This is a genomic window from Caballeronia sp. DA-9, assembly GCF_051615025.1.
In the GTDB taxonomy this organism is placed as follows: domain Bacteria; phylum Pseudomonadota; class Gammaproteobacteria; order Burkholderiales; family Burkholderiaceae; genus Caballeronia; species Caballeronia sordidicola.
Window position 1 is genome coordinate 1,990,854 of record NZ_CP195132.1, and the last position, 115,343, is coordinate 2,106,196.

General features: G+C 58.1%; 101 protein-coding genes, 9 pseudogenes and 1 other annotated feature (2 of these 111 cut by a window edge). Of the genes and pseudogenes, 62 read left to right on the forward strand and 48 right to left on the reverse strand.

All coding sequences use genetic code 11. From position 1 onward, the window contains the following. The 3 genes in view from ACRWA7_RS15365 to ACRWA7_RS15375 are tightly spaced (each overlapping or abutting the next) and all read left to right on the forward strand, a layout consistent with a single transcriptional unit that may run on beyond the window. On the forward strand, positions 1–32 hold the final stretch of the coding sequence (locus ACRWA7_RS15365) for a site-specific integrase (RefSeq protein ID WP_438391737.1). The gene continues 1,207 nt to the left of window position 1, outside the view; only the last 32 of its 1,239 coding nucleotides appear in the window; its start codon lies off the left edge, out of view; it ends in the stop codon at positions 30–32. Continuing rightward, on the forward strand, positions 29–973 hold the full coding sequence (locus ACRWA7_RS15370; protein WP_438391739.1) for a tyrosine-type recombinase/integrase: 945 nt from the start codon (positions 29–31) through the stop codon (positions 971–973). The genes ACRWA7_RS15365 and ACRWA7_RS15370 overlap by 4 nt, the downstream gene beginning before the upstream one ends. Then, positions 970–1,968 (forward strand): site-specific integrase, encoded by a 999-nt coding sequence (locus tag ACRWA7_RS15375; RefSeq protein WP_438391740.1) that lies wholly within the window; start codon positions 970–972, stop codon positions 1,966–1,968. Before ACRWA7_RS15370 ends, ACRWA7_RS15375 begins: the two co-directional genes overlap by 4 nt. Here ACRWA7_RS15375 and ACRWA7_RS15380 read toward each other — a convergent pair. Beyond that, positions 1,923–2,372 (reverse strand): tyrosine-type recombinase/integrase, encoded by a 450-nt coding sequence (locus tag ACRWA7_RS15380; RefSeq protein WP_438391742.1) that lies wholly within the window; start codon positions 2,370–2,372, stop codon positions 1,923–1,925. The two genes, ACRWA7_RS15375 and ACRWA7_RS15380, sit on opposite strands and share 46 nt — an antisense overlap. On the opposite strand from ACRWA7_RS15380, the gene ACRWA7_RS15385 reads away from it, so the two are divergent. Next, positions 2,290–2,769 (forward strand): tyrosine-type recombinase/integrase, encoded by a 480-nt coding sequence (locus ACRWA7_RS15385; RefSeq protein WP_438391744.1) that lies wholly within the window; start codon positions 2,290–2,292, stop codon positions 2,767–2,769. The genes ACRWA7_RS15380 and ACRWA7_RS15385 overlap by 83 nt on opposite strands. 120 nt (positions 2,770–2,889) lie before the next feature. Here ACRWA7_RS15385 and ACRWA7_RS15390 read toward each other — a convergent pair whose 3' ends face one another. Then, complete coding sequence (locus tag ACRWA7_RS15390; protein ID WP_438391747.1) at positions 2,890–3,252, reverse strand: transposase; 363 nt, start codon at positions 3,250–3,252, stop codon at positions 2,890–2,892. A 1,664-nt stretch (positions 3,253–4,916) separates the two neighbouring features. Between ACRWA7_RS15390 and ACRWA7_RS15395 the strand changes: the two genes are divergently transcribed. Further along, complete coding sequence (locus ACRWA7_RS15395; RefSeq protein ID WP_438391749.1) at positions 4,917–5,312, forward strand: hypothetical protein; 396 nt, start codon at positions 4,917–4,919, stop codon at positions 5,310–5,312. A gap of 623 nt (positions 5,313–5,935) precedes the next feature. Here ACRWA7_RS15395 and ACRWA7_RS15400 read toward each other — a convergent pair. After that, positions 5,936–7,150: pseudogene (locus tag ACRWA7_RS15400) on the reverse strand (IS701 family transposase). Positions 7,151–7,346: 196 nt separating this feature from the next. Beyond that, complete coding sequence (locus ACRWA7_RS15405; protein WP_438391752.1) at positions 7,347–8,270, reverse strand: toll/interleukin-1 receptor domain-containing protein; 924 nt, start codon at positions 8,268–8,270, stop codon at positions 7,347–7,349. A gap of 1,213 nt (positions 8,271–9,483) precedes the next feature. Here ACRWA7_RS15405 and ACRWA7_RS15410 point away from each other — a divergent pair. The 4 genes from ACRWA7_RS15410 (at position 9,484) to ACRWA7_RS15425 (ending at position 12,921) form a co-directional block, all read left to right on the forward strand. Next, positions 9,484–10,230: an SDR family oxidoreductase gene (locus tag ACRWA7_RS15410; RefSeq protein WP_438391754.1), complete on the forward strand. Its 747-nt coding sequence runs from the start codon at positions 9,484–9,486 to the stop codon at positions 10,228–10,230. A 153-nt stretch (positions 10,231–10,383) separates the two neighbouring features. Then, entirely contained in the window at positions 10,384–11,238 is an 855-nt protein-coding gene (locus ACRWA7_RS15415) for a DJ-1/PfpI family protein (protein WP_438391756.1), read from the forward strand. Positions 11,239–11,332: 94 nt separating this feature from the next. Further along, on the forward strand, positions 11,333–11,815 hold the full coding sequence (locus ACRWA7_RS15420) for a YybH family protein (RefSeq protein WP_438391759.1): 483 nt from the start codon (positions 11,333–11,335) through the stop codon (positions 11,813–11,815). 26 nt (positions 11,816–11,841) lie between these two features. Next, on the forward strand, positions 11,842–12,921 hold the full coding sequence (locus tag ACRWA7_RS15425; protein WP_438391760.1) for an NAD(P)H-dependent oxidoreductase: 1,080 nt from the start codon (positions 11,842–11,844) through the stop codon (positions 12,919–12,921). 238 nt (positions 12,922–13,159) lie between these two features. Here the strand turns inward: ACRWA7_RS15425 and ACRWA7_RS15430 are convergent, their stop codons facing one another. The 3 genes from ACRWA7_RS15430 to ACRWA7_RS15440 all read right to left on the reverse strand — a co-directional run bounded on the left by ACRWA7_RS15430 (position 13,160) and on the right by ACRWA7_RS15440 (position 16,620). Further along, positions 13,160–14,170, reverse strand: a complete 1,011-nt coding sequence (locus tag ACRWA7_RS15430; RefSeq protein WP_438392811.1) for an IS30 family transposase — start codon at positions 14,168–14,170, stop codon at positions 13,160–13,162. A 166-nt stretch (positions 14,171–14,336) separates the two neighbouring features. After that, the gene (locus ACRWA7_RS15435) at positions 14,337–15,284 is read right to left on the reverse strand and encodes a GlxA family transcriptional regulator (RefSeq protein WP_438392813.1); all 948 of its coding nucleotides are present in this window, start codon (positions 15,282–15,284) and stop codon (positions 14,337–14,339) included. Between the two features lie 436 nt (positions 15,285–15,720). After that, positions 15,721–16,620, reverse strand: a complete 900-nt coding sequence (locus ACRWA7_RS15440) for a DMT family transporter (protein ID WP_438391762.1) — start codon at positions 16,618–16,620, stop codon at positions 15,721–15,723. 472 nt (positions 16,621–17,092) lie between these two features. Here ACRWA7_RS15440 and ACRWA7_RS15445 point away from each other — a divergent pair, with 472 nt between their 5' ends. The 4 genes from ACRWA7_RS15445 to ACRWA7_RS15460 all read left to right on the forward strand — a co-directional run bounded on the left by ACRWA7_RS15445 (position 17,093) and on the right by ACRWA7_RS15460 (position 21,340). Then, a complete protein-coding gene (locus tag ACRWA7_RS15445) occupies positions 17,093–18,322 on the forward strand; it encodes a metallophosphoesterase family protein (RefSeq protein ID WP_438391763.1) in 1,230 nt (409 codons plus the stop codon). Positions 18,323–18,347: 25 nt separating this feature from the next. After that, complete coding sequence (locus ACRWA7_RS15450) at positions 18,348–19,004, forward strand: histidine phosphatase family protein (RefSeq protein ID WP_438391765.1); 657 nt, start codon at positions 18,348–18,350, stop codon at positions 19,002–19,004. 920 nt (positions 19,005–19,924) lie between these two features. Next, the gene (locus ACRWA7_RS15455) at positions 19,925–20,164 is read left to right on the forward strand and encodes a type II toxin-antitoxin system prevent-host-death family antitoxin (protein WP_438391766.1); all 240 of its coding nucleotides are present in this window, start codon (positions 19,925–19,927) and stop codon (positions 20,162–20,164) included. A gap of 486 nt (positions 20,165–20,650) precedes the next feature. Continuing rightward, positions 20,651–21,340, forward strand: a complete 690-nt coding sequence (locus ACRWA7_RS15460) for a DUF4915 domain-containing protein (RefSeq protein WP_438391768.1) — start codon at positions 20,651–20,653, stop codon at positions 21,338–21,340. Here the strand turns inward: ACRWA7_RS15460 and ACRWA7_RS15465 are convergent. Both ACRWA7_RS15465 and ACRWA7_RS15470 read right to left on the reverse strand, forming a co-directional pair. Further along, positions 21,224–22,366 (reverse strand): MFS transporter, encoded by a 1,143-nt coding sequence (locus ACRWA7_RS15465; protein WP_438391770.1) that lies wholly within the window; start codon positions 22,364–22,366, stop codon positions 21,224–21,226. The two genes, ACRWA7_RS15460 and ACRWA7_RS15465, sit on opposite strands and share 117 nt — an antisense overlap. Further along, entirely contained in the window at positions 22,367–23,164 is a 798-nt protein-coding gene (locus ACRWA7_RS15470; RefSeq protein WP_438391772.1) for an alpha/beta fold hydrolase, read from the reverse strand. Between the two features lie 84 nt (positions 23,165–23,248). Here ACRWA7_RS15470 and ACRWA7_RS15475 point away from each other — a divergent pair, with 84 nt between their 5' ends. After that, on the forward strand, positions 23,249–23,629 hold the full coding sequence (locus ACRWA7_RS15475; protein ID WP_438391773.1) for a MerR family transcriptional regulator: 381 nt from the start codon (positions 23,249–23,251) through the stop codon (positions 23,627–23,629). A 274-nt stretch (positions 23,630–23,903) separates the two neighbouring features. Here ACRWA7_RS15475 and ACRWA7_RS15480 read toward each other — a convergent pair whose 3' ends face one another. Together ACRWA7_RS15480 and ACRWA7_RS15485 are read right to left on the reverse strand one after the other, a co-directional pair. Then, complete coding sequence (locus ACRWA7_RS15480; RefSeq protein WP_438391775.1) at positions 23,904–24,263, reverse strand: DUF2917 domain-containing protein; 360 nt, start codon at positions 24,261–24,263, stop codon at positions 23,904–23,906. Between the two features lie 401 nt (positions 24,264–24,664). Continuing rightward, entirely contained in the window at positions 24,665–25,000 is a 336-nt protein-coding gene (locus ACRWA7_RS15485; protein WP_438391777.1) for a hypothetical protein, read from the reverse strand. Positions 25,001–25,217: 217 nt separating this feature from the next. On the opposite strand from ACRWA7_RS15485, the pseudogene ACRWA7_RS15490 reads away from it, so the two are divergent. Then, positions 25,218–26,488, forward strand: a pseudogene (locus tag ACRWA7_RS15490) (alpha,alpha-trehalose-phosphate synthase (UDP-forming)). A gap of 306 nt (positions 26,489–26,794) precedes the next feature. Here ACRWA7_RS15490 and ACRWA7_RS15495 read toward each other — a convergent pair. Further along, complete coding sequence (locus tag ACRWA7_RS15495; RefSeq protein WP_438391778.1) at positions 26,795–27,208, reverse strand: hypothetical protein; 414 nt, start codon at positions 27,206–27,208, stop codon at positions 26,795–26,797. Between the two features lie 796 nt (positions 27,209–28,004). Further along, on the reverse strand, positions 28,005–29,402 hold the full coding sequence (locus ACRWA7_RS15500) for an aminotransferase class I/II-fold pyridoxal phosphate-dependent enzyme (RefSeq protein ID WP_438391779.1): 1,398 nt from the start codon (positions 29,400–29,402) through the stop codon (positions 28,005–28,007). A gap of 272 nt (positions 29,403–29,674) precedes the next feature. Between ACRWA7_RS15500 and ACRWA7_RS15505 the strand changes: the two genes are divergently transcribed. The 9 genes from ACRWA7_RS15505 to ACRWA7_RS15545 all read left to right on the forward strand — a co-directional run bounded on the left by ACRWA7_RS15505 (position 29,675) and on the right by ACRWA7_RS15545 (position 37,757). Continuing rightward, positions 29,675–30,091 (forward strand): OsmC family protein, encoded by a 417-nt coding sequence (locus ACRWA7_RS15505; RefSeq protein ID WP_438391780.1) that lies wholly within the window; start codon positions 29,675–29,677, stop codon positions 30,089–30,091. Between the two features lie 67 nt (positions 30,092–30,158). Continuing rightward, a complete protein-coding gene (locus ACRWA7_RS15510; protein ID WP_438391781.1) occupies positions 30,159–31,460 on the forward strand; it encodes an NtaA/DmoA family FMN-dependent monooxygenase in 1,302 nt (433 codons plus the stop codon). Between the two features lie 84 nt (positions 31,461–31,544). Next, a complete protein-coding gene (locus ACRWA7_RS15515) occupies positions 31,545–32,813 on the forward strand; it encodes an MFS transporter (RefSeq protein WP_438391782.1) in 1,269 nt (422 codons plus the stop codon). A gap of 75 nt (positions 32,814–32,888) precedes the next feature. Continuing rightward, positions 32,889–34,067, forward strand: coding sequence for an LLM class flavin-dependent oxidoreductase (locus tag ACRWA7_RS15520; RefSeq protein ID WP_438391783.1), 1,179 nt, complete (start codon positions 32,889–32,891; stop codon positions 34,065–34,067). A 79-nt stretch (positions 34,068–34,146) separates the two neighbouring features. Continuing rightward, the gene (locus ACRWA7_RS15525) at positions 34,147–35,229 is read left to right on the forward strand and encodes a porin (RefSeq protein WP_438391784.1); all 1,083 of its coding nucleotides are present in this window, start codon (positions 34,147–34,149) and stop codon (positions 35,227–35,229) included. Positions 35,230–35,238: 9 nt separating this feature from the next. Further along, a complete protein-coding gene (locus tag ACRWA7_RS15530) occupies positions 35,239–36,078 on the forward strand; it encodes an aspartate dehydrogenase (protein ID WP_438391785.1) in 840 nt (279 codons plus the stop codon). A 361-nt stretch (positions 36,079–36,439) separates the two neighbouring features. Continuing rightward, on the forward strand, positions 36,440–36,718 hold the full coding sequence (locus ACRWA7_RS15535) for a DUF4148 domain-containing protein (protein ID WP_438391786.1): 279 nt from the start codon (positions 36,440–36,442) through the stop codon (positions 36,716–36,718). A gap of 191 nt (positions 36,719–36,909) precedes the next feature. Then, positions 36,910–37,197 carry a hypothetical protein gene (locus ACRWA7_RS15540; protein ID WP_438391787.1) on the forward strand — a complete coding sequence of 96 codons (288 nt, stop codon included), beginning with the start codon at positions 36,910–36,912 and terminating at the stop codon, positions 37,195–37,197. A gap of 11 nt (positions 37,198–37,208) precedes the next feature. Continuing rightward, positions 37,209–37,757: a transposase gene (locus ACRWA7_RS15545; RefSeq protein WP_438391788.1), complete on the forward strand. Its 549-nt coding sequence runs from the start codon at positions 37,209–37,211 to the stop codon at positions 37,755–37,757. 808 nt (positions 37,758–38,565) lie between these two features. Here ACRWA7_RS15545 and ACRWA7_RS15550 read toward each other — a convergent pair. Continuing rightward, on the reverse strand, positions 38,566–39,309 hold the full coding sequence (locus tag ACRWA7_RS15550; protein WP_438391789.1) for an SDR family NAD(P)-dependent oxidoreductase: 744 nt from the start codon (positions 39,307–39,309) through the stop codon (positions 38,566–38,568). A 205-nt stretch (positions 39,310–39,514) separates the two neighbouring features. Between ACRWA7_RS15550 and ACRWA7_RS15555 the strand changes: the two genes are divergently transcribed. Next, positions 39,515–40,132, forward strand: coding sequence for a TetR/AcrR family transcriptional regulator (locus ACRWA7_RS15555; RefSeq protein WP_438391790.1), 618 nt, complete (start codon positions 39,515–39,517; stop codon positions 40,130–40,132). Positions 40,133–40,973: 841 nt separating this feature from the next. On the opposite strand, the gene ACRWA7_RS15560 is transcribed toward ACRWA7_RS15555, so the two are convergent. Both ACRWA7_RS15560 and ACRWA7_RS15565 read right to left on the reverse strand, forming a co-directional pair. After that, complete coding sequence (locus tag ACRWA7_RS15560) at positions 40,974–41,324, reverse strand: hypothetical protein (RefSeq protein WP_438391791.1); 351 nt, start codon at positions 41,322–41,324, stop codon at positions 40,974–40,976. Between the two features lie 213 nt (positions 41,325–41,537). Then, entirely contained in the window at positions 41,538–42,653 is a 1,116-nt protein-coding gene (locus ACRWA7_RS15565; protein ID WP_438391792.1) for a MipA/OmpV family protein, read from the reverse strand. 162 nt (positions 42,654–42,815) lie between these two features. On the opposite strand from ACRWA7_RS15565, the gene ACRWA7_RS15570 reads away from it, so the two are divergent. Then, a complete protein-coding gene (locus ACRWA7_RS15570) occupies positions 42,816–43,529 on the forward strand; it encodes a response regulator (RefSeq protein ID WP_438391793.1) in 714 nt (237 codons plus the stop codon). Beyond that, positions 43,526–44,926: an ATP-binding protein gene (locus tag ACRWA7_RS15575; protein ID WP_438391794.1), complete on the forward strand. Its 1,401-nt coding sequence runs from the start codon at positions 43,526–43,528 to the stop codon at positions 44,924–44,926. The genes ACRWA7_RS15570 and ACRWA7_RS15575 overlap by 4 nt, the downstream gene beginning before the upstream one ends. On the opposite strand, the pseudogene ACRWA7_RS15580 reads toward ACRWA7_RS15575, so the two are convergent. Together ACRWA7_RS15580 and ACRWA7_RS15585 are read right to left on the reverse strand one after the other, a co-directional pair. Beyond that, a pseudogene (locus ACRWA7_RS15580) lies at positions 44,926–45,450 on the reverse strand (TonB-dependent receptor plug domain-containing protein); the annotation flags it as partial. The gene ACRWA7_RS15575 and the pseudogene ACRWA7_RS15580 overlap by 1 nt on opposite strands. 78 nt (positions 45,451–45,528) lie before the next feature. Continuing rightward, positions 45,529–45,897: a DUF2946 domain-containing protein gene (locus ACRWA7_RS15585; RefSeq protein WP_438391795.1), complete on the reverse strand. Its 369-nt coding sequence runs from the start codon at positions 45,895–45,897 to the stop codon at positions 45,529–45,531. A 303-nt stretch (positions 45,898–46,200) separates the two neighbouring features. On the opposite strand from ACRWA7_RS15585, the gene ACRWA7_RS15590 reads away from it, so the two are divergent. Continuing rightward, entirely contained in the window at positions 46,201–46,560 is a 360-nt protein-coding gene (locus ACRWA7_RS15590; protein ID WP_438391796.1) for a helix-turn-helix domain-containing protein, read from the forward strand. A gap of 967 nt (positions 46,561–47,527) precedes the next feature. After that, on the forward strand, positions 47,528–47,914 hold the full coding sequence (locus tag ACRWA7_RS15595) for an integration host factor subunit alpha (protein WP_438391797.1): 387 nt from the start codon (positions 47,528–47,530) through the stop codon (positions 47,912–47,914). Positions 47,915–48,059: 145 nt separating this feature from the next. Here ACRWA7_RS15595 and ACRWA7_RS15600 read toward each other — a convergent pair whose 3' ends face one another. The 8 genes and pseudogenes from ACRWA7_RS15600 to ACRWA7_RS15635 all read right to left on the reverse strand — a co-directional run bounded on the left by ACRWA7_RS15600 (position 48,060) and on the right by ACRWA7_RS15635 (position 57,928). Beyond that, positions 48,060–49,487 (reverse strand): efflux transporter outer membrane subunit, encoded by a 1,428-nt coding sequence (locus tag ACRWA7_RS15600; RefSeq protein ID WP_438391798.1) that lies wholly within the window; start codon positions 49,485–49,487, stop codon positions 48,060–48,062. Then, positions 49,484–52,654, reverse strand: coding sequence for an efflux RND transporter permease subunit (locus ACRWA7_RS15605; protein ID WP_438391799.1), 3,171 nt, complete (start codon positions 52,652–52,654; stop codon positions 49,484–49,486). Before ACRWA7_RS15605 ends, ACRWA7_RS15600 begins: the two co-directional genes overlap by 4 nt. 12 nt (positions 52,655–52,666) lie before the next feature. Continuing rightward, on the reverse strand, positions 52,667–53,917 hold the full coding sequence (locus tag ACRWA7_RS15610; RefSeq protein ID WP_438391800.1) for an efflux RND transporter periplasmic adaptor subunit: 1,251 nt from the start codon (positions 53,915–53,917) through the stop codon (positions 52,667–52,669). A gap of 269 nt (positions 53,918–54,186) precedes the next feature. Continuing rightward, positions 54,187–55,512, reverse strand: a complete 1,326-nt coding sequence (locus ACRWA7_RS15615) for an ATP-binding protein (protein WP_438391802.1) — start codon at positions 55,510–55,512, stop codon at positions 54,187–54,189. Beyond that, the gene (locus tag ACRWA7_RS15620; protein ID WP_438391803.1) at positions 55,505–56,245 is read right to left on the reverse strand and encodes a response regulator; all 741 of its coding nucleotides are present in this window, start codon (positions 56,243–56,245) and stop codon (positions 55,505–55,507) included. The genes ACRWA7_RS15615 and ACRWA7_RS15620 overlap by 8 nt, the downstream gene beginning before the upstream one ends. Before the next feature lie 211 nt (positions 56,246–56,456). Next, a pseudogene (locus tag ACRWA7_RS15625) lies at positions 56,457–57,240 on the reverse strand (IS5 family transposase). Between the two features lie 111 nt (positions 57,241–57,351). Then, the gene (locus tag ACRWA7_RS15630; RefSeq protein WP_438391804.1) at positions 57,352–57,597 is read right to left on the reverse strand and encodes a hypothetical protein; all 246 of its coding nucleotides are present in this window, start codon (positions 57,595–57,597) and stop codon (positions 57,352–57,354) included. Between the two features lie 178 nt (positions 57,598–57,775). Continuing rightward, the gene (locus ACRWA7_RS15635; protein ID WP_438391805.1) at positions 57,776–57,928 is read right to left on the reverse strand and encodes a transposase DNA-binding-containing protein; all 153 of its coding nucleotides are present in this window, start codon (positions 57,926–57,928) and stop codon (positions 57,776–57,778) included. 158 nt (positions 57,929–58,086) lie between these two features. On the opposite strand from ACRWA7_RS15635, the gene ACRWA7_RS15640 reads away from it, so the two are divergent. Further along, on the forward strand, positions 58,087–58,482 hold the full coding sequence (locus ACRWA7_RS15640) for a hypothetical protein (RefSeq protein WP_438392815.1): 396 nt from the start codon (positions 58,087–58,089) through the stop codon (positions 58,480–58,482). Here the strand turns inward: ACRWA7_RS15640 and ACRWA7_RS15645 are convergent. The 9 genes and pseudogenes from ACRWA7_RS15645 to ACRWA7_RS15685 all read right to left on the reverse strand — a co-directional run bounded on the left by ACRWA7_RS15645 (position 58,387) and on the right by ACRWA7_RS15685 (position 65,112). Next, a pseudogene (locus tag ACRWA7_RS15645) lies at positions 58,387–58,984 on the reverse strand (DUF6306 domain-containing protein). The gene ACRWA7_RS15640 and the pseudogene ACRWA7_RS15645 sit on opposite strands and share 96 nt — an antisense overlap. Further along, positions 58,981–59,382, reverse strand: coding sequence for a nitronate monooxygenase (locus tag ACRWA7_RS15650; protein ID WP_438391806.1), 402 nt, complete (start codon positions 59,380–59,382; stop codon positions 58,981–58,983). The pseudogene ACRWA7_RS15645 and the gene ACRWA7_RS15650 overlap by 4 nt, the downstream one beginning before the upstream one ends. 50 nt (positions 59,383–59,432) lie before the next feature. Beyond that, the gene (locus ACRWA7_RS15655; RefSeq protein ID WP_438391807.1) at positions 59,433–59,684 is read right to left on the reverse strand and encodes a hypothetical protein; all 252 of its coding nucleotides are present in this window, start codon (positions 59,682–59,684) and stop codon (positions 59,433–59,435) included. 77 nt (positions 59,685–59,761) lie between these two features. Next, a complete protein-coding gene (locus tag ACRWA7_RS15660; protein ID WP_438391808.1) occupies positions 59,762–59,920 on the reverse strand; it encodes a hypothetical protein in 159 nt (52 codons plus the stop codon). Positions 59,921–60,077: 157 nt separating this feature from the next. Beyond that, a complete protein-coding gene (locus ACRWA7_RS15665) occupies positions 60,078–60,767 on the reverse strand; it encodes a substrate-binding domain-containing protein (protein ID WP_438391809.1) in 690 nt (229 codons plus the stop codon). Positions 60,768–60,781: 14 nt separating this feature from the next. Next, a complete protein-coding gene (gene ligK / locus ACRWA7_RS15670) occupies positions 60,782–61,465 on the reverse strand; it encodes a 4-carboxy-4-hydroxy-2-oxoadipate aldolase/oxaloacetate decarboxylase (protein ID WP_438391810.1) in 684 nt (227 codons plus the stop codon). Between the two features lie 2 nt (positions 61,466–61,467). Then, the gene (locus ACRWA7_RS15675; RefSeq protein WP_438391811.1) at positions 61,468–62,493 is read right to left on the reverse strand and encodes an amidohydrolase family protein; all 1,026 of its coding nucleotides are present in this window, start codon (positions 62,491–62,493) and stop codon (positions 61,468–61,470) included. Between the two features lie 327 nt (positions 62,494–62,820). Then, complete coding sequence (locus ACRWA7_RS15680; RefSeq protein WP_438391812.1) at positions 62,821–64,104, reverse strand: dicarboxylate/amino acid:cation symporter; 1,284 nt, start codon at positions 64,102–64,104, stop codon at positions 62,821–62,823. A gap of 144 nt (positions 64,105–64,248) precedes the next feature. Then, positions 64,249–65,112 carry an amidohydrolase family protein gene (locus ACRWA7_RS15685; RefSeq protein WP_438391813.1) on the reverse strand — a complete coding sequence of 288 codons (864 nt, stop codon included), beginning with the start codon at positions 65,110–65,112 and terminating at the stop codon, positions 64,249–64,251. 140 nt (positions 65,113–65,252) lie between these two features. Between ACRWA7_RS15685 and ACRWA7_RS15690 the strand changes: the two genes are divergently transcribed. The 3 genes and pseudogenes from ACRWA7_RS15690 to ACRWA7_RS15700 form a co-directional block, all read left to right on the forward strand. After that, positions 65,253–66,194 (forward strand): LysR family transcriptional regulator, encoded by a 942-nt coding sequence (locus tag ACRWA7_RS15690; RefSeq protein ID WP_438391814.1) that lies wholly within the window; start codon positions 65,253–65,255, stop codon positions 66,192–66,194. A 212-nt stretch (positions 66,195–66,406) separates the two neighbouring features. Continuing rightward, positions 66,407–67,364, forward strand: a pseudogene (locus ACRWA7_RS15695) (IS110 family transposase). Between the two features lie 349 nt (positions 67,365–67,713). Next, positions 67,714–68,314, forward strand: a pseudogene (locus ACRWA7_RS15700) (DDE-type integrase/transposase/recombinase); the annotation flags it as partial. Positions 68,315–68,379: 65 nt separating this feature from the next. Here the strand turns inward: ACRWA7_RS15700 and ACRWA7_RS15705 are convergent. The 5 genes from ACRWA7_RS15705 to ACRWA7_RS15725 all read right to left on the reverse strand — a co-directional run bounded on the left by ACRWA7_RS15705 (position 68,380) and on the right by ACRWA7_RS15725 (position 74,446). Further along, the gene (locus ACRWA7_RS15705) at positions 68,380–69,921 is read right to left on the reverse strand and encodes a carboxylesterase/lipase family protein (RefSeq protein ID WP_438391815.1); all 1,542 of its coding nucleotides are present in this window, start codon (positions 69,919–69,921) and stop codon (positions 68,380–68,382) included. Positions 69,922–69,923: 2 nt separating this feature from the next. Continuing rightward, a complete protein-coding gene (locus ACRWA7_RS15710) occupies positions 69,924–71,177 on the reverse strand; it encodes an amidohydrolase family protein (protein ID WP_438391816.1) in 1,254 nt (417 codons plus the stop codon). 102 nt (positions 71,178–71,279) lie between these two features. Next, positions 71,280–72,944 (reverse strand): GMC family oxidoreductase, encoded by a 1,665-nt coding sequence (locus ACRWA7_RS15715; RefSeq protein ID WP_438391817.1) that lies wholly within the window; start codon positions 72,942–72,944, stop codon positions 71,280–71,282. A gap of 34 nt (positions 72,945–72,978) precedes the next feature. Continuing rightward, positions 72,979–73,413 (reverse strand): VOC family protein, encoded by a 435-nt coding sequence (locus tag ACRWA7_RS15720; RefSeq protein WP_438391818.1) that lies wholly within the window; start codon positions 73,411–73,413, stop codon positions 72,979–72,981. Between the two features lie 118 nt (positions 73,414–73,531). Then, positions 73,532–74,446: a LysR family transcriptional regulator gene (locus ACRWA7_RS15725; RefSeq protein ID WP_438391819.1), complete on the reverse strand. Its 915-nt coding sequence runs from the start codon at positions 74,444–74,446 to the stop codon at positions 73,532–73,534. Positions 74,447–74,515: 69 nt separating this feature from the next. Here ACRWA7_RS15725 and ACRWA7_RS15730 point away from each other — a divergent pair, with 69 nt between their 5' ends. Continuing rightward, positions 74,516–74,878: a hypothetical protein gene (locus ACRWA7_RS15730; protein ID WP_438391820.1), complete on the forward strand. Its 363-nt coding sequence runs from the start codon at positions 74,516–74,518 to the stop codon at positions 74,876–74,878. Between the two features lie 505 nt (positions 74,879–75,383). Here ACRWA7_RS15730 and ACRWA7_RS15735 read toward each other — a convergent pair. Further along, the gene (locus ACRWA7_RS15735; RefSeq protein WP_438391821.1) at positions 75,384–75,689 is read right to left on the reverse strand and encodes a hypothetical protein; all 306 of its coding nucleotides are present in this window, start codon (positions 75,687–75,689) and stop codon (positions 75,384–75,386) included. A gap of 730 nt (positions 75,690–76,419) precedes the next feature. On the opposite strand from ACRWA7_RS15735, the gene ACRWA7_RS15740 reads away from it, so the two are divergent. The 4 genes and pseudogenes from ACRWA7_RS15740 to ACRWA7_RS15755 all read left to right on the forward strand — a co-directional run. Next, a complete protein-coding gene (locus tag ACRWA7_RS15740; protein ID WP_438391822.1) occupies positions 76,420–77,802 on the forward strand; it encodes an MFS transporter in 1,383 nt (460 codons plus the stop codon). Positions 77,803–78,586: 784 nt separating this feature from the next. Continuing rightward, positions 78,587–78,811, forward strand: a complete 225-nt coding sequence (locus tag ACRWA7_RS15745) for a transposase (RefSeq protein ID WP_438391823.1) — start codon at positions 78,587–78,589, stop codon at positions 78,809–78,811. Between the two features lie 331 nt (positions 78,812–79,142). Then, on the forward strand, positions 79,143–80,183 hold the full coding sequence (locus ACRWA7_RS15750) for a porin (RefSeq protein ID WP_438391824.1): 1,041 nt from the start codon (positions 79,143–79,145) through the stop codon (positions 80,181–80,183). Between the two features lie 166 nt (positions 80,184–80,349). Beyond that, positions 80,350–80,505 (forward strand): annotated as a pseudogene (locus ACRWA7_RS15755) (IS30 family transposase); the annotation flags it as partial. 25 nt (positions 80,506–80,530) lie between these two features. Here ACRWA7_RS15755 and ACRWA7_RS15760 read toward each other — a convergent pair. Both ACRWA7_RS15760 and ACRWA7_RS15765 read right to left on the reverse strand, forming a co-directional pair. Then, positions 80,531–81,439 (reverse strand): annotated as a pseudogene (locus ACRWA7_RS15760) (IS3 family transposase); the annotation flags it as partial. Then, positions 81,045–81,161, reverse strand: a sequence feature (AL1L pseudoknot). Its footprint overlaps the pseudogene before it by 117 nt. A gap of 116 nt (positions 81,440–81,555) precedes the next feature. Next, entirely contained in the window at positions 81,556–81,729 is a 174-nt protein-coding gene (locus ACRWA7_RS15765) for a hypothetical protein (RefSeq protein WP_438391825.1), read from the reverse strand. Positions 81,730–81,785: 56 nt separating this feature from the next. On the opposite strand from ACRWA7_RS15765, the gene ACRWA7_RS15770 reads away from it, so the two are divergent. Together ACRWA7_RS15770 and ACRWA7_RS15775 are read left to right on the forward strand one after the other, a co-directional pair. Further along, positions 81,786–82,397, forward strand: coding sequence for a hypothetical protein (locus tag ACRWA7_RS15770; RefSeq protein WP_438391826.1), 612 nt, complete (start codon positions 81,786–81,788; stop codon positions 82,395–82,397). 185 nt (positions 82,398–82,582) lie between these two features. Next, positions 82,583–83,620, forward strand: coding sequence for a DMT family transporter (locus tag ACRWA7_RS15775; protein ID WP_438391827.1), 1,038 nt, complete (start codon positions 82,583–82,585; stop codon positions 83,618–83,620). Between the two features lie 1,066 nt (positions 83,621–84,686). On the opposite strand, the gene ACRWA7_RS15780 is transcribed toward ACRWA7_RS15775, so the two are convergent. After that, positions 84,687–85,712 carry an IS110 family transposase gene (locus tag ACRWA7_RS15780; RefSeq protein ID WP_438391828.1) on the reverse strand — a complete coding sequence of 342 codons (1,026 nt, stop codon included), beginning with the start codon at positions 85,710–85,712 and terminating at the stop codon, positions 84,687–84,689. A 479-nt stretch (positions 85,713–86,191) separates the two neighbouring features. Next, positions 86,192–86,842, reverse strand: a complete 651-nt coding sequence (locus ACRWA7_RS15785) for a TetR/AcrR family transcriptional regulator (protein WP_438391829.1) — start codon at positions 86,840–86,842, stop codon at positions 86,192–86,194. 268 nt (positions 86,843–87,110) lie between these two features. On the opposite strand from ACRWA7_RS15785, the gene ACRWA7_RS15790 reads away from it, so the two are divergent. From ACRWA7_RS15790 to ACRWA7_RS15830, 9 genes are all read left to right on the forward strand, one after another. Then, a complete protein-coding gene (locus ACRWA7_RS15790; protein WP_438391830.1) occupies positions 87,111–87,377 on the forward strand; it encodes a hypothetical protein in 267 nt (88 codons plus the stop codon). 215 nt (positions 87,378–87,592) lie between these two features. Next, on the forward strand, positions 87,593–88,465 hold the full coding sequence (gene purU, locus ACRWA7_RS15795; protein ID WP_438391831.1) for a formyltetrahydrofolate deformylase: 873 nt from the start codon (positions 87,593–87,595) through the stop codon (positions 88,463–88,465). A 23-nt stretch (positions 88,466–88,488) separates the two neighbouring features. After that, complete coding sequence (locus ACRWA7_RS15800) at positions 88,489–89,739, forward strand: sarcosine oxidase subunit beta family protein (protein WP_438391832.1); 1,251 nt, start codon at positions 88,489–88,491, stop codon at positions 89,737–89,739. A gap of 12 nt (positions 89,740–89,751) precedes the next feature. Further along, on the forward strand, positions 89,752–90,072 hold the full coding sequence (locus ACRWA7_RS15805) for a sarcosine oxidase subunit delta (RefSeq protein ID WP_438391833.1): 321 nt from the start codon (positions 89,752–89,754) through the stop codon (positions 90,070–90,072). Continuing rightward, entirely contained in the window at positions 90,059–93,058 is a 3,000-nt protein-coding gene (locus ACRWA7_RS15810; protein WP_438391834.1) for a sarcosine oxidase subunit alpha family protein, read from the forward strand. Before ACRWA7_RS15805 ends, ACRWA7_RS15810 begins: the two co-directional genes overlap by 14 nt. Continuing rightward, a complete protein-coding gene (locus ACRWA7_RS15815; protein ID WP_438391835.1) occupies positions 93,051–93,644 on the forward strand; it encodes a sarcosine oxidase subunit gamma in 594 nt (197 codons plus the stop codon). Before ACRWA7_RS15810 ends, ACRWA7_RS15815 begins: the two co-directional genes overlap by 8 nt. A 149-nt stretch (positions 93,645–93,793) precedes the next feature. Beyond that, positions 93,794–94,696 (forward strand): bifunctional methylenetetrahydrofolate dehydrogenase/methenyltetrahydrofolate cyclohydrolase FolD, encoded by a 903-nt coding sequence (folD, locus tag ACRWA7_RS15820; RefSeq protein WP_438391836.1) that lies wholly within the window; start codon positions 93,794–93,796, stop codon positions 94,694–94,696. 446 nt (positions 94,697–95,142) lie between these two features. Beyond that, positions 95,143–95,814 (forward strand): arylformamidase, encoded by a 672-nt coding sequence (kynB, locus tag ACRWA7_RS15825; protein WP_438391837.1) that lies wholly within the window; start codon positions 95,143–95,145, stop codon positions 95,812–95,814. Positions 95,815–96,184: 370 nt separating this feature from the next. Continuing rightward, positions 96,185–96,460: a dihydroneopterin aldolase gene (locus tag ACRWA7_RS15830; RefSeq protein ID WP_438391838.1), complete on the forward strand. Its 276-nt coding sequence runs from the start codon at positions 96,185–96,187 to the stop codon at positions 96,458–96,460. Positions 96,461–96,525: 65 nt separating this feature from the next. Here ACRWA7_RS15830 and ACRWA7_RS15835 read toward each other — a convergent pair whose 3' ends face one another. Continuing rightward, positions 96,526–97,452 (reverse strand): LysR substrate-binding domain-containing protein, encoded by a 927-nt coding sequence (locus tag ACRWA7_RS15835; protein ID WP_438391839.1) that lies wholly within the window; start codon positions 97,450–97,452, stop codon positions 96,526–96,528. A gap of 370 nt (positions 97,453–97,822) precedes the next feature. On the opposite strand from ACRWA7_RS15835, the gene ACRWA7_RS15840 reads away from it, so the two are divergent. The 9 genes from ACRWA7_RS15840 to ACRWA7_RS15880 all read left to right on the forward strand — a co-directional run bounded on the left by ACRWA7_RS15840 (position 97,823) and on the right by ACRWA7_RS15880 (position 108,200). After that, positions 97,823–99,064, forward strand: a complete 1,242-nt coding sequence (locus tag ACRWA7_RS15840) for an aromatic ring-hydroxylating oxygenase subunit alpha (protein WP_438391840.1) — start codon at positions 97,823–97,825, stop codon at positions 99,062–99,064. Positions 99,065–99,143: 79 nt separating this feature from the next. Beyond that, the gene (locus tag ACRWA7_RS15845; protein ID WP_438391841.1) at positions 99,144–100,127 is read left to right on the forward strand and encodes a flavin reductase family protein; all 984 of its coding nucleotides are present in this window, start codon (positions 99,144–99,146) and stop codon (positions 100,125–100,127) included. A gap of 149 nt (positions 100,128–100,276) precedes the next feature. Next, entirely contained in the window at positions 100,277–102,694 is a 2,418-nt protein-coding gene (locus ACRWA7_RS15850) for a GcvT family protein (protein WP_438391842.1), read from the forward strand. A 65-nt stretch (positions 102,695–102,759) separates the two neighbouring features. Next, entirely contained in the window at positions 102,760–103,524 is a 765-nt protein-coding gene (locus tag ACRWA7_RS15855; RefSeq protein ID WP_438391843.1) for an electron transfer flavoprotein subunit beta/FixA family protein, read from the forward strand. Further along, positions 103,521–104,462 (forward strand): electron transfer flavoprotein subunit alpha/FixB family protein, encoded by a 942-nt coding sequence (locus ACRWA7_RS15860; protein ID WP_438391844.1) that lies wholly within the window; start codon positions 103,521–103,523, stop codon positions 104,460–104,462. The genes ACRWA7_RS15855 and ACRWA7_RS15860 overlap by 4 nt, the downstream gene beginning before the upstream one ends. A 306-nt stretch (positions 104,463–104,768) precedes the next feature. After that, positions 104,769–105,698, forward strand: coding sequence for a glycine betaine ABC transporter substrate-binding protein (locus ACRWA7_RS15865; RefSeq protein ID WP_438391845.1), 930 nt, complete (start codon positions 104,769–104,771; stop codon positions 105,696–105,698). Between the two features lie 99 nt (positions 105,699–105,797). Then, positions 105,798–106,667, forward strand: coding sequence for an ABC transporter permease (locus tag ACRWA7_RS15870; protein ID WP_438391846.1), 870 nt, complete (start codon positions 105,798–105,800; stop codon positions 106,665–106,667). After that, positions 106,664–107,584 (forward strand): quaternary amine ABC transporter ATP-binding protein, encoded by a 921-nt coding sequence (locus ACRWA7_RS15875; RefSeq protein WP_438391847.1) that lies wholly within the window; start codon positions 106,664–106,666, stop codon positions 107,582–107,584. The genes ACRWA7_RS15870 and ACRWA7_RS15875 overlap by 4 nt, the downstream gene beginning before the upstream one ends. A 475-nt stretch (positions 107,585–108,059) precedes the next feature. Then, the gene (locus ACRWA7_RS15880; RefSeq protein ID WP_438391848.1) at positions 108,060–108,200 is read left to right on the forward strand and encodes an IS66 family transposase; all 141 of its coding nucleotides are present in this window, start codon (positions 108,060–108,062) and stop codon (positions 108,198–108,200) included. 350 nt (positions 108,201–108,550) lie between these two features. Here ACRWA7_RS15880 and ACRWA7_RS15885 read toward each other — a convergent pair whose 3' ends face one another. Next, positions 108,551–109,600, reverse strand: a complete 1,050-nt coding sequence (locus ACRWA7_RS15885) for a porin (RefSeq protein ID WP_438391849.1) — start codon at positions 109,598–109,600, stop codon at positions 108,551–108,553. Positions 109,601–110,587: 987 nt separating this feature from the next. Between ACRWA7_RS15885 and ACRWA7_RS15890 the strand changes: the two genes are divergently transcribed. From ACRWA7_RS15890 to ACRWA7_RS15900, 3 genes are all read left to right on the forward strand, one after another. Then, positions 110,588–112,255 (forward strand): tannase/feruloyl esterase family alpha/beta hydrolase, encoded by a 1,668-nt coding sequence (locus ACRWA7_RS15890; protein WP_438391850.1) that lies wholly within the window; start codon positions 110,588–110,590, stop codon positions 112,253–112,255. 375 nt (positions 112,256–112,630) lie between these two features. Continuing rightward, entirely contained in the window at positions 112,631–112,816 is a 186-nt protein-coding gene (locus ACRWA7_RS15895) for a hypothetical protein (RefSeq protein WP_438391851.1), read from the forward strand. Between the two features lie 429 nt (positions 112,817–113,245). After that, positions 113,246–113,551 (forward strand): Dabb family protein, encoded by a 306-nt coding sequence (locus ACRWA7_RS15900; RefSeq protein ID WP_438391852.1) that lies wholly within the window; start codon positions 113,246–113,248, stop codon positions 113,549–113,551. 389 nt (positions 113,552–113,940) lie between these two features. Here ACRWA7_RS15900 and ACRWA7_RS15905 read toward each other — a convergent pair whose 3' ends face one another. Next, positions 113,941–114,498, reverse strand: a complete 558-nt coding sequence (locus tag ACRWA7_RS15905) for a MarR family winged helix-turn-helix transcriptional regulator (protein WP_438391853.1) — start codon at positions 114,496–114,498, stop codon at positions 113,941–113,943. A gap of 191 nt (positions 114,499–114,689) precedes the next feature. Between ACRWA7_RS15905 and ACRWA7_RS15910 the strand changes: the two genes are divergently transcribed. Continuing rightward, positions 114,690–115,343, forward strand: the 5' portion of a protein-coding gene (locus ACRWA7_RS15910) for an FAD-dependent oxidoreductase (RefSeq protein WP_438391854.1). Its footprint extends 1,050 nt past the window's final position; only the first 654 of its 1,704 coding nucleotides appear in the window; the start codon lies at positions 114,690–114,692; its stop codon lies off the right edge, out of view.

Sequence of the window (115,343 nt, forward strand, 5' to 3'; positions counted from 1 at the left end):
TGGCTGTACCGTGGCCGGGAGGTGCGCAATGAACACGCTCCAGCAGGCCGTCCACGACTATTTGAACCTCAGGCGCACCCTGGGATTCAAGTTGAAGGAACCGGGCCGAGCATTGCTCGACTTCGCCGCCTTCATGGAGCGGCACAATGCTCCCTACATTACTCAGGCGTTGGCTCTTGCCTGGGCTCAACAACCAGCCGATGTCCAACCTGCGACCTGGGCACGACGACTCGGTGTCGTGCGAGACTTTGCGCGATATCGTAGCGCGGCTGACCGGCGCACGCAGATTCCGGCCCCAGGCCTGCTGCCGTTTCAGCCGAAGCGGGCCCACCCATATCTTTACTCTGACGATGAGGTTCGCCGGTTATTGCATGCCGCCCTCGAGATGCAATACCGCTACGAACGAGGTGCATTGCGCCCGAGGGCATTTTATTGCCTGTTCGGTTTGCTAAGCGTGTCGGGCATGCGTCTTTCCGAGGCGCTCAATCTTGAGCTTCGGGATGTGGATCTGACCGAAGGCGTATTGACGATCCGCGGTGCCAAGTTTGGCAAAGACAGACTCTTGCCATTGCATGCTTCGACCTGCAAGGTGCTCGCTGATTATATTGTGCGACGCGATCGCCACTGGGCTGGTCGGGATGTCTCGCCCTACCTGTTCGTTTCCAGCGGCGGGAGAAGACTGGACCAGGCAGACGTCCGTCGAACGTTCTATGCCTTGTCACGGGAGATTGGCTTACGCGGGACATCCGACAGTCACGGTCCGCGGTTGCATGACATGAGGCACGTGTTTGCGACAAGAACGCTTGTACGCTGGTACCAGTCCGGACAGGATCCCGAGCGCCGTCTGCCGATTCTGTCGGCCTACCTTGGTCATGCTCATGTCGCCGATACACAGTGGTACCTCAGCGCCTCACCGGAACTCATGCGCGAATCGATGCGCCGACTTGAGCGGTACTGGGAGAACCGGTCATGAACAAATTCGCCAGCTTTGCTCCGCTTCTGGAGCATTTTTTTATACAACGCCTGATGCAGCAGCGCCAGGCGAGTCCTCACACAATCAGTTCGTATCGGGATACATTCCGTCAGTTTCTGAAGTTCGCGCAACAACGTCTGCACAAGCAGCCCTCACGCATGAGTTTCGAGGAAATCGATGCCCCGTTGATCGTTGCATTTCTGGACGACCTGGAGAAGCGTCAAGGCTTGAGCGTTCGCAGCCGGAATCTGCGTCTGACAGCGATTCACTCCTTCTTTCGTTACGCGGCGCTCGAGACACCAGCACATTCCGCGCAGATCCAGCGGGTACTCGCCATACCCAGCAAGCGTTTTACCCGCACCCTGGTGCACTTCCTGACGCGTCCCGAAGTCGATGCCTTGCTCGCTGCGCCGGATCAGCGCACCTGGTCTGGTCGACGTGATCACGCCTTCATGCTAGTCGCCGTGCAAACAGGCTTGCGCCTCTCCGAGATGACCGGGCTCAAACGCGACGACCTAATTCTCGGAGTTGGCGCACACGTTCGCGTGATCGGCAAAGGGCGCCGAGAACGCTGTACGCCCATCGCCAAATCCACACTCGCTGTATTGAAAGCGTGGCTGCGAGAACCGCAGCGTGGTGACGGTGATTTACTGTTTCCCAGCGCAAGGGGAGAACGCCTCACTGTCCATGGCGTGCAGTATCTGCTAAACAAACATCGCGAAATGGCGTCCAGAGTTTGCCCGTCGTTGCAACAGAAACGGGTCACCGTTCACTGTTTGAGACACACGATGGCTATGGACCTTCTGCAAGCGGGTGTTCGTCGTTCAGTGATTGCGCTGTGGCTCGGACATGAATCGGTGGAAACCACGCAGATCTATGTCGAAGCGACACTCGCAATGAAGGAGGAAGCTCTCGCGAAGACATCTCCGCCCTGCGGCAGGCAAGGGCGCTACCGGCCCGCAGACCAGCTTCTCGACTTCCTGAATAGCTTGTAGGTCCGCGAAACTATATCGGGTGATTGGCCGAGTACATTCACCGCCCAGCCCACACTACCAAGGTGTTCAAGGAGCCCTTCCAGATTACCCGATATAGTCAGGAAGGGCACATAGTGTCGCAACACATGCGGGCTCACGCGCTTGTTCTTTAGTGAAGAGCATTCGTTCGTGGCCGCCAGGACATACTTGTGAAGCAGGTAATGGACGCCGTGTGCGCTCAACCGGCCGCCGCGCGCATTGGGGAATAGTGGCTGATCCTCGGCCCGCGGAGGCTCTCGAACCCACGCGACCAATACGGCGCGGGTACTCTTGCTCAATGGGGTGCAACGCTCCTTGTTCTCATGCAAATATTTGCATGAGAACAAGAGCCGCATTTGCCCCTTGTGGCCGGAAACGGTGGACATAATCAAGGCGCTGTTGAGGCGACAACCGCGTTCGAATGACGAGCCCATCTTCGTCAATAGATACGGCCAGCCGCTCGGTGCAGCCGGGGTTCGCTTCAAGCTCAAGCAATACGTTCAGTCAGCTTCGCTGCACGTGCCATCACTCGCGGCAAAGCGAATCACGCCGCACACGTGGCGTCACAGTGTCGGAGTTCAGCTCGTCGCTGCCGGTGTCGACGTGACGGTGATCCGTAGCTACCTCGGGCACGTGCGACTGGACACGACCAATCACTACGCTCGCGCCAATTTGGATACCAAGCGAAAGGCGCTCGAACAGGTCGACCCATCAACGAAGCCCGGTCGGCCGCCGCGATGGAAGCGGAATCCGGACTTGCTGACCTGGCTCGACTCTCTGTGAAAAGCACGCGCCCATAATGAGAAGGTCGTGCGGCCTACCAGCCAGCAGATTTGGGGAGGTAGGCCATTTCCTTCTTATAACGAGGCGCTTCCCATTAGCCGAATAATCGCAAGCTTGCGATTATTCACCAGGCAAGGTGCGAAGCCGAAGGTACGCCTCGGCCACCGGGCGTGGACGATGAAGCGAAACGAGGTGTCTGAAGTGGTGCTGACCGCCGCGGTAGCCGCGCTCATAGACCATCGCATACAGGCGGCTGGCCGTGAGTGACGGAAACTTCTTCAGAGTCTCATGGATGAACGGCAGATAAGCATCGATCTGCGAGGGCCGCAGCACCGGACCAATCCGAGGCAATCCAGCCTGTGCGAGCACACGCTGGACGGTGCCACGATTTACGCGTAACTGGCGCGCGATGGTGCCACAGCGCCACTTCTCGACATGGTAGTAGCGCAGGATCTGCGCTTCGAGTTCAACTCCGATGGTCATGGGTCACTTCCTGTGCAGTGAGTAGTAGTACGAATGTCACGGAAGACCCGACGGCGCAGTGGCCCGAGGCGTACGAAGCCCGGACAGACGCAGTGGCAGAAGTGGCAATGCTCAGCCACAGGTGTGGCGCTGGTGGGTACTGCTGCTCTGGCAGCCGACGTCGTCGAAGTCGGTGCCAGTAGAGCATCGGCGGCAGGCACGGCGGAACCGTGATGCGTCACTTTATTCTGGCGACTGCGATAGCGGCGCATTCGTTCGGCGTGTGCAAACCGGCCGTGGCGACTGCGCTGATAGCGCTGAGCGGCCTCGCGCAAGCTGGCCTGGCGTGAGGCCCGAGAGCAGTCGCCTTCGCAATAAATCTGTCCGCGGTCACAACGGCGGCAAACAATGACCTGCGCCCGGCAGCGGGCGCACACAAAGAGGCGGCCTGACGCCGGCATCGGCAATCCCCGTCAATGCCGATGCCGATATCGACAGAGCTGACCGGGCGTGCAATACTTTGCAGGCACCGTACCCCGTCGTGCGCATGCTGGGCTCGACACCGGATTGGACCTGGCAGTTTAGGCCGGTGTCGGGCCTGTTTCTTCGGCGGTAAGCCTTCTTCTACCGCATCCAGACTTCTGCGTCACCCCTTCCTGAAACGAGCCGCACCGGGTGCGTCTGCACTCGCCCTTCGGGCTCCTTTCGACGCACCCGATACCGCCCATCGATGCCGTCAACAACAAGCACCGAACAGTTCTGCAGAACAGGAATCGTTTCGCATTTCTGATCGACGCCGCCATCTGGTGTCGGATTCTGACCGCCGTTCACACCGTGGACCTTTCATTGTCTATTCGGATTACTGAGCGTATCAGACATGCGTCTGGGTGAAGCGTGCAATCAGTAATGATGTGGGACTGGATTCAGGAAAGTATCACGCTCAGGCGCGGCCGGACCGGTGCAAAGCCAGAGGCCGTGCTCCATTGGGCATTCGAACGGCTTGCGCGAGACCCGAGGACGAACTGCACGACCTCTTTCCGGTAACCGGAGCCGTCGCGCGCGTGGCGCACCTGGGAGGGAAAATCCGTCTTGCCGGAGTCAGTTTCCGGTCTGACGAAGGACCAACGCCCCTCGCTGGATCCCGAGGCTTTCGAGCGTGTTTCGCCGCATGCAAAGCGGGCAGATAAAGTAGATCCCGAAATCGTCGATAGCAGGATCAACCCGGTTTGCAGGGATCGATTGATGGCAACGGATGCACTTCCACATGGCAGTACCCCGGTCGGTGATACACGGTAGCAGCATAGACCATGAGGGCATTTTCGCCAGGAGAGAAGGCATATTCCGACGGGGTGTCTTGCGGCCACAACCGTTTCCAATGCCCGTATGCCAGCAGGAAGCGAGGCGCTCGGTTGACGGGCCGTGAACCGGATCCTGTGGCGTAGTGGTCGGGCCTCGGTTGTCGAGCTGGCGGTCGATTACTCCTGGATACAGAACGGTGCCCGCCACGCCATGCTGCGGGAGGATTTCACCATTAGATCCGGTTGATCGGCATTCAGTGCAATGGCACTTTCGCGTCAGATACGGAAAGCCGTTTTGCGTGACGAGACAGGTATGGACATTCGGCGCGTGTGTACTAATATGATTGAAGCGTTCCCTGCAGAAGAGAGAGGCATGCGATGCATCCCGTGCTTGAAAGAACTTTCGGTTGCCTGTCGCGCGAGTATTACGTGCGGCAATTTCTGTTTGGACTGATCATCCCGGCGGTGATAGCGCGCGTGTTTATCGAGCACCCTACGCATCTTCCATTCTGGATGATCTGCCTGCTGGTCGTGAACTCGCTGCTGTATCCCTATGCGCGTTTTGCCTTTGAGTGTGTCGCAGGTTTTCTGTTCGGACGCATGGTCGTGGCAGTACCGTTGCTTGTGCTGCTCGTCGTGAAGGCGGGCATCATGGCGCTGTGCTGGGGATATGCGATTTTCATCGCACCCGTCACGCTCGCCTGCCTGTATTTTCTGCACGGCCGTGGCGACCCGGCGCGCTGGCAGACCCGCTATGGTAGTAACGCGAAAGGTCGGGCGTGAGTGGGGCGCAGTATCCCACGGCTGCTTCCGCACAAGCTGCCTGACGGCTGGTGAGCAGATGAAGCAGGGTGATCATGAGACTCCCGCAGGCCGGGCAATGACTGGCTAACAGAACCTGCCTTATTTCGCGCCATCATCCGCGATCAAAGGTTTCAGTAGCGTACGTCGCAAGGTCCAGCAGACAGAACAGCGCTGCAACGACGGCGTCATCGTTGGGGTCGGACTTCGCCGATACGTCGGATTCACGTGCCAACGGTAACGTGCTGCCGGTTGCAGGGCATCCGCGGGTGCAACAAACCGCCGGATTTCGTAAAAGTGCTAAGACCCGCAGGCGCGGTTTCTCGTGTTCGAGGAGACGGAAACCAGTCCAAACGAAGACTATCTGCGGTTCACCCATCGAGGGCTCTGGCTTGCATCGGCCCGTTCAATTGCTATCGTGGTTGACACGACCGACCCTGAGCCGCCGTTCGGATCGCGCCACTGGAACGGCCGCTTCTAGTTCCACTGTGTTAACAAATTATTCGATTTTCCGGCCGCAGCACGGGCACCGCTCGAGACGGGCAAGCAGCGCGGCAGCAAGTTCCAGTCGCAGCGTTGTAATGGAGTCCGGCACATGGCGTTGCTTACGGAGGGGCGCCCCGGGGCCGGAAGCCTTCGGGTAAGGAAGACACTTTGCCGGGTAACCGATGAGCTGGAGTTTTTTTTTGCGCCACCAGGCGCTCGGTGACGAGAAAGCTGTATGCCGCTATGCACAGCGTCGCGTGGTGATGAAAGCCGCGCCAACTGCGTCCCTCGAAATGCCCCAGGCCAAGTTCCTGCTTGAGCTCCTGGTAATCACGCTCAATACGCCAGCGCAGTTTTGCGAGTCGCACGAGCTCCTTGATTGGTGTATCAGCCGGCAACGTACTGAGGAAGTACCTGGTCGGCTCGACTTCTTCCCTGGGCCACTCGACGAGCAGCCATTGCTCCTCGAGGGTGTCAGCTGGCTGGGCTGCGCGGGAGGTGCAGTGCACCCGTATTGCCGCAAAGCGCGACGACAGGGCGGCGTTGGTGCCTTCACGCCATGTGAGCGTGCGAAAGCGCCGCGACGGTAGCTGCATGGCCAGCTCTTTCGCCTGCAATGGCGCTTGAGCTTGCATCTGCAGGCTGACCGCGCCTGTTACCCCGACCACATACGTGAAGCCCATCGCTGTGAGCTGCTCGCGGAACTCGGTGCCTGCCCCGTAACCGGCGTCGGCGATAACCAGTTCGGGCAACGATTCCACCTCGGCGAGATTTTCGAGCAGTTGCAGCGCGAGCATCGGCTTGGTGACGAACTCAAGCGCCTCGGGCACTTTGGCAGCCTTACGACGGTCTGCGTCATCGGCCCAGCTTTGCGGCAAATACAGCTGATAGCGCACCGGCAGACTGAAGCGTTAATTTGCGAGCGAGACGCTGACCGCGACCTGGCAATTGTCCTGTTTCCCGAGCTGGCCACAATATTGCCGAGCGACCCCGACCGAGTGCTTACCCTTCTTCGGAAAGCCGGTATCGTCAATAATCAGCGCCTCAGGCGAACCCGCGCGCCGGCTTACTCGCTCAAGTACGTAACCGCGCACCGTATCAAGCACCGCCTGATCAGACCACGGTGCATCGGCTACAAAGTGATGCAGGCGCTGGTGTTCCGAGCGCACCCGGTCCGGTGACAGATGCGCAGCCATGGGCTCAACGCTCTTGCGTTTGACCGGCAACATCAAGCCCGTACAGTAGCCACGAAAAGGCTCGACACGATCAGCGTGCCCAAGCGACTGAGCCATCAGGGACACATACTCCTCGAATCTCTTCGAAGTAGTTTCCATCGCTCTCCTCACAATGTGCTTGAAGATAAGCGAATCATGCCTTATTTTGTAACACAGTGGTACTAGAGGTGTGGCCGACTCGTCTTTCCTGTGCAGGAACGCAGAAGACGTCGTCGCCGTGGTCCTGGCGGAGATCCGCCGAATCTACGAGACGCTTCGCGTTCACTGATATCAATTACTACCGGGTGATATCACGTTACCAGTTTCGAAATGGATTCGTTCCGAGCGGCGGTATCATTTGCGCGTGTTCGTTATGAATTTCCCTCAAGAGAAAACCCATTTCTCCGGTTTGATGAGGCCCGTCGCTAAGGTTTATGTACCGGCGACCGAACATCTCCCTTGGGACAGTGGGTTGGGGGAGCGACTGGCGCACGACTGGCACGAACTTCGTCGTCCCTACATCGCGCATTAGCTCTCCGGTCACGATCAAGTGCTCAAACGCGACTCCGCTGCCGGTACCGCCTATCGTTTTCTCCACATATCTTTCCGTGCAGATCATGAGCACCCGATCTGATTCTCGGACAGAACGCTCCATGAACGCGGCCAGATTTTCCCCCGCCCTCACGTGCCACTGATCCAATATTACTTCGATCCCATTTTGACGAAGGTGCGTGGCAAAGCCTGCAACCCACTGCCGATGTTCCGGGGAATCCCACGAGTAGGAGATGAACACTTTGGGCGGCGGCGGCTGCGGCAGTAGCGCCGCTGGTGAGGCCACAATGCCCGCGTTGTTCAATACGCTGCCAAGATCAACGTCTTTTACGGCCCAATGCGTCCGCGTTTGTTCAAATCGTTCGCCGATGTCAAGAACGTTGTAAAGCTCCATGAGCCGATCGGGCATGATCGGCGGGATCGATGGATCGATAGAAAACGTAATCGTGAAGTCTTTATAGCCCCGTTGGACGCGCGTTATGCGGCCTACCCGAGCAGGCTCCGGAACACCGCGTTCATAAGCAAACAGAGTGGGGAAGCTCATAAGCTCGCTCACTACCTCGTCGCTCATCGAGTCGAACTGCTCCTTGAAAGCGTCGTGCGTGTACTCGAACAGCCGATCGGCGCCCATAACCCATGTTGGGTTATTCCAGTTTCCACTTCCGCCAGTCATCAACAAGTTATACATAGCCCGCCCCGTGGTCATCTGTTATTGGTCGGCCGCCTCTAACGCGGTCGGCCATCAGAATACTATGAGACGATCAATGCTTGGCGGCTCAATTCTTCAACTGCGCGTTCTCGATCTCAGTGAGCTGTTCTCGGTGCAAATATCGTCCGGGCACGCCCGGCACGCCCGGCACGCACGAGAGCCGACCGCGTTTCTACCGCCGTCGCGCTGCTCCGCGCCGAAAGCACCGAGAGGTCCGACGACATCTTCATCGGAATTCACGCACCTCGCCGCGAGCATCTACACAACGGGAGGCAGGCTTTCACTCGCGCCAGCGTGAACAACGCACCAATCGGCAGGTAGCGGGGTAATCGGCGTGTACATCAAAGCCTCCAGGGTCCGACAACCGGCAGCTCGCCGTTGCCTAACGCAACCGAGATTGACTTGCGGCCTCGTTATAACGAGGCGGCGAATGCCGCGCCCTGGCGTTCCAATGGCCAACCTCCCCAGCATGCGGTAGCCCACGAGGCGCATCATCGAAATGTCGCTTCCGATTGGAGTCGTGAGCTATTCGGCTGATAACCGGCCGCTCACGGCAGTTTATTGGCAAATGACACTTCAGTAGCCTATGACGGCCGATTCAACTCCGAAGCGCAAGCGGTCGTTTCGGCCGATGAAGCAATCGCGCACTTATGTAGTTCGGGGCTATCGAAAAGCATCGAGAATTGCGCTTACATTGCCGGTTCATTCGATGAACGGCTTCTTCTCAGCTTTCTGCTCAAGCCCCGTCCGTCCACGGTCCAAATGTTTTCGTCGATCCTGATCTGGTACGTAGAGACATCGGGCGCAGAAAGTGGAAGAGCGGATTCCGGAGGTCACGACAGTTGAGCGCAATGCTTCACCCTACGCAGCTGACTTTTATCGCTGTTTTGGATTTTCCAATTTTCGAAGAGTTCGAGCCGAAGGAGTTTCGGGATACGCGAATGGCTGCCGCTACGCCTCGGTGGCTGAGCGATGTACGGTGCCGAGATGATGCACCGTCGCAGGTTGGTGTAAGCGCCGAGGAGCATTGGCTATCAGTCGAAAATTCAGTGGCGTTTTTTGAGGGTTATACGTCCTTTGCGTCATCTGCCATGCATTCCATAATTTGCCCACGAAATCAAGCGGCAACAAGCGCAGGTGCGCTTTGGAGCTTTGGCTTGATCAATAGCGAAGCAGAGAAAGGAACATAAAGATGAGGCTAAAGAATAAGTCAGCTTTGATCACGGGCGGCACGAGCGGCATCGGTCTTGCAACCGCCAAGCTCTTCATTGCAGAAGGCGCTCGAGTAGCGGTTACAGGTCGCGATGAGGCCGTGTTTGAGCGCGTGAAGGCCGAACTTGGCGAGAATGCGCTCGTTCTCAAGGGCGACGTACGTTCGATTGAGGACATGCGGGCGATCGCCGCTGAGTTGAAAGAGAAGTTCGGCGGCCTGGATGTCGTGTTTGCCAACGCGGGTCGAGCTTTCCCGTCAGCAGTCAACGATATCACCGAGGAACTCTATGACGAGATCATGGACATCAACGTCAAGGGCGTGGTGTTCACGCTCCAGGCGGTGTTGCCGGATCTGCGGGAGGGCTCCTCGTTTATTCTGAATACATCGTTTGTTGCACAGACCGGCAAGCATGGCATTTCGTTGACTGCGGCGGCGAAGGCCGCCGTACGATCACTTGCCCGTAGTTGGTCCTATGAGTTTCTCGACCGAAAAATCCGCTTTAACGCGATCGCGCCCGGCGCGATGGACACGCCCCTGATCAGCAAGTGGGGCATGTCCGACGAATGGGTTCGCGACACTAAGGCCGAACTCGCCAAAGCTATTCCAGTGGGCTACATGGGTCAGGCCGAAGACATTGCCTACGCGGCGCTTTATCTTGCTAGCGACGAATCCTCTTACGTCGTCGGCACCGAGCTGGTCGTTGATGGCGGCGCCTCGCAGCTTTAAGTCTCGGTTCCCGATTCCAGAGCGCTACACGTCGTCCCGGCTCCGCCACATTTTTAATCGCACGCCCGCCACGCTTTTCGTCGTGACGGTTCTTCAATCTGGCCCAACCTGACTGCGCTAGCAGAGGGGGCCGAAGTACAAGGAGAAACTATCTTGACCGACAATAGTGAAAACAACGCCTCCGGCGAGCGACTGATCAGCGCAGGTCATTCCCGCCGCGATGTTCTCAAGTTTGGAAGCATCGCCACGCTCGGCGCCATCCTGGGAGGTGGAGCCCTGCTTGGCCGCGCCACTCCCGCTTTTGCGCAGGCTGGCAGCGAGGGGAGCCTTGCGCCGAACGATCCTCTCAATATTGTGATTGTCGTCTACGATGGTGGCACGCTCCTCGACTTCGCTGGCCCCAGCGAGATTTTTCACTGGCTACCGAATACGAACGTTCGCTATGCGAGCTTTAATGGTGGTTACGTGACTCTCGAATATGACGTCGTGTATGGCAAGGTTGAACGATTGGCCGATATTGAAAAGGCCGACCTGCTCCTGGTTCCCGGCGGCTCTGATTTGACGGCGCCGATGGGGCCGGGATATCAAGCCCATATCCGGCGTCTGGCTGAGAGCGCCAAATATGTCACGTCGGTTTGCAACGGGTCACTCGTGCTTGCCGCAACGGGCATTCTCAAGGGTAAGCGAAGTGCCTGCCATTGGGCCTTCGTCAACAAGCTGACTGAATACGGCGCTATCCCTGTTCCGGAACGCTTCGTAGAAGACGACAACGGCCGGTTCATGAGCGGCGGCGGCATAACGGCTGGTATCGACTTCGCACTTCGCGTTGCCGCGAAGTTGCGTGGTCAACAGGCCGCCGAATTCACGCAACTCCTGATCGAATATGATCCCGCTCCGCCGTTCCATTCTGGTAGTCGCAAGAGCGCGCCGCCCGAGATAGTTGCGATGGTAGAAAAAATATTGCCGGGTGCATCCAAAGGTCTCGCACGAATTCCAGGTGTTCGCTGAAACGCTTGCAGGCAATGTGCACGAGGCCGTCTCGCGGGCCTCCTCGGAGCGCGCTCTTCATCAAGAGTCAAGATAACCAGATTGGATAATCCACGTGCGACCAATTCTCGCTAAATTAGCCTTGTTACCAGCCGTTGTAGCCCTCGCTGCCGCGACCGTCGTCGTTTATGCTGCAGGCCCGCAGCACTCCACTGAGGCGGCTATCAAGGCTGAAAACGCTCGTTGGGCCGATGCCTTCAAACAAGGCGACTATCAAGCGATTGGGCGCCTCTACACTGACGATGGGACACTCCTGCAGCCTGGAGGTGACCGGGTCGTTGGCCCAGCCGCGATCGCAAACTATTTCACGAAGGGTTACGCAGGGAAAACACCCGATACGGTTACCTTCAGCGATTTCGAATTTTACGGTAACGACCAAGTCGTGACGGAGGTTTCAAACTCGACAATCCGCAGTCAAGATGGAGAACTGAAGTCGCGCGGCAAGCAGACCCTCATATTTCTAAAACAGGGCGGCGCCTGGAAACTTCATCGCGACATCTGGAACGACAACGGCCCGCTGAAGCCACGTGATCGCTGACCCGACATTGCCAGTAGAGGTATCGCATGCCCAAAAATGTTCTCATCGTCTACGCGCATCACGACTCGAACTCGTTTGCCAAGGCGATGCTGGATCGCGCTGTCAAAGCCTTCGCTCAGCAAGGGTATGACACGCGTGTATCCGACCTGCACGCCATGGCCTTCAAGGCCGTCGCCGATGATGCCGACTTCACCGAACCCCGCCCCAAGGGAGGACCGGGCTCAGGCACTGACTACCAGTCCCGGCAGCGCGCCGCGTCAATCGACGGAGGCTACTCGCCCGACATATTGGCCGAACTCGATAAGCTCGCCTGGGCCGATGCCGTCATTTTCCTGTTCCCATATTACTGGTTCCATGTCCCGGCGATCCTCAAGGGCTGGTTCGATCGGGTGTTCGCCTACGGCCGCGTATATAGCAACGATCATCCGGAGATCGGTGCTTATGGACGCGGCGGCCTCAAGGGTAAGCGTGCGCTGATCGGTACGACCTTTGGCGCACCCGAACCGCGCCAGGGTGCGGTGCCGAGCCGGCATTCCGAGCGGTTCGAGGCAATCCAGAATGGCGTGCTTGCCTACGCCGGGTTTGATGTGAGGGCCCCCTTCTATGCCTGGGCGGTCGCGCACGTCGGCTCGGAACGCCGTGCCCAGTACCTCGATGCGTGGGAGCGTCGCGTGCTCGGGCTGTTCGCGGACAAACCCGAACTTCGCGCGGCCGACGGCCCCACGCCGCAACCGGCCGTGCTGCTCGGGCGGGTGCGAGCACCGGGAGAACAGGTCGTGCCTTACGGCGGCGACCGGGCTCTAGCGGGGTTCGCAGCGGTGGAGCGGCTGCGGGCAAAGCCGGGCAAAGCAGAGGCGCTCGTGCAAAAGCTCAAACCGCTGGTCGCCGCAGCCAGTGCAGACGGCGGAACGCGGATCTATGCTTTACTGCGTGCCCGCGACGACGCCGATGAAATATGGTTGATCCAAACCTTTGACGACGCTGCCACCGGGAAGCAGCACGCAGATACGGCGCCCTTCGCAACTATCCTCGACGAGATCGCGCCATTGCTTGCAGAACCGGCCTATATCGTTCCTCTGATCCCTTTGCTCGCCAAAGGTCTTTAGCGGTGCCACTCGGCTCCGATATCGACAATCATCAAAACCGATTGGCTGTCGACGCAAGAAGTTCCGGAAACGTAGTTCTACCTAGAGGAGACCGCCTGCATGATTGAGGCTGCGGCGAAAGTTGCTGAATGAGGGGCTGCGATAGAAGCATATCGATCATATGTATGCTTCTATCGCACTGCTAACTTCCCGCCGGGCGCAATGAGTGCGGTTTCAAACCGAAGCGCAACAGGAGGATCTAGTGTTTAGAGCCTTGAGTTTGACTGGCTGAAGCAAGTGTCGCGGCGAAGACCTCGAATGGCGAATGGAACGCGTGAGTTGCTCGGGGGCGGCTGTTCAGACTGTCGGCAATGGCATCGAGTTCGTCCTGACTGTAGACAGAGAGGTCGGTGCCTTTGGGCAGATATTGGCGAAGCAATCCGTTGGTGTTCTCGCAGGTTCCGCGTTGCCAGGGGCTATGTGGGTCACAGAAGTAGATGTTCACGCCAGTGGCGGCAGCAAGCTCCTTATGCCGCGACATCTCTTTGCCCTGGTCGTAGGTAAAGCTTTGGCGCAGCGGCGCGACAATCGAATTTAGTTTGGCGGAGAAGCCTGCTAACGCGGACTCGGCGGTGGCGTCTTCCATCTTGGCGAGCAGCACCAGGCGGCTGGTCCGTTCGACCAGAACGCCGACAGAAGATTGGTTGCCGGCGCCCTTGATGAAGTCACCTTCCCAGTGACCCGGCAGCAGCCGGTCTTCAATTTCGGGCGGCCGGACGTGGATACTAACCATATCGGGAATCTGTCCGCGCCGGTCTGTGCCGCGCGTGCGGGGCATGCGGGTGCTGTGACCGCGGCGCAGGCAGGCAATGAGCTGACGGCGCAGCTCGCCACGCGGCTGAGCGTAGATGGCCGTGTAGATCGTTTCGTGTGAAACGTGCTGGGTGGAGTCTGTGGGATACATGCGCTTGAGTGTGCCCGATATCTGCTGAGGCGACCATTTCCACTCAAGCAAAGTGAGAACGATGCGCCAGCAGACGCTTTGCAGGCAAAGCTTATTGGGGCGCCGTCCCGCGTTGCGGCGTGCGGCGCTCAGTGCTTGAGCCGGCTGGGATGAATAGCCAGCCACAGAGCTGTTTCGCGACAGTTCACGGCTAACGGTGGCTGCCGAGCGCCCGAGTATCCGGGCCATGGCCCGGATACTCAAGTCCTGCAGCCGCAGGCTTGCGATCACCAGGCGCTCTTCAGGTTGGAGTTGCTGGTACGAAATTTTTTCGGGCATTGCGACACCTTATACGAGATAGGTGTTGCACTTCGGTTTTGAGGCCGCCGTGGGCTAATCCTGCAGATCAGGTGCAAGTATGAACTTCGCAAAGAGCCACGGACCACAAGCGCCGATGGACCTTCAGACGGCCGCTGGGTTTGGTCAACGATGATCAGTGCCCACCGTTCAATCTGCTCTCGCGTCGGATCGATTGCGGCGGATGTCCATGCAGTTTGACGAAGGCCCTCCGCATCCGTTCCGGATCGGTGAATCCCACAGCCAGAGCAACCTGTTCGATTGGTTCGCTGCCGTCCTGCAGGCGCAGCCGTGCAGCTTCAACACGCAAGCGCTCAACGGCCTTAGCAGGCGTTTCACCAGTTTCTCGGCGAAACGCTCGTCCAAATTGTCGCAGGCTCAATCTCGCAGCATCGGCGAGTCGCTCGACAGGTAGCGCTTCAGCCAGATGTTCCCTGGCAAAATTCAGAGCAATGCGGATACGATCCGATTCCGGCTCCATTTGCGACATGGCAGAGAATTGGGACTGACCTCCTGGCCGGCGATACGGAACGACCAGGAGTCTGGAGACGGCGCGCGCAATTTCGGCGCCCATATCTTTTTCAATCATGCCGAGCGCCAAGTCTATTCCAGAGGCGATGCCCGCCGACGTCCAGATGCGGCCGTCCGCTATATAGATGCTATCGCCCTCGACCCTGATGCGAGGAAAGCGCGACTGCAATAGAGCAGTGTATCGCCAATGCGTCGTTGCTCTCAGGCCGTCCAGCAAGCCGGTCTGCGCAAGCAGGAACGCCCCCGTACATACACTCGCCACCCGCGAGGCTCTGGAGCTCAATTTCCTGGCAGCGGCGATGTTCTCCGATGTTTGCATCGGGTCGATATCACCGCCCACGAATAGGACGGTGTCAAACGTGCGCCTCCCGATCGGCCTTGTCTCAATCGGAAGGCCCGCATTGCCAATAACCGGCCCTCCGAGCTGCGAGATGACATGAAGATCATATAGGGTATGGCCCGCGGCCGTGGCCACCTGATTAAAAGCCGAAAGTGGTCCAGCAAGATCAAGAGCATCGTGGCCATGGCAGACGAAGAATCCAATTCGATGCATGATGAAGTAGTCAACGCCAAATCCTAGAAAGGCGTATTTTACGGAGAAACCTCGAAGAGCGCCATTTGACCTCAAATGAGGGAAAAGGTCGTTTGCGCCCTCATCAATCAGCCGTACAGTCGACGGTTTGAACGACGAAGGCAAGTCATCCGTATCGAAGAGGGGCACTTCATTCTGACCGCCATCGTGGCCACCGCCTCGCGCATATGGGCTGTAAAGGGATCCACGAATTGTCATTCGGCAATTGCACCGGAGCGTCACTTCATGGCGGAGCCCAGAAGTCTGCACCGGTCGACGCTCGATGCATCCGACTCAATTCGGGAACCTTTGGGCACGACCCACGGGGGCTTTAGCTTTCTCGATAGCGGCCGCTCGGCAACCGGCCAGAACCCAGTCGGCATCGATGAGGCTGGGAACTAGCGGCCCCGCGTCGGCGCTAAACCGCTGGCCCCTCGGGAGGTTGCTCACGGATCGCCACAGCGATGGAGCTCCCAACAATTGACACTATTCCGACGACGGATAATGAACTCAGCGTCTCGCCCCATACGATGAAGCCGAATAACGTGGCCCATATGATACTGGTATAGGTGTAGGGTGCCAACGCAGTTGCACTCTCCCGTCTTACTGCGACCGTGAAAAGGAGCTGTCCAGCTGTGGCGAAAACGGCAAGCAGTGCCATGATCGCCAGATCCTTGATCGTGGGAGTTCGCCAGGCAAAAATGAGAGACAAGCCGGTCATCGCCGTCCCAAAAACCGTGAAGAAAAGAACAGTGATCCCGGAGTCGTCGCTAACTTTGAGCCTTCGAATTTGGATCATGGAAAGCGCACCGCATAGTGCGCTCGATAGCAAGAGAATCGGGCCAATAAGATTCGACAGACTTCCTTGAGGCCGGACCACCAGAAGAACGCCGGCGAAACCGATGCAAGCAGCGATAGCATTTCGGACGAGCAAACGCTCGCCGAGCAGGAGCGGCGCGAGAGCAATGACGAAGATCGCTTCTGAATAGACAATTGCCACGGCCTCGCTCAGGGGCAGAAAAGGTAATCCCGCGAAGAAAAATGCTGAGGCGCCAAGCAGAGTCAGCGCGCGGGTAATCTGCCCTCGAAAGTCGAGGTTAAGAATCCGAGCAGTTATCGAAGATCCGCGCATACAGACCACAAGGGCAGGAGCCATTCCAAACAGCATGCGGAAGAATGTGACTTCGTTCGCGGGGTAACTAACCGCGACCGCTTTGCCAAGTGCGTCGACGACTGCAAAACAAAGCATGGATACGAGGGTCAAACTGATGCTTTGATATTGGGCGGTGCGATTTGCAACCGTATTGTTCGTTCGCATGTTTCCTCTTTCGACAAGCCAGTCTTAGCCGCCCCCTATGCTCGCGAGACAACGGAAGCGGGAAGGAGGGCCGCTAGATTGTTAACGATTCCAGTGCTGGTGTCGAACGACCGGTTGCGGCCGAAGGGATCAACTGCCGCGGGTCCGGACTCGCGGCAGACTGGCAGTAATGTGCTGAATCGAATCGCTTTGCGACGATGTTCAGTTCGGCAGGATCAAAATGACCGCCTCGCCTCGCCCAGCCGATGCCCTGCTTATGCTGGTGGATCTTCAGAAAGCTATAAACCACCCCAGTTGGGACGGAGAAACCACCCGCTTGCCGAGACTCAATTGCACGCTTGCTCGATCACTGACGACGTAATGGCTGAACCTCGACTCTCGGGGTAGGGAAAGTACCAGCGATTGCTGTCGTGAAAGCGACATCGAGCCCTGTCATCTTGACACACATGACCGGGCCAAATTGGGAGGTGCTATGAGCGGACATGTTCTGGTTTCCGGTCGGGGTGCGGGTAATCGCCAATCCGCCTCCACTCCCGCTCCGGCCACCTTCACCTCGCACGCAGCGGGCTCACCATTGCGGGTGCAATCAGCACAGTGGGTCGATCCTCACTTCCCGTTTCAGCCGCTGCCCACGCCAAACGGTTCACCTCCATACCGTTTCGACCTCGCGCAATTACTTCACGCCGATGAGGTCGCGCGGATTGCAGCTTTGGGCAAGATCGTTTTTCACACGGTGGGCGATACCGGTGACGAGCGCGGCAAGCAGATGGATTTCGTCGCGGCCATGATGACGGAGGATTACGAAAACAGTGCCGCGGGCACGGTGCCAGCGTTCTTCTATCATCTGGGCGATGTGGTTTATTTCGCAGGCGATATAGGCGGCTACGGCGAGAATTTCTACGAGACCTACGCTGAATACCCGGGCCTGATTGTCGCCATCGCGGGAAATCACGATTGCCAGCCAGACGACCCGCAGGATGGCCCGGTGGATCCCGACAAGAAGCCACTCGACGGCTGGGTGCAGAACTTTATGTCGAAGAACCCTGCCCAGTTGGGTTCACTGAAGACGACGTCGTCACGCACGCAGATGGACTTGCCCAATGTCTACTGGACGTTCACGACGCCTTTGGCCACAATCATCGGACTCTTCACCAACGTCAGTGAAACGCAGGCGGAAGTCCATCAGGATCAACTCGACTGGTTCAAGGGCGAACTGGCGGCCGCAGATGAAAACAAGGCGCTGATCGTTGCCATCCATCATCCCCCATATTCTGGCGATTCCGAGCATAGCGGTAGCGCGGAGGCGGAGAAGCTGCTATTTCAAAGCTTCGAGGCCAAGAAGCGCTATCCGCACCTGATTCTGTCCGGTCACGTTCACAATTACCAGCGCTTTACCGTTAAAAGCAATGATTCGGATATCACCTGTGTTGTCGCGGGGGCCGGCGGCTATTCCAAACTCGGCAAACTGCAGAAGATCGATGGACGTTATCCCGTGGCTCCATTGCCGTTGTCCGGCACATTGACGCTCGATCAGTACGATCATGACAACTTCGGCTTCCTGCGGATCGAGGTCACGAAAGAGCAAATAGCGGGAACCTATCTGTCCGCTCCCTATGAAGAGACCAGAACGGCGACGCCCCAAACGCTGGACAACTTCGTGATCAACCTGGCTACGCGCAAAGTCGCGACGGTCAAAGTCTAGTTCGCCCTTCGGGAGGACACTCACCATGAATCGACTGTTCGTGATACGTCACGGCGGCAGCACCGGCAACGAGGACCCCTCATTCTACGGCTACAACGATAGCGCGCTGTGTCTGACCACCAATGGCATCCGTCAGGCGTTGATGACAGGCGATGTTCTGAAGAAGATCGACGCAAGCTGGACGAAGCCGGGTAATTTCAATATAGAGATCTACGTATCCGAATACTTTCGAGCTGCCCAAACGGCCCGGATCGTACTGGACGAGATGGGACTACTGTCCGCGACACCGAAGATCACATCGTTTCTGAACGAACGCGATTACGGAACCCGCTACCTTCCGGAGATGGACAAGATTGCCACCTTTGATGGCAACGGCTCGGAAAGCGGTGTCCGTACTCGGGACCGGGTGAAGAATTTTCTTCGTTCTATCGAGCCGCTGCTGTGGCGCGCCAACCTGATGCTCTTCTCTCATTTCGGAGCAATTCGCGCGATCATCGCTGAACTGACCGACCTCTTCGACGATGCAATGATGGACATCGATGTCCCCAACGGAAAAGCATTTCAGTTCAACAGGATCGTTGATGTCGGTGGTCAGTCGAGTTTCCAGGAAGAGGCGTTACCTCATCACGTGCTGGACAAGGCGATACCGTTTATTCAACCGCTGCCACGGACCATTGTATGAAACCGGATCACAGCCGTGCCTGTTTTTCGATTTGTGGCAATGTCACCTTACTGACGGCGCGCGATCCCATCGTTCTGCGAGGCCCCCGGTCAGCAACGGGCGACTCCCGCGCAGTTTGCCTGACTATTCCGGGGCGTTTCCTCGGACGGGTCGCCGGTACGTTGTCGTGTCCCGGTGCGCCACGCCTTGCCCGTAAGGAATCATCCGAGCTACGGTGCGACGGGTCTGATGATGAGCGATACCGGCTTTGACCGTTGACGGCTGGACGTCGGTGGTGACATCCCGGGCATGCGATCGTCTTCAGGCGTATTTCGGCTGCGCACGCTGATGTCGCCAATCGCCGGGAGCTTCGTGGTCGGCAGCGTCACGCGGGCCTCGCTGATGGACGCCCGCGCCAATTCCGAACTGCACGGCTTTCCGGCAGGGCGTGGGTTCTCAGTGCGATGCGCGAACGCGGATCCTCGAATTCCGTCCTGAGGCGACCGCCGTGCAGCGAGTCCCGTGCCACCCTCGCTTTCAGTCCTGACTGCAGCGATGGCGGGACGCCATGCACGGTAACGGAGTGTAGGAGGACCGCCAGTGATTGCAGGGATTACCTGTCGTGCGCGGTTCCCCGGACCGATCAGCAGGGAGTATGTCTGATGCTACAAGGCTCCTTCACCGCGTTCTGCCGGAACGCTGGCGCGGCAAGTGAATCCGGAAGCGTGAAGCGAGGCATTTTTGTGACAGCGAATACCGGTTTGCGGACATTGATTCGCCACAGGTCATGTGTAGTGTGAATGACAAGAGGTGGGTTCGCGATGCAGGCAGGGATGCTTGATCGTGCATTGACTGCGGCCGGGCGATGCGGCGCAGGAGTTTTCCGGGTGAAACGGCCATGGTGCATGGTGCAATCGCCCAGAGATCAGGGGAGAGAAAAGATGGAAGGCCGGTCAGAGAATGACGTGATCACGGTGTCGATAGAGGAGCTGAAGCGTAATCCGCAGGCGATCGTCGATAAGGTGCCGTACACAGACGTCATGGTGTGCCGCGACAACGAGCCGGTTTTCCGGATGATGCCCATTGCGGCGTGGTACGCGCTCCTGCGGGAACTGGAAGCAGCCGGTGTCAATGTGGGAAGTCAGCTAGAGAATGATCCCGGTCCGTCGGGCAGTGCCTGACGGAGCGCTACGGCGATGCCGCGACAGCCGCATCGCAGACATTATGACGCCAGTGTGTGACGAAATACAGAAACGCTAAATCAGTCTGTCACTGAAGTTACATAACCTTCGTCGCGAGGGACGGAGGCCGGGCTGCGCGTTGCCCCCCGGAGGGCGCGAGTTGCGTAGTACCGAAACGGCCAGCGTTTTCGGGCGCTGGCGGACGGTCACCCAGTGTGAGGTGCGTCTCGCGCCGCCGTCCCCAGACCATTTCGCCATTACCTGGCTCGTGCTTTACAGCGCTGATGCCTCATCGGGGACCAGTCAAGATATGCAGGATTCCAGCGCACAGACGGACGCGGTCGGGTCAGCGCTGCCGGATGCTTACTCGCCGTTGATCAATCTGCGGGACACCGACCGTTTCCTTTCGGTACTCGAAGCACTTGGTTGTACGCTGGCCATCAGCCGCAGGCCCTCGGGCGTCGCGTTACTGGCGTCGAAAAGGGCGTGCCGACGCTCTCTGCGTGCCTGCTGCCGCGCTCAATGGGGCTGGCCGTTGCCCTGGACCGACTGGCGATTGCCACAGTGCGGGGCCTGATGATCTTCGCCAACGTGCGAGCGATCGCGGCGCAATTTCCTGCGAAGCCTGACTACTACGATGCGGTCTTCGTGCCGCGTCACACGTTCTATACGGCGTACTGCGATTTGCACGACATGGCGTTCGACGGTCAGGTCGTCCTGGCAGTCAATACCCGCTGGTCGTGCATCTGCGTGATCGACGGCTATTTCAATTTCACGCCGATCTGGCAGCCGCCGGTCGTGCCTGAGCTTTCTCCGGACGACCGCTGCCATCTCAACGGCATGGCGTTTCATGATCGCAAGGTCCGTTTTGCGACGGTACTCGGAACGAGGAATACGCCGTACGGCTGGCGCGCGGGCATGGCTGACAGCGGAGTGGTGATGGAAGTCCCCTCAGGGCGGGTGATTGCCTCGGGGCTTTCGATGCCGCACTCGCCGCGTGTGATCAACGGACAACTCTATGTGCTTGAAGGAGGGCGGGGCCAGGTCCTGACGCGATTGTCAGCGGGACGGTATTCGTCGTCCTGGCAGTCCCCACGGCATGGTGAAACTCAGCAATGCAATGCTGCCCGTCACGACGCCGACCTTGAGCACGGATGCGACGCCGTCTGCGTCTAGCGCTGCTCCGCCGATCAGCGCACCGGTCCCGATTCCCATATTGAAGGCCGCGACGTACAGGGATGACGCCGTGTTCGCGCGATGCGGCGCAATCGCGATGGCCCAGCTTTGCAAACCCACTATGAGCGTCGAGATCGACCAACCCCAAAGCGCCATTTCCAGCCATACGGCGATCTGATCCGAACCCGTAAGCAGGATGGCGCCCTGACTGGCCGTCACACCACCGGCGGCGATGATGGACAGGCGCTTCGGTGGCTGGTCGAGCCAACCGGACACGATGGTTCCTGCCGCGCCCGCAAGACCAAAGGTCATCAGCACTGCGGCATGTCGCGCCACTGGCAGATGAACCACATCGGAGAGCACCGGAACGATGTATGTGTAGCCGATAAAATGGGTCGTCACGGTGAGCGTCGTAGCTAGGGCGGCCCAATAGAGGGATGCGTTGCCGCGAGGCACGCCATGCTCTGTTCCGATATTGCTGTCTACGGCCGCAGGCAGATAGCGAGCGCTGAGCAGAATTGCGATGCCTCCCAGCACGGCATAGGCGGCAAATGCGTTCCGCCAGCCGGCCCAGTGGCCGATGGCTGTGGCGATCGGCACCCCGACCACCAGCGCGAGCGGGATGCCCCCGAGTGCAATCGCGGTGGCACGAGTAGCCGGCACGTCCGGCTCGAGTTGAACCGCGTAGGCAGCGATCATCGACCAGAACACGCCATGCGTGAGCGCGGTCGCCACGCGCAGTGTGGCGAGTACGAGATAGGAACTCGAGAACGCAGCCAGTGTGTTTGTCGCGGTCATCACACCGAGCAGGCTCATGAGGAGCCTGCGGCGGGCGAGCCGCTGGGTAGCCAGCGTAAGCGGCATGGCACTGATCGCTGCTACCCAGGCATAGCCTGTCACCAGAGCACCGACGCGAGCCTCCGAGACGTTCAGGCTGTGGGCGATTTGCGGTAGCAATCCAATCGGCAGATATTCGGTCGTCTGGGCCACGAAGGCGCCTAGCATCAAGACCAGCAGCGCGCGCATTCACCGGTCTCCTGCGAGCAGGAAACCCTTCACCAGCTCCACGAACTCGTCAGGACGTTCGAGGGGCGCCAGATGCCCGCTCGCTAGTTCCGCGTAGCGAGCACCGGCGATCATGGTGGCCAGTTCGCGCGCGCGTGATGGGGGCACCATGTGGTCGTGCGTGCAACCGATCACGAGCGTTGGCTTGTCAATGCGTCGGACCTGATCACGCACGTCGAGTGTGAGGTCCAGTTCCACCTGACGGCCCATGCCTTCCCATTGATTGCCGGTGACGATGGCGTCGACGGAGTCGCCGATCTGTTGCTGGCTCAAACTGGACAGGAAGCCGGGACTAAAGCCCGTGAGCAGAATCAGTCGCGCAAGCGCAGCGCGATCCGTTTTGATCAGATCCCGCCAGAGCGCAAATTGCAGTTTCAGCCGGGCATCGTGGGCTGAAGCGAAGCCTGCGAGCAGAACGACCGAGCGCACACGGTCGGGGTATTCCGCCGCGATATAGACCGCCACGGCCGCGCCAAGCGAGAAGCCGACAAGATCGAACGGCACGACGCCGGCCGCATCCGCTGCGGCGACGACCTGTGCGGCGAGACTTTCAACGGAGAGGGCTTCGCCGTGATCGACCGTTTCGCCGGAGCCGGAGTAGTCCGGCCGCACGACCGTCCAATCAACGGCGAACCGTTCGACCAGATGACCCCAGTTGGTTTGAGCATCCCCACCGGTGCCATGCACCAGTACCAGTCCCGGCCCGTGTCCATCAACCTGATACGCGACCTGCACGCCCGCCACATTGATCTTTGCCATGGTTTCAATACCTCGTTTCAGACAAGACCATTCGAGGCTAAACTCTGACAGCGATGTCAAGGTCAAGCAAATAGGGGCGAGACGATGCGTATCGGAGAATTGTCACGGCGCACGGGGGTGAGCGAGCGGATGCTGCGCTATTACGAACAGGAGGGCTTGCTCAGGCCCGCGCGGACGACGTCGGGTTATCGCGACTACGGCGAAGGGGAAGTGCAGACAGCCAGGCGTATTCGCCTGCTCAGCGCTTCAGGCCTCAAAATCGAGACGATCCGGATCCTGTTGCCCTGCATGCTGGATGAGCCGCCGCGGTTCGAACCGTGTGGGGCCGTGCGTGCCGCCTTGCAGCAGGAAGTCGACAAGCTGGATGACAAACTGCGAGACCTTGGCGAAAGCCGGCAGTTGGTGTCAGGCTATCTACATAGTCTGGAACCGACGACAAGCGGAAATCGTGGAAAGGCGCGGTAATCCCGAGGGTCCCGGCATCTCCATCATCGGACTACGGAGATTCCGGGTGACGATAGCAATCAAACGTGAGGCGCAGATCCGCACCTGCCCCTTAACAGGCCAGCGCGCCGAGTTCGCCGTAGTCGAGCGGAGTGATCTCATCGTTGCCTCAGATACTCATCAGGATGCGGGCGTTGCGCGGGCCTGGATCACGCGTACAAGGTGGTCCCCGACCGCAAGGACAGGTTCATCGGTCACGGCCCCGTCGTATGCATGCTCGGAAAGCGCGACATCGTCAGGACCCGAGCACGAAGAGACGGCTGAACATGCGACCCAGTGGGTTGCCAGTGGGAACGTAGCTGCTCGTGAGCGACACTTCGGCAGCGATATCGGCATCTGTGCTTAACCACACGCGTTCGCCGCGCACGAGGCGAATGACGTCGCCTGGCACAAGCCAGTGATCGTACGAAGAGATCGACCGGGTGAGCCATAGGCGCGCCTTGTCTGCTCGCAGATCTGAGTCGACAGCGATGCGCCAGGAAACGGTCTGGCCAGGCATCACGCCGAAGTGCAGCACCATCTTCGGCGTCACGTCCTGACGGGTGTCGTGATGGGTGATATCAGCAAAAGCGCGGCACGAGCTTATGGGTTTCATCTTCTTCTCCGTGATGTAAGCCGGCGGACGAAGATACCCAAAAAGCAAAAGGCCCCGTCCTGAGTCGGCGGGGCCTTGCGAAAGCTTAGATCGGTCTCACATCTTTCGCGCGCAATCGCCCCTGAATGCTGCCCACATTGGGCATACATTTCGGCTAATCGGAATCGCAATAAAGGTGGACGTTTTCATAGATTTGAGTATCGCCATGATGAGCGTGACCTGTCAATATGATTCTTGATCCGTCGCCGCGCAAACCAGCGGTAGTGGACGCACGCATGCAATGCTCATCCTGAGGTAGCTGGACGCTGGCGCGGGTTGCGGCGCAGTGTGTCTTCGATGCGGGTATCAGGTTAGCTGTGCTCGCGCGAGGCGTGCGTCGGGGACCGACGCGTCCGGCCCATTCAACTGAGATGATCAAGAATCAGCGAATGTTTTCGATCCGGCAGCGTGTCAGGGGCTGCGAAGACGAGACCAATCTCCTCACGCGTACGCCATCGCAGCTGTGCGCGTTTTTCTCGATCCAGCGAAAGACTGGCCTCTTCGAAATTCCGATGTTGCTTCGATTGCGACGTCATTGCGTCGATGGATTGCAGTGTGGTGACCGAGCGTTGAGCGATCCATAGCCAGTGGTGGACGCGGTAACGGGGTGCATCGCTGGGTAGATCCAGCCGTCTGATTTCGGCGAGATGCCCTTCGGGCGAAAAGAAGAGGGAGAGCATTTCGTAAGCAGGAAGCATGGTTCGGTCGTGCATCGTTATGCAAGTTCGCCTGGGCCCTGATCTGCAGGCCGTATCGCATAGGGTTTGGTGTCGTCTGCAAATCCCTCGCTTATATCGAGCCCGATTAGGGGGGCGCCCCCAGGCGAGAGGCTTCAGCCCGAAGAACAGATGCTTATCAGCCGTTTGAGTCGTATCGTGGACGGCGACAATCAGCAAGTCACGAGCGGACTTCCTAATTGTCGCGCACCAGACGGACGCGTCGGGTGGCCAGGCCGATGTCCAGTTGCAGGCTTCCGGCAATGTCACGCTGGCCACCATTGACCTGGAACAGCAGGATTACGACACGTATTACCTGGGTTATGCCAACGGGGTGTTGTGGCCGGTCTTTCACTACCGGCTCGATCTGGCGAACTTCGACACGCGCTTTGCTGCGGGATACCGGCGTGTGGACCAGCTGTTTGCCCGCAGGCTGATGGCGCTGCTCAGACCCGAGGACGTGATGTGGGTTCACGACTATCACCTGATTCCGCTGGCTGCGGAACTGCGGGCAATGGGGTGCGCTAACCGGATCGGGTTCTTCCTGCATATTCCCATGCCGCCGCCGCTCGTCATGGCGGCGCTTCCCGAACACGAATGGCTGATGCGCTCGCTGTTTGCCTACGACCTGTCGGCTTGCAGACGGAAGCCGACGTGACCCACTTCACGCATTACGTCGAATCAGAGGCGCACGCACAACGGGTCGGCACAGACGGGTTGCGCGCTTTCAACCGCACATTACGTATCGGGGCATACCCGATCGGCATTGATGTCGACGAATTCACCGCATTGGCCAATGCGAAGGAGGGGCGCGACATGTTTGCGCGGATGCGTGAAGAGTATTCGCGAAGGCGGCTTCTCCTTGGTGTCGACCGGCTCGATTACTCGAAGGGCCTGCCGCAGCGGGTCCACGCGTTTCGCGAACTGCTTGCCCACTATCCGGAAAATCACAATAGCGCGACGTTGATCCAGATCGCCTCACCGAGCCGCGAGGCCGTGGGGGCGTACGAAGATCTGCGCCGGCAGATGGACAGTCTGTGCGGCGCGATCAATGGCGACTATGGCGAGCTGGACTGGATGCCGGTTCGCTACATTCACCGTAACGTGGCGCGCAGACGTCTGCCGGGCCTGTATCGGGCGAGCCGGGTAGCGCTCGTGACGCCACTGCGTGATGGGATGAACCTGGTAGCCAAGGAATTCATCGCGGCGCAGGATCCGGCCGACCCCGGCATGCTAGTGCTCTCGCGTTTCGCCGGGGCTGCGGAACAGTTGAAGGAGGCGTTGCTCGTGAACCCGTACGATATACAAGGTACGGCTCACGCTATCCAGAAGGCACTGACCATGCCGCTGGAGGAGCGGATCCAGCGGCATGCATCGCTGCTCAGGCGCGTGCGCGAGCAGGACGTGCACTGGTGGTCTTCCCGCTTTCTCGACACGCTGGGAGATATGTCGCACAGTGAGGATGACTGAGCCCTGATCATCTTTCAGGCAGGCATGACCCCGTCTGAAGCCGTATCAACTTAGGACTGCGTTTGACACGGATACGGACCACACCAGAATCCGTGTTGAAGAGGGGGAATTTCTCTTCCCGAATACCGGCGTCTGACGCGGGTAGCCGTCGAGCCCCGACTGCTCAATGGGCATGAAGTCGCGCGGCCGTCAGAGCGGTTGCACGCAAGACCGGGAGCAAGGCTTGCGGATTGCGGCGCCGGGACAGGCGCCCAGAAATGGTCGGCGAGGACAGTGTCTGCTGGCGCGGTGGGATCAGATATCGGTTCACTGAGATTTCCTCAGGTGTGTTGCCGCCATATCAGGAAAGCTTCCAGCCTGAAGTACCCGTGACAGTCTCTCTTTCGCGGCTGCGATCTGATGCACCGGGACTGAAGCAAGTTGCGCGTCATGCAAACACAGGACCGCTTCGATGTTGTGACATAGTGCGTCGCTCAAGCGCCATTCACCGCCTGTGGTGGAGTCCAGGATGCTCGATTTGAGGGCAAGCTCTGCCGCAAGGAATTTTTCCGACGTCGACTTGATGTGGTCGGGGGCACACAGAAAGTAGGTGAGATAGACCGTCTTCAGCAGTTCGCCTGCGAGTTCGATATTACCTCGCCCTGACCGGAGTGCGACCAGTGCCATATGGTTCTGCAGCGATACGGCTCGCGCGGTAGCTGCAGCCGTGGGCAGCAGCATCTCACGTGTTCTGGGTGGGGCCTTACCTGGGGTTTTGCGCTTACGCGATTTGTTAGCCATGGGAAAAGAGTGGATCCTGGCATCGTGACGATAGCACTCCCTGATGTCGTCGCACTGGCCGGGTCAAACCTGTCGGTCTCCCATGTCCGCAGGAATGCAAAGCAGTGAGAGGCGACTTCCGACCGTCCCAGTCCCTTCTGCGAAGGCGCGCGGGCGTACGTCTCAGCCATGCGGGAGAATGTGTGCGTGTGGGCCGGTACTCCGTTAATGCTGCGGGCGGTTGTTCAATCCGCCTCGACCTCGTGCCACACCTATGGCGTCTGTGTGCGGCGCGGGATCGTGTGTTGTCCAGCCCGCAGGTCTATGGGATACCGAAATCCAGGTGACCCATGATGCGCCCGCTGTCTGCGCCGACCTCGAAGGTCGGGTTCCGCAATCGTCTGGGTTCGAGAATGCTGTCCGCGTCGCCCAGACAGATCCAGGGACTGGTGCCGGGAGGCTGCGGGTCGGTCTCGCGGATCCAGTTTGCCCCGCATCCACAGCAGCGGTACCGGCTAACAAGAATAGGTCGGCGTAGCATTGGTCTCAGCTTCCGGGGGGGACCGACGGGCCTAAGCCCGCAGTGGGGCAGGGCAGCTCCTTCCTGCGTGAGTAGCCGCTGGCATGAATCGCAGAGCATTGTCGCCAATTTGACGGAAAGGTGACTGATTCTAACATGCACCATACGGGGCACGTTTTGTGGCCTTCATGATTCATCGGGCAAAGTGCAGGGTGGACCTCGCGGCAATACACGCTGCTAGAGGGGCTGCGTCGTGAGCGTTGGCCTGCCCTGTATCTCTTCAAACCGGTCAGCGATCTGTTCAAGCGCCTTGATGTCATCGGGCAAGCGGGCCGTGGACAGGCGCAGGAATTCTCCCGTTTTCGGGCCGACATGGCAGCGGCTTCCACTACCGACCGAAATGCCCTGCGCGGCCAGTGAGACGATTGCCGCTTCCTCGCGTGGCACCGAGACCCACAGGTTCAGGCCGTCGTTTCCCTGAGCCGTCAGCCCTCGTGCACGCAGCAGCCTGAGAAGGTTCTCGCGGCGGCTGGCATAACGTTGCCGGGCATTGGCGATGGCCGCGCCGGTCCGCTCGTCGCGCAGCAGCCATGCGAGCGCGCCCTGAAGGATCCTGCTGTTCATCGCGGCGCCAAAGCTGCGCAGGCGTCGAACGCTGTCGATGAGTTTCGACGACCCACCGATCACGCAGGTGCGAAGATCGATTCCGTATGTGTTGCAGTATCCGCGCACCAGCAACGTCCGGTCCGGCAGCAGTGCCCCCATGCTCGGCGCCGTGGTTTGCGAAAGCGGGCCAATGAAATCGTCCTCGACGACCTGGGTATTCGGGCTGCGCCTCAACTCCAGCGCCAGTTCGCTCAGTCGCACTGCGTCGACCGCATGGCCAAGCGGCACCTGAGCGCGCGGCTGATAGATGAATGCCGCAGGTTGCCGGGTCAGGGCTTCGCGCAGGGACCCGGGTGTGGGGCCGCTGTCGTCGCAGGCAACGGCAATCAGCTCAAGCCCGAGCGTCGCACAGATGTCCAGCAGCCGCGGGCTGGTCGGCGACTCGATGGCGACAACGCTTCGTTCGCCGGCCGCAGCCTGGATGGCGAGCAGCGTACCTTCCGTGCCGCTTCCCGCAGTGCTCCATGCTTCGGGCTGAAACGGCCAGGTCGGGCTCACTGCGGCCACCAGGCCCGGGATCGCGTGTTCCTTTGACGCGCGATGAACCGAGGACTCCTGCAAGCCGGCCAGCAGCGCTTGTCCGAGCTCAGGCAGCAGCGCGTAATCGATGAGGCCCTGCGCGAGATCCCACGACTGTTCGTCGCGAGCCTCCGGGCGCACCGCGACCCGTGCGGCGATGTCCGTCACGACCGTTCCGCCGCGGCGCCGCGTTTCGATCAGACCGAGCTCGCGCAGGCGGGACCAGGCGCCCGCGACCGTCGCCGGACTGACGCCGAGAAGGGAACCCAGTATGCGCACGGTCGGCAGGCGCGCGCCGGTCTGCAGCCGCCCGGACTGGATGAGGTCCCGGATGCTGTTGACCAGGTTGCCGCCGCCGTCGGTCTGAACATAACGGGCCAACCAGTCGGCTTCAGCCAGCTGGCCGGTGTCGGAATCCAGGTTCTCGGGCGCGTCTTTGGTAACGGTCATTCATTCAGTCCATGGTTGTGGCCACATCTCAAAGCAGGTCGGGAGGCCCACCGGACGGGGCTTGCCGCCGTTGAGACTGCTTCGGGAACGGCAGTTTACCGCGAGTCCCGTCATACCGGTCAGTTTGCGACATTCCATTGTGAGTGGCCTTGGTAAGGGTGAACATATTTATATGAGATAAACATATCTGAATATGTTACTGGAACAAAAGAGCGGCGCGGTATCTAATTTCGCTACGCAAAACCCTCTTTGATCTGGAAGGATGTCTACTCATGAGCGAGCAACGCAGCGCGACCGCAACCACTATTGGCGTCACGGGACGCTATCTGGTAGAGAGCCGCGGCAATCACTTCGTGTCGGATTCGCCGTCTGCGCGCGATGGCGACACGGTCGCGACGGAACCCTCCGAACTGTTGCTGTCGGCATTGGGTGTGTGCGCGCTCGGCAGCGTCGAGAAGGCCGCACGCGAGCTGAACCTGACGGTGAAGCACGCCACGGCGGCCGTCGACTCAGTGCGCGACGCCGAAGACCGGACCCGCTTCGAGCGCGTGCATATCGATGTCGCGGTGCATGGCGTCACGCAGGCCGAGGCGCAGCAACTGATTGACCACTTCACCAGTGGCTGTGTGATCTACAACACGGTCCGGCGCGGCGGCCCGGTTTCGGTCGCGGTGCAGGCGCATCCGTAATCTGCGGTACACGCGCCCGTAACCCTCTGCCACCTCGTAGCCCGATCCGAACTGACCTTAAGCAATCATGGCACGCACACCGTTTCACCTCGCATGGTTCATCTCCCGCGGCTATGGCCCGAAAGCCTGGCGGCTGCCGTGGGGCGGCCCGAACCCGAAGGGATGGACTTCGCCCGACCTGTTCGTCGATCTCTCGCGAGCCCTTGAGCGCGCGGCGTTCGACTACGTGATGATCGAGGATTCGTCGAACATCCCCTATACGTACGGTAATTCGCACGATACCTATCTGCGCTATGCGGTCGATTCACCGAAGCTCGATCCAGCCGTGCTCGCGTCGTTCCTGATCCAGGCGACGCGCCGGCTCGGGGTCGTGACGACGCTCTCGACGACGGAATATCACCCGTTCCAGCTCGCGCGCCTGACTAACACGCTGGACCACGTGAGCCTTGGCCGCGCCGGCTGGAATCTCGTGACCGGCAGCAACGACGGCGGTGCGCAGAATTTCGGGCTCGAACGGCAGTATCCGCACGATGAGCGCTACGAGATGGCCGACGAATACGCCGACCTCGTCACGCGGCTCTGGGAGTCGTGGGATGAGGATGCCGTCGTGATGGACCAGGAAAACGAGATCTTCGCGCACTCGTCGAAGGTTCGGCCGGTGTACTTCGAGGGCAAATATTTCCGCTCTCGAGGACCGCTCGGCGCGCCCCGCTCGCCGCAAGGGCGGCCGGTGATCTGCCAGGCGGGCGGTTCGCCGCGCGGCCGCCAGTTCGCGGCCCGCTGGGCCGAAACGATTATCGGCACCGCGCGCAGTGTGGCGTCGATGAAGGCGTTCCGCGACGATATCCGTGCGAAGGCGCGCGAGGCGGGGCGCGACCCCGACGGCATCAAGGTGCTGTTCCTGATCACGCCGATCGTCGACGAGTCGCGCGAGAGCGCCGAACTGCGTCGCCGCGCGCAGATCGAGGACACCGAGCGGCACCTGGACGCGCATATCGCGTCGCTGGCGCGCCTGAGCGGAATCGACTTCTCGAAGTTCGACCTCGATGAGCCGTTGCCGGAGCTGACGTCGAACGGCCACCAGACGCTCGTCGCCCAATACACGGGCCGCACGCTGCGCGAAATCAGCAGCAGCGGCAAGATGCTCTCGGATGTCAATCTGGTCGGCACCGCGTCGGACGTGGCCGCACGACTCTCCGAAATCGTCGACGAAGTCGGCGGCGACGGTTTCCTGCTGATGGACCCGGACCTGACGCGGCGCTACATCGCTGAAATCACCGATGGCCTGGTGCCCGAGTTGCAGCGTCTTGGCGTGGTGCGCAAGCATTACGAGCACGAGCGGTTCAGGGACAATCTGATGGCTTTCTAGAGCAGGCGTCCCGCCCGTTGCTGGCGGCCCAGATGATCTGCGAAACGCATATTCCATTAACAGATTAGCATTCCATATAAAAATATGTACGCAAACCAGTCCGTTCAGGATGTTTCCCCCTCAACACAGACCTCGATTACACGAGAGGCCTGGGGCGTACTGGCAATCGTCACGGTATTCTGGATTGCGGACGGCTACGACACGTTCGTGCTGCTCGTGACCGGGCGGCCGGCACTGATGGAATTGCTGCGTCCCGAGACCGCCCCCGCATTTGCGAGGTACCTCGGATATCTGGTGACGATCACACTGGCTGGCTGGGCCACGGGCGGCGTGCTTGGCGGGGTGATGGGCGACCGGATAGGCCGCCGAAAGACCATGATTCTCGGCGTCGCACTGTACAGCGTCGCGACGACGGCATCGGCGCTGACTTCATCGTGGGAATCACTCGGGCTTGCGCGCTTTCTCACTGGCGTGGGCATTGGCGCGGAGTGGGGCGTCGGCGCGTCGCTGCTGCAGGAAGTATGGCCGGAGAAATGGCGTACTCGTGGTGCCGGCCTGCTGCAGGCCGGTTTCTCGGTCGGCGGCTTGCTGGTGTCCGGCCTGTGGGTGGTGGTCGGTTCAACGCTCGGTTTCTCCTGGCGCTGGATGTACTTGTTCGGAGTCATGCCGCTTGTGATTATTCTCGCTGTTTACCGGCACATCCCGGAGTCGACCCGCTGGGTGAAAGCGCACCATGACGCCAAGCCCTTTGCGCTCTTTGCCACGCCGGTGGTGCGCCGTCATCTGATCGCGGCGCTCGCCGTGTCGATCTCGATCACGGGCGGCTGGTGGACGGTGACGTCGTTTTTGCCGACCTTCGTCGCAAGCCTCGCGCACGATCCGCGTACCGCTGCCTCGCTGGCGGGTTGGGCGGGCGCGTTGTACAACCTTGGCGAGATCGTCGGCTGCATCGCGATGGGTTTTCTCGCAGAGAGCTGGGGGCGACGCCCAACGACGATTGTCTACCTGCTCGGTTCGCTGCTGATCGTGCCGGTGGTGTTCGCCGGCCTCGGGTCCGCGCAGGCGGTGACGCTGGCCCAACTGGTCTCGGGCTTCTTCACCGGCGGCCTGTACAGCTGGTATGCAATCCATACGCCGGAGCTGTTCCCGACACGAATCCGCGCCACCGCCATCAGCATCGTGTTTTCCGGCGCGCGCTATCTGGCGATGATTGGTGCCATCGCGGCCGGCACGCTCGCCGCTGCGCTGGGCGGCTTCGGCAAGGTCGCCATCTGGTTCGCCCCGGTTTATCTGATCGGCGTGGTTGCGATGCTGTTCCTGCCGGAAACGCGTGGCAAAGGCTTGCCGGACTGAATCTTCGATACGTGTGCCGTGTGCAAGGCGTCCGATCCGGCTCTCCCGAATAACCTCACCTCTACTGTTCGAACCATGTCTACCGAAATCGCCAGTCAGGCCACTGCATTGCGCAGTCCACTCGACTATCCCGACAGCCCGCTGTCGCTTGCTGCACGTCAGCCATTAATGCTGGGCCTCTTTCTGCCGACGCAGACCGGCGGCTTTTCGCAGTCGACGTATCCACGCGGCACCGACTGGACGTTCGACTACAACCGTGCACTGGTGCTGAAAGCGGAGTCGTACGGATTCGACTTCGTGTTCGGGTTGCAGCAATGGGTGCCGAAGGGCGGTTTCGGCGGCGCTTCACACTACCGCGAAAATTTTCTCGATCCGTTCATGTCGACGGTCGCATTGAGCGCGGTGACGACACGCATCATCACGATCTCGACGGTACATATCCTGTACGGCAACTGGCATCCGCTGCATCTCGCACGCTTTGCGGCGACGGCCGATCACATTTCGGGCGGCAAGTTTGGCCTGAATATTGTGACCGGTTATGACGCGGCCGAGCCGTTGATGTTTGGCATGAAGCGGATCGCGCACGACGAGCGCTACGAGCGTGCGGACGAATTCGCATCGGTGATGGAGACGCTCTGGGAGGGGAGCGACAACGTCACCCATGAAGGTCGCTTTTATCAGCTGGAAAACGCGTATGTGTCGCCGCGGCCGCGCTACGGCCGACCGATCATGGTGTCGGCGAGCGCATCGCTGGCCGGTTTCGAGTATGCGGCCCGGCACTCGGACGTGGTGTTCACGTCGAGCCCCGCAGGCGCGGTATTCGAGCGCGCGATTGAGGCGCTGCCGGAGCACGTGAAGCAGATTCGTGCGCCTTACGAGGGCGCGGGCCGTTCACCGAAAGTCATCATTTTTCCACTGGTTATCTGCAAGCCGACACGGGAAGAGGCGTTTGCCTATCGCGACGCGATCCTGGCGCAGGCCGACTACGAGTCGGTCAGGGCGTACACCGCGCGTCACTCTGGCGGCGATGCTCAGGGCTGGAAGGAACACGTGCCGGCGGACCGGATTCTCGGCGGGCATATCCAGATTGTCGGTGACCCGACTGATGTGGCCGATGCGCTGCAGAAACTGCATGAAGCCGGGATCGACGGCGCGCAGCTCGGTTTCTACGACTACGCACCCGAACTGGACTTCTTCGCAGCGAACGTGCTGCCGTTGCTGCAGGCGCGGGGACTGAGGCTCAAGCACGGGTAGAAAGCCGAAGCCACGGCATGGGCCGGCTGATCGGGAAGCTGGCCCGTTCTTTTCATATATCAAATAAATAGGATAACTAATGATAAAGAGGAAGATATACGGTGCTGTGGTGATGGCATGTTGTGCAGCGGGTGCCCATGCGCAAAGCAGCGTGACGCTGTACGGCAGCATCGATGAGGGGGTCACGTACAACACGAATGCAAAAGGCAGCGGCACGGCGCTCGCGGGTCCGGTTGCCGTGCCTGATTTCTTCGGCTTGCGCGGCAGGGAGGATCTCGGGAACCATCTGAAAGCAGTGTTCGCGTTGCAGGAGGGATTTCTCTCCAATACGGGGGCTGGCACGATTGCCAATGAAGCGTTCAGCCATTTTGCGTACGTGGGTTTGTCTTCACCTCAATACGGTACGTTCACAATGGGACGCCAGCTCGACCTGACGACTGAGGCGCTACGTCTCAATTCGAACGGGAGCATCCAGTACACGTTCTACCTGTTCCACCCGGCCAATCTCGATAACATCGGGATGATGGGCGATTCGATCAACAATTCGCTGCGTTACACGACGCCGGTGATCGGAGGGTTCAGCGCGAGCGCGATCTACGGCCTGGACGACACAACTACACAACCTGGACACATCTTCAGCGCCGACGTGTCGTACCGGAACGGCCCGTTCCGTGCGTCGGCGGTATATAGCAGCTGGCGCAACCACGCGATCGACGTCGGATCGAAACTTGGCTATTCGAGTTTCCTCGGACAGTCACTCGCGGGGGGAACTGTCTTTACCGCCAGAACACAGCGGATCAGCGGCGTGTCGGCGCTCTATTCGATCGGCCAGATGGTGGACCTGCATGGCATGCTGACGCAGGTGAACCTGGGAACGGATACCGCCTCGGGCCGCATGCGCACGGTCGAGGCCGGCGCCGATTTCCATGCCACGGTGGCAAATACCGTCAATGTCGGCGGGTATCTGTCATGGTTGACCGATACACGATATGCAGAGGCGGGTGTCGGCGACATGTATCAGCTTTCGGTGCGGACCACGGTCTATGCGCAGGTCGCGTGGCAGCACGCGAATGGCGCAGGCAATGCGGCCATTCCCCTGCTGGTACCGTCCTCCAGCGCCAACCAGGCGGCGTTTCGCGTCGGCATGCACCACTTCTTCTGAAGAGTTCCAATGAATTATCAACGTCCCGCAGGTGAGCGGTGCCGGGAGCGTCCCGCACGCGTCACATTGATTGGCTTTGGCTCCATTGGCGCCACTGTGTTCGACGCACTCATTGATGACCCGGACATCGTGATTGACCAGATCATCACGTCGCCGCGCAGCCTGGAAGCGGTGCGACAATGGGTGGGCGTCACGACCGTGGTGGCAAGCGCGGCGGATGAGTTGCCGCGCAGACCGGACCTCGTGCTGGAGTGTGCGGGCCATGGTGCAATCGGCGATCACGTAGTCCCGTTTCTGCGCCAGGGCGTTGACTGTGCGATGGTGTCCATCGGTGCGCTGGCTGACGAGGTCACTCGCGCAGCGCTCAGGGCTGCGCAGGCGCAGGGTGGCGGTCACGCTGTGCCACTGACCGGAGCGATTGGTGGCCTGGACGCGTTGTCGGCTGCAGCGGTAGGTGGCCTCGACGAGGTTCACTACATCGGGCGCAAGCCGACCGAGGGCTGGCGCGGCACGCCGGCCGAGGCGACGGGGGCACTTGATGATATCCGCGGGCCGAAGGTGATATTCGATGGTGAGGCGGGGGCTGCGGCACGGCTATATCCGAAGAACGCGAACGTTGCGGCGGCGGTCGCCCTGGCAGGCATCGGCTTTGAGCGCACGCGTGTACAGCTGATTGCGGATCCCCGGGCGACGGGTAACACCCATACGGTACAGGCGCGGGGCAATTTTGGGGAGATGCGCATCGAGATCAGGGCGAACCCGTCCGCGCAAAACCGGAAGACGTCCGCACTGGCTTCCTATAGCGCGATCCGCTTTCTGCGCGATGGCCTTGTGGGGCGCTTGCCCTAGGAAGCCGCCTGTCGAACCGGCCGGGCACACACCGCACGCATCATGCCGACTGAGCGGGTGGGTGAGGGCCGAGATGCCGTCATGGTGCCGTATCGACGCGTCGGGCTAATGGAGTGCGGCGCACGCAGGCGCTGAACCTGATTCGGAGCGAAGCGGAAGCGCAACGCACTGGCGTCGTATCCGGTTGAGGCATCTCGCCGCAGGGCTGCAGGGTCGCGCCGGCCAGACCAGATGTCCAACCCCAGACAATATTCTGATAGTTTTGGTACTTACCCTCGCGTTTCTGGTCTGGAACGTAGGCATATGAAATGGAATTCACTCACTGTGGTTTCCTTTCGCGCAGAAGCACGAGGTATCCGAGATGAAGTCAATTTTGCTTAATGCTGCTGTTGCTGCTGCTGTTGCTGCGGTGCTCGCCATTCCGGTGCTGTCGTACGCCCAGTCGAATGAACAATCTGAACCTTTGACGCGGGCACAGGTGCGTCAGGAATTCGTTGAGCTGGAACAGGCCGGGTACGAGCCAGCCGACCGGATTCACTACCCGGAAAACCTCCAGACTGCCGAAGCCCGTGTCGCCGCACGAAAGGAGGCAAATGGGTACGGCCCAACCTCCGGCGGAAGCTCGCAGTCGGGTCGATAGTCTGCGGGCTTGCGAACTGCCAGGGAGGGCACCATGGGGTCCGCGTGCCGAGACTTTTAGTTACCGCTCGCGGACTGCTCTTGATCGGCTCCGTTATCCTTCTGCGGCCGCGATCGCCAACCAAAATATCTTTTGCCCTATAGAAATATTTCCATAGGACGTACAACCGGTACTGGTTGGTGGATGGCTTGATGGATGCCGGATACCGTGTGCATCTGGCGCACGTCGCGGCGATCAAGCGCTACGAAGGACTGAAGCACAGCGGAGATGAGGCCGATGCCGCATATCTGGCGCAGCTGCTTCGCCTGGGGCTGCTGCCCGAGGGGTATATCTATCCCCGCGAGCAACGGGCCGCCCGCGATCTGGCGCGCAAGCGCAGTCAGCTCGTGCGGTGCCGCACGTCGCAGGTCGTGTCAATCGAGAACCTCGTCGCCCGTCACACCGGTGTGCGACCTAACTGCGCGAAGATCAACGACTGACCACTGACCAAGTGGGCGCGCTTGAGCTGTCGCCGGACGTTGCGCTCGCGCTCAAGGCCAATCTCGCGATTTGCGAGACATTGCAGCAACAGATTGCGGTCCTCGAGAAACGGCTCACCGAGTGCGTCAAGCTACATGCCGAGTATTACCTGCTGAAGACGGTGCCTGGAATTGGTGAAACGCTTGCGACGGTGATCATGCTGGAGACTGGAACGGTGGCACGCTTTGCCGAAGTAGACCAGTTCAGTTCGTACTGTGACTGCGTCGATAGCGTGCGGCAAAGTAACGGCAGGAAGAAAGGTGAAGGCAACACCTGCAACAGCAGTGCATATCTGTCATGGGCGTTTATTGAAGCGGCGAACTTTGCATTAAGGCAATGCCCGCCGGCGCGGCGTTTCTATGAGCGCAAGCAGCGCGCAACCAATCGGATCGTCGCGCTCAAGGCGGTGGTGCACAAACTTGCGCGTGCCTGTTACTACATGCTGCGCGAGCAGCAACCGTTTGATGGACGCGATGTTTTACTTAATGGTTCGGCGCAAGCGGGCAAGCCAGTAACCTGACTAGCCCGCACAAGGCATTGATTGGACAGCTGTCTTGCACCACACCCGTTTGCGGATGACTGGGTCGTCCGGACCGTGAACCACTGCAGGACTGGCGCTCACGTCACGCGAGATAGCCAAGGCTTTTGTTAAATTAGCTTTGGACACGGTCTGGTACCGATGGTTTTCTGGGGCGGCCTATGCCGCCAGGGCAGCTGCGAGTTGCATTGCACCTGCTTGATCCCGATGGGTGTCTGGCGCGACTCAGTTCGCAGCAAACTGAACGATTACCTGGGCTCGATTTGAATCCGTAACGAGTGCGGCGGCAGGATCGCAGGTCCATCACGAGGTGTCGTTGGTGATATCACAGCGCATCACCAACGACACCTTGTGAAGGAGAATTTTGTCCTTGATTTCGGCTGGCTAATAGGTGTCAGGTTGTTAGGCGGCCGACGTAAGATGGCGTGATGAAGAAATCGGAATGGCTCTATTCCAAACGGCTACCCGCATGGATAGCCTGAGCGATCGTTTAGGCGTTCGCCACGTTCACATCATGTGGCGTGAGAGTATCGCACCGTCAAGCCGGACCGCTTCGAAGGTCCGCACAACAGCCGCTATCCGGTATTTACTTTTTTGCAAATTCTCCGAGTCTCTCGCCAGCCGGTTGGCCTGGAAGGCTTACTCCTAGTTCCATATCTGGTCCCGCACTTCGGACATGCGCGGAACGAAATCCAGCGGCAATGTGATCGACTGGTTGGTCCGTTGCTGGTCCAGTGCTCGCGGTCATTCGACCAACAACCGTTGACTCCTGAACCACGTCGGCATACGTCTAGTGGAGTCCTCCGCTGGCCAGCAGGACGTCGCCTGTAATCCAGCCCGATTCGTCGCTGGCCAAGAATAGGGCGGCGCGGGCGATGTCTGCCGGCGTTCCCAGTCGACCGAGCGGCGTCTGTGCGATCAAAGCCTTGCCCATTTCGGAATCGGCCATGCGCGAGGCGCCTTCTGTTTGCGTTGGGCCCGGACTAATCGTGTTGATCCGAATCTTTCTTGGCCCCAACTCCTTCGCCAGGACGCCGGTGATTGTCTCCACGGCACTCTTGCTTGACGCATAAACCGCGGAAGCGACTGGCTTCATGGTGGTGATGGTCGCCCCAATGTTGATGATGCTACCGCCTTCGCACAGGTGTTTCGCGGCGGCCTGAGTGATGAGGAGCAAGCCAAGCACGTTGATGTTGAACACCTTGTGGAAGTGCTCTTCTGTGATGGCGGACAAGGTCGAGAATTCGTAGACTCCAGCGTTATTAACCAGGATGTCCAGCTTCCCATACTGAGCGATCGCGAAATCGATGATGTTCTGAGCGTCTCCTGAATTCGAAACGTCACCCACTACCGCGGCAGCCGTACCGCCCACTGACTTAATCGCTTCAACCACCGCATCCGCATCTGGCTTGCTGGACGCGTAGTTCACCACGACGCGCGCGCCTTCCGCAGCGAGCGTTTTGGCGATGGCGGCACCGATTCCCTTTGATCCACCTGTGACCACGGCGATTTTGCCTTCGAGCTTTCCGGTCATGCAGAATCCTTCAGAGTTTCTTACCGACGAGAACGAACAAGGCGGTGGTGCCCGCCAAGTCCTCGTCCAAGAGTTTCGACCTAAAATCAAGTCGCCTTTTCGTTACCGGCAAGACAAAGGTATATTTCCTTACCGATCGATAAGAATCATGGCGTCTTGAATTGTGAGTGTCAAGCAGTTATCTTATCGATTGGTAAGAAAATAAATGGTGATGCTGATGAAAGAGAACCCGCCTAGAAAACCGCCCGGCCGCCCCCGGCAGTTTTCCGAGGAGGAAGCCCTTGAGGCTGCCATGGGCATATTCGCAGCCAGAGGATATGAATCGGCGTCGCTAACCGACCTCACTAATGCGATGGGAATCAATCGGGTCAGTATGTATGCAACTTTCGGCAATAAGGAAGATCTTTTCGTCAAGGCACTTGCAAGATACACCGACGCAGGTGGCGCGCATCTGGCCAAGACCTTGGCGAGTGGCAGCGCACGGCAGGCACTGGAGCGTTTGCTGCGCGACAGCGTTATGCGGTTTACCGACGAGAAGGGACACGGTGTCTGCTTCGTGACACAAGGGCCGCTAGCCGAAGGCACGGCCTCCGATAGCACCAGAAAATACGTTGCACAGAAGCGTGCCTCGATTGAGCTCGTGCTCAGGCGGCGACTCGCACACGCCGTCGAAAAAGGAGAGCTTGACCCCAAGGTGTCGCCTACTGAGCTAGCTCGATTTTTTTCTGTTTTGATCCAGGGTCTGGCATTGCAGGCGCAGCACGGTGGGACGCGTTCCGAGTTGCTACATGTGGCGAATGTCGCAATGGCTGTTTGGCCATAGGTACGTGGGAACCTAGCTGACACGATGCGAAGCGCCGTGGAAGGCGCTGACCAACCATTGTTGGTCGCCAGCCTTTTTGCGCCACTCGCCGAATCGGTGGGTTTGATAGGTTTTGGTACGAAAAGATCCGCGATTGTGTTGGCGATAAGAGGCGATGTCACTTTGCCAACAACGAGGAGTTAGAGGACACACTTGTCGGCGATAAATCGAATCGCTCGGGGGCTTGCATGGGGATCGGATGTATGCACAGGATAGAACAATAACCATGTGACGCAGCAGCCTGCCGTGCTTGAATCGATGTTGAAGTTCGCGATTAACGCTAGCGTTGATGCGTCCCGATTTGGAGCGTCTCCAACTGTGAATAAAAGGACTTTGCGGTGTCCAGAAGCGCATCCGCATAGCAAACCGGTCCTTGATTTCTTGCGACTGTTGGAATGCGATGGACCTTGCATGCGGGCCAATCTATCCAGCCCGTCACGGGACTTCGCTTGATTACTCTGCTCCGCTATCCGACGCCCATAACCAGCATCACGAGTACGCCGACGAAAGATCGCTCCATGCGTGAGCTGGCCCCGAGTAAGCTGGTGCAAGTGGATTATCATTCTCGGGATGTATGCGGCAATATCGCGACCTGACTACCGCCCGTACGCCCCGCACTGGCCACTGCGCCTGACACGCTCGCGACGGAACTATTCCGCATTACCGTGCATGCGTCCGTGGCATCTCAAAGACATTCCCGTGCCCGCCGACAATCTTGTTCCCGCTAATGTTTGCGTCGAAAACGTTCCGGAAGATCGTCTCGGTGCTGGCATACCTCACTGCGTGGTCGGTTTTAGTTTCCCTAAATATTTTCAGGGTGGATGCTCCGAGCATATTCCAACGCTTCAAGGAGTACTTCGACTTCCTCCTGTTTTTCACGAAGCGTCTCACGAAGCTGGATGATCAGTTGAATTGCTTCGAACAGATTCGTGATATTGGGCGGGTAATCGCTTCCCCGTGTGTTTGTTTTGCATGTTGTCGAACTACACGCTTTCCAGCCGGCCAGGACGCTGAGATCTGAAGATGGACCAAGGTTTTTTTTCGGCCACAACCTGCCACGAACCGCATTCTGGTCATTTATGCGGTCACTATCCGTGGCCTGGTCAAGCTTGGCTCGACAAATCGGTCTGGTGCGAGGCGCGGTAAACGGCATCGATCTCCTCCGATGAGAGAGTAGAGTTAATCGCTGGTCGCTTTGGGTAAGCGAGGCGGCGGTATGTCGAGAGTTCAGGCAAGGATGGACGTTCCGACCAAAGCCCCATCCCCTTTGAGCACTCCGCGCATTAGGACAGACGACCTGCGTTTAAGCGATAACGCCTGGCAACTCAAGCACAGGGAGTTCCGGATCCGCGCAGCATCGTTGGCTTTATTTGAACTGATACAGATAACCTAGTCTGGCCGCAGGGATGAAACGCTTGCCAACGAGTGGACTATCCGAGATCCCAGAGCCGAGATGGGTTACCAGCATATCAAGGCTGATCGACTGATGCTGCGTCATCCGATAACCGATCTGCGTCCCAATTGACGTGTTTAGCGTAGCTGTCCCGTTATAGGCAGGCCGTCCCGCCCGTGCCTCCGACGGTGCCACTCCGTAATAGTAGTTGACGTATTTATCGTTTGACCATCTGGCGTCGGTATGAGGTTCAATTGTCCATTTCCCCAATTCGAAGGTTTTTTTAAATTCAACGGATGCTTGCTGACCCTTGTTTCCGGCAACGAGGTAACTGGCCGTCAGCGTGCCGAAACCGGTATGCCATCCGATTGCTGGGCCATACCAGAATGTGACACTGTCCCGATTCTGCATTCCGTTCAGGATCGGTGCGTCTGACGCCTTGTATCCCTCCAGAATTCCTACTCTGCCGCGCAAGGCAAAGGTAACGCCGCTCCATTGTCCGACTTTTAGATCGAGGGTCGTCGCGAAGGCATTTATCCATTTGTTATCGATGTAGAAAAGTGGAATTGGCGTAATCCTCGCGCGGTCACCTCTATACGGGGATGGTTCGGCACCTACTCCGCCACCAAGTCCCCAGTGGGTAACATTGGTGGCATTATTTAAGATGGTGAAGCCGGAGTCTTCAGGGCCGTTGATGTCGTCCGCCCGGGCGGTACCGGCACCGAGCAGGAAAAGTGAGGCGGCGGCCAGTAGCACCCGGTATTCGCGGCGACGGACGTTTTTCACGACCCCTCGCAACGCTACCCGAGGAGCGTTCAGAACACAGGTCGCTGCGCGCGGCCCTCTCAGGAATACACGCGGCATCAGCGCAGGATGGCTCAAGAAAAATCGTCGGACGGGGAAATCGAACGTCGAACGACCAATCCTCGAACTTGCGGCCCCAGATCGTCGGACTTCACTCCCTCCATTGCCCGGAGAAAAAGGCAAATATCTTACGTGCAGTGTTTCGGTCAAAGCTGAAATTTTGCGTTTCCAAGTGCTCAGGATTCGTGCTTCGCCGCGCTGCGCGGATTTCGATGAAATTGCCATTGAGGGTCCTCCAGTGGAAGGCCTCAAGGCTACACAGCGGATTCAACGGCATGATGTGCGGTATGTTTCAGCCACGATACAATGTGTCGGCGCTGAAATATTGAAGACGGACGGCTGACATCAATCGCGGGGCAGTCCGGGTTAGTATTGGGAATGACTTATATGCCGCACGTACTAGTGGTCGATGATGAAGAAGACATCAGATCCTTGCTGACGGGTTTTTTTCGCAAGCATGGCCATCAGGTGAGTACTGCGATTGACGGGCAAACATTGTTCGCTACACTAAATGTCCAGCAGATCGATATTGTCATTCTAGACGTCATGCTGCCAGGTGAAGATGGCTTCAGCCTATGCCGCCGGATACGCGCAACATCGAAAGTGCCCGTCATCATGCTCACAGCGGTAGCTGATCATGTCGATCGCGTAGTGGGTCTCGAAATGGGTGCCGACGACTACCTGGTAAAGCCATTCGATGCGAGGGAATTGCTCGCGCGGGTCAAAGCCGTACTACGACGGACGGCGCAAACCGAGGTGACCGTGCCGGGTACAACTACGAGACCTGTACTTTCATTCGCTGGATGGCGTCTGGATATAGCCCGACGGGAACTGCGGTCCGCAGACAACACGCTGATGATCCTCTCTAGCAGCGAATTCGATCTTCTGCTCGCGTTTGCGGAGCACCCTCAACGGATACTGACGCGCGATCAGCTCCTTGACCTAGCACGTGGATCGTCATATGAGGTCTATGATCGAACTATCGACGTACAGGTCGCCCGTCTCCGCCGAAAACTCGACACCGACAGAGAAACACCCTCCGTAATTCGCACCGTCCGGGGTGGCGGGTACATCTTTACTCCATCGGTTCGACGAGGATGAGCGCCAGATTTCGGCCGTCAGATACGATCGCGTGGCGAATTGCCTTGACTGTTGGGGCTGCCATCACCGGCGTACTTGTCCTCTGCGCGCTCTTCAGCCAATTTGCTGGTCCGACGGCCAGCGAGACAGCGCCGCTGGACAGGGCCGACGACATGATACGCATGATAGATGCCGCTCCGGCAATTGATCGTCCGCGACTGGCAAGCGCCGTGAAAATTCCCGCCAGTAACGTCGAATGGTATCCGGCCACCGAAACGACCGCCCGACTCTTCGCCGCGGCAAAGCCGTTTGACGTGGATGCGGAACTGGCAAAGCGGTTCTGGATCGATGGGCATCGGCGTCACCTAGCTGCGGAACTGGCAAAGTGGTTCTGGACAGACGGGCACCGGCGTCGATGCTTAGTTTTCAATCAAGAAGACCCGCTATCTGACGGTATCCGATTCGATAGGGCTGAACATCCCCGCGCTTATTTTCTTGCAGTTGAACTCCGCGATAGCAGCTGGGTTGTTTTTACATCTACACGCCGCGACTGGGGAGGGGTGCAACCCGGCCAGATAGTTATTGCATTGGGATTTTTCGCGTTGTCGATTCTCGCGGTATCGGTGCTTGCTACCTACTTTCTCTCGAAGCCAATAAGGCAGTTTGCGGAAGAACTTCGGCGGATTGGCGGTGATCCCCGTGCCGGCCCTGTCCGCGAAGCCGGGCCGAGCGAATTACGCGCAGCGATTGCAGCGTTCAATGCATTGCAGGCACAGCTCCGGAAGTTTGTCGAGGACCGGACCGTGATGCTGGCTGCCATGTCGCATGATTTGCGTACGCCCTTAACGAAGATCCGCCTTCGAGGGGAGTTCATCGAAGACGAAGATCAACGGGCGAGTCTCTTTCGGGACGTCGACGACTTGCAAGCTATGGCAGACTCCGCCTTGTCCTTTTTTAGGGATGACTACAAGGACGAGGAGACAACGGTTTTTGACTTCGCGGGACTTCTACGCACCATTGCAGATGATTATGGCGACCAGGGAAAGCCTGTCCTCTATGCCGGGCCCGATCGCTTCGCATTCAATGGGCGCCCGTTCTCCTTAAGGCGTGCTTGTATGAACCTTGTCGATAACGCCTTGAAATATGGCAATAGCGCTGAACTGGAACTCGCCTTCTCCACAACGCAAATCACTGTCGAGGTAAGAGACCAAGGCCCCGGCATCCCGCATCATGCGCTCGAGCAGGTATTCACACCCTTTCTCCGCCTTGAACAATCGCGAAACCGTACCACCGGAGGGATGGGGCTGGGACTCACATCGGCGCGGGCTGTCATCCGGGCTCATGGGGGCGATATCGCACTTCGCAACCGACAAGGTGGAGGATTGGAGGTAAGCGTGACGCTGCCCCTGGTGTCGTAACTCCAGCGTGGCGGAAACGAGTAGCTGTTGCCGAGTAGGTTTGAGAGCAGCAGGCCGTCCGCCTAGACGAGGCCTCGCACGCTTTGCGTGTTGCTGGTGCCGCGCACGGCGACGATCGAGTTCAGGTCACCGATAAAGCGCTTGCGGACCGCGAGGTTCGGCATGTACTTCAGCACGTCCTCGGTGTTGACCACATTCCAGTTCTCGAATTGGCTGCGAGTGAGCGTTTCGGTCGAGGCGGGCAGGTTTGGATCGACGACGGGTCGGGAGCCTCCGCTGGCGTCCTCGCCGTTACCTCTCGCGCTGACATTGACCGCTGGCAACGTGGTGACGTCGGACGGTGTGACGGATGCGGGCACCGGGCGTGCAGTGCTTGTATCACTGCTGATGTCGGGGCTCGGTGTGACGACGCCAGCAGCGCGCGCAGGCGGCGCGGTGAACGAGAAGGGCATCAGCCCTAGCGCGACCAGTCGTGCGTGGCGGCACATACGGGCGCGCAGCCTTCGTGATGTGAAGTGCAGTATGGAATTTTCCTGAAGTCGTTGGATAAACGGCGGTGCGCGCCTTCAAAAGGCGCGTCGGCTCTGCCGCGATAACGGCGATCAGGAAAAGGAGGGCGGAGCCCGGGGCCTGCCGGACGGAAAGGCCCAGAGCGGCGTGAAACGCATGGATAGTATCGGCACGGCCGCGACGATAGCGAGCATCACGAATACCAGCGACGAAGGCGATAACGTCGACAGCGCCACGTGATCCGCGAGCAGGTCACAGTAACCGCAAGCGGCCAGCGGATCGCCGTGCACAGCGTCTGCGACACTATGCGACGGCTGGCTCGCCGAACAGAGTGTGGCCACCGTTGGATCGTCCGTATGCGCTGCGACAACGAGTTGGCTGACGAGTGGCGCGAGCACGATGAGCCACATGGCGATGAAGCCAAGCCATGCGGTCAGGCGTCTGCGAGATCGGGACGCCATGGTCGTCTGGCAAAATGATGTGCCAAGAAGTTTACCATTCCTTCGGACAATACGATGATTCGCCCGCAGCGCGCGGCGCCGCGGCGATACACGTTTTGAACACGAAATCTCGATGTGTGATCGCTCGTGAAGGTACACATGCATGCGCCCGAAAACCCCGGTTGCGGATGCCGTATGTGCGGAGCCGAGGTTCGGGCAAATACATGGGAGTGCGATATGAGATTAAAAAATTGAACCGGCGGTACAAACCGCATCCGGTCCACTAGTCAGTTGAACCATTGAATTGCACCAATCTAACGGTGCATGGACAAGATGAATCTGAGCGAAGCCGAGCGCGAGGAATTGATGGCGATGCAACGCAGTTGCACGATGGCCGTAGGTCAAGTGCGACGTGCGCGGCTGATCCTGCTGCTCGACCACGGGGCCTCGCGCGAGGCGATCGTGAATGAGTTGCGATGCGACTCGCGTTTCGTCACGACCTGGAAGACCCGCTTCGCGAGCGAGCGTCTGGCGGGACTGTCTGGGCGACATCCGGGCCGTGCGCCGCGTCGGGATCTGGCACGCCTGGAAGCCCGGGTGCTTGATCACACGCTCAGACGAAAGCCGCAGGACGGCTCGACCCACTGGACGGCATTCAATGGTAGTTCCGGCTCGGCTCGCTAAGGACTACGTCAGGAGACTGGTTAGGCGAGTCGACCACGCACAGTGGCGAGATGAGCGGATGCGATTCGTCAGTGCGGAAATTCCCACCCCCTGACATGCTTCGACGGCTCACGCCATGCACCGATACAGCATTGATTCCCGCCCGGAATAGCTGCAGCGCAACGAGACATCCTGTAGTGGCTCTGTCCGTTGATAAAATGCGGCGCTATAACAGCATACGGAAGAGCGTCCCGCACCCTGGAGTACCAGGCCAGTGATGGACAGTCTGGCGAGTGTCGCCGACGACTAGATCGTGTGGGTCCCGTCCCAACTTGTCGATAACGTGCCTGCCAACGTTTTCCACGTGCGTTATGTCCGAATTCATCACCGTGCCTACCTGGGCCGCTCGGCACAGATCGGCAGGATTCGGTGTCTGCGAATGCTGTAACTGCCTGAGGTGTACCGGCTGTGATCGTATCCAGGATCCGTCGCCTGCATTAGGCGTCAGGAAAAAAATGACGTTGCAACAAGGTTGAGCGATCGGTTGCTTGCCGATTCCTTCTCGTGAGGTTCGCTCTTCTGCGTCATACGGTAATCAGGCAGCCTGCTTGCGAAGGTCTATGAGATGGACGTGACTGTTAAATACGGTTGGCGCATTGATGCGTATCGAGTACCGGACACACGTGGAGATGTCAGGGGAGATGTCACCTGACCATGGATTGCCGCCGCGTCGCGCATGGACACTCAGGCGCTTGGCAGGCAGGCGAGCACCTATCGATCGCGAACCAGACCTCCGCTCGAACGGAAAATGATTGCATGCGCATAGCTTGCGCGGTAGTCAGCGTCTCTCTTCGGCATTCAGGGCGTTCCGAACGCCGACGAATTCCAATGTCGCCAGATTCAATTGACTGCATTCCGTGGCAGGAATCACGCAACGCGCTTAAGATACCGTTTCTTCAGTATCCAGCGACATTTTTCCCGAAACCAGATGAATCTGAGAGACTTCGAACCCTTTCTGTCTACGACACATGACAAGATGGCAAAACCTGGTTGGCTGCCTTCGCACGACAGATCACGTGAAAGCTCGACCTTAACAAAGGCTGATCTGGCTGACGCGCTGTTCGAACGTATCGGACTGAGCAAGCGGGAAGCCAAAGAAATAGTCGACGCTTTTTTTGACGTGATTGCGGAGACACTCGAAAGTGGGGAAAACACGAGACTATCTAGCTTCGGTAACTTTCGGCTCCGCGAAAAAAAGCAGCGTCTGGGATGTAATCCGAAAACAGGAGAAACGGTTCCGATTGCAGCCCGGCGCGTCGTTCTCTTCCATCCGAGTCAGAAACTCAATGCGTCAATTAATGTAGGCGTGAAATAGCACTTATGCACTTGTTTCAACCATATTAGCGTTTGTCGGGCCGTGCGCGAATCAATGTGCGATGGCGCTCGAGGGCGTGGCGCCATATCATATATCCGGGAAGCGCGAGAAGAACGCATCAACGCATAAGACGTTACTCGCCTCCTTACTCCACCCCACCTCCCAGTGCTTTGTACAGCGTAACGAGGCTGGTCTGCTGCGACAGGCTATCGGAAGCCAACTGCTGCTGCGCGGTATAGAGCGTGCGCTGTGCATCGAGAAACGTAAGAAAGCTGTCCGTACCCGCTTTGTATCGCGCCTGCGCAATCGTGTAATAGCTCTGCGCAGAGCTCACATAAGCGTGATCCGCATTCACTTGATCCATGTACGTTGCACGTGCCGTCAGCGCATTCGATACCTCCTTGAATGCCGTCTGGATCGCACTCTCATAGTCGGCAATCTCGATATTCTTTTCGATCTTCGCAACGTCCAGCGACGCCTTGTCGCTGCCGTAATCGAAGATCGGCAAGGACACGGTCGGCGCGAATGTCCACGCGCCGGTGCCGGCCTTGAACAGACCGGACAGCGTAGAACTCGACGCCCCCGCGGTCGCGGTCAGTTCTATCTTCGGGAAGAACGCCGCCCGCGCGACGCCAACGTTCGCGTTCGCCGCTTTCAACGCATGCTCCGCCTCCACAATATCCGGCCGGCGCGTAAGCAAGGTCGAAGGCAACCCCGCATCGATCTCGGCGAACATCGATGTGGCGGTGGCCTGGTCAAATGCGGGCGCGGCCGGGAGATCGTCTGGAATGGGCGCGCCGAGCACAGCGACCAGGTTGTTGCGGTCCTGGGCCACGGCCCGCCGGTACGACGCAAGACTGGCCTGCGCGCTGGCAAGCGTGTTCTGCGCCTGCCGAACATCGAGCAGAGAGGAGTTGCCCAGTTCCTGTATGCGCTTCGTGACCTCGTAGGTGGCCTGGTCGGCCGCCACCGTGTCCTGCGTGATCTTCAGCAAGCGCTCGTCCGAGAGCCACGTCAGGTAGTCGGTCGCCACCGTCGCGATCAGGCTGATGCGCGTGCTTTGCCGCGATGCCTCGGTCGATAGATAGTTTTCCAGCGCTTGCCGCTTGAGACTGCGCAGACGCCCGAAGAAGTCGATCTCCCACGACGTAGTCCCAATGTTGAGATCGTTCGATACGCTGGTTGCGCCTGACGCGCGTTCGCGCGTCACGCTGCCGCTTGCGGATATCGACGGCGCCAGCGCCGCCCGCGTGATGCGATATTGCGCCTCGTATTCCGCCACGTTCAACGCCGCGACGCGCAGGTCGCGATTATTGTCGAGCGCGATCTGGATCAGCCGCTGCAGGCGCGGATCGCGAAAGAAGCTGCGCCATTGGGTATCGACGGCTAGGGTCTTTGATGTATCCGCGGCTGTCTTCTGCGCGGCCGTCGTGCTTTCGTAAGCGTCACCATGGGGATAGGTTGCGTCCACCGGCGCGGCGGGCCGCTCATAATGCGGGTCGAGCGTGCAGCCGGTGAGCGTTACGACCGTCGCGATCGCCAGCAGGCAAACACCCAGTTTGAGTCTCATCATTGCGCACCTTCGTTATGCGTGGTGTGGCCGTGCTCGCCGAACAAACGCCGCACGACGACGAAGAACACCGGTACGAAAAAGATCGCGAGTACAGTGGCGGCGATCATGCCGCCCATCACGCCGGTGCCTATCGCGTGGCGGCTCGCCGATCCCGCACCCGTGCTGATCACAAGCGGCAGCACGCCGAATATGAACGCCAGCGAGGTCATCAGGATTGGCCGCAAGCGCAGGCGCGCCGCTTCCAGCGTGGCGTCGATCAGGCTGCGGCCTTGCGCTTGCAGGTCCTTCGCGAATTCGACAATCAGGATCGCGTTCTTCGTCGACAGGCCAATGGTCGCCAGCAGACCGACCTTGAAATAGATGTCGTCGGGAAGCCCGCGAAGATGCGCGCCAAGTACCGCACCGAGCACGCCGAGGGGCACCACCAGAATCACCGCGATCGGGATAGACCAGCTTTCGTACAAACCCGCGAGACACAGGAACACAACGATCAGCGAGATCGCATACAGATAGATCGCTTGCGAACCCGCGAGCCGTTCCTGATAGGACTGCCCGGTCCAGTCGATGCCAAAGCCGGCCGGGAGTTTTTTGACGAGTGCTTCGACTGCGTCCATCGCCTGGCCGGTGCTTGCGTTCGCGCCGGTTTGCGCGGTGATTTCCATCGCGAGCTTGCGATTGAAACGCTCGATCTGCGGCGGGCCGAAAGTCCACTTGCCGGTGGCGAACGCCGAGAACGGCACCATCTGGCCGTCGTAATTTGTGGTGCTCGTGGTCGTGCTGCTTGACGTGCCCGATGTACTCGACTTTACATACCAGCGTCCGATGTCCGAAGGCATCATCCGGTAGGGCGCATCGGCTTGCACATAGACCTTTTGAATGCGGCCCGTATCGACGTAATTGTTCACGTAGGTCGAACCGAACGCCGTCTCCAGCGTGTCGTTTACATCGGCAACGGAGAGTCCCAGCGCGCTGGCCTTCTCGCGATCGATGTCAACGTGGAACTGCGGGGTGTCGTCGAGACCGCCGGGACGCATGCCCAAGAGCAGGCTGTTGTTCGCGGCCAGCGCGATCAACTCGCGGCGTGCGGCCATCAGCTTGTCGTGGCCTTGCCCCGCGCGATCCTCCAGTTCGAAGTCGAGTCCGCTCTGCGTGCCGAGTTCCTGGATGGCGGGCGGGTTGAGCGCGAAGATCTGCGCGTCACGTGCGGCGGTCGCGAAATGCATGTTGGCATGCAGGATGATCGACGCCGCCTGTCCATCCTTGCCGCGGCGCGTGCTCCAGTCCTTGAGCTTGACGAACGCGAGCGCATTGTTCTGGCCCGAGCCGTTGAAGCTGAATCCCGTGAGCGTGATGATCTTGTCCACCTGCGGCAAGCCGAGATAGTAGTCTTCGACCTGCTTGACGATCTCGAGCGTTTTCGCGGAAGGCGTGCCGACCGGCGTCGAGATCGACGTAATGATGATGCCCTGGTCCTCTTCGGGCAGATAAGACGAAGGCAGCTTCGTGAAGAGCAGCACAACCACGCCCGCAATCAACGCATAGATCACGAGATAACGCACGGGCTTGCCGACCACGCGGGATACACCGGTCGAGTAGCGGTCGGTGCCGCGCGCAAGCACGCGGTTGAACCAGCCGAGCAGCCCGCGTTTCTCGTGATGCTCCACGTCCGAACGCCTGAGCAGCGTCGCGCATAACGCGGGAGTGAGCGTCAACGCGAGGAACACGGAGAGCAGCATGGCCGCCACGATAGTGATCGAGAACTGCCGGTAGATCGCACCCGTGGAACCGGAGAAGAAGGCCATGGGAATGAACACGGCGATCAGCACGGTCGTGATACCGACGAGCGCCCCGGTGATCTGCTTCATGGCTTTGCGCGTCGCTTCCAGCGGCGACAGTTTTTCCTCCGCAATCAAACGCTCGACGTTCTCCACGACCACGATCGCGTCGTCCACCAGCAAGCCGATGGCAAGCACCAACCCGAACATGGAGAGCACATTGATGGAAAATCCCACCACCGACATCACCGCGAACGTACCGAGCAGCGCCACCGGCACCACGATAGTCGGGATCAGCGTGGCCCGCAGGTTCTGCAGGAACACGTACATCACGACGAACACCAGCATCACCGCTTCGATCAGTGTCTTCACCACCTCTTCAATCGATATCCGCACGAACGGCGTGGTGTCGTACGGATAGTCCACCACTACGCTGCGCGGTAACTGCGGGGTCAACTGTTCGAGCTTTGCGCGCACCGCCTTCGCGACGTTCATTGCATTCGCGCCGCTGGCAAGCTTCACCGCAAGCGAAGCGGCAGGCTTGCCGTTCAACCGCGAGTCCGTGCTGTAATCGTCGCCACCCACTTCCACACGTGCCACGTCGCTCAACAGCACCTTGGATCCGTCCGTGTTCACACGCAGCAGGATCGAACCGAACTCCGCGGGTGTCGTGAGCAGGCTCGAAGCGGAGAGGGTGGCGTTGATCGCCTGCGTCTTCGTCGATGGAGAACCGCCGATCTCGCCGACCGATAGCTGCACGTTCTGGTTGGTGATCGCGGTGGTGACATCGCTTGCTGTCACACCCACCGCCTGCAGCTTGACCGGGTCGAGCCACACGCGCATGGCGTGCTGCGCGCCGAACAGCGTCACGTCGCCCACGCCGTCGATCTGCGTCAACGGGTCCTCGATCTGCGTCGCAATGACATTGCCGAGATCGATGGAATTCATGCTGCCGTCGGAGGACGACAGCGAGACGATCATCAGGAACGAGTTGGCCGCCTTCGCGACCTGCACACCCTGGTTCTGCACCGTCTGCGGCAGCGACGAGCTTGCCTGCTCCACCTTGTTCTGCACCTGCACCTGCGCTATGTCCGCGTTGGTGCCCTGCTGGAAGGTCAGCGTGATGGTCGCCGTGCCCGCAGAGCTGCTGGTGGAGGACATGTACAGCAGGTTGTCGATACCGCTCAGCCTCTGTTCGATCACCTGCGTGACCGTGGTCGCCACGGTTTCGGCGGAAGCGCCGGGATAGGTCGCCGTGATCTGCACGGACACCGGCGCGACGCTCGGATATTGCTCGACGGGCAACGTGCGGATGGATGCTGCCCCCACCATCATGATGACGATGGCGATGACCCACGCGAGAATCGGTCGATTGATGAAAAAGCCTGCCATGAGGTTCTCGCTTTAACCGCGGGTTGCCGACGCGGCCGTCGCCGCCGTAGCGGGGGCATCGGAATTTGAATTGGAAGGAGAGGGGCTTTCGACCGCCCTGACGAGCGCACCGGTTCGCGCTTTCTGCGACCCCGACACGATCACACGGTCGCCGGCTTTCAGGCCGCTCGTGACGATCCAGTCCGCGCCGTTGGCGCCGCTGGTGGTCACGGTCGTCTGCGCGACCTTGCTGTCGGTGCCGACGGTGAGCACGCTGGCCGAGCCGTCCGATGCACGCGACACCGCAAGTTGCGGCACCGTGATCGCCTGCTGGTTCACGCCTTCTTCAAGCCGCGCCCGCACGAACATGCCCGGCAACAGCGTGCCCTCCGGGTTCGGGAGCACGCTGCGCAGCGTGACCGAACCGGTGGTGGCGTCGACGGTGATATCCGAGAACAGCAGCTTGCCGGCATGCGAATAATCACTGCCGTCTTCCATCACGAGATGCACGACCGCGCCGTCGCTGCCCGCCTGCTGCAACTGGCCGCTCGCGAATTCCTTTTGCAGCCGCAGCCAGTCGACCGATGATCGGGTGACATCGAGGTACATCTCGCTGGTTGCCTGAATGGTGGCGAGCGCCGTGGTCTGCTCGGCGGTGACAAGCGCGCCTTCGGTCACGCTCGACTTGCCGATTCGGCCGGCGATGGGCGCCACGACCTTCGTGTAACCGAGGTTGATCGCGGCGGTTTTCAATGCCGCACGATCGGCGACCACGTCGGCCTTCGCTTCCTGCAGTGACGAAATGGCATCGTCGTAATCCTGCTTGCTCACGCCGTCGATCTTCGATAAATCCGTATAACGCGTGGCCTTGGTTTGCGCGGCGTCGGCCGTGGCTTGCGCCTTCACCAGCGTCCCGACGGCCTGGTCGTACGTCGCCTGGTAGCTGGCCGGATCGATCTGGTAGAGCACCCCGCCCGCCGCGACCAGCGAGCCTTCCGTGAAGAGCCGTTTCATCACAATGCCCTGCACCTGCGGCCTGACGTCGGCCACACGCACGGCAGACAGGCGGCCGGATAGTTCGGTGCTGGCGACGATCGGATGCGGCGCGATGGTTTCAACGCCCACTTCAGGCGTGTCCTGTGGCGGACGCTGTGAACCGCCGTCGCCACAAGCGGCGAGCGACAACGCGGTCACCGAAGCGGCAACGGCCACAAGCGCACGGGTGCGCAGTGATCGTACGGTTCCGGAATGAAGTACGGATACCTGATGGATTATTCGGGTCATGCGGTGAGCATCCTTCGATCAAGGTTCGACAAAGGGCCGCCGGGCAGACATCGACACGCAGGTCTTTCGAAAAACGCGAGGGAAAGCGAAGGAGGGTTGCCTCGAGAGGCGTTCGACCAGGCCACGGAGGCTCGGAGAAAACCGCGCAACGCCATGCCAGCGGCAGGGATGACACGAGCTTAACGAGCCGCGCCTTACGCTGGCTTAGTCACTGATTACACGATGTAACTCTGCTGAAGGCGGGCGTACAGGTGTACGCCGCAACAGTGTCAGGTGCGCATGCGCGAGGGGAAGTCGAGCACGATGGCGAGGCCGCCGCCGTCGGCATTGTGCATGGACAGCTCGCCGCCGTAACGGCGCGTGAGACGCCGCACGATCGTCAGGCCCAGGCCGCAATGCGCGTCGCCGCCGCGGGCGGGATCGATCCGCACGAAGGGTCTTAGCGCACGCGTGAAATGGGCTTCCGGCATGCCCTTGCCGTGATCCAGCACGCTCAGGCGGTCACGCCCGTTGCTCCGCAACGTCGCGATGCACAACGGCGGCGCGCCGTAGGTGAACGCGTTTTCGACGAGGTTTGACAGTATCCGGTCCAGTTCCACGGCGGGCAGACGAAAGTCGTCGCCTGCTTGCAGGTCGAGTACGAACAGCGGGTCTCGTGCGAGCACGCCGTGGCCGTCGACATTTGCTTCAGCTTCTGCTTCCGCATAGTGCGAACGGCAGAACGCATCGACTGAGATCCACGGCGCGTGCGCATCGGTTTCGGTATCGCGGGCGAAGTCGAGGAATTGCGTGACGATCTGCGCAAGCGATTCAGTGTCGCGGAAAAAGCCATCGCGCGCGATGGTGTCCGGCACGAGGTTCGCGCGGACCTGGATGCGCGTGATCGGCGCGCGGAGGTCATGCGCCACACCGGCCAGCATGACCGCGCGTTCCTGTTCAGCGTCGCTCAATTCGCGGGCCATTTCGTTGAAGTCGCCGATCAGGCTCTCGACCTCCGATGGACCGTTGGCAAGGACCATCGGCGGACGATGCCCCAATCTGAATTCGCGTGCTGCCCGTGCCAGCCTCGATATGGGTTTCTGTATCTGCCACGCGCCGAGCAGTGCGATAACGATGGCGAGGAACAGCATGAGCGCACTGGCGCTCAGAAAACGGCTCAGCGGAGGCACGACGGCTGGAATCACAAGCCATCGCGACGACGTGCCATAGCGCACCCACATGAGCGTCTCGGTGTGGTCAAGCACCACGCGGCTCTGCGGCGGCAGGTCCGCGCGCACGGAGGCTTCGAACGGGCCATGTGTATCGGCGCAGGGCGGGGGACAACCGAGCGGTGCTGACCGCGTCCCGGCGTCGACAAAACGCAGGCCAAGCGCGGCGGCGAGATGCTCACTCGGGCCGTCGGCCGCGCTCGCCGCCGGATCCAGCACCAGCCGCACCAGCCGGCTGACGTGATCCGCCTCGATGACGCCGCGCTCTCGATCGACGATCACGAGCCACGTCAGTTGCATCATGACGAGCAGACCCACGGACAGCAACGCAAGCCGGCCGAAGATCGTGTTGAGAGGGCGCAGCAGCCTATGCATCGGCTTATGCATCGGGTGTCTCGCCGGGGGCTCGCGGCGGCACGAACATATAGCCGATACCACGCATGGTCTGGATGATGCGCGGCTGCGAGGGATCGTCTTCAATCAGTTGGCGCAGCCGCCAGATTGGCACGTCGATGCCGCGTTCCGTCACATCCGCATGCGTGCCGTACCAGAGCGTAAGCAGCCGCGAACGCGACAGCGTTTCCATTGGATGGCGCACGAGCACGTTGAGCAGACGCAGCTCGCTGTTGGTGAGACGCTGCGGTTCGCCGTCACGCGTGAGCGTGCGGCCGTCGAAGTCGAGTTCGAAGCGCCCGAAACGCACCGGTTCCGAGCGCGGAGTCGTCGGGCTGGGCGACCGGGCCACGCCCTGGCGACGCAGCACCGCGTTGATGCGCGCAAGCAGCTCACGCGGCATGAACGGCTTGCCGAGGTAGTCGTCCGCACCCATCTCCAGGCCAACCACGCGGTCGATGTCGTCCGCACGCGCCGTCAGCATGATGACCGGTGTGTCGTCATTGTCGGCGCGCAGCCGGGTGAGCGCCGTCAGGCCGTCGACGCCCGGCATCATCAGGTCGAGCACGATGATCGACGGGCGTTCGCGCATCACCACCTGATTCAGGTCGCGCGCGTCTTGCCGGAATGTGACGGCGAGGCCGCGTTCATCGAAAAAAGCCTTCAGCAGGTCGCGCAGCGCGGCGTCGTCGTCGACTAGAAGGATTCGGGTTTCGCTGTTGGACATGGCGTGAACGTGGATGAGCCTTGACGGCTTTGTAAGCTGCAATCGAATCGACTATAAACGATGCGCACCGAGGGCGTGTTACGGCGTCTTAGCGATTCTTTCAGCGCTTCGATCCCTGTCGCTTGCAAGCCGTTGCTCTTGAATCGGGATTCGCGGACTCTGCGTTGCGCCATTCGACACACGATCGCCGGTGCTAAGGGCGACGGCCGTGCTAGGCCGTGCTCACATTTACGACTGGGCCAAACGTGCAGGCAAGCGACGCAAACACGAGATAGCTCTCAGCGAGCTTGTCATATCGAGCGGAGACGCGGCGAAATTAAATGCTAGATGCGATTAAAGAATCGTTCGACCAGGTTTCGGGTGCGGTACAAGGCACGGTTGTAGCGGCGCTTTGTCTTCCGCTTTGACGCGGGGGATCACAACCTTTGCGCAGGTAGCCGGAATCCGTTGTACGAAGTGATCGGCATCGTAGCCCTTGTCTGCGATAACTGCTCCGGTGCGCAGATGCTCGACCAGTTGCGCGGCGAACGAAATGTCGGCCACCTGTCCTTCGGTGGCTATCAGTCGCAAAGGGCGACCTTTCGAGTCCACCGCCCATGCAGTTTGGTACTCAGTCCGCCCTGGGAACGTCCGAGCGGTTGTGGCCCACTTTTTTAAGCCACGGCCGAATGCTGGTGCGCTCGCACGATCGTTGAATCGATCAGGATGTGTTCGATCTCGGTCTCCACTGCCAAGGCATTCGCCACCCGCGGCCACACGCCCTTGCTGCGCCAGCGCGAGAAGCGGATATATACCGTGTGCCATCCGCCGAACTTCGCGGGAAGATCGCGCCACGGACTGCCGGTTCGGGAAATCCACAGCACTGCTTCGAGAATCCAGTGATTGTTGGATGCTGTTCGACCACGATCACCTTTCTTGCCCGGCAGGATAGCCTGGACTTTGTTCCGCACTTTATCACTCGAATAACGTTCATACCATCCTGTCTCGCACCGCAAGAGACAAGATGTAAACACATTTACTCAACTTGAGATTACCCATAACTTTCCCGCGCCCGTCAGTATCCGAGTTCAATGTCGACAAGCCGATGCGTGCCGCGCGAGATGACCTTATTGCCCGGCGAGGGATCGTTGGCGCGCGAGATAGCCGCCCGGTTGGGCGAGCTTGATTAGGCTGCGAGACAGAGGAAGCGCCTGTGCGGAGCGTGCCATATCCTTGACGAGCTGGTCAAGAAGCGTCACCTCGGTTGCGGTAAGTGCCACCTCCGGTGAGGCCTCAGGTGCAGATCGATTGATCTCGGTCAGCCGGAATACACGCCAGGCAAGGATGCAAAAGATGGCGATCAGGTTGGTCAATTGAGCTGCGAATGTTCTCTTTCGTACGAAAACGTGGTGGTGTCCTGAAGAACAAGAATCGGTCCATCGGTCGTGGAAAAACGCTGCGCAGTCGCCTGGAAATGTCCACGCAGAATGTCACGATCACTGAAGGATCATTGCCCATGAATCGATAGACTGCCTTGGTATTGGCCCGATCCTAGCACGCAAGCGGAATGGTCTGACCCATACCCTTCCATAATCGCCCGAGCAGCATTGCAAACCGCTTGCTAAGTCGCACGTCCCGAAATTCGCTCTCTTCAATCTCGCGATCTAGCCATGATTCAACGTCTGCTCGTTCTCTCTCTTTCATTATTCACGTAGTTATCCTCTGTATTTATAGGTTAACGCAATTTCTGTTTGAGATGTGGGTAATCTCAAGACCGGATGGGGTATTTACGCTCGGAATGGACAAACGCACGCCCGCGGCGCTGGTCAGCGGGCGGTGTCGGAATCACCCCGATGATCTCAATGCCAGCCTCGCTCAGTCAGGACTATCAAAGCGCGCCGAATCGTCTTCGTTCACGCGTGCCGCGACGCCAGGGCTCATGCGTTCAAGGATTGGTCAATCAACGCGTTGCGACGCACCGTAATCTAGCGAAGCATATCTATTACGAAGAGGTTGGCGAAGTCGATGTGCGCGAAGTCGATTACGATGCGGCAGGGAGGGTCGACCTGTCCTTGCTTGTCGACGATGAACTTGTAGAAACTGCAGACTTCTACGTATGCGGGCCGACGCCGTTCACGGTTGCGCGGTGCGGAAAGATTCAGTTAGGCGCGTCTGATGTCCGCCTCATGCGAAGCAAGCATGGCAGCAAGATCGTTCTGGATAGGTTCGTCGCGGATTCGCGGCAGCAGCGTTTTTAGCTTGCGCACGACCCACTCCTGCCCGCGATTAAGAAACGCTGCGTTGCGATAGATCTCCGATGGCCATCGCCTTTTCATAGAACGCTTCCGTACACCGGGTGGGCGTGGCATGCAGCGACATAATTGCGACGGTCAGCACATTGCACCAACGCGCTTCGTCTCGGCAGATGCTCGTCACGATTGCTTTGGCAGGTGTATCGGTCATTGCCGCCGCGGTTTGCGACGTCACCTGCGCGCCCGAGCGCTCGGTTTCCAACAATTCGTTCAAGGCAGCGAGTAACGCGTCCCGGCTCGCGTATCCCATTTGTGCTTCATCCATCTCGTCGGCAAAGCACATGGGGGAGGCCAGCGCCGCCGATTCGTGCGCACGCTCGGCGCCGCTTTCAACTACCGCGGCCGCATCTGTCACAACGCGATCCAGACGGTCGGCGGCTGCTGTGAGCGTCGACTCTTCCTGATTCCGGCAGCGGTAGAGGGCCACGGCCTCGAAATCGCCCGTCATTGAACACAGCGGCGAGTCGGTGCTGAACAGACAGATCGACTGGCCAGCTTCTTTTTCGATGACGGTTTTGACTGTGCTGAACGGATGCCCCGATGACCACGCGTGACGCTGTTGGGGAGCACGGAGACCCGTGCTCCTTCCGGCCAACTGAAGTGGAACGCGTTGGTCAGAAGCGTTTCATCTTCGGCGGCACCGACAATGCGTTGTTTGTGATATGTATGAGCGAAGGATTCGTTGGTGGATATAAATGCGGTGCCGAACACGACTCCCTTGGCGGCGAAGGAGAGGGCGGTTGCAAGATCATCCCATCTGTGATGCCGCCAGCCGCGGGGACAGGAAGGCGCGTGGTCGCCACGATGTCGGGCAGCAGCAGTCCGACGGCTGATCGCCTCGGACATGGCCACCAGCCTCGCACCATTGCGCAATCAGCACCCGCGCGCCGGCCTCTTCAGCTGCCCGCGCGTCCTCGATCGAACCCGCCTCGGACCTCGTCGCGAATCAGTTCAGTCGGTTCACGTACCATCCCGAGAAAACCAAAGCCTCCGGCTAGAGTAACTGCGCTCGCGAAGTCGGCGCGCGCAACCCTTCGCATTCCAGCCAGCACGATCGTCCAGGCGCACCATAGGAGATCGCAAATGGGACGGTGCAAGGCATTCACGACGTTGTTGTCGGCGTAAGTCAGGTCGAGCCGAATTGACACGGCACTCTCCTTTCAATGATGTGAATGACGGACGCGCATGAACGGTTGAAATCGTGGCCAGCCATGACCGATTTGCCCTAATCGGCGTGGATAGCAAAGTCGCCGAAATGCTCCTGCTCGCGCCTGAAGATGCGCAGCATGGTGTCGATGAGACTGCATTGCCCCGGCGAGCATCGCGCTCTCGCAATCTCCGTGCCATCAAGCGTGGTCATCGAGTGAGTAGTGGGAACAGACATATCTCCGACGCAGGTGAGCCAAGATTGTGATGGCGGACGCCGAGCAAACTGTGCGTTGGTCAATCCCGACCCCGAGACACTGGAGAAGTCATTCCCTTGTCGGGGTGATGAACGCCATAGTCATGTGCAAGGCAGGTTTCAGAATGGTCATTTCCTATCATGCCGACTCCATGCCGTGACGAAGCTTGGCGGAGCCGGCAGCGGGCGAGGCCAGAAATGAGAGCAGGCCCCTCGCGGCATCTTTCTGCCGGGAAACTGTACATATGGCAGCCGAAAAGACAGTGATGATCTGCACTTCAGGGGGCAAAGAGCCGATGACATCGATACCCGGCAGGTGCATCAACTCGCCCAATTGCTGGAAACCTAGCTCGACTTCCCCGCGCGCGACGAGCGTACCCACCGGCACGCCGGGCGGCGCCTGCACGATGCGCGGCGCGATGGTTTCTGCGATGCCCCAGCGTTCGAACAGGTGGTTCAGGTACAAGCCGCTCGGGCCGGTCGAATAGCCGATATTGCGTGCGGCCAGAATCGCCTCGCGCAGCGCGGCTTCAGTGCCGATCTCAGATCGCGGGGCACCTGCTGCGACCGCAATCGCCACGCCCGAACGGGCTAGGTCGACTCGACTGGCCGGATCGATCCGGCCGGCTGCGGCAAGCCGTTCGATTGCATCGGCCGCAAGCACGACGATATCGAACGGCTCGCCTTCCTGGACGCGCTGGGCAGCGGCGACGCCGCCGACCGACTCGATGGCCACCCTCCGCCCCGATACCCGCCTGTATTCTTCGACCAGTTCGGCCAACACCTGACGTGTGGCCATCGAAGAGATGCCGGTGATCTGCACACTCATGGTTTCTCTGCCTTTCAGTCGATATAGCGCAGTCCAGCTTGCTGCAACGGCTCGCGCATGTTGTACATATCCAGGCCGAGCACGCCGGCGGCCAGCTTCGCGCGCTTCTCCCCTTCGTTGGCTTCACGCGCGGCTGCCTTTTCGAGCACCTGCGCCGCCAATGCTGTGGGCACCACGACCACACCATCGTCATCCGCGACGACAACATCTCCCGGATTCACCAGCGCCCCGGCGCATACCACGGGAATGTTCACCGAACCGAGCGTCGCCTTGACCGTCCCTTGGGCGGAGATCGCACGGCTCCATACTGGAAACGCCATCTCGGCCAGCATGCTCACATCGCGCACGCCAGCATCGATAATCAGGCCCTGGGCGCCGCGGGCCTTGAAGCTGGTCGCCAGCAGGTCACCGAAGAAGCCGTCTTTGGACTGAGCGGTAAGCGCCGCAACGACGATATCGCCCGGTAGAATCTGTTCCGCCGCGACGTGTAGCATCCAGTTGTCGCCGGGCTGCAGCAGGACCGTGATGGCAGTCCCGCAAGCACGTGCGCCGGCATGGATCGGGCGCATATAGGGCTTCAGCAGACCGACTCGGCCCATTGCCTCGTGCAGGGTGGCGGTCCCCAGGGCACTAAGCTTCGCAGCGACGACGCTGTCCGCTCGTTGAATGTTGCGATACACCACTCCTAGTTCATACATGATCACTGTCCCTTCAATTTTAGTGCTGTGTCGAGACGCGGGTACACGCGGCGCGCGTTGCCCTCGTAAATCTTGTACCGCTGGTCCACATCGATGTGCGCGGCCTGGATGTAGCGCTTCGTGTCGTCGAAATAGTTGCCTGTCTCCGGATCGATACCTCGCACTGCGCCGATCATTTCGCTCGCGAACAAGATATTTTCCATGGGAATCACGCGCGTCAGCAGATCGATGCCTAGCTGATGGTAGACGCAGGTGTCGAAGAAGATATTGTTAAGAAGGTGGTCTTTCAACAACGGCTTTCTCAGCTCCTGCGCGAGCCCTCGGAAGCGACCCCAGTGATAGGGCGCGGCACCGCCGCCGTGCGGAATCACGAAGCGCAGGGTTGGAAAGTCGCGGAACAGGTCCGAGGTCAGGCACTGCATGAACGCGGTCGTGTCGGCGTTCAGGTAGTGCGCGCCGGTGGTGTGGAAGCACGAGTTGCAGCTCGTGCTGACGTGGATCATTGCGGGGATGTCGTACTCGACCATCTTCTCGTAGATCGGGTACCAGTAGCGATCGGACAGCGGTGGACTGGTCCAGTGGCCGCCTGAAGGGTCCGGGTTGAGATTGATCGCCACGTTGCCGTACTGTTCTACGCACTTGACGAGCTCAGGGATGCAGGTGGCCGTATCCACGCCCGGGCTTTGCGGCAGCATCGCCGCCGGAATGAAATGATCGGGGAAAAGTTGGCTCACGCGGAAACACAGCTCATTGCAAATCGCCGCCCAAGTACTGGAAACCTGGAAGTCCCCAATGTGATGCGCCATGAAACTTGCACGCGGGCTGAAGATCGTCAGATCGAGGCCACGCTCGAGCATGAGCCGCAACTGGTTACTTTCGATGGACTCGCGCAACTCGTCGTCGCCGATGTGCAATTCGGACGCCATCGGCATCTCGGACGGATTTGTGATGCCAGCAATCTGGCGGTTGCGCCACATTTCCAGTGCTTTCGGTGCGGTCGTGTAGTGGCCGTGAATGTCGATGATCATCGTCGCTCCAACTGATTGAATTAGCGGCACAATTATTCGTGTGCAAAGCGAGCCGACTTCATTAATAGGTCTTGTTCGCCTGCAAAGGCACGTGGTTTTAAAACGAATGCTGCATGCCGACACCGTGGGCACACCCCCGACGGATTTGTCGTCAGCTTGTCGTAGGAAAAGACCGTACACACAAACGTCAGCTTGGACAGAATATGTTCATATGCGAGTGAACCGGTGTTGCGCACTTTGCTATGGTTCAGCGGGGCGCTGTGCTTCGTGCATGCCCACTCGGCGAGGATCAGGTTCGACGGCGATGGCGGCACCGAGAAGCCCGGTTCATACGGTGTGACGGCGTGACAGTTCGGTGTTCAGTTTCGAACGGTCGAGCTCGTGCTCCCAGGCGGACACCACCACCGTCGCGACACCGTTGCCGATGGTGTTGGCGATCGCGAGCCCCGTTCCCATGAAGCGGTGAATGCCGAGAATCAGCACCATGCCGGACACCGGAATAATCGGGAATACCAGCAATGTTGACGTCAACATCAAGAAGGCCGCACCTGCCACGCCGCTGGCACCTTTCGACGTTAACATCGCGACGCCCACGAGTGTGAGCTGCTGCGTCAGGCTGAGTTCGATGTTGAAGGCCTGCGCGATGAACAACACGGCCATCGTCAGGTAGATGTTGGTGCCGTCGAGATTGAACGAATAGCCAGCTGGAATCACGAGACCCACGACCGATTTCGAGCAGCCGAGCCGTTCAAGCTTTTCAAGCATCTGCGGCAGTGCGGCCTCGGACGAACTCGTTCCGAGCACGATCAGGATTTCTTCGCGGATATAGCTCAGGAAACGCAGGATGCTGAAGCCTAGCAATCGGGAAATGACCCCGAGCACGACCAGTACGAAGAAGGCGAGCGTCAGGTAGAACGCGCCGACCAACTTGAGCAGCGGCAGCACGGCACCGATGCCATAGGTACCGATCGTGAACGCGATCGACCCGAACGCGCCGATCGCCGCGACCTTCATAATGATGTGGACGATGCCGAAAAACGTGTGCGCAAACTGGTCAACCATTCGGACTAGCGGTCGGCCATGTTCTCCCGTGCCCGCGAGCGCTGCCCCGAACAGCACCGAGATCAGCAGGATCTGCAGCACGTTGCCGGTCGAGAAAGCACTTACGATGGTGTCGGGAACGACGTGCATCAGGAACTCGACGGTGTTCTGTTGATGCGCGGCAGTTGCAAATTCGGCGAGTGCTTTCGTATCGATCGTCGCCGGATTCAGATTGAAGCCGGTGCCGGGACGAAACAGATGTCCGGCCACGAGCCCGATCACGAGCGACAGCGTCGATACCAATTCGAAATAAAGCAGGGCCTTAGCGCCGACACGCCCGACCTTCTTGATGTCGCCCATTCCGGCCATGCCGGTGACGACGGTGCAGAAGATGATGGGGCCTATCACCATCTTGACTAGCTTGATGAACGCGTCACCAAGCGGTCTCATCTGCACGGCGAGTGACGGCACGAAATGACCGAGCAGCACGCCGAGAAGGATCGCGACTAACAGGTGGAAATATAGCGTGCGATAGAAGGCTTTCTTCGCGTTGCGCGCGGTGGGAGTCATGACGGCACTGTCGTTTATGACGCCGCTTCGAAGTTAGCCCAATCGGCAGAGCGGCCCGCTTGGCGATGTATATCGGCCATCGTTACCTCCTGATTTGAATGGGTAGCTGTGGCGGTTCAAAAATTAGTGAAACGAACGGTTTGCTCAGAATCCGTAAAGCCGTGCCGGGTTCGTGACGAGCAGTTGTTCGCGCAGCGCCGCGTCCGGGCAGAAGCGGAACAGCAAACCGACCAGTTCACCGTCGTTCGGCATGTCGTGGCTGATGTTCGGATGCGGCCAGTCGGTGCCCCACAGGACCCGGTCGGGCGCGGCTTCGATCAGCGTGCGCGCGAAGGGAATCGCATCGTCGAATGGACGGCGACCCGCGGACACGCGCTCCGCTCCGCATACTTTGACCCAAGCGAGCGGATTGCGAATCAGTTCCAGAAGCTGGCGGAACGGCTGCTGGTCGACTCCGGCCTCGGCACGTACCCGGCCCATGTGGTCGATCACGAATGGCACCTTGATGCGTGCGATCCGCGCGGCGTATTGCAGGATGTCCTGCGCATCGAGATGCAGCACGACGTGCCAGCCGAGCCGCTCGATACGTTCGAGCACGCTGTCGAAAACGTCGAGATCGGGCGCACCGCCCAGATGTGCGACGAAATTGAAACGCACGCCGCGCACGCCGCGTGCGTCGAGGTCAGCCAATTGTTCGTCGGTGACGGCGCCGTCGACGATCGCGACGCCGCGATAGCGTCCGTTGCCACGTGCAATCCCATCGAGCATCGCGGTGTTGTTGGTGCCGTGGCAACTCGCCTGCACGATCACGCCGCGGCTCGCGCCGATGAAATCGTGCAGCGCCACCAGGCGCTCGAATGGCGCATCCGGCGGCGTATAACTGCGCTCTGGTGCATACGGAAACGTTTCGACGGGGCCAAACACGTGACAGTGTGCGTCGCAGGCGCCGACGGGCAGGGGCTGAGTGGGTTGAACGGGACAGGGATCGGGCGGCAGGCAGGATTTCATGAGCGTTGTCTCGATGTTCTCGATGTCATTGCCACAGGGCGCGGCTTTCTCTGATTGAACGCATTGTGGCCGCGTGAGTGGCCCGCTACAATCGCGATATCCAGCTAGCTGATATATAAAATTCACATGGCTTATGCAAAATGGACTTGAAGCAGCTCGAGGCGTTCGTTCATGTCGCCGAACTCGGTAGTTTTACGCGCGCCGCCATTACGCTGGACACCAACCAGCCCGCCTTGAGTCGGCTGGTGCGGCACCTTGAAGTGGAATTGCGGCACACGCTGCTCGAGCGCAACGGCCGCGGGGTGACGCTCACGCCCCCCGGTGAGCGAATGTTCGAGCATGCGAAGGGCATCTTGCAGCAGGTGCAGCGCGCGTCGCAGGATCTGGATGCGTTGCACGGCGCGCTTGGCGGCCATTTCGCCATTGGCATCACGCCGAGCTTTGCCAGGGTCGCCACGCATGAACTGGTGCGAGGTTTTCGCACGTCGTTTCCGGGCGCGACCATCTCGGTTGCGCAAGGCCTGTCGACCCACTTGGTGGAATGGCTAATGATGGGTCGTATCGACGTGGCAGTTCTGTACGACACGTTCGATACACCGTTGATCGACAAACGAACCATCTTTATTGAAGAACTGTTTCTGATCGGCACGTACAGTGACAATACATTTCTCGAGGCAGCACGCCAGCCCACAACGACGATCACGCTGCGGGAAATCATTAGTTACCCGCTCGTCATCCCCGGCCGCATGCATGCGATCAGACGGATGGTTGAGGCCGCTGCCGTGGAGCAGGACGTGAGATTGCGTATCGAACTGGAGGTCGATGCAGTGGCCTCGATTCTCGATCTCGTTAATGAGGGCATTGGCTACGCTGTGCTTTCCCTTAACGCGACCGCTAGCGATGTACTCAAGCGTCCGTTCCAGGTGATCCGCATTACCGAGCCGACGCTCTTCAGCCGTCTTGCGATCGCGACCAGCAGCAAGCACACACTGTCACAATTGGCAATCCAGGCGATCGCAATGCTCGAATCCAGAATATTGCCGCTCTACGGTAATGGGCCGGCCCCGACGAAAACTGCATGAAGTCTTCGCCAAAGAAAGGAGGAACTCGCGGCGGACTCGTGTGGTTTGAACACTTGTCCCAGACCTTCCCGGTGACAGGTTTATTGCAATCGTGAATTTACAAGCTTTGTTGGGAGATCGGCACGGCCGGGGCACCAGTTGACAACTAATGGGATGGTCCGCACAGCCGAGTAAGTTCCGCTGGCAGCGTTCATCTAGAACTGGAGACCATCATGGACGACACGACACTCGTTGGTATCGATCTGGGCAAGCATAGTCTGCATGGGCAGGACAGAAAAGGTAATGCCGTGTTTCGCAGAAAACTGAGCCGCAAGCAACTGATTGAATTCTTCGCGACGTTTCATGTCTGTACCGTGGCCATGGAAGCCTGCGCCGGTTCGCATCGTGTGGTGCGCAAGCTGGCTGCATTGAGACACACGGTCAAGCTGATCTCGCCGCAGTTTGTTCTGCCATTCGTCAAGTCGAATAAGAGTGATTTTGTGGGTGCCCAAGCGATCTGCGAAGCGGCGTCGCGACCGACGATGAGCTTCGTGACACTGAAGACGGAATCGCGGCAGGCGCTTTCGGTCTTGCATTGCGTCCGCCAATTGATGATGCGTAGTGCACGAGGACTATCAACCACATCGCGGCTTCCTACTCAATTTCGGTGTCAGCGTGCCGGTGGGTACGAGCGCCGTCATGCGTCTGCCGGCCGTGCTCATCGGGCATGAACTGCCGGCCCGTATGGTTGCAACTCTCGAATGCCTGCATGAACATATCAAGTACCTCGCCGGTCAAATCAGTGAAATGGACCAGGATCTGGCGCGTCAACTCGCTGACGACGATGCCGGACAGCGTCTGCTGAGCACCCGGGAGTTGTTTCGATCACCGCCAGCGTGCTTGCCGCGGAGTTGGCGAGGGCAAACAATACGGGCGCAGTCGCGACTTCTCGGGATCAGCCGATGCGGCGACAAGAATTTTAGGTGCTTGCTGGTCTTGTGCAGCCGAGCCTACATGCGACGCGTGGATAAACGAACCGGCCGCCGGGCAGAGTGGGTTCGCGCGATGGTGACGCGATGGCACTCAAACGTGGTGGCGTGCGCGCTGGCCAATAAGCTGGCCCGAACCGCGTGGGCGATCGTCGCTCGCTGCACCTCGTTGGACGCAGAGCTCGCAGGTCCCATTGGCTGAACTTCCAGCTTTATTCACTTACGAAACACCTCGTTGATTTTGCGGCGATTGAAAATTGACGACGTGAACGGCACACCGGCCGACGAACAACCTTGAAAATAAAGAGGCGTTTCAAAGTCGCACAACTTTGAAGGATCGTCAGGCGCGAATCACATCGTGACGCGGGGACCAGTCGCCACAACGACGCTGAACAGATTTCGGCAAGCCAAGGCGATATCGAAATCCAGGGTTGCAAAAATGGGGCGAACCATGGATAAAGTTGCGCTAAGGTGACGGCAATCCAAGGCGCCGGCGCCTCAATCGTCCGATAGGAAAAACGGAGCATCTTAGGGCATTGTCAGGTTGTTGAATCGGTCACGTAAGATGTCGCGATGAAGAATCGAAATCGCTTTATCACGGTCATCGCTTCCCAGTCGGCGTCATCAGTTGTGCCAGGCGCTGGCACTTGCGCTTGCAGTTGAGCTGGCACGACATTGAGGAACCGCTCTTCGAGCGGTGTACAGTGAGACACGAGACAATCCGATGCCGGTGCGACAACGTTTTGGGGGAAAAGCGGCGCGACAAGAGCTCCGCCAAACGCTTCTTCAAGCGTGTGCTTCGCTCGAATCCGCTGCAAGCAAGGTCGTCACGGATCAGTTGCGCAGCTATTTGGCGGTAAATGCCGAAATTCCGGCACTTGCGAACATGAAGCACGTGTTGGTCAAAGCTGCGGGCCGACTTAACAACCGCACAGAGAACGGCCGCCAACCGGCCAGCGAACGCGAGCGACGTATGCGCGGCCGTCCCGACCTTAAACGCACACAGAATTTCTCTCATGCTTCGGGTCGATTCGGCTGCATTTCGTGCTCAAGCGGCGTTTGATGCGCGCTTCACTCTATCGCCAACCACTTGCGGCGAGAGTCATTGCCTGGCGCGAAATCTCCGAACTCGCCCAAAATCCGCCAACAGCTTTCCGATCGTCGTCACACCTGCCTTTGTGTCGTCGCACACTCGACAACTTCACAATGCCTGTCGGTCAGGCTTGTGCCAGCTCGAACTGGAATTCGAAGAACAGCAGTTGAGCCGCGTTGAACGGGGCTGATACCTTAACGCCGTCTCCGAAGACCATGGCTTGACCGCTGGCCCCGAACGCGGGCCAGTGCTCGATGGCGGGGACGTCCGGATCGCCCGTGCGGGCGAATGCCACCCACACATCGCTCATCACATCGGCCAGTGCTCGGTCGCTGGCTCGCCAGGGCCACGGCATCGCGTCCATGGTGCCGAAGACGTACCAAAGCTCCGAACCGTGGTAAGCGCCATAGCCGTCGGGTGGCGATTGCTCGTGGAATTTCGCACCGTCGGGCAAGGGAACCGGGCGCACGAAATTGAAGAGATAGGCGGATGACGATGAGCGCGCCGAGTGTAAGCGGGCGAACTTCCACGCTTGGTAGGCAAAGCCGGTGTCGCAGCGCAAGGCGTAGGCAGAGCGGGTGGCCTCCAACACCGTGCTGTGGGGGTAGAGTTGCAGGAATCGTTCGACGTCGCCCGGGAACTGCGTCTTCGCATAGGCGACGAATGCCTCGGGTGTGAACAGCTCGGGCGTACCGTACGGGGCAGCTTCGTCCCGGGTGTAGCCAGCGAGCAGCGGGATGTCCAACTGCTCGCCGCGCTCAAACACCCGGTGGACAGGTTCACGCAGCACTTGGCCATCGACGATAGGGCCCCAAAAGCCGCGCGGCGGTTCGATCAGCAATGGGTCCAACGCTCTCAGTTCTTCGGCGGTGGAGGCCCCCAACTTATCCGTGAAGACTTTGCACGCGACTTCCGCGACGGCGAGTGTCTTCGCGGGCGCGCCCATCGGCCCACCCTTGAAGCGTCCGGCGCTGTGCACGATGGCGCGGTGAAAGAGAGCCTTGCTTAGCGGTGACGCCATCAACACGCTGATCAGTGCTGCACCGGCGGAATGCCCGAACATGGTGACGCAATTCGGATCTCCACCGAAAGCCGCGGCATTGCGTTGCACCCACTCGAGTGCTGCGATCAGGTCAAGGCACGCATAGTGGCCGGAGGTACCGGACTCAACCGTTAGCGCAGGGTGCGCCAAGTAGCCCAATGCTCCGACGCGGTAGTTCACTGTGACGACGATGGCACCCTTGGCTGCAAGTCGGGAGCCACGGGACACCGGTGCGGAGCCACTGCCGACGCGATGGCCGCCACCGTAGACGAACACGATCACTGGCAATGGCTTCTTGCTCGGTTGCTCGACCGGCGTCCAGACGTTGAGATACAGGCAGTCTTCACTCAGTTCGCACTCAGGCGGCTCTTCGAATGAGAACTGACGCATCAGACTATCGTCCGGCAACTGCGGCTGCAAGCAGGCCGCGCCGAAGCGCGTGCAGGTTCGCGTGCCGTTCCACGAGTCCGCAGGCGAGGGCGCGCGCCAGCGCAACTGGCCGACCGGCGGCTTGGCGAAGGGGATGCCGAGATAGGCCCGCACGCCGTTGCTGTCTTCCGTACAGCCCGAAATCATGCCCGTGTCGATGCGCACGGGCTCACCCAGCTTCACGTCGGCGTTCATCGTCATGCCGCCATGAGCGAGTGGACTCGCGCGGTCTCCGGCGCCAAGGGGTTGGACGCCGGCGCCTTGAAGAATCGACCGTCCTGCATGATGGCCAGTAGGTTGTTGACATCGCGCAGGGCGGCCAAGTTGGCGAGCGGGTTCTCGCGTACGAGCAGGACGTCGGCCAGGCAGCCTTCCTTGATCTGACCGAGCTCGCCCGCCCTGCCTATCAATTCGGCACCGCCCTGTGTCGCCGCATTGAGCGCTTCCGCTGGTGTCCAGCCGAAGAGCTTGACGAACAACTCCAAGTCGCGTGCGTTCTCGCCAATCGGATTCCACGGGAAGCCATAGTCCCCGCCGGGAAGGATTCGGATGCCGCGCTTGCGCATCTCCGAGTAGACGCGCACGTTAAGTTCGATCGCTTCCAGGAAGCCAGATTCCTTGACTTTGTCCGGCGTGAAGCCAAACTCCTCACCGAGATAGGCCTTGGCGTAGATGATCCCGATCGCCGGAGCGACGAAGATGTCCCCCTTGCGCGCCTCGATTAGGTCGAGCGCTTCCTCGTCAGCATAGCTGCAGTGATAGATCACGCGGAACCCGTTGCGCGCGGCCATCTTCACCGACTCGGCGGCCTGCGCATGCGCGGCCAGCCAGACGCCGGATTTCTTTGCCTGCTGCGCTGCGGCCGCGACTTCTTCCTCGGTGTACTGCACGACCAGCGAGCCGCCTTTGCCGAACGCATCGTCACCTGACAGCAGCAGCTTGATCGATTGCGCACCGTCGGCAGCCACGTCGGCGATGAACTTCATGATTGCTTCCGGCCCCTTGCGTTCCGCTTCGACGTAGGCGGGGCGCTCGAAGGTCGACGCGATCAGGCGCGGACCAGGCAGATAGCCCCCGTCGATTTCCTTCTTCAAGGCAATCTCGAACCGCAGGCCCTTGCAGCCGGCCGAGTACGCGCTGGTGTATCCGTGCTCGAGGTAGACCTTCGCGTTGTAGGCCGTGATGAGCAGGTGTTCTTCCGGGGCGATCACACGTTCCCGGATGATGCGCTTCGTCGACGAAGGAAATGAAAGATGGGCGTGGGACTCGATGAGCCCCGGCATCAAGGTCGCGCCTGCGCCATCGACTCGGATCGCGCCGTCGCAGCAGATGGTCTGGTCGCCGCGAGCAACATGGGTGATGCGGGTGCCTTCAATGAGTACCTCGCCGGGGAAGCGATCGCCACCGCTGCCGTCGAAGATCCAAACGTTGGTGAACAAGGTGGCAGACAAATCAAACTCCTGATGCGATGAAGGGTAACGTCATTCTAGAATTGAGCCGCACCGTTCGCCGTCGACGCGACGCAAAGCAGGCATGCAAAACGCGCAGATCGACTAAAGCGCCGCTTCCGAGCGGTGCTCGGTAGACGAACTTTCAGTAGGGCGCGGTGTGCGCACCCGTCCGAGGATCAGGTCGGAGCCGCGTTCGCCGATCATGATGGTGGCGCCATTGATCGTGCCGCCGACGATGGTGGGCATGACGGACGCATCGACCACGCGCAGGCCTTCGATGCCATGCACGCGCAATTCCGGATCCACCACGGTGTCATCGTTCGTCCCCATCGCACAGGTCCCGCACGGATGGCACGCAAGTCGCGAATGGTTGCGCACATGGCCTTCCAGGGCCTCGTCGCTTGTCTTCGCGAGGGTAGGCGCGAACTCCTTGGCGAGCAGTGAGGCGACAGGCTCCATCTGCATCAATTCGCGCGTCTGTTTCAGGGCGCGGACTAGTGTCTTGATGTCGTTGTCGGCCGACAGCATGTTGTGGGTTACCTCGGGTGCCGTGGTCGGATCGGCTGACTTCAGTTTCAACCAGCCGCGGCTCTCCGGATAACGTAGGACGTTGCGCACGGTGACCTTGTGGCCGGCGCCTTTGCGGATGCCGGGGAACCACAGGCGCGCATTAAGGGCGACAGGGCTGTACATGACTTGTATGTCCGGCTTTGACAGTTCCGGCAGCGTCTTGCGGAATTCCCAGCACGTCAGCGGGATCTGCGCGAACGGGCCCGTGCCGAAAAGTTGCCAGCGCATCGCGGAGAGGGCCGCGCGATCGAAGCGGAGCTGGCTCTCGAAGGTCACCTTGCCATTGGCGATGTAGAGCAGGCTACTAGAGACATGATCCTGCAGGTTGCGGCCCACGCCGCGCAGATCGTGCACTGGAGTCACGCCGACGGCGAGAAGGTCTTCGCTGCGTCCTATGCCTGACAGCATCAGCAATTGCGGGGAATTGTAGGCCCCGCCGCAGAGAATGACCTCCTTGTGGGCCGTAGCCGTCACCGTCTTACCTGCCTGAATGTATTCCACGCCGGTGGCGCGCTTGCCGGACAAGACGATTCGCCGTACCGTGGCGTGAAGTTCCAACCGCAGGTTGGAGCGGCCAAGCACAGTGCGCAGGTGGCTCTGCGCGGTGCTCGCACGGCTGCCCTTGTGCGTGGTGAACTCGACGACTGCGAAGCCTTCCGTTTCCGGGCCGCAGATGTCGTCGTTGATCTTCGCACCGCGCGCCTTGGCGATAGCCATCAGCGCTGGATAGAAAGGGTCGCCTTCCGTCGTGCCGCGTGTGACGGTGACCGGGCCCGAGCCCCCGTGATATGCGGTCTCGCCGCGCCAGTTCGTCTCCGAACGCTTAAAGTACGGCAGTACGTCCGCGTAGGCCCACCCGGCGGCGCCGCCCCGGGCCCAGTCGTCGTAGTCGGTGTGCTCGCCTCGCGCATAGGTCATGCCATTGATTGTCCCGGTGCCACCTAGTACCCGGCCGCGTTGAAGCTCGAACACGCGGTCGCCAGCGTGCTTTTCGGGGGCGCTGTTGAGTCCCCACATGAAGCCCGGCTTCTTGAGTACCTCATAGAACGCCGCTGGCATCTTCAGCAACGGATTGCTATTCTTGCCGCCGGCTTCCAGGAGAAGCACGCTGTGGCCGGCCTCGGTTAGGCGGCTCGCGACGATACAGCCAGCCGAACCGGCGCCGACCACGATGTAGTCGTAGTTCGAATATGTCATTGGATGTGTGCAGGCGGGCCCGCAGCGTAAAGGCTTAGAGCACCGAAGCGGTGAGGGCGGGCTTGCCGCGCTGAACGATCTCGATCAAGTTGCCCGCGTGGTCGCGCATGAAGATGTTGGAGCCGAAGGTGAACTTCTTCAACCAGACGATGTCGGCGCCTCGCTTGACGAGCTCGTCGTGCAGCGCCGTCACGTCTTCCACCGCGAAACTGATGTGCTTGTTGCCGAAGGTCTTGATGTCTTCGTTGGGTCGGCGGCGGTCTTCGCTCGGCGGCTTTGCACCCCTAACCTCGAAGATCTCGATGCGCAGATTGCCGTTGGTCATCATGGCGATGTTCGCCTGCACCTCCTCGAGGAAGATGCGCTTTTCGAGGGTGAACCCGAACATCATGCCATACCAGGCGATGGCTTCGTCCAGGTTAGGGACGCTGATGGCAGCGTGGTCATACCAGAACTCAATCTTGTTCATTGGGCTTGTCTCTGTTGAGTAGATGTAGACCAAGACTACGTGGGGTCAACGCGGCCCGTCCCTTGCGGGCAGCAAATCTGTCCTGCGCTTCGCGCAAGTCTACGACCGGGGTGATCGCCTATAGATCCCAGGTTCCGGCTTCGGACAGTCGGCGCGCCACGTGACGGATGAGGCGCGAGACTTCCCGACCCGCCAGGCTGGCAGTCTTCACCTTCGATGTCATCAGGTAGACGCTGCCGACGATTTCTGGGTTCACGATATAGGTGGCGCTGAGACGTCCGTCCTTCAGTTCCGGCAGGATTGCCGAAATGCTCAGCAGCGCGTAGCCCACCCGGGCTGCGACCAGCTCCTTCGTGAGCTGCAGAGAATCCACCTCGGCGACGACGTTGAGCTTCACGCCGAGTTGCCGGGCGGTCTGGGCGATCGACGCCCGATATGGGCTGGGAGCGCTTGGCTGCAGCAAGGGTAAGCCGTCTAGCACCTTGAAATCAAGTTCCTTGGTCAGCGTGAGGCGGTCACCGGCAGGACCGACGAGGCACATCTTCACGACGGCCAGGGGATCCTCGCCTTCGTCCTTTCCGATGCCCTTGCGCATGACGAAGCCGAGATCGATCGAGCCTTCGGCCAGCCATTGCTCCACCTGGCCGCTCAGCGCTGAGGCTGCATGAATCATGACCTGGGGGTACTGCTCGCGCGCGACGCGCACGACCTCGGTGATGACTTCCGCGGCGACCGACGGCACGCAGCCGATGTGGACGGTGCCGCGACAGATATTGGCCGCGGCTGAGATCTCCTCCTGCAGCGCCTGCATCTCGTCGAGGACGGCACGGGCACGTGGCAGCAGGCGTTCGCCGAGTTCGGTCAGGCGAACGCCGCGACCCGTGCGGTGTAGCAGGCGCCCTTGGCATTCCGCTTCGAGCGATGCGAGTTGCCGGCTGATCGCGGACGGTCCGACGTCGTACTGCAGGGACGCCTTGGACAAGCTGCCCTGTTCGGCTACGCGTACGAACATATCGAGTTGAATCAGGTCCATGGGACATCCCCTTCTAAAACGAAATCTAATGCACCGACGTTACCCGTTCGCCGAAGCACGCGTCGCGGCGTGACGACCCAGCAGCCTCTGCCGGGTTCAGGTCCAACTGCCTGCGCCATGCTCGTTCGATTCGTCGCGTCGATCGTGCGCTGCTCACAAAAGCTGCTTTGCTGGAAACGTGCTGTCGAGCCGATCGCTATGTACAATAAATACTATGTGGTACGCATCGACGGCGAAGCCATGAACACCAAGCCATCGGAGCATTCTTTGGCGATACTTTACTACTCACCCTGCACCTGTTCTGGTGTGGCGTTGATCGCGCTGGAAGAGGTGGGAGTGCCTTACGAAGTGTGCCGACTTGACCTGCCAGCCGGCGTTCGAAAAGGCGCGATGGTTTCCGCCAGTGGATGCAACACCCATGCCGGCATTTAGTTTATCCGCAGGCGTCATGAAACCCAACGTCTTTCCGGTTCGTTGATTCAACTGCAAGGCGTTCTTGTTCAAATTGCTTTGCGGGTAGCTCGGCAGAATGGTATCCGTAGCGAAGTATTGACGGAGCAGTCCTGGGGTTTTCGTTTGTCCTGCGCTGCAACGGGCTCTTGGGATCGCAGAAATACACCGGTACACGAGTACGTCAGTCGCGACTGTGATCGCTTGTGCTGTCCGAGTTCCATGCCCCAGTCCCATGTGACCGATCGGCGAAGTTCCGTGGGCAGCGTGTGGACCTGCTTATCTAACGCAGATGTGACACTTTCGAGTCCTTGTCTTTTACTTTGACGAGGATGGTGAAGCGCGAATGACACTCCACGAGGGTCGCAATGTGCATATTGTTCGAACCACTCGGTAAGTCAGCTTCCCAGCGCCCCGGAACAGCTCGGTCTGCAACTTCGTCCGGCCGTCGGACGGTTGCCTCCTTTGGCGATGCTTTCGTCGAGTGTCACATCATCCGGCGCGTACGTAGATGCTTCTTCAGCTCCGCTTTCAGCACCCTACGGGTCTGAATGAACGAGCCGTGGTAAGTCATTTCGCATGAGACATGCATTGTTTCATCATCAGGATACTGCTGCTTCAACCAGCCGGCGATTTTCCGGGGTGACCATTTCAGTTGCAATTTCCTGGCGACTCGCAGAGGCAGTTTAACGTTGACGGTACGGTAACAGAGTTTCGGTCGCTTGCCCCGGTCCCAAACTTCTGCGTCAGCCAGCGTTGCTCTGTAGTTTTTCATCCAGCCGTGCGATTTCACAGGTGATCGTCGAAGCGGCCCGACCGATATGTGCTGTCATCTGACGGTTTGAAACGTCTGCACGGATGCCGCGCGATTTCCGTAAAATTAAACCCAAGGGCAAGGTTCTCGCACTACGGGTGGCGGGGGAGACGTCGCGCCTGACCGAGAATCGCGCCATCCTATTGTTGCTCGCCGAACGTTTTCCCAATGCGGCTCCGCCGCTATCCGGGAGCGACGCCCCCTATGGACCGGCTGTGTCGCTCCTGGCCGCGTGCGCGTCGCGTTTGCATCTGGATGTGGCTAGTCACCGTCTACTGCAAGTGCGATCTGGACGGCGCGAGCGATCGCGTGTGAGAACTGGCGCGCGCGGGGTGACCGAACACTTCAGAGTGTCGACCGCCCGTCTGTAGGGTCAGGCCGAGCCAGCGCGAGATCGCTGGTCCATCAGCGACATCTACCTATACTTCATCTAGTCCCTGACGGCCGACCTACGGCCCGAAACGGACTTCGTCGAACTCAGGGCGCACGCGGTGAGGCTGGCGCAACGACGCGCCACGCAACGTGCGTTGCTCACGGAAGCACAAGAGATGTCAACATTCGCCTGACCCGAGGCGGCTCTTTCAGCATTGCTGCTTTGCCGGATACGCAGCGGCGCAGCCTCTCGCGCCATCTACATTGAGGATTCGGAGGTAGTCACGCTGCCCTCGTTTCAAAAAAATCGGCCGCAAGACGGCTTACGGAGACACGAATGAAACAAACCCCGGTCGCGGGCAGCGAGCCCTTCCCCTCAGCGAGCGCGGCGTGGTACGCCACGTTCGTATTCATCGTCGCGGCCACGTTGGCGTTCGTCGACAAGTCGGTGATCGTGCTGATGGTTCAGCCAATTCGCCACGCGCTGATGATCTCGGACACCGGCATCAGCCTGTTGCAGGGCCTGTCCTTCGCGCTGATCTACAGCTTGCTGGGACTGCCTGCGGGCCACGTAGTCGACAAGTACCGTCGCCGCGAATTCCTGGCCGGCGGCGTGGCGCTGTGGAGCATCATGACCGCGCTATGCGGCCTGGCCACTAACTACACCGAACTCTTCGCGGCGCGTGTCGGCGTAGGCATTGGCGAAGCAGTTCTGATGCCGGCGATCTTCTCCATGCTCGCCGACTTCTTTCCTCCGAAGTCGCGTGGACGAGCTGCAGGCGTCTTTACTATCAGCACGTTCGCGGGGGGACAAGGCGCCTTCATCATTGGCGGCTACGTCTTGAAGAGACTGCATGGCGCGGCCGTCGCGTGGCCGGTGCTCGGTACCCTACAAGCGTGGCAGAGCGCCTTCGTCATCGTCGGGCTGCCCGGCCTGCTGGTGGCGCTGCTGGTAATGACTGTGCGCGAACCAATTCGCCAGCGCGGCGCAGCCGACCTGGATGGGTTCGACAGTAAGGGTGGCGAGTACAGCTTGGTGGGCTTCCTGAAGTCACGCCGAAATCTGTGGGTCAAGGTGTTTGGTTCCTTCAGCTTTACCGCCTTCGCCGCTTTCGCCTTGCTGGCATGGCTGCCGACCTACTTCATCCGCAAATTCGGCTTGCCTGCCTCGTCGGCTGGTGTGATGATCGGCGCGGTCGTCGGCCCGGCAGGCATCCTTGGCTGCATCTTTAGCGGCGCTTTCAGCGACTTCTGCCGTGCACGCTTCGGCGGCGACCGTGGACGTTTCCTTGTCCTGATCTTGTCGTTCCTAGTGTGCATCCCGTGCATGGCCTTCCTGCCCTTCTGTGCCACGCCGTCGAGCGCCTTGGCCACCTGCGGTCTCTTCGGTTTGTTCAACGCGATGGCGACGGCCTCGATGCCGGTGATCCTGCAAGACCTGACGCCGAATCGCATGCGCGGCAAGGTGACGGCGGTGCATTTGCTACTTGTCTCGCTGATCGGCATGGGTCTGGGTCCGCTCGTCGTCGCCTTGCTGACGGACCGCATGTTCCATAACGACGCCGATCTGCCGCTCTCGCTAGGCCTGACGATCGTGCCTGGATTGGCGATCGCATTGGTGCTGTCGATTGCCGCAATGCGTGGTTCTGCAGGCACCTCAGAGAATGACGGAAGGGGCGTCACGACCGAGTCCACCAGCGGTCTTCGGCGCGGCGCCTGAAAGCTCTCATGTTGGATCCATTAATCGGATCCAACATGATCCCCTAGACACAATATTGGACCCGCTGTACCTCAAGCGACGTGGGTTGGGCTTGAGGCTCGGAAGAACCGAAGGCTCAAAACCGCAACTGAGGAGAGCAGATCGGGAAGCGGTTTAGCAAGTTCGTTGGAATGGATGTTCACGGGACGACGATTGCGGTTTTCGTAGCCGATCGGGGGAGATGCGAAGTGAGTTATATCGAGGAAATCGCCAAGACATCGGAGGCGATCGAAAAGCTAGTTCGGCAGTTGAGAAAAGGAGACGCGCATCTCTCGTCTTGCTGCGAGGCAGGCCCCTGCGGATACGGGATCCATCGACAGCTCAGTGACCTCGGCTGGGATTGCCAGGTTGTCGGACCGTCTCTGATTCCAAGGAAAGCAGGCGAGCGGGTCAAGCCTAACCGCCGCGACAGTCTTATGCTAGCGCTTGCATCGGGCCGGGGACTTGACAGTGTCGGTTCCAGACGATGCGCAGGAAGGGTTGCGCGATTTAACCCGAGCGCGCGAGGACATGAAGCACCTTCAGCACAGTCCAAGCGACGCTTGTGTGCCTTTCAATTTCGATATGGCAAATGCTACGGCGGAAAGAGCGACTGTACTCAGGCGCGTTATCGATGGCTTGAAGAGCAACTATTCGGGCAATCAGTTCAGCAGATCCTGTTTCAGGAATACGTTGACATCATCAAGCCACTCAGTAAGCGTATCGACGGACTAGACACACAACTCGAAAACGCGGTGAGCGATCAGTGTTCTGGTCGGTGCTCGAAGGCTTGACGGCGCTCGGCGTCAGCCGGTTGACCACGACGGCGGTAGTCGCCGAGATTGGCGATTGGAAGCGATTCGCGAGTGCCCTGCAATTGATGGCGTACTTGGGTCTGGTGCCCAGGGAGCATTCCAGCGGAGCCTCGCACGGCACAATCACCAAAACCGGCAATGCTCGCGTACGTCGGGCGCTGGTGGAAGAGTGCTGAGCCTATCGCCACCCGGCCAGAAAGACCGCCCATCTGCTACACCGTGCAAAGCGAACGTCCGAAGTGGTGTAGGACATTTATTTTGAAGGCACAGAAACGCCTGTGTGCGTGTCATCGACCAATGGAGGGCAAACAGAAACTAAAAGTGCAAGCGTCTACCGCCGTCGCGCATGAAATGACTTCATATGGGAAACAGGACAGGAGTTGCCACGGCATGTGGCTAATCTCTAGGGGACATCGTGCGCTCGCATCGAAATCGGGTCGTGCCGACCGTTGTTCAACTCGGCATTCTGTGTCAGGAAAATAATCATATTAGCAGGAGACAATTGGAATGAAATCAGTATTGGTAGTTATTCTTGTCAGTCTTGTGGGCGCATTTTGGAACGCTGCATGTGCCCAGTCATCAGTCACATTATATGGCTTGGTCGACGCCGCGATTATCTACGAGCGAGGCGGCCCGCGGGGTAGCATTATCCGTATGGGAAGCGGCGTACCCGCTGCCGCTGGTTTCGGCATCAAAGGTACAGAGGATCTGGGCGCCGGCACCAAACTTCAATTCGTTTTAGAAAACGGCGCAAAGCTTAACGACGGGACGCTGGGCCAGGGAGGACTCCTTTTTGGCCGGCAGGCGTGGGTTGGGCTTTCAAACGACTCACTTGGCTCGTTACGGGTAGGACGCATCTATTCGCCGTTCATTCTAATTATTTTTACTACCGATCCGTTTCATGTGGGGTATGCAGGCGGTGCCCAGAGCATCTTGAGCATCTACCAGTCTCTGCGTCTGAACAATACAATCTCCTATAAGACCCCTGAATTCTATGACGTTAGCGCATCGGCGGCGTTGTCGATGGGAGGTGTAGCCGGTGATTTCAATGCGGGAAAGGTGATCAGTGCATCAGTAACGTACTTGCGTGGCCCGCTCTACGCAGCATTGGGTGTCATCAGTTTCTCCCTTCCCAGTTTGACGGCAGCGAATGCGGCTACCGCCACGGATGACCGCGAATGGCTTGCTGGTGCCACCTACAATTTTAACTTCGTCAAGATGGCGTTAAGCTACACAGAGCGCAGCCAAACGCTGGCGAGTGGGCAAGCTTATCAACACCAGCAAAGCGCTCTTATCGGGGCCACGATTCCGATTGGCAATTTCCAGATTCTGGCTAATTTCATGATTGCTCGAGACTTACTGACCACGCACCACAATGCGCAAGAGGTCGGACTCGGTGTTCTATACAGTTTGTCCAGACGCTCGACCATTTACGCGACGGCCGGGAAAATCGTCAACCATAACGGTGCCTTCTACACCGTGGGGAATGCGATCGACCAAGGCTCAGGAAACTTCGCGGTGAACGTTGGTATCTCACAGCAGTTTTAAGGTTTTGAATTCCGCTCTTTTCAACCTCGGCTATCAACGCGCGCTCAGATTTGGTTGCCTGCACGAGCAGTGTCCACGCATGGGGCCGCAGCTTTGTTCCGTGCTCAATCGGCGGTGACGCGCTCGATCCAGTAACTCGAAGGCATTGTCAAGTTGACGAGCGCGCACGGACTTGTCCAGGTGGAGTGTCCAAGAGATCCAAGCCGTTGCTGACACGTTGAACGGCAGGCCCAGGAAAACATCTGGCTGGAAGACGTCTGCGGCAACCCTAGACGCCTACCTAAAATCCGTTCAACATTCTAATGTTGCGACGACCGGTTGAATCCGCCTTGCGGACCTCTGTCTTAGTGATGTATCAACGTTCCACCGCCGTCTGGGCGCCACGCATAAAGTGCCTGTTCAAGTGTATCCAGAACGAAGTCTGTAGTCGTCAACGAACTGACGCACCAACCGACAATTCGTCGGGCGTATACGTCGATCACGAAGACCACGTAGAGCCAGCCCTGCCACGTCGAGACATTGATGCAATCAGAAACCGAGAGCTGGTTTGGCCGGTCTGCCCTGAACTGCCGGTTGATCCAATCCAGCGGGCGCGTGGCCGCGCCATCGGCAATGGCCGTGCTAACAGGTTTGCCTCGCGTACGCCACGCAAACCCAGTTGCTTCATCAGCCGTTCGACCGTGCAGCCAGCCACCGCGATGCGCTCCCGGTTCATCTGCTTCCGGACTTTGTCCGCTCTGTAGACCTGCATGTTCGCTTGCCAGACACGCTGGATCTCGGGTCGCAGGCGTTCATCGCGTATCGCACGAGCGCAGCGGCGCGACGGATCGCGAAGCGGCGCAGCATGCCGCCGTAGCCCGGCGGGGCAATCCGCAAGACCTTGCAGATCGGCTCGACACCGAAGGTGTCTTGATGCCGATTGATGAAGGCCTTCAGGACTTCAGGCGGCGGTCGAGTTCCGCCTGGGCGAAAAGCGCGCTCGCCATTTTCAGAATCTCATTGGCGCGGCGCAGTCCCTTGACCTCGCGCTCCAGTGCTTTAAGACATTCGCGTTCCGACGTGCTCACACCCTCGCGCTTGCCGTTATCGATTTCATCTCGGTTGACCCACCCCAGCAATGTCTGGCTCGTGCAGCCGAATCTTGGGGGCGATGGATTCGATCGCTGCCGACTGTGACGGGTGCTCTCCCCGATGCTCTTGCACTGTGCGCCTGCCCGTTCCCGGACTTGAGCAGAAAATTCGTTCGACTTGTTCATGGCTCCATTTTCTCAAGAGTTGGAGCTTCCGCCAAATCCGGGGCGGGTCAGAATTGCTTTCGTCGAGGTGTTTAGCGACGCCGGCAGGTACAAAATCTTACTTTCATCTGGCCTTTTTAGTATCGACGTTCGTTGCTGACATCTCTCAAACGCTGGTCATCAACCAGTCCCAGACCGGACGGCAAATGATGCTGCGACTCGCCTCGCCACTTCGGAAAAATCCGGCCCCAGTCGCCCTTGGTCAAATACTGGTCGTAATACGCCGATCTCATTGCGCTGGTAGGGAGCAAGGTTATCTGCCGCGCGAGAGCTTGCAATTGCTGTTGTAGTCAATCTGAGAAACCACATGCCCATTCCCGACTTCGACGACGCTGTAACGGTGCAAGCCCCTGGCGCCAGACATGTGACGAATCTGTCTGTCTCTCTCAAAGAAATCGCCGCGCTGAGGGAGGAGGGCTACGTCACATTACATTCCCTGCTCGCCGAAAGCCGCATCGCGGATTCGGAGACGGAAGCGTCGCACTTTGTGCCCTTTGTCGTCGAAGTCAATTCCAACTATGGCAGCACCGTCAACCGATCGCCGTATAGCACGGGAGAAATCGATGTAGATCAAAATCTAAGCTCTGACCGCGCTTTTTGTAAATTGGGTTTCGCTGAGTTTCTACTACATCCGGCCGCGAGACCCGGCACACAGCATCCGGATCCCACTAGATCCGGTGGACGTGGTGCGGGGAGGCGGCGGTATGACGTATGTGCCCGAGGACATCTTATCCGCCCAAGCCAGTTTCCAGCTTTCCAGCCTTTTATCCTCGAAGATGGCTCGCGGCGAGTCACTCGACGGGATCGCGGCCCCACTAAGGCTGATCTTCACGACACCGGCCCCTTCGCGGGTCTGATGGAGGAACTCATGGAGGAAGCTGATTCTGCGCCCTCAGATACCTTTTTCTTTACCAAATGAGCTTGGCTCGCGTCCAGCCCATTGAAAGCGAAAGGTCTCGATTCAAGGCTCGCGGTAACGATCCGATTCCTTGACTGCCGCTGCGGGCTCGAACGTTTCATGTTTGAAGGCGAATCCGAACGCGGCGGTGGCGTGCGGACGGGCACCGACTCGGCAAAACCGAAGCAGACGACGTATGGAGCAAAATGCACGGACATTCCGGAGGACGAAGAAATCCGTGCCCCGCGCCTTTGCGGGGCAATCATCTGAACCGCGTCATCGGTGTCGTGGCCGCCGTTTTCGCCACGTTCAGTTGGGCCTTGAATTTCCTCTCGCCATATGTCACAGGCCATTACAGCGCCTATGACTTTATCGGCGTGCGGTACGTCTTCGCGGGCGTTCTGGGCATGGTGTTGGTGTCGACGTATTGGGCTGAGGTCCGTTGCCTCCATGTGCGCGAGCTGGGGCTCGCTTTTTGCCTTGGCACGATTGGCTATGTAGGCTACCTCGCTTGCATCATGGGTGGCGTGCTTTATGCGGGACCCGTGATCACGCCCGCGTTTATCGGCCTCGTGCCGATACTCACTGCGGTGATGGGCAACGCCATACAAAAAACACTGCCTTGGATCAGGTTGATTGCGCCCGTCGCGCTTGCAGTGGTTGGACTATTCCTCACGAACTTGACACTTTTCGCAGGCAGGGGGCACGCTACCGGAGCTTCGTTGCTGATCGGTGTGTGTTTTTCGTTAGCCGCGATTCTCATGTGGCTCGTTTTCAGCTTCTACAACCAACGTGCTTTTGAGCGAAACCCGCAACTGCACTCGGGAGCGTGGACTGCTCTGATGATGACAGGAGCGGGAGTGGGCACACTCTTGCTAGTTCCATTGGGTCTGCAATTGTCGGTTTTTAATTTTCCGAGCCTGGGCTTCGGGTGGTCGAGTGCCGGCCACGTGTATATGTATGCGCTGGCGCTGACGGTCACGTCATCTTTTGCTGGCGCCTGGGCATGGAATGTCGCGTCGAAGAGATTGCCCATGGTCCTGACCGGTCAGCTTATCTCGGTCCAGACGCTTTTTGCGACGACCTTTGGATTGCTCGCGCAGCATCGGCTACCAGCCGCGCACGAAATTGCTGGCGTGCTGATGATCGTGGCCAGCGCTGTCATTGCGGTTCGACTCGTGCTCGTGCCCTTAACACGGAAAAGTGCTGCCTTCGTCCCGGACCGTTCCACACACGTGGATTGAAAAGCAATACGGCGACGCTCTTTATCATCACGCACTGTGCCTTACATCGCACTAGCTATGTGAATATAACAATTTTTAGGCAGTCGTGAATACGACGGGACGTGAACTGGATGCAGTGCATGAGCAGTTGAGTGGTCTGTTCAGACAGCCCGAGTCGCGGCAGCGCGCACGGGCGTATCCGAAGAGGTTCGCGGAGGTCTTGTTCAACCTGTTTTGGCAGATGGACGTTTACACCCAGTCCTGCATGCACCGGAGTCTTCTTATTCGGTTTGCGCCGTCTACGCAATACAAAGGAGGTTATGTTATTGTCCGCGTGCCACAGGGGCTTCGAGCGGTGACCGCCGCACAAGACAAGACAAGCCGAGCCTTGGGCAGGCGATCGGCTGCCGCCCATTCCGGGGATTGCCGTCGGCGGTAGACTGATCGCGAATCCATCGTGGCGAGGGCTGTCATGCCCTCGTAAAAGCGCGTGCCTGAACTTCGTCTTCGTCCCGGCAAGCTTGCGATTGCTCACAATTTTTTGAGATGATGTCTGGGCAACGCGTAGAAGAATTACCCGTTAATGTCGTCGCGCCCATGAACGAACTTCGGCATCCAAACTACTACTGCCAAGGTTATTGACGCTCCCGCTGAGAATGGGGCAAAGCTCGTTATGATGAGTCGACACCGCCGGTATAAGATCAAAACGAGCTTGTTCAAGCCGTGCGCATGTGAAAAGTGCTCGTGCTAGGCGGAGGACAACGCAGCCGACCCCGGACCGCAGTGACGGTGTCACGAAAATTTATTGACGCTGTATTGAGGCCAAGGTTAATCTATGGTCACCCCCGTTTTTGCAACCGCGATCTTGATGGGTGGATGGCTTGCACAAATCTATCCGGCGTCGTTGTGAGGAATAGTCCTCGCGCCACGATGAGAATCGCGCCTGACGGTCCTTATAACAGGGGCAGCTTCTAAAAGCTGGTTAACCTTCCAGGGTGTCCGTCAGGCCGTTTGGCCGTTCACGTCATCACTTATCAGCAGTCGCAAAACCTGATGGGTCGACTCTAAAGTTGCGACCTTACGTCCGTCACGCAGCGGCAACGGATGCTTGTCGCTCGAATACCGTGTCATGGCTCACCAGCGCCCACGCAACTCGCGCAAGCTTACTGGCGAGCGCACAAGCAACCACGCTCGAATGGCGTCGCGCCAGCATTGCGCGAGTCCAGTCGGCGATCCGACCATGTTGTTTGTCCAGGCGCAGCATGAATGCTCGAGCACACTGGACCAGCAAGTGACGGATATTCTTGTCACCGCGCTTGGATATTCCGAGCAGGTTTGACTTTCCCCCTGTGCTGTATTGCCTCGGCACCAGTCCGACCGACGCGGAGAAGTCGCGACTGCACCGATATTGTTTGCCATCACCGAGTTCCGAGGCGAGCAGACTTGCCGTGACAGGTCCGACACCGGGAATGGTCAACAGACGCTGACCGATCGGATCATCGGCGAGTTGACGTTCGATTTCCTTCTCGATATCGCGTATCTGCTCGGAAAGGTATTTGAAGTGCGCATGCAGCTGCTCAAGTATCGATACTAGACGCGGCGGCAGTGGGTGCTCGGCCAGTACTGAAGGAAGGCGTTTTACAACGGCATGACCCACCGGCAAACTAATTCCGAATTCTAGAAGAAATCCGTGCATCTGGTTCGTGGTACGCACTCTATCGCGGACGAAAGCTTGGCGAACCCGATGGAGTGCCAGAAGAGTTTGCTGCGATTCCGTCTTCGGTGTTACGAATCGCATCGAAGGTCGCGACGCAGCTTCGCAAATCGCCTCGGCATCAACGAAGTCATTCTTGTTGCTCTTGACGAACGGACGCACGAAGTGCGGTGAGATCAGCTTGACGATATGTCCGAACGCGCCGATCTTGCGTGCCATCCAATGTGCGCCGGCGCAAGCTTCCATCACGACGGTACAAGGGTGAAACGTAGCAAAGAACTCGAGCAGCTGCTTGCGCGAAAACTTCTTGCGAAACACAGCTTTGCCAACGCGGTCTTGGCCATGAACATGAAAAGAATGTTTGCCCAGATCAATTCCGATCATCGTGACGCTTTGCATGACAATGGCCTCCCGTGGAAAGTACCAAGCAGCCTACCCCCAGTGGGGGCGGAGGTGGGGGTGACCATCCCATTACACGTTTGTCGGGTAGCTAAATTCCGACGCGTCTACCTCGGCATCGAAGAGTCAATGCCATCTCAGGAATTGCGGACGTTCCGTCATTTACCACTAGTCCAGAACCGATTTAGCCAGGGATTCGAGACCATTTCGACTTATCTGCCTTTCGTTGCTCGCCGCTCGAGCTCGGCGCTAGATCGCGATGCGCTGATCGATATCATAGTTTTCGGGTCGCACCGACAGGATTAAAAAAGGTGTACCCACTTAGCTTGGCCGGGACGGCAGAAGGTGGGTTCGGAATCGAACGTTAGTCGCGGCACCTAGCTTGCGGACCAGGGCGTCCTTCGCACCTCTGATCGACCTGGAAACGGTGCTGCAACTCGCCCCTAGGCGCCCGTCGGCACGTTCTAGGTAGGCTCTCCTCATGAACCGTTCACCAAGCCTGCCTGCAGTATGACGGCGGTCAGGATTTCGAGTTGTCCGTTCGTTTCCTCTTTCGCGACGTCGAACAAGTAAAACAATCCCATGCCTCGCAAGGTCGCGAAGACGAAGCCAGCGAACTGATGTGGATTCGGATGGTGCGACTCAATCTCGGGAAAACAAGTTATAAATCTCGCAAAAAATACTGGGTCAGATTGCGCACGAGTCGCGTCAATTCTGGCAAACAGCGTGGGTGATGCCTTACACCCAAAAAACAAGCTCCAAGCGGCAACATAACTGGGCGAGCCGTAGATCGTTTCCCACGCGAGGCGGACAAATTCGTGAGCGCGCTCCTCGAGCGGAAGCTCAACGGGAGGCCAGACCACCCCATCGTCAGACAACGGTGCCATGACTTCATCTATCAAGCGCTCCATCAGCACCTGCCGATTCGGAAAATGATGCTGCAACGCACCTAATGTAACGCGCGCACCCTTTGCGATGTCCTGAAGATTGGTCGCTTTGAAGCCCTTTTTATGTAGTAGTCGCATAGCTGACTGAACGATACGTCGACGCGTTGCGTCGCTTCGCTCCTCTTGCGTACGGCGCGTAGGCACCCGTCGAGGGGTTGTAATTTTTTTCGTCAGTGTGCTCATGTCTGATCAGTTTTGGTGGATTCTCGACGGTCCAAAGCCGTCTGTGATGAAGGATACGCCCGCGGCGTGCTATAAAAAAGTAACCTTAATATTTTATTGTTTTATGTCTCTTCGGCGCTTATACTCAACTGGTCGGCAACCCGTTGATCGATCTCAGTAGTTCCTTGACCTGATTTTAGGGTAAAAAACATTAAATATTTATTGTTTTTTTCGGCGTGATAGCACTTACAGACTTAAGCTGGTGATCAAAAGCTAGTGAGGAGGTGTGATGGAAGTCCAGCACAACCGATCCAAGAACCTGGAGCGCAAGCTCTCCACTTGCCACATCCAACCGATTGATCTAAGCGGCGCGGTCGACACAGGTCCGCTTCCAGGGGCGAAAGGAGTATCGGAGTTTCCGGGGCCGTCCATGGTGGTTGATCACGCTATCGCTGGGTTCGTTACCTTCCTCGTCATGCGTTTTGTCGGCGAGATGCTTGTGGAAGATCCGCTCTCGTCCTCGTTCAACCGTTCGACAAGGATTGCGACGGGGTGAGTTTGCAAGGGTCTTCTCAGCTGGAACTGTTTCGTGCTCTACGCCTTTCGGATCTGAGCGCTCCTGATGCTTGTTTCGCCCGTCATTTTGTACCTTGCTTACAGGTGGGGGCCGGAGCTGGGTGGAATGGGCTCGCAACGAAAAGCGAGCCCAAGCTGTAGCGTGAATGCTTCCACTACAAACTGATACTCATCACACGCCTCTGGAATTTTGCAATGTCTACCGCCACTGAAAAATCGACGACCAATTTCTTGTTCACGTTCGAATGCCCTGATCGCTTAGGCATTCTTGCGAAAGTGTCCAACCTCTTGTTCGAGCAAGGCGCCTTCGTTACTGACTCGTTCCACTACGGAGACCCCCAGACCGAGAAGTTCTTCGCACGCATGGTCTTCAACGACCATTTGCTAAAGAGGTCCCTTGATGGATTGCGCTCGAAAGTCACAGAGTTGGCGAAGGAGCTGGAAATGACCTTCACTCTGCGTCCGGGAAGCTATCGTCCGAAGGTGCTGATTGCAGTGTCGAAATACGACCACTGCTTAAACCTCATTCTAACCAAATGGCGTTCCGGCGCGCTGGCGATCGATATTGTCGGTGTCGTCTCAAACCATAACGACTGCCGCAGCCTCGTTGAATGGTACGGGATCCCGTTCCATCATTTCCCGATCACACCAGAAACTAAGCCGCATCAAGAGGCGCAGATCCTTGAACTGTTCGCCACTACGAATGCCGAACTGCTGGTTTTGGCGCGATACATGCAGATTCTCTCCGATGACTTGAGCCGCAAGCTCGAGGGGCGAGCGATCAATATTCACCATTCGTTTCTACCGGGGTTCAAGGGTGCCCGTCCCTACCACCAGGCGCACGATCGTGGTGTGAAGGTGATCGGTGCTACTGCTCATTTCATTACAAGCGATCTCGATGAGGGTCCGATTATCGCCCAAGAAGTGAAGCAAATTGACCACACTTTTACCGCCGAAGACATGGTCTTGGTTGGACACGACTCGGAGGCGGTGGCCCTGGCTCACGCGGTTCGGTTGTTCAGCGAAGGTCGCATCTTCCTGAACGGTCAACGCACTGTCGTTTTGTGAATAACCGGTAGAAGAGGCTGCGCTTGGAACATTATTCATTCTGGTCGATCGCGAAGCACGCACTCTCGGGGCACCGCAACTGGCAGCAGGCCTGGCGCTCCCCTGAACCGAAGTCACGGTATGACGTCGTCATCGTAGGCGGCGGCGGACAAGGTCTCGCGACGGCTTACTATCTTGCTAAGAACCATGGCGTCACCAATGTCGCTGTGCTCGAGAAGGGATGGCTCGGAGGAGGCAATACTGGGCGCAACACGACGGCCATTCGCTCGAACTATTTTTATCGTGAAAGCACAGACTTCTTCGAGCGTTCGTTGCAGCTGTACGAAGGCCTAAGCAAGGAGTTGAACTACAACATCATGCTGAGCCAGCACGGTGCGGTGACTCTCGCTCATAGCCCCGGCCAGATGGATGGGCTGGAACGCTGGTCGAACTCTATCCAACTGCAAGGAATCGACGCGGAAATGCTCGATGTCCGACAGGTTAAAGAATTCATGCCGCCGCTCGATACCAGTCGAACCGCTCGGTTTCCAATTCATGGGGGATTTATCCAGCGTCGCGCTGGTGTCGCGCGCCACGACGCAGTTGCGTGGGGCTACGCGCGCGGCGCAGATGCTCTGGGCGTGGACATCATCCAGAACTGCGAGGTTTCCGCAATACGCATGAGCGGGAACCGCATCCGAGGAGTGGAATCGAGCCGAGGCTTTATTGCGGCCGACAAAGTGGTTTTCGCAGTGGCCGGACATTCGACCGTGCTCGCGAAGATGGCAGGTATTTCCCTGCCTATCACGAGCGTTGCGCTGCAGGCGATGGTGAGCGAACCGATCAAGCCTGTTCTTGGCGGGCTTGTTGTGTCACCGCTCGTCCATTGTTATGTGAGTCAGTCCGATCGTGGGGAGATCCTCATCGGGGGCCGCGCCGATGCTTACCCTTCGTATGGCCAGCGCGGTGCGCTTCCGGCCCTTGAGGACACACTTAGCTCGGTTTTGAACCTCTTTCCTAGGTTCAGTCGCCTGAAGTTGATGCGTCAGTGGGCCGGCATCGTCGATCTCTCGCCCGACACCAGTCCGATTATTGGAAAAACCTCGGTCACCGCGCTGTATATCAGCACCGGTTGGGGTACAGGTGGTTTCAAGGCTATTCCAGTCGGGGGTGAAACGCTCGCGTACACCGTTGCCAACGACCGACCCCATCCACTGATTGAGCCCTTCGGCATGGATCGTTTCCAGACCGGTCGTTTTGTCAATGAAGCCGCAGCAGCGGGTGTTGACCATTAACCTAGAGAAATCATGTTACGCATTCCATGTCCTCACTGCGGCAGTGCACGAGACGAAGACGAATTCACCTTCGGCGGGCCGTTTGCGCGCGTTCGCCCGAGCGCTCCTCAAGAACTCAACGACGCACAATGGGCTGACTATCTCTTCACGCGCGAGAATGTGCGCGGCCCATCCCTGGAGCGCTGGAGGCACACGTTCGGCTGTCGGCAGTGGTTCGGGATCGAACGCGATACGCTCAGCCATAACTTAATTCGAGTCTTTACCTTCGCTGAGGTGCCACGGCACTCTGAGCGCGAGAAGCGAGTCGCCGGAGGCGTCCATGAAGCCGCTTGAGCGCGTTACCCCGTTCGGCAAGCTGCCCAGGGATCCACAACGCACGGTACAGTTCACGTTCGATGGGAAGTTGTACGAGGGATTGGAAGGCGACACTTTGGCTGCAGCGTTGCTTGCCAACGGTGTCGAGATCGTCGGTCGCAGTTTCAAACTACACAGACCTCGGGGAATTATGGGTAGCTGGGTCGAAGACCCCAACGGACTCGTTCAGATCGAATCAGGAAAGTTTGACGAGCCCAATGTTAGGTCAACGATGATGCCTCTGTACCCGGGACTGAAAGCATCCAGCCAGAACTCGTGGCCGAACGCGCAGCACGACCTGCTTGGTGTGATCGATAAGTTCGCGAAAGTACTGCCGGCATCGTTCTACTACAAATCAATGATGTGGCCCAACTGGCATTTCTACGAGCGATTCGTCAGGCCGATCGCTGGTCTGGGCAAAGCGCCGACGGAATCGGACGCACAGAAGTACACCAAGCGCAATACTCACTGCGATTTACTGATTGTCGGCGGCGGTCCCGCTGGCCTTGCTTGCACATTGGTGGCTGGCAAGGCCGGGCTGAAGGTCATCCTCGTTGATGATCGGGAACAATTCGGCGGAACTCTCCTCGGCGAGCGCTTCCGCGTCGACGGTCTACCGGCGAATAAGTGGGTGCAAAACACCGTCGCACAGCTCGCGGAACTCCCTAACGTTCAGTTACTGCCGCGCACAAATGTGAGCGGCTATTATGAGGCCAATTTCCTCGTGGCCGCGCAACGAGTTAGCAATCACCTGGGGCCGAAAGGGCAAGCGGGGCGCCTGCGCGAACGTCTGTGGCGAATCCGTGCCAAAGCCGTAATTCTCGCTACCGGAGCTATCGAGCGGCCGTTGGTGTTTGCCAACAATGATCGGCCCGGAATAATGCTCGCCTCAGCACTTCGCATGTACGTCAACTGGTTTGGTGTTGTTCCGGGGTCAAGAGTTGTGATCGCTACGAACAACGACGACGCTTATCGCACCGCGATCGACCTACACAAGATTGGGTTGAAGGATTTGTGCGTCGTTGACACCCGATCGAAAGTTGCCGACGAGCTATTGCGCGACCTCAGGGAGCGCGGCATCAAACACTACCTCAGCCACGGCATCCGTGATGTCATCGGAAAACGCAAGGTAAGAGCATTGCAGATATCACCCCATCTCGGTGGTGGCAAGCTTGATGCAGACACGACTACGATTCAGTGTGACCTCGTCGCCGTGTCTGGCGGATGGACGCCGACCGTTCACCTATTTAGCCAAGCTGGCGGCACACTCAAGTACGACAAAGGACTCGCGTGCCTGATCCCCGCAGCATGTGCTCAACATGTGCAGGTGATCGGGGCAGCGAGTGGTGCATTCACACTTCCGGATTGCATCAAGCAAGGTATCCAGGCTGGCGAAGCGGCGGCGGACCAGCTCGGCGCCGATCTTACGATCCGTCTCATGCCACCGAAAACGCATGCGCCCGAGGAAGAGTCCTTCAGGATCGAACCATTTTGGTACACACGGAATGCGCCAATGGATAAGCAGTGGCTTGACTTCCAGTATGACGTAAAGGTATCTGACGTCGACTTGGCCATGCGAGAAAACTTTCGATCAGTCGAGCACGTTAAGCGCTACACCACCGGCGGCATGAGCATCGACCAAGGCAAGTCGAGCAACTTCAATATTCTAGCGATCATGGCGGAGCTCAGCGGTCAGCCGATCGAGAAGGTTGGCACCACGCGATTCCGTCCACCATATCAGCCCGTGACGCTTGGCGCATTTGCCGGTAGTACTAGAGGTGCGCTGTACGCACCATGGCAGTCCCTGCACGCAACATTGTCCCATGCTGCTGCGCGCGCGAGCTTCGCCGACTACGGTTGGCGTCGGCCTGAGTGCTATCTGCGAGGTAACGAGGACGTGGCGGCCGCAACGAAGCGCGAAGCGCTGGCTGTCAGAAACGGCGTCGGCATGTTCGATGGATCTCCCTTGGGCAAGATTGAAGTGAAGGGTCCCGACGCGCCGACTTTTCTTAACCGAATGTACGCAAACAACTTGGCTAGCCTTAAGGTGGGCGCTGCCCGGTATGCCATGCTCACCAACGAAAATGGCGTCCTTATTGACGACGGAGTGGTGGTCCGACTTGCAGATGACCATTTTCTCGTTCACGCGACGAGCGGCGCGTCGGGCCGTGTATTCCTGTTAATGGAGGAAAACCTCCAGTGCGAATGGCCTGAACTTCGTGTCTTTGTGAGCAACGTCACGTCGCAGTGGGCCAATGTGACCTTGTCCGGACCTGTGGCTCGATCAGTTCTTCAAGATCTCGATTCGGACATCGACTTTTCTGCCCAAAACTTCCCGCATATGCATTTCCGTGCGGGAAAGTTGGCGGGAATTCCGGTTCGGATCCTGCGCGCGAGTTTTACCGGTGAAGTGACGTATGAAATCTCGATTGCCAATCGCTACGGCAAGTCTCTCTGGGACATTTTTGCTATGGTTGGCGAGCGCTACGGCATTACGCCGTATGGAATTGAGGCGCTCGAAGTCCTTCGAACCGAAAAGGGCTATATCCACATTGGCGCTGATACCGATGGCAATTCGAATCCTCTGGACATCGGCTGGGCAAAGATTATTGAGAAGAAGTCGGACGACTTTATTGGCCGTAGATCACTTCAACGGCCCGCCGACAAAGGTCGTGATCGCCTTGAATATGTGGGAATCGAATCGCTTGATCCGAAAGTCAAGCTGCCTGTGGGAGGCCATTTCGTCGACGAAGCGAATCCCAAGATGCCAACCGCGTCGCGAGGCTATGTAACGTCATCGTGCATCAGCCCTACGTTGCACAAATCCATCGGCATGGGGATTTTACGCAACGGTGCAGCAAGGCTCGGTGAAGTCGTGAACATCTATGCAAAGGGCAAGATGACTGCCGCGCGTGTCGTCCCGGCGGCGCATTTCGACCCAAAGGGAGAACGTCTCAATGGTTAGTCTAATCGCGAGGTCAACACTCTCGCCTCAGTACGTTGACGAGAGTGTCTTTCCCCTCCAAACACCGACACTGCAGATTACCGAGTTACCGCTTAGCGGGATCCTGCGCGTGCAGGGGCGTTTGTCGGACCAAGCATTCTGTTCGGCGGTCGCAGAGGCGCTTGGTGTACAGTTACCAGCAGCGCAGAGGACTACTGAAAACGCCGACGTCACATTAGTTTGGGCGGGCCCCAATGAATATCTCTGCTTTTGTGCACTCGCCAACGAGGAGCGGTACGAAAATGCGCTGAAGACAGCGCTGAAAGCAAAGTTTGCTGCGGTAACTCTCGTTTCGGATAGCCGCTTTGGCCTGCTCATCACCGGGTCAAATGCGGCGGCGTTTGTCTCTCAAAGTTGCTCGATTGATATTGATCCAGCAAGCTTTGGGATCAGACAAGCTGCGACCACCCGATTTGCGAGTTTGTCTGCCATGTTGATCCATCACAGCGAGAACGAGTATCTCTTGTACTTTGATATTGGGTACGTGGAGTACGTGCTGAAATGGCTTGTCGAGGAGTCCGAGGAATTTCGGGAAGATACTGCCTAGCGCGATCACGTGAGCGTCAGATGCAACTTTGTTTCTCAAGCACGACCTTCGCCCTATTGCGAAATTGTTACGCGGTAGTCGCTTGCTGCTTATTCGGGACAAACGGGCGTTTGCTTCTGTGACTTTAACTTTGAAGTATCGAGTCGAAAATGAACCAAGCAAAGATCATTGATGGGCTTGCGGTATCGAAGGCGCTGCGGGAAGAGGTCTTACGCCGCGCTGCCTCGTTGAAAGAAGAGGGCATTACTCCGGGCCTTGCCGTCATCCTGGTAGGAAACGATCCCGCAAGTGCGGTCTACGTTCGCAACAAGGTGAAAGCATGCGAACAAAACGGGCTTTTCTCGACCCTTGACCGGTTGCCCGTGGATGTGACGGAAGCGCAACTGATTGCGCGTATTCGAGAGTTGAACGTCGATCCTAACGTGCACGGAATTCTTGTTCAACTTCCTCTGCCCCGTCATATCAACAGTCACCAAGTGATTGAGGCTATTTCTGCAGAGAAAGACGTCGACGGATTTCATGTCGCAAATGCCGGCGCCTTGCTGACCGGATTGCCAAAGTTTCGACCATGTACCCCATATGGCGTGATGAAGATGCTGAAAGCATATGAGATTCCAACCGTTGGCATGAACGCTGTTGTAATTGGGCGCTCGAATATCGTAGGCAAACCAATGGCGCTAATGCTCCTGGACGCTGGCGCAACTGTCACCGTTTGCCATAGCAAGACTAAAGATTTGAGTTACCACACACTGACTGCGGACATCGTCGTCGCGGCCGTTGGCAGGCGGAACATTTTGACGGGCGGCATGATCAAGCCCGGTGCAACAGTTATCGATGTCGGCATGAACAAGAACGAAGAAGGAAAACTCTGCGGGGACGTTGACTTCGCATCCGTTCGGGAGATCGCGGGATATGTCACCCCGGTCCCAGGCGGAGTAGGGCCGATGACGATCACTATGCTTCTCGTCAATACACTGGAATCGGCAGAGCGGACCGCGCAAATCGAAGCCCGTGGGAGCATGGAATCCGATCTCGAAGCGGGAAAGGCGTAGGCCATTTCAAAGGCTTTTGCTCATGCACTTTTGCACATCGGAACATATTGTTCATCGACCCCTCATCCAGGAGAGCCCGATTTTAAACGCTCGAATATATCCCTGATTCGGAATCGGCTAAGAATACCGGTGCAGTCGGATCTCTAAATGACGATGGTTCACGCGCATCCTAGGGAGTATTCAGTTCGCAGGACGGTTACTGTCCGAAGTAGCCTCCTACTTTCGGGCAGACGTGGAACTTGGTGGCACTTGAAGCAGAGATCCCTGGGTCCGGTAACTCAAAAGCACGTCGATCGACCACACTCCGTCGCAGTCCCTCGCCTTGAAGACATCGGTCTTTCTCCCTGGGTGAATCGCCTAGCATCCGGGCCCCGTTGTTTCATGACAACGCAGTGTCGCATATCCCATTCTACTTTACAAAATAGCGCCATGATGACTTTGATGAAATGGATTTTATTTTAATGGAAGAAATCCCAATGCCGCGTACGATTTTTGACATCAGCGCTCCAATAGACGCTACTACGCCAATCTGGCCAGGTGACACTCCAATAAGCATTGAGCGAGTCTGGGATATGGAGTCAGGTTCGCCGGTAAACGTCGGCCGTATAACGCTGTCGCCCCATACTGCGACGCATGCTGATGCGCCCTTGCATTATGACCAACAGGGGGTCGCTATCGGACTGGTTGATATAGATCCCTATTTGGGCGAATGTTTGGTCTTGCATGTCGAGTCCGCAGGACCCGTGGTCAACATTGAAGACATCGACTTGGCTCTCAGCGATATACCTTGGGATCTCGCCCCGCGCGTACTTCTTCGCACTTGCGCTCAAGCTCCGATTGTAGAATGGAACAACGACTTCAAGGCCGTATCGGCCGATGCGATCGACTGGCTTGCCGAGCGAGGTGTGAAGCTTATTGGCATCGACACTCCATCTCTAGACCTCCAAAATTCAAAAACTATGGATGCGCATCATCGCGTGCGAGAACACGGTATGGCTATCCTTGAGGGCCTTGTTTTGGATGACGTTACAGCGGGTGTCTATGAACTCATTGCTTTGCCACTCAAACTGGTATCGCTCGACGCCAGCCCGGTCCGCGCCATCTTACGAACCTATTGATTGGCACCATTCCTTAAAGATTCTATCGTATGCATGGTTGTGTAAGCATCTGATCTGGACGCGCGGCTGGGCTGCGGAGAAGATCCAATCGTCGGCTGCCACGGACACGAGTGTCCGACTGTGTCCACAAACAGCTCGGACCAAAACTTCGAAACGAATAGAGGCCGTGGAAGTGACACGGCTGTTTTCTGGTTTTCGTTTGGCAGCCCCCTTAAGGTGTTAGCGTTTTGAGCCAAAAGTCATGACCGACCTAATGATGTCCCAGAACTTAATCGATTGCAGACGGGTATTTGTTAAAAACTACCGAGCGGATGCCTGAATAGGGGCCTACGAGTCAGAGATGGAGAGGCCACAGAAGATGAGATTCAACGTGGACCTGTTCGTTGCCTTGCGGTGCTCGACACCTAAGCGCGACGAGCTGCACGAGATTGTGAACAGCGACATGATCGCGAGCGCTATTCAGTCAGTGCTTTCTCGCGGCCACATTCGACTTCAGGAGACGATGTGCGACGAAATTGTCGCGGTGCTATTCGAGGAGGGCCGCGTGCGAGCGGTACGAGTGCAAACTGAAAAGCTGGCGGTTTACCAGGGGTGCGAGTCAGTGGGGAGGGAGGTTTTTAAAATCCGCCCTGATGGCGGAAAATGAACGCGGACCGGTGTTTGCCACCGACGGTCTCCATTGCCTGTGAATGAATCGGCAACCTGGCGGGGTCAGGCTACATTCATGAAGTCGTTTCTAGTGTTGTCCGCATAAGCTAGCAGTGCATCTAGCACGTACTTAGCCGCCGATGTCAGAGGATAGTTCTCGGCCGTGACAATGTATTCGGAAAGGTGGGTGCGAACTGTTTGACTTATTGGCCGTATCAGCCTTCCCTCCCGCAGAAAATCGTTTGCTCCGTATGACCATGCCAGGGCAATGCCTTTCCCGGCACTTGCGGCGCGGTACGCTAAGTCAAAGTTTGTGACTCGGATGGAACTGCTGGGCTGTCCACATTCGACGCCGGCCAAGCCAAGCCATTTTTCCCACGTGCTACAAACGGAAAGCCCTGTCTCGACATCTATGAGTACCTCATCAAGAAGGTCCGCGGCTGAGTTGAGCGTGCGACCTTTCAGATAGTCGGGGCTGCATACGGGGAATATCTCTTCATCGAATAACTTGTGCTTAACGAGCCCCGGCCAATGGCCGTCGCCGTAGTGAATGGCTAAGTCGACGGCTTCTCGGCGAGGATCAACGCTTTGGTCGCTAGCCAATATGCGGATGTCGATGTCGGGATGTTGGTCGCGAAAAACTATCAAAAGCGGCATCAACCAAAAACTTGACATTGCGACGCTGGCAGCAATGGTTACACTGGTTTTCTCCAAATTTTCGATGACCGAGACTGCTCGTCGAATTGACATGAGGCTTTGGGCAATAGCCTGTTGAAAAATGACACCGGCCTTAGTCAACTCGATTTCCTTGTGTCGGCGGATGAATAGATCTACGCCCAAGCGCTCCTCCAATACCTGGATTTGACGACTCACAGCGCCCTGAGACAAGTTGAGTTCCTTGGCTGCCAAAGTGAAACTGTACAGGCGTGCCGATGCCTCGAAAGCGGCAATGGTGTTGAGTGGGGGGAGCCGTTTCTTTGCCGTCGCCATAGCATCAGTCCTCAAATGTGTCCACCAAAATGGTAGCGGGCCCCCATCAAAATCGTGATGCGCGACACGCTATCTTTTCCAATCGATACCTTGCATCGAGGTACATTACTTTAGCATCGACAAAATCAATATTCCCCGAGCTCGGAAGAAAGCGGAATTGTTTTTATTTCACATAAACTATTGAATTTAAAAGAATTTATTCTTAATGAGAAAATTGATGGTTTACCCTCACCAAATCACATAGTTGGCTATGCATGCAAAACTGCATGCATAGCATTAGAACTATTCGTTTGCTCCGGGATTATTGAACGATTCGAATTGGTCATCGGTGAGAACCGAATGCAATCTCAGAAACCGGACCGCTATATCTATGTCACAGCACACACTTCTCGAATCTTCCCTTGCTCAGCACCATCCGGGCCGATCACTGCCCCAGGCGTTCTACACTTCGGACGAGATTTATCGTGCCGATATGGAAATGATTTGGCAAAAGCATTGGCTCTTTGCTGGCTTTACCGCTGAGATTCGGCGTCCGGGAGAATGGTTCACCTTGCAAGTCGGGCCTTCGTCGATTCTGCTTGTTCGGGACAAGGCTAATCAGGTCCGTGCGTTTTACAACACATGCCGGCACCGCGGTTCGCGGATTTGCGCCGCAGAGAAGGGGACATCCGCGACGTTGACCTGTCCGTATCACCAGTGGACCTACGGCTTGGACGGCAAGCTCCTGTTCGCAAAAAACATGGGCGAAGATTTCGACCGAACCCTGATCGGGCTTAAGCCTGTCGCGTGCGAGGTCGCAGCCGGGTACATTTTCATTTCACTGGCAGAGCGTCCCGCCGATTTCTCCGACTTCAAGGGCCACGTTCAAGCATATCTGGCACCACACAACTTTGACGATGCGAAGGTGGCGTTCGAGACAACCATTGTCGAGAGCGGCAACTGGAAGCTGGTTCTCGAAAACAACAGGGAGTGCTATCACTGCGCCACGAGTCATCCCGAGTTGTTGCGGACTATATCCGAGTTCGATGGGCCGACGGACCCACGCTACGGCGGAGAATACGCCGAAAAGTGTAGTGCGGACGAGGCGCGCTGGAGAGCTTTCGGTCTGATGGTAGACCCGGTGGACCATGACCCAATTTATCGCATGGTGCGAGCCGCTTTCGAGAGGGGAGAGTCGTTCACGATGAGTGGCCGTCCCGCTTCATCCAAGCTGATGGGCTCGCTTCCCGAGCAAGATGTGGGCGCCTTACGCTTATTGCGCTTTCCCAACACCTGGAACCATGCGCTAGGGGACCACGCTATCGCGTTTCGCTTGTTGCCGCTGAGCGCGACGACTACGCAATTGACGACCAAGTGGCTTGTGCACAAGGAAGCCGTGGAGGGGGTCGACTACGACCTCGATGCTCTCACAGAGGTTTGGAAGGCTACAAATGCGCAAGACCAACGTCTCGTCGAAACGAACCAGTTAGGCATCAATTCATTTGGTTATCAGCCGGGCACCTATTCACCGCTCGTGGAGTCTGGAGTTATCGCATTCACTGAATGGTATGTACAAGCAATGCGCGAAGGCGTGCAGGAGTCGTCCCTTGTGCCTACCGGGGAAAAGGCATGACAGCATTCGGTTCCCGATGATGAACGCGTTGACGACTCGAGAAAAGGCTCCCGGTGTAGGTTTCCACGCGTTTCGGTGTGTGTCTACCCATCAGGAAACCGCGTCTGTAAAGACAATCGTGCTGGAGCGACCCGAGGGAGCTGCCTTTTCGTTCCTTCCGGGGCAATACGTCACGCTAGAGATTCCGGGTAAAGAAGGTCCGATTTATCGCTGCTATTCGATTGTTTCGAGCCCGACTCGCCTGGATGCAATCGAGCTTTCGATTAAGACTAGCGATAACGGCAGAGCCGCTCGTTGGTTGAACGAGACACTTACGGTCGGCACGAGCATTGGGGTTTCTTCGCCGGCGGGAGACTTTTGTCTTCGCGAAGGGGAAAGCGGGCGTTATCTGTTCGTTGCCGGCGGTGTGGGGATGACCCCCTTCATGTCGATGGTTCGAGCAACCCTTGGGACACGTCATGCAGCGGATATCCATCTCATTCAGTGCGTTCCTACCGTCGAAGACGTTCTGTTCAAGCGAGAACTCGAAGACCTCGCGAGCCGCCATGCAAAATTCGTGTTCAGCATAGTGACATCACGTAGTAGGGATAGCGGGAGCGGACGCCTTAACAAGGAAAAATTGCTCTCATTGGTGAGTGATTGCGCGGCACGTGAGGTTTATTGCTGTGGTCCAGAGGGTCTCATGGAAGCCATTCGCGATATCGCCCTTGAAATAGGTGTCGCTCCTGAGATGTTTCACCAGGAAGAATTCACGCTCCAGGAGGTGAACTTGCCGGTGCATCGAGATCCCGGTGAATCAGCTACGCACGAGGTGCGTTTCATAGCTTCTGGGCTATTCGCGCAAGCGAGTGCCGACGAGTCGTTGGTCGACGCCGCGAAACGCTCGGGTCTTGTGATTCCTACCGGATGCTTAGCCGGGGTATGTGGAACATGTCGGATTCGAGTCTTGAGTGGACAAGTCGATATGACAGACAGCGGCGGAATTCTGGAAGAAGAGATTGAGGCGGGGTATGTGCTCGCGTGTTGCTCACGGCCGAGGACTAGTCTCGACATTGATGCTTAGAAAATAGCAGGGCGAATTATCATGAAAATTACGTGAGTAATGTCAATATATTTCGGAATGCGAAATATATTAAGCGTGAGGAATTTAACTCCGGTTAGCACGATATTTTACGCATTGCCTTTATAGTAAAGTCGCAAGGAACCAACTGAATGAAAAGTCATGCACAGGTTGTCGTCATCGGTGGCGGAGTGGTCGGATGTTCCGTGCTCTTCCATCTCACCCGCTTCGGATGGAGCGACGTGGTGTTGCTTGAGCGAAAGGTACTGACCGCAGGTTCGACGTGGCATGCCGCAGCGGGTTTCCATGCGTTCAACGGCGACCCGAACATCGTTAAGCTACAGGAGTACACCATCTCCCTTTACAAGGAGATACAAGAGTTGGGCGACCAGGACGTTGGATTGCACGTCCCTGGTGGCATCACGCTAGCTGCCACCGACGAGCGCTGGGAGTTTCTTCGCACAGAATGGTCCCGTCACCGTTTTATGGGACTCAACACTGAACTCATTACGCCGTCAGAAATCAAGGCGTTGTGCCCTCTTGTGGAGGTCTCCGAGGTCCGCGGCGGATTGTGGGCGCCTAATGAGGGACACCTCGACCCGTACGGTTGCACTCAGGCATATGCTCGCGCGGCGAAGAAGGCAGGCGCCGAAATCTATCAACACACCAAGGTCGAGTCGCTGGAGCAGCGTCCGGACGGTTCCTGGACAGTAACAACGGACAAGGGTGTGATTCACGCGGAACATGTGGTGAATGCGGCCGGTCTGTGGGCACGTGAAGTCGGTGTAATGGCTGGTGTTCGTCACCCGCTTATTCCAATGGAGCATCACTATCTTGTGACCGAGGACATTCCCGAAATCGCCGCGCTGGACCGTGAGATTCCGGTGATTGTGGACTTGGATGGTGAGATCTACATGCGGCAAGAAGGTAAAGGGGTTCTGTTTGGTGTCTACGAGAAGCGGTCGACTCCTTGGTCGTTGGATGGAACGCCATGGGAATATGGCGAGACAGACCTGCTTCCGTCACGCCTTGAGCGTATCGAGGACGAGTTGATGCATGGCTTCGAGCGATTCCCTAGCGTCGGCAATGCCGGCATCAAGCGCGTAGTTAACGGGCCCTTTACGTTCACGCCCGACGGTAATCCGCTTGTTGGGCCCGTTCGTGGAGTGAAGAATTTCTGGGCAGCCTGTGGCTGTATGGCCGGTTTCAGTCAAGGCGGTGGTGTAGGGCTCGCCTTAGCCCAATGGATGATTACGGGAGAGCCGCAAGATAACGTTTTTGGTATGGACGTCGCTCGCTTTCCGACGTTGACCCAAAACTACGTGACGGCGAAGGCGCAGGAGTTTTATGAGCATCGGTTCTACCTGGCCCGTCCAAACGAACAATGGCCAGCCGGACGTCCATTCAAGACGTCTCCCTTGTACGACCTGCAGAAGCAGGCAAATGCGGTCTTTGGGGTGAATTACGGACTGGAAACGCCGATGTGGTTCGCACCAGAAGGGCAGCCGCCTGTGGAAGAGTTGAGCTTCCGTCGTTCGAACGCATTTTCAGTCGTAGCGGAGGAGTGCCGAGCCGTCCGCGAGAACGTCGGGATTTTCGATGCAACCGGTTATGCGAAATACGAAGTTACCGGGCCAGGCGCTGAGCGGTGGCTGGACTACGTATTCGCAAGTCGTGTTCCATCAGTCGGTCGTGCGCGCCTCGCTCCGCTGTTGTCGAAGTCTGGGCGTCTCAAAGGGGACCTGACTATTCTCCGACTCGAGCGGGAGCGCTTTCTCGTCACGGGCTCTGGATACCTGCAGGAGTGGCATCTTCGCTGGTTCGAGGAACATCTGCCGAAAGACGGGAGCGTGCAGATCACCAACAGGAGCGACGCGGTCACAATGCTCGCAATCGCAGGGCCTCGTTCAAGAGAACTGATAGAGGCTGCGTTCGGCCCGAGGGCGCTTGAAAATGCTCCGTCCTTCATGTCGGTTGGACGGGTGGAAGCGGGTATGGCGCCCGCGTGGGTGGCCCGTCTGTCGCTCAGTGGTGAGCTCGGCTATGAGATCTACGTCGACTGTTTGAGCGCGCGCAGCGTGTACACAAAACTTCTCGAGACTGGAAGTCAGTTTGGCTTGAGGCAATACGGAGTATGGGCGCTACTGTCGATGCGCTTGGAGAAGGGATTTGGAATCTGGTCCCGCGAGTTTGGACCCGAGTACACGCCTATGATGTGCGGGCTCGACCGCTTCATCGCTTTTGATAAGAAGGACTTTATCGGTAAGGAAGCAGTGGTTGCCGCGCGCAACACGGTTCCTTCGCATCGCCTCGTCACCCTGGAGATTGATGCTCTGGATGCTGACGCAACAGGCTTCGAACCAATTTGGATCGGCGGTGAAGTCGTCGGTCACACCACTTCTGGCGGATATGGACATACGGTCAAGAAGAGTTTGGCAATGGGCTTCGTGATGAGCGAGCGAATTGACTCTTCGACCGCGTACGAGGTGCATGTATTAGGCGAGCGCCGCAACGCTCGGATTTTGTCGGACATTCCTTACGATCCAAGTGGAAGCCGCATGCGCGGATAAACCAGGCGTCGGCCACGCTTGACTGAATGCTCACGATTCCATTTTTGTAAGCGAGGAAGGTACTAATGAAAGTTCTAGTGGCAGTGAAGCGGGTGGCAGACCCAAATGTGAAGGCGCGAGTCAACGCCGAGGGTACAGCTATTGACTTGGCAAACATCAAAATGTCCATGAACCCCTTTGATGAAATAGCAGTGGAAGCCGCTGTCCGTTTAAAAGAGCAGGGATGCGTAGACGAAGTCGTGGCCGTTTCGTGCGGCACAATTCAGTCGCAGGAGACGCTTCGCACCGCATTAGCGATGGGTGCTGATCGTGCCGTCTTGATCGAATCAACTGTCGAACTCCAGCCGCTAGCTGTTGCAAAGTTGCTAAGTGCCTTGGCTACCCAGGAAAGGCCGGACCTCATCATTCTTGGCAAGCAAGCTATAGATGATGATTCAAATCAAACCGGTCAGATGGTGTCAGCGATGCTTGACTGGCCGCAGGCAACTTTCGCCTCCGCGGTGTCGGTTGCGGAGGGCGTTGCGACTGTGGCACGTGAGGTTGACAATGGCACGGAGACGCTTGAGCTTACGCTTCCCGCCGTCGTGACGACCGATTTGCGGCTCAACACACCGCGTTACGTGACGTTGCCAAGCCTGATGAAAGCCAAGAAGAAGACCATTGAGATAACCACTCCTGAAGCGCTGAAAGTCGACGTGACGCCTCGGGTGGTGACCATCAAGATTGAGGAACCATCTCAGTCACGTCGTGGCGAGCTTCTCGGCGATGCGTCAGCGCTGGTTGCCAAGGTTAGAAGCGAGCAGAAGGTGTTCTTCGCGAGGGCAAAATGAGAGTTCTGGTCATCGCTGAACATGAACATGGCGTAATTCAGGCCGCGTCACTGAGCGCTATTACCGCAGCATCAAAGATAGCGGGTTCAGTTGACGTTATGGTCCTCGGGAAGAGTGTTGAGCGTGCAGCCTCGTACGCGGCGAAGCTCGTTCATGTAGAGCGGGTCCTCGTCGCGGAGGCGGCTCATCTAGACGACATGATTGCGGAGGACGCGCAGCCGATCATTCTGCGAGCCGCAAGCGATTATTCGCACATCTTGATGGCAGCCACTTCGTGGGGGAAAAGTGTAGCTCCGAGGGTTGCAGCCAAGTTGAATGTTGCACAAATCAGTGAAATCACAAGTGTGGTCGATGCCGATACCTTCGAGCGTCCGATTTACGCAGGCAATGTACGAGCGACAGTGCGCTGCCTCGATAGGCTGAAGGTTCTGACGGTGCGCTCGACGGCGTTTGATCTCGCCGAGTTGGGGGCCGGCAAGGCTGAGATTACGCGCGTTGACGTTGCGGCATCGACATTGGTCGTCCGGTTTGTTAAACGCGAGATTGCCAAAGAAGACCGTCCCCAGTTGACTTCGGCAGATATCGTCGTTTCAGGTGGCCGGGGATTAGGCAGCGGCGAGAACTATCAGCAACTGCTGCCGCCGCTCGCTGACGCTCTGAACGCGGCATTGGGCGCATCACGGGCGGCAGTCGACGCCGGGTTTGTGCCCAACAGCTACCAGGTTGGACAAACAGGGCAAATTGTGGCGCCGCACGTGTATGTGGCGATAGGTATCTCCGGTGCAATTCAGCATCTGGCCGGCATGAAAGACTCAAAGGTCATCGTCGCCATCAACAAGGATGCTGACGCACCGATTTTCGGCGTTGCTGATTACGGGATTGTGGGCGATTTGTTCGAGGTCGTTCCCGCGCTGCTGTTGAGCGTTCAATCGCCGTAACGACGAAGCAGGTTCGAGATCTGTTTCATGTCCATGGACCCGATCCCACTGTGTCAAAGAGTGCAGTGCGCGGTTAAGAGTTTTCGAATTAGGCAGGCTCGAAACGAATGATTTCAGCGGTTATATTGCTTCACTGATTTGTGTCCTTGCTTTTAACTTAACTCCTCAATTTGATAAGGTGCCATCGTGCCCATTGACCGTTCACACATATTGGCTTTCGGGGTCTTGTGCGTGGCTTCCGCCTTCGGGGCCTCCGCGCACGCAGCTAGCGCATCGCTGTCCTCCTGGTGCGAATCGGGAAAACCGGTGAAGTTCGCAGAGATGGGATGGGATAGTGCCAAGTTCGAGACTGAGGTGATTCGGTACGTATTCGAGAAGGGCTACAACTGTACAACGAACACGACGCCGGCCTCCAACGCTATCGCGCTGCAGGGCGTGGAAACGAACGACTTGAACGTAGTGGTCGAGTACTGGTCAGGGCGGACAGCCGCCTACGACAACGCGGGTAAAGAGGGAAAGGTCGAAATCGTCGGGTCGTTGATTAAGGGGGGCAGCGTGGAAGGCTACTACGTTCCCGACTATCTTGTCCACGGAGACGCAGCGCGGGGGATCAAGCCCTTGGCGCCGGATTTGAAGACGATCACGGACCTAGCCAAATATAAGCAACTCTTTTCTGACGACGACGAGCCTTCGAAAGGCCGTCTCTACAACTGCCCAATTGGCTGGCAATGCGAGTCGGATACGGCTCAAAAGCTGAAAGCGTACAACCTCGATAGCTCGTACACGAATTTTCATCCAGGCTCGGGGCCGGCGCTCGATGCGGCTATTGAGTCTGCCATGCAACGAGGCAAGCCGATCGTGTTTTACTACTGGGCACCATCGACAATTCTCGGCCGGTTCAAGACTGTGAAGCTTGAGGAGCCGAAATTCAACGAGGCCTGCTGGAAAACTATCAATAGCTCAAAGGATGCTACTCCCTGCGGTTCTGCATCCCCTGCCACGACGCTGGAGATCGTGACGTCAACTGAGTTTGGCAAAGGCGCACCGGAGTTGCTGGCAACACTGAAAAAGGTTTCTTTCCCTATCGATTCGATTAACAATATCTTGGCGAAAATGTCTGCGGACAAAATCCCGGCTCGCGATGCCGCGATCGGCTATCTTAAGAGCCATCCGGAGGCCGTTAAGCAATGGGTGCCGGAAGCGGTCGCGGATCGGGTCAATGCGAGTTTGAAGTAGCTTGACAAGTGCGGCAGGATGGATCGTTCAGAACCTCCTGCCGTAGTTATGCGAGTGTATATGAAGTGGCCACGGCCGTTCATGGAGCGAGGTACCAGCGTGACCAGCATATTTTTTCATGTCAACGCCGTTGACCCAATCGACCGGTTCTTTCAGTCCGTATTGGTGCGTTATGGAGATTTCTTTCATGAAATCAGCCGGTGGCTCCTTCTTTGGATTCTTAACCCAGTCGAATTTGCCCTGAAGGCCGTGCCACCCGTTGTAATCATTCTTGCGATGGGCTTTGCCTCCTGGTTGGGCACGAGGCGATTGGGACCGCCCGTTTTGATGATGGTTTTGACCTACGCCATTGGTTGTCTCGGGTTGTGGGAAAAGATGATTTCCACCTGCTCCATATTAGTAACGGCAATGGTGCTGACCATAATAATTGGCTTGCCGATTGGCGTTGTCGTATCGCGAAGCAAGTCGCTCGCTAAAGTCGTCAATCCGATACTGGACATGATGCAAACGCTTCCGTCTTTCGTCTATTTGATTCCTGTGGTTATGTTGTTTGGGCTGGGACGTGTGCCTGCCATTCTTGCGACCTTGATTTATGCTACGCCACCGTTGATTCGTTTGACGGATCTAGGATTGAGGCAATTGCCTGAGGATGTCATCGAGGCATCGCGAGCATTCGGGGCGACGCCATTTCAACAGCTGTTCATGGTCGAAATTCCATTGGCACTCCCGTCAATTATGGCGGGCATCAATCAAGCGGTAATGATGTCGCTTGCGATGGTGGTTATCGCTTCAATGATCGGGGCACGGGGCCTAGGCGAAGACGTGTTATCGGGAATCAATAACCTTGCCATGGGGCAAGGGGTGGTGGCTGGAGCGGCCATCGTCATGCTGGCAATTGTATTTGACCGCATTACCCAGTCTTTCGGCGTTGGTAAGCGTGTTCGTCGGGCGAGAGGAAGAAAGGTATGACTTCTAATGCGGTGAAACTAGGCCGAGAAAGTTTTGAAGGCAATCAGAGTAGCGTCGTCACAGCCGGGTTGGCTCGACCGAGCCCGCAAGACGTCGCGGTCCAAACCATCCTGCAACTGCACAATCTTTACAAAGTTTTTGGTCCGACGAAGGCACACATCCGGCGTGCATTGGATATGGCCAAAAACGGTGTAGAAAAGGAGGAGATCCTACGGACGGAAGGGTGCAACGTTGCAGTGCGCGATGTCTCTCTTTCGATTAGGGCTGGCGAAATTTTCTGCGTGATGGGCCTCTCCGGTTCGGGCAAGTCTACACTCGTGCGGCATCTTAACCGGCTCATCGAACCGACGGCTGGGCAAATATTGTTTCGGGATACCGATGTTCTTTCGTTGGGCGGTAAAGCGCTGCGCGATATTCGTCGCTACAACATTGCCATGGTATTTCAAAGCTTTGCACTCTTGCCGCACAAGACGGTTCTTGAAAACGTCATGTTCGGTCGACGGATAAGAGGTGAGAAAGGAGCGAACGTCACTGAACTTGCCAAGAATTGGGTGAACGGGCGTCTTGGCCTTCGCGGCTACGACGACAAGTACCCGGACGAGCTTTCAGGAGGAATGAGGCAACGGGTCGGCTTGGCGAGGGCGTTGGTCTCTGAGCCTGATGTGCTACTGATGGACGAGGCATTTAGCGCACTCGATCCGCTCATCCGCTCCGAGATGCAGGACATTCTGCTTGAGATGCAGGCTGCGCTTAAGCGAACTATCGTCTTTATCACGCACGATATTGATGAAGCCATGAAGATAGGAAACCGAATCGCGATCATGAAGGATGGCGAGGTCGTCCAGGTGGGAACGCCGAGTGAAATCCGAAGCGCTCCAGCAAACGATTACGTTCGTCGCTTCTTCGAGGCACACTAGGCCAACGTATCGGCTCGGAGGAATGGGCTCTGAGTTGTTCCAGACTCTAAAGATCGAGCAACCGCGCTGAACTGTTCGTTGACCTCGGTGTCGTGGTCTCTGGATCTGCGGATCCGCAGGCTTTCTGGTTTTCCTACACGCCCGACTGGCAGGGAGGTTCATCGCCAGTCTCATCTCGTGGGTTGGCGCGGTGTGCTACCGGCCGACGCCCGCGCAGGTTCAATGCCCTTGTTCACTGATGGCAACCTGATCAAAGTGGTTTGCTGGGCATGTACGCAGAAGGATAACCGATCTGCACGTGCACCGCCCAACGCCAATCACTACCGAGGTGCTGCGCCGCATTGGTGAGCCACCAGCCGTGCGCCAACGTGTCACTCAAGAATGCGCGTGGCTATTGCTCGAAGCCTCGAACGTTGGTTGCAGGAACGGCTATTGACGCTCTCGCTACATCCGACACGAGAAGGCGATCAACTACATGCTCAATCAGTGGCAGGTGTTGAACTCATCTTGTGAGAATGGCGTTCCGAAGATAGACAACAACTTCGTTGAGAACGCTTTGCGCGCTGTCAGTTGGGGTCGGAAACTTCTTGTTTATGGACGCCGACAGCGGCGATGACCGACTTGCAGACATGTACTCCCTCATCGACTCGCACAGGCTTGGTGACAATGAGGAAGAGGATTGCCTATGCAACGTGCTCGCGCACACTGCATACCGCCTGATCAATCGTATGGACAAGCGTTGCCCTGCAACTTGGCGGCGCAGTTGCCTAAATGGCCGCTTCTCAGAGGCCATCGCGTGTGGGTTGCCGTCAACGAGAATGCGGGGCGCAACGCTTACGAAATCACTTGACCACAACACGGCATATTCATAAAGGAAGGCAAAGCATTTGTCGTGCTTCGCCTTCTCCGTTACAACTGTTCTACCGTAGTTTGACCAGACCACGCGGCAGATTGAGCGCTTCCAGGTTAAAACTTATGGCGGATGCCAAGTCGGACGGCCGTTTGAACGTCAGAACTTGAGGCGGTGCCAAGACCGGCCTCCACGATGGGTCCATAGGCATGGTCGTGTCCGAGGCCCGCGACGAGATAAACGTCGGTAGTTTTTGACAGGAAGTAGTCACCGGTCAAGGTAATTTGATTCGCGCTCCCCAGTCCATTGTTGCGGGCTTGAAACTGGTAACCCCCACCAAGAATCGCGCTAGGTGTGATGGAGTACGTAAGTCCAGCTTCGTAATTCGTGACTCCGAGTCTCGATCCACTAGACAGTTTGATGTTGGATACGTTACCGAAGAATCGAAACTTATCGGTGCTATAGGCGGCGCCGCCTATATATTCGGTAGAATTAGCCGTCGTTACGTTATGGATCGACATGTAGGCAACTGCTGCACTGAATGCCCCGTAATCGTACGTCAACGCAAAGTTTGAACTGCTATTGGTTCCAATTGAACCAGCGACGTTCCCAAATCCGTACATTGCTCCGAACGTAAATCCGCCTATGGAGGGTGACATATATTTTACGGCGTTGTCGACTTCGTCCCCCCAAACTCGGTTGTCGAGCAAATAGCCCCCTGCGGCGTTGGCAGGAAGGCTCCACGCCATCAAGCCGGCTGGTGTGTTGGCAGCGAGTGCGTAAGCCGGGAAAATCCAGCCTATCAGGTCATATTGGCGACCGAAGCTAATCGACCCTAGGGTTTTGGAATTCAAGGCAACATATGATTGGAGGCCAAATTCACGTCCGCCCTGACCAAGGGCTCCAGTACCAATGTTGAAGCCGTTTTCTAATACGAAACTTACGTTCAGTCCGTTGCCTAAGTCCTCAACACCTCTCAGGCCCCAACGGTTGCTCTGCGCATCGCCCGCTGCGAACTGGACGGTCGACGCATGCCCAGTTTTAGTTGCCACATTGTTGGTGTAAGTTAATCCGGCATCTAAGATGCCATACAGTGTGACCGATGATTGGGCGAATGTGCTGCCGCAGACGGTCATACCGGCTGCAATCGCTATCTTCTTGAGCATACTCAAAAGTCCGTAGGGTTAAGGCGGTCCACGTTCTTGTGGACGGCGCTAGGCTCCAAAGCCAGATACCGTGTGAAGCAGGGAGTCTGGTTATCGAGTGTCTTCTCGCTTTGCGATATGCCTTATTAGATTGATCCAAAAATTCAAGGGCAAACCAGTTATTTGGATGCATTGCATGAATTTTTGAATGCTGAGCACAGCCTGTTGAGCATCTGAGCGCGGCGTAGAAGTCGAGAGACGGGAACCGCGATGCAACGAAAGAGGATGTGGTACAGCAGTCCCTACGGACGCATGTAGCTATCGTGTTGCAGACGTTGGTTACGAGAACTGGGACATCAGATAATTAATTTGCATTACTATTAATGGACCTGTAACCGATGATTTTCTGAGGCTTGAATGACCGGGAGATGATTGGGGAGCTGGTAATCGTCTTGATCCTGATAGGTGAGTGGTACGATTAAATTCCCTAGCCCGGACCACGAGAAAATGGCGCGTCACCAAGCTTCATAACAGCGTGTCGGCCATTCCTAACCATGGAGGGCCTAACATTGAGAGCAGTATTTTCTCGCTTTCCTCGGCCTTTCAAGCCTTGACACTTGTATACGCTCTACGGTGGTTGCGGAGCGCTTCGCGATTTTGTTTGTATTTTTTAATTCCGGCGCACCCCTGGACGAACCATCGTATTCAACTCGATTGGCCCAGCGGTGAAAACCCCTACTTGTCTACATGGTCAGGCAAGCTTACTATCAATCATGTCAGGAAGGGGCCGCCCGTTATCGAAAAGAAGTACGCTCGACTCCACAACGGAGGCGCCGGTATCGGTGCCCTCGGATTCGATGCGCACGTACATCGGCAATTTGCTCGCGATGCTAGGTGGTGGGCATCCGCATTGAGCGGTGTTAGGCGGCTGTGAAGTAGCCAACATGAGGCGCCCATGGAGGCGCTCATGTGCGAGGTTGAACCACAAAGTTCGACCCAGGAGACATCATGAAAATGCCGTGCAAAGTGGTATTGGGCACATCGGCCTCAATCGCTGTAGTCGCCGCTCTGGTCGGCTGTGGTGATTCTAGCTCAACCCCGGCTCCAGTGGCCTCAGCGACAGCTACAAACATCCCGCCGGCCAGAGCGTGTGAGTCACTCGCCACGCTCAGCATTCCCAGCGTCATCATCACGTCGGCGGCGTCGGTGGCCGCCGGGACCTACACTCCTCCCGGTAGCACCACATCGTTCACCAATCTTCCGGACTTCTGCAGGGTCACCGCCACGTCCAGTCCGGTCGCCGGATCAAGTATTTCCTTAGAAATCTGGCTGCCTTCAAAGATCTGGAACGGCCGCTACATGCAGGTCGGCACCCATGGCACCGGCGGACAATTATACTGGAGTGAGATGGCGCCGCAGCTGCGCCGAGGCTTCGTAACGGGAGCCACCGATACTGGCCATCCTTTCAAGGCCACCTTTGATTCAACGTGGGCGATTGGCAATCCTCAGAAATTGGTTGACTACGGTTATCGTTCGTCGCACGAATTGGTCGACAAGGCCAAAACGATTATCGCGTCTTACTATGGCATGGCCCAAAGCTTCGCATATTTCAACGGCTGCTCTTTCGGTGGCAATAACGGACTGCAGGAAGCACAGCGATATCCGAGCGACTTCAATGGTATTTTGGTGGGCGGAGCAGGAGCTGATTCTACGGGTGCGGGCACCGCGCAATTGGTGCAAACTACCGCGCTCGTCAATGCAGGAATCGTGGGCGCCAGCGGTGCCGCGATCCTGACTTTAGCGCAGAAAGCAGCTATTAGTGCCTGTGACGCTCAAGATGGCGTCGTCGATGGAATTATTGCCAATCCGACGCGCTGCAAATGGGATCCGACATCGATGATCTGCAAGGCTGGACAGGACCCTTCCACTTGCTTTACACCTACCCAAGCCAATGCGATCAAGACAGTGACGGCGGACGTGACAAATCCGGTGACCGGTGCCTACGTATTCGGCGGGTTGCAACCCGGATCGGAGCACGATGTCATCAAGTACGGCCTTGCACTGTCGCCATTCGGCACCGCGCTCTATCAGATCGCAAAGAGCAACCCGACCTGGGACCCAACGACATTTAACCTGAACGTAGACTATCCCGGTCTCGTTGCGAACGTTGGTACGGTCATCGACGCGCTAAATCCGGATCTCTCCACCTTTAAGGCGGTCGGAGGAAAATTGCTGCAATGGCATACGTGGGACGACTCACAGTTCACGCCCAAATTTACGGTGGACTACTATAATCAGGTCGCCAGCACTCAGGGCGGCGTCGAAGTCACGCAGACCTTCTACCGGCTCTTTATGATGCCGGCACAGGGGCACTGCGCCGGTGGTGCGACGCCGGAAGGGACGGGCCCTTCAAACATCGGTGCCGAGAATCAAATCGCCGTTTCGCCCGACGCCGAACACGATGCCGTCACGGCGCTGATGCAATGGGTCGAGCAAGATAGTGCGCCACAACTTCTTATTGCTTCGCGTTATAAGAACAATGACACCACGCAGGCAATCGATATGCAACGACCGCTGTGTCCCTATCCCTTGGAGGCCATCTTTAAAGGGTCCGGTGATACGAATCAGGCTTCGAGCTTTTATTGTGGCACACCGGCAACCTCCTCAAATCCTTGACCTCTGCGCAGCGAGCTTGCCGTCAGCCGCGTGATGGAGTTCTTGTATCTTTAGAGCAGATCGATGCGGTGGACTCTAATTTCGATGTGGCGGGCAGTTAGGGCCGGGCGCTCAACACGGGATCTACGTACAGATACCGCGCCGCGAGAACGACAGTAAGCGGCTCGTCTGGGCCGGCCGCTATAGACGGCGGATTAAGAGTTCGCGGTAATTTGGAGTCCGCCGGATTATTGCGGATACCAAAGTGGACAATACGTTGAAGGCGCGCAGCCAGTGACGTGTATAGCGATGGAACTTGCCTACGGAGTTCAAACGGGGTTTGTTGAGCAGTCGTTTGATCCGGTGCTCCGATAGAGTTGATGGCGCGGACCGAGGATGTCAACGCTGATCCGCTTTCGAAAATGGCGATGGCAGTATATGCGAGGCGTCTACGGCATACTGGCGCTCCCCAAACATACGATAGCCACTGCCGCCCGGCAGAGTTTGCCGCTGTTGCCGGTGAGCGTTGTCGCCGACAAGGCGCGATCAGCCCCGGCGACGGGCAGTAATGCGGTGGCGTGAACGCGGAGGTTGAGGACGTATGCGAGGCGTCAACGAGACGCTGGAATACGACCGTGACATCAGTTGGGTGGGTGCCATCCTTTATCGCCTGTCGAATAATACATGGCTCCGCTCGGAGGCGATTAGGCGAGTGGCGACGGTGCGGTTCGCAGCCGTGGATCAATGCCTTGATCCAACCTGACTCTGCGACGAGCAACCACTCTCAGACGCTCGCACGCGTTGTTCGTTGACGCGCTTCTAACGCATCGCGCTAGGGCCTGCGTATAGAAAGGTAGGATCGAATCGGGCGCGCAATTGGGAACTCCCTATGTTGAAAATTGCAGTGCCATTCAGCGCAATCCGGGGCGAGCGTCGTGGCAGCCCGCTTGGCCGGCCCCGAATTTTTATCGTCCGCGCCGAAACCCCCGGCGCACAACAAAGGTGGAAATAGTGATAAAGCACATCGTGATGTGGAACGTTCGTGGCGAATCGCCTGCGCAAAAAGCCGAAGCGGCGGACCTTGTCAAGCGCGCGTTTGAAGACTTGAACGGAAAAATCGCCGGGATGCGCACGCTCGAGATCGGTGTCGACATCAGCCATATCGACTATGCTTGCGACGTCGTCCTTTATTCGGAGTTCGACAGTCGGGAAGCACTCCGGGCTTATGCAAATCATCCTGAGCATCTACGCGTGAGAGATGAACTTGCGGGTGTGCGCACGGACCGATACCAGGTTGATTACGCGACGAGCGAGTGAGCGATCGAGCGCTGTGCGGAGCAGACTGCGCACAAGCTGCGCGAAGCGATGTTGACGAGCGTAGGCGACAGGAGGTACGAGGCGTTGTCGCCCACGCTGTGATCGTTATGGCGTCCGGCCAGACGTAGTCTGCCGTCAGAACCCGATGAATTCTCGCCAGGTGGCTGGCCGCATCTGCTTAACGATGCGGTCGATGTGTTCAAACAAAGCGAGGATCTGAACGTGAAGAACCTCGGTGCCGATCTTCCAGATCGGGCGTTTTTGTGAAGCCGCACTTGAATCAGCCGGGCCCGCAGTTGGATGACAGAATCCGTGTGTCCATCAACCATGAGAGCGCTAGATCTCGTCCCATGTTCAGCGGATCATGCCGACCGGATGATCAACGTTTTCTACTTGAGAAGTCCTCCAGCCGATGCGAGATCTGATGCTCGATCGGCTCCGTGGGAATATTTCTGGAGCCCACGCTTGATGGCTTTGTAGAGCGTGGGGCCGAGTTCGCTTTCCATTTCTGCCTCGGTCTGTTCTAGCGCGGTGTGGAATTGTTCGAGCCAGTTCCTGCCGCGGTCAGTGAACAGTACAACCTTGGCACGTCCGTCGGTGGGGTCCGGTTCCCGTTTCACGATTCCAAGCGTTTCAAGCTGCGTGACGAGTTCGCCAAGCGATTGTTTTGTCATTGAAGCCCGACGTGCAAGCTCAACCGCCCGGGTTCCCTCAAGATCGAGGTTTCGCGTCACACTGATATGACTAAGCGTGCATTCGTTGTGGCCCGCGACAGCCATCTTCTCCAGTACGCTGGCCTCAAACCGGTGCACTGCCTCGTTCAGCAGCCTTCCTATATTTGACGTACGCCACGCACTGCTCGTTCTAGGGAGCACCACTTCATCCTGTGCTTCGCGCCGCTCTGTCATCTTTTTTCGGTCGCTGGTTATGTCTAGTGTCACTGCCATGTCGGTTGCTATTTTAAATGGTTAGTTGAAATTCGCCCATAAGCCTTGCCGTACGCAAAGTATATCGCCACCTTGCGAGCCGGATTTGGTCCCTAGTGGTGAAAACCCCTATTTGTCGATATGGTCAGGCAACCTTACTATGAACCATGTCACGCAAGCTTGCAATAAATCAACCTCTTTCAGATACGAGTATGAAAACGATTGAAGTCGATGTAATGATCTGTGGTGGGGGGCCCTGCGGCCTCATGCTGGCCAATGAACTCGGGCGCCGTGGCGTTTCCGTGTTTCTGGCAGATGAAAAAGAGAGTACTGCATTCAACCCCCAGGCCAACGCTACGCAGGCGCGGACCATGGAGCATTTCAGGCGACTGGGTTTCTCGGAGGAAATTCGGTCCCAGGGATTGCCACCGGGTTTCCCCACCGATATTGCGTACTTCACCCGCTACGCAGGACACGAACTCGCGCGTTTCAAGCTGCCTTCCGCTCAGGAGGCAAAACTCAAGGCCCGAGAATTGAGGGGGTCGTGGAGTGCGGCAGAATTACCACATCGGGTTTCTCAGAAATACGTGGAGGCGGTGCTCAGGCAACAGGCCGAACGGCTGCCGGGCGTGACGGTTCGTTACGGACACCGGGTGATCGATTTCAAGGAAGACGCAGAGGCGGTAGAAACCACGGTTCAGGATCAGTACGGTGGCGCACCTTTTATCGTGCACAGCCGTTATCTGGTTGGCGCGGACGGGCCGAGGAGCTTCGTGCGTGAGCGGTTGGGGTTCCGGTACACGGGCGAAACAGGCATCACCCGTGACTTCATGGGCGGCCGCATGTTTGCCGTCTACCTGCGTTGC

Excerpts from the sequence above, each read along its gene's own strand:
- ACRWA7_RS15500 (WP_438391779.1), bottom strand. The coding sequence starts at position 29,402 with ATGACCGTTACCAAAGACGCGCCCGAGAACCTGGATTCCGACACCGGC.
- ACRWA7_RS15610 (WP_438391800.1), bottom strand. The coding sequence starts at position 53,917 with ATGACCCGAATAATCCATCAGGTATCCGTACTTCATTCCGGAACCGTA.
- ACRWA7_RS15410 (WP_438391754.1), top strand. The coding sequence starts at position 9,484 with ATGAGGCTAAAGAATAAGTCAGCTTTGATCACGGGCGGCACGAGCGGC.
- ACRWA7_RS15505 (WP_438391780.1), top strand. The coding sequence starts at position 29,675 with ATGAGCGAGCAACGCAGCGCGACCGCAACCACTATTGGCGTCACGGGA.
- ACRWA7_RS15680 (WP_438391812.1), bottom strand. The coding sequence starts at position 64,104 with ATGACTCCCACCGCGCGCAACGCGAAGAAAGCCTTCTATCGCACGCTA.
- ACRWA7_RS15520 (WP_438391783.1), top strand. The coding sequence starts at position 32,889 with ATGTCTACCGAAATCGCCAGTCAGGCCACTGCATTGCGCAGTCCACTC.
- ACRWA7_RS15905 (WP_438391853.1), bottom strand. The coding sequence starts at position 114,498 with ATGGCAGTGACACTAGACATAACCAGCGACCGAAAAAAGATGACAGAG.
- ACRWA7_RS15855 (WP_438391843.1), top strand. The coding sequence starts at position 102,760 with ATGAAAGTTCTAGTGGCAGTGAAGCGGGTGGCAGACCCAAATGTGAAG.
- ACRWA7_RS15525 (WP_438391784.1), top strand. The coding sequence starts at position 34,147 with ATGATAAAGAGGAAGATATACGGTGCTGTGGTGATGGCATGTTGTGCA.
- ACRWA7_RS15685 (WP_438391813.1), bottom strand. The coding sequence starts at position 65,112 with ATGAAATCCTGCCTGCCGCCCGATCCCTGTCCCGTTCAACCCACTCAG.
- purU (WP_438391831.1), top strand. The coding sequence starts at position 87,593 with ATGTCTACCGCCACTGAAAAATCGACGACCAATTTCTTGTTCACGTTC.
- ACRWA7_RS15435 (WP_438392813.1), bottom strand. The coding sequence starts at position 15,284 with ATGCATCGAATTGGATTCTTCGTCTGCCATGGCCACGATGCTCTTGAT.
- ACRWA7_RS15715 (WP_438391817.1), bottom strand. The coding sequence starts at position 72,944 with ATGACATATTCGAACTACGACTACATCGTGGTCGGCGCCGGTTCGGCT.
- ACRWA7_RS15780 (WP_438391828.1), bottom strand. The coding sequence starts at position 85,712 with ATGCAAAGCGTCACGATGATCGGAATTGATCTGGGCAAACATTCTTTT.
- ACRWA7_RS15860 (WP_438391844.1), top strand. The coding sequence starts at position 103,521 with ATGAGAGTTCTGGTCATCGCTGAACATGAACATGGCGTAATTCAGGCC.
- ACRWA7_RS15885 (WP_438391849.1), bottom strand. The coding sequence starts at position 109,600 with ATGCTCAAGAAGATAGCGATTGCAGCCGGTATGACCGTCTGCGGCAGC.
- ACRWA7_RS15570 (WP_438391793.1), top strand. The coding sequence starts at position 42,816 with ATGCCGCACGTACTAGTGGTCGATGATGAAGAAGACATCAGATCCTTG.
- ACRWA7_RS15550 (WP_438391789.1), bottom strand. The coding sequence starts at position 39,309 with ATGACCGGAAAGCTCGAAGGCAAAATCGCCGTGGTCACAGGTGGATCA.
- ACRWA7_RS15835 (WP_438391839.1), bottom strand. The coding sequence starts at position 97,452 with ATGGCGACGGCAAAGAAACGGCTCCCCCCACTCAACACCATTGCCGCT.
- ACRWA7_RS15740 (WP_438391822.1), top strand. The coding sequence starts at position 76,420 with ATGAAACAAACCCCGGTCGCGGGCAGCGAGCCCTTCCCCTCAGCGAGC.
- ACRWA7_RS15640 (WP_438392815.1), top strand. The coding sequence starts at position 58,087 with ATGCCAGCCTCGCTCAGTCAGGACTATCAAAGCGCGCCGAATCGTCTT.
- ACRWA7_RS15465 (WP_438391770.1), bottom strand. The coding sequence starts at position 22,366 with ATGCGCGCGCTGCTGGTCTTGATGCTAGGCGCCTTCGTGGCCCAGACG.
- ACRWA7_RS15530 (WP_438391785.1), top strand. The coding sequence starts at position 35,239 with ATGAATTATCAACGTCCCGCAGGTGAGCGGTGCCGGGAGCGTCCCGCA.
- ACRWA7_RS15790 (WP_438391830.1), top strand. The coding sequence starts at position 87,111 with ATGGAAGTCCAGCACAACCGATCCAAGAACCTGGAGCGCAAGCTCTCC.
- ACRWA7_RS15555 (WP_438391790.1), top strand. The coding sequence starts at position 39,515 with ATGGTGATGCTGATGAAAGAGAACCCGCCTAGAAAACCGCCCGGCCGC.
- ACRWA7_RS15690 (WP_438391814.1), top strand. The coding sequence starts at position 65,253 with ATGGACTTGAAGCAGCTCGAGGCGTTCGTTCATGTCGCCGAACTCGGT.
- ACRWA7_RS15390 (WP_438391747.1), bottom strand. The coding sequence starts at position 3,252 with ATGACCATCGGAGTTGAACTCGAAGCGCAGATCCTGCGCTACTACCAT.
- ligK (WP_438391810.1), bottom strand. The coding sequence starts at position 61,465 with ATGTATGAACTAGGAGTGGTGTATCGCAACATTCAACGAGCGGACAGC.
- ACRWA7_RS15635 (WP_438391805.1), bottom strand. The coding sequence starts at position 57,928 with ATGAAAGAGAGAGAACGAGCAGACGTTGAATCATGGCTAGATCGCGAG.
- ACRWA7_RS15440 (WP_438391762.1), bottom strand. The coding sequence starts at position 16,620 with ATGCGAACGAACAATACGGTTGCAAATCGCACCGCCCAATATCAAAGC.
- ACRWA7_RS15405 (WP_438391752.1), bottom strand. The coding sequence starts at position 8,270 with ATGTATAACTTGTTGATGACTGGCGGAAGTGGAAACTGGAATAACCCA.
- ACRWA7_RS15840 (WP_438391840.1), top strand. The coding sequence starts at position 97,823 with ATGTCACAGCACACACTTCTCGAATCTTCCCTTGCTCAGCACCATCCG.
- ACRWA7_RS15590 (WP_438391796.1), top strand. The coding sequence starts at position 46,201 with ATGGACAAGATGAATCTGAGCGAAGCCGAGCGCGAGGAATTGATGGCG.
- ACRWA7_RS15370 (WP_438391739.1), top strand. The coding sequence starts at position 29 with ATGAACACGCTCCAGCAGGCCGTCCACGACTATTTGAACCTCAGGCGC.
- ACRWA7_RS15770 (WP_438391826.1), top strand. The coding sequence starts at position 81,786 with ATGCCCATTCCCGACTTCGACGACGCTGTAACGGTGCAAGCCCCTGGC.
- ACRWA7_RS15815 (WP_438391835.1), top strand. The coding sequence starts at position 93,051 with ATGGTTAGTCTAATCGCGAGGTCAACACTCTCGCCTCAGTACGTTGAC.
- ACRWA7_RS15585 (WP_438391795.1), bottom strand. The coding sequence starts at position 45,897 with ATGGCGTCCCGATCTCGCAGACGCCTGACCGCATGGCTTGGCTTCATC.
- ACRWA7_RS15890 (WP_438391850.1), top strand. The coding sequence starts at position 110,588 with ATGAAAATGCCGTGCAAAGTGGTATTGGGCACATCGGCCTCAATCGCT.
- ACRWA7_RS15665 (WP_438391809.1), bottom strand. The coding sequence starts at position 60,767 with ATGAGTGTGCAGATCACCGGCATCTCTTCGATGGCCACACGTCAGGTG.
- ACRWA7_RS15535 (WP_438391786.1), top strand. The coding sequence starts at position 36,440 with ATGAAGTCAATTTTGCTTAATGCTGCTGTTGCTGCTGCTGTTGCTGCG.
- ACRWA7_RS15785 (WP_438391829.1), bottom strand. The coding sequence starts at position 86,842 with ATGAGCACACTGACGAAAAAAATTACAACCCCTCGACGGGTGCCTACG.
- kynB (WP_438391837.1), top strand. The coding sequence starts at position 95,143 with ATGGATTTTATTTTAATGGAAGAAATCCCAATGCCGCGTACGATTTTT.
- ACRWA7_RS15750 (WP_438391824.1), top strand. The coding sequence starts at position 79,143 with ATGAAATCAGTATTGGTAGTTATTCTTGTCAGTCTTGTGGGCGCATTT.
- ACRWA7_RS15455 (WP_438391766.1), top strand. The coding sequence starts at position 19,925 with ATGGAAGGCCGGTCAGAGAATGACGTGATCACGGTGTCGATAGAGGAG.
- ACRWA7_RS15810 (WP_438391834.1), top strand. The coding sequence starts at position 90,059 with ATGAAGCCGCTTGAGCGCGTTACCCCGTTCGGCAAGCTGCCCAGGGAT.
- ACRWA7_RS15540 (WP_438391787.1), top strand. The coding sequence starts at position 36,910 with ATGGATGCCGGATACCGTGTGCATCTGGCGCACGTCGCGGCGATCAAG.
- ACRWA7_RS15660 (WP_438391808.1), bottom strand. The coding sequence starts at position 59,920 with ATGTCTGTTCCCACTACTCACTCGATGACCACGCTTGATGGCACGGAG.
- ACRWA7_RS15485 (WP_438391777.1), bottom strand. The coding sequence starts at position 25,000 with ATGCTTCCTGCTTACGAAATGCTCTCCCTCTTCTTTTCGCCCGAAGGG.
- ACRWA7_RS15875 (WP_438391847.1), top strand. The coding sequence starts at position 106,664 with ATGACTTCTAATGCGGTGAAACTAGGCCGAGAAAGTTTTGAAGGCAAT.
- ACRWA7_RS15560 (WP_438391791.1), bottom strand. The coding sequence starts at position 41,324 with ATGCCGTTTACCGCGCCTCGCACCAGACCGATTTGTCGAGCCAAGCTT.
- ACRWA7_RS15705 (WP_438391815.1), bottom strand. The coding sequence starts at position 69,921 with ATGAACGCCGACGTGAAGCTGGGTGAGCCCGTGCGCATCGACACGGGC.
- ACRWA7_RS15650 (WP_438391806.1), bottom strand. The coding sequence starts at position 59,382 with ATGTCCGAGGCGATCAGCCGTCGGACTGCTGCTGCCCGACATCGTGGC.
- ACRWA7_RS15380 (WP_438391742.1), bottom strand. The coding sequence starts at position 2,372 with ATGTCCACCGTTTCCGGCCACAAGGGGCAAATGCGGCTCTTGTTCTCA.
- ACRWA7_RS15600 (WP_438391798.1), bottom strand. The coding sequence starts at position 49,487 with ATGATGAGACTCAAACTGGGTGTTTGCCTGCTGGCGATCGCGACGGTC.
- ACRWA7_RS15850 (WP_438391842.1), top strand. The coding sequence starts at position 100,277 with ATGAAAAGTCATGCACAGGTTGTCGTCATCGGTGGCGGAGTGGTCGGA.
- ACRWA7_RS15445 (WP_438391763.1), top strand. The coding sequence starts at position 17,093 with ATGAGCGGACATGTTCTGGTTTCCGGTCGGGGTGCGGGTAATCGCCAA.
- ACRWA7_RS15595 (WP_438391797.1), top strand. The coding sequence starts at position 47,528 with ATGAATCTGAGAGACTTCGAACCCTTTCTGTCTACGACACATGACAAG.
- ACRWA7_RS15675 (WP_438391811.1), bottom strand. The coding sequence starts at position 62,493 with ATGATCATCGACATTCACGGCCACTACACGACCGCACCGAAAGCACTG.
- ACRWA7_RS15880 (WP_438391848.1), top strand. The coding sequence starts at position 108,060 with ATGCTCAATCAGTGGCAGGTGTTGAACTCATCTTGTGAGAATGGCGTT.
- ACRWA7_RS15475 (WP_438391773.1), top strand. The coding sequence starts at position 23,249 with ATGCGTATCGGAGAATTGTCACGGCGCACGGGGGTGAGCGAGCGGATG.
- ACRWA7_RS15470 (WP_438391772.1), bottom strand. The coding sequence starts at position 23,164 with ATGGCAAAGATCAATGTGGCGGGCGTGCAGGTCGCGTATCAGGTTGAT.
- ACRWA7_RS15450 (WP_438391765.1), top strand. The coding sequence starts at position 18,348 with ATGAATCGACTGTTCGTGATACGTCACGGCGGCAGCACCGGCAACGAG.
- ACRWA7_RS15615 (WP_438391802.1), bottom strand. The coding sequence starts at position 55,512 with ATGCATAAGCCGATGCATAGGCTGCTGCGCCCTCTCAACACGATCTTC.
- ACRWA7_RS15895 (WP_438391851.1), top strand. The coding sequence starts at position 112,631 with ATGTCAACGCTGATCCGCTTTCGAAAATGGCGATGGCAGTATATGCGA.
- ACRWA7_RS15720 (WP_438391818.1), bottom strand. The coding sequence starts at position 73,413 with ATGAACAAGATTGAGTTCTGGTATGACCACGCTGCCATCAGCGTCCCT.
- ACRWA7_RS15620 (WP_438391803.1), bottom strand. The coding sequence starts at position 56,245 with ATGTCCAACAGCGAAACCCGAATCCTTCTAGTCGACGACGACGCCGCG.
- ACRWA7_RS15565 (WP_438391792.1), bottom strand. The coding sequence starts at position 42,653 with ATGGCAATTTCATCGAAATCCGCGCAGCGCGGCGAAGCACGAATCCTG.
- ACRWA7_RS15375 (WP_438391740.1), top strand. The coding sequence starts at position 970 with ATGAACAAATTCGCCAGCTTTGCTCCGCTTCTGGAGCATTTTTTTATA.
- ACRWA7_RS15495 (WP_438391778.1), bottom strand. The coding sequence starts at position 27,208 with ATGCTGCTGCCCACGGCTGCAGCTACCGCGCGAGCCGTATCGCTGCAG.
- ACRWA7_RS15510 (WP_438391781.1), top strand. The coding sequence starts at position 30,159 with ATGGCACGCACACCGTTTCACCTCGCATGGTTCATCTCCCGCGGCTAT.
- ACRWA7_RS15605 (WP_438391799.1), bottom strand. The coding sequence starts at position 52,654 with ATGGCAGGCTTTTTCATCAATCGACCGATTCTCGCGTGGGTCATCGCC.
- ACRWA7_RS15480 (WP_438391775.1), bottom strand. The coding sequence starts at position 24,263 with ATGAAACCCATAAGCTCGTGCCGCGCTTTTGCTGATATCACCCATCAC.
- ACRWA7_RS15775 (WP_438391827.1), top strand. The coding sequence starts at position 82,583 with ATGCACGGACATTCCGGAGGACGAAGAAATCCGTGCCCCGCGCCTTTG.
- folD (WP_438391836.1), top strand. The coding sequence starts at position 93,794 with ATGAACCAAGCAAAGATCATTGATGGGCTTGCGGTATCGAAGGCGCTG.
- ACRWA7_RS15725 (WP_438391819.1), bottom strand. The coding sequence starts at position 74,446 with ATGGACCTGATTCAACTCGATATGTTCGTACGCGTAGCCGAACAGGGC.
- ACRWA7_RS15575 (WP_438391794.1), top strand. The coding sequence starts at position 43,526 with ATGAGCGCCAGATTTCGGCCGTCAGATACGATCGCGTGGCGAATTGCC.
- ACRWA7_RS15425 (WP_438391760.1), top strand. The coding sequence starts at position 11,842 with ATGCCCAAAAATGTTCTCATCGTCTACGCGCATCACGACTCGAACTCG.
- ACRWA7_RS15515 (WP_438391782.1), top strand. The coding sequence starts at position 31,545 with ATGTACGCAAACCAGTCCGTTCAGGATGTTTCCCCCTCAACACAGACC.
- ACRWA7_RS15805 (WP_438391833.1), top strand. The coding sequence starts at position 89,752 with ATGTTACGCATTCCATGTCCTCACTGCGGCAGTGCACGAGACGAAGAC.